Origin of the sequence: Mycobacterium sp. 20KCMC460 (genome assembly GCF_022179425.1) — a bacterium.
GTDB classification, from domain to species: Bacteria; Actinomycetota; Actinomycetes; order Mycobacteriales; family Mycobacteriaceae; genus Mycobacterium; species Mycobacterium kiyosense.
On record NZ_AP025524.1, the window covers coordinates 5,263,238 to 5,377,592 of the forward strand.

Sequence of the window (114,355 nt, forward strand, 5' to 3'; positions counted from 1 at the left end):
CACCGACATCGAACCGACGACGGCCAGCGCGCCCAGCGCCATCGGCAGCGCCGCGGTCAGCAGCCCGCCGAACACCCACACCAGCACCAGGAAGCTGAAGGGGATCGCGATCATCTCCATGACCAGCAGGTCGGCCTGGTTCTGCTTGTTGATCTGGGCGTATTCCATGGCCGCACCGCCGGCCTGGACGGTGACACCGCCGCGATCGTGGATGATCCGGTCGGAGAGGGTCTGCGCGTTCTTCTGCACGTCGTTCTCGCCACCCTTGAGGTTGACCACGATCAGCCCGGTCTTGCCGTCTCTGCTGATCAGGTCGGTGGCAGCCGCGGGCGGCACGGTCCACGGGGAGGTGGCGTTATAGACCAGCGGTGAGCCTTTGAGCTGGTCGACGAGGTCGGTGCCGACCTTGCGGGCCCGATCGCTACCGGCTCCGTCGGGTGCGGTGACCAGGATCAGCAGTTGCTGGCCGCTCTGACCGAATTTGTCGTTCAACACCGAGATGGCGCGGGCCGACTCGGAGTTGGGATCCTGGAAGCCGCCCGGCGAGAGGCTGTTGGCGACGGGGATACCGAACACGGCCGCGGCAATGAAAACGAGAACCGCGATGCCGATGATCCGCCGGGGTGCCCTGATGGCCATTCGCGCGATCGCTTGCAGCATGTGTCATCCCTCCGCCGACGGCGCGGCCCCCCCGACAAGACTGCACCAAACCCGCGTTAACTTAGCAACGTTAAGTTACAAGTGTCAAACAACCACCGTCGTTGACACGAACGCAGATGAGCCGCGGTTCAACCGGCATCGAATTGGGTAACCTGGCGCGGCGCGGCGAACCCTACCCACCGGTAAGAATTGCCACCATTTTCCGAATCGTGACTCAAAGATTCCTTAATGCGCGCTCCTACGCTCAATGTCATGTGGATCGACGACACCAGTGCCGATGTCATCAAGGCTGACTTCGAGGCTCTCTACCACGGCGACATGCTCGTGGAGGGTGAGACTTCCGAGCAGTTCGAAGATTGGCAACCCCTTCCGACAGCGAGTTGAGGTAACACGATGGGCGTAATAGCGCGGCTTTTGATGGCCGAACCGACCGTCTCCCGTTGGTTTCGTCGATAGACCGATCAAACCGATAGACCGATCAAGTAGCAAAGCCCCCTGACCGCGGCGTGCGGCAGGGGGCTTTCGCTGTCCGGGGAGTGGCTGGAGGTTACCGAGGCGCCATCCTGATCGCGCCATCCAGACGGATGACCTCACCGTTGAGCATCGGGTTCTGCACGATGTGCACCGCCAGCGCACCGTACTCGTCGGGGTCGCCCAATCGCGCCGGATGCGGCACCTGCTTGCCCAGTGACTTCTGCGCTTCCTCGGGCAGCGAACCCAGCAGCGGGGTCTTGAACAGCCCGGGCGCGATGGTCACCACCCGGATCAGCTCGCGCGCAAGATCACGGGCGATCGGCAACGTCATGCCGACCACGCCGCCCTTGGACGCCGAGTAAGCGGCCTGGCCGATCTGCCCTTCGAATGCCGCCACCGATGCGGTGTTGATGATGACGCCGCGCTCCGGGGAGTCCGGCGGGCCGATCGGGTCGGTCTTGGCGATGCGCTCGGCCGCCAGTCGCAGCACGTTGAAAGTGCCGATCAGGTTGACCCCGACCACCTTCTTGAACCCGTCCAGCGGGAACGGACCATCCTTGGACAGCGTCTTGATCGCGTTGCCGATACCCGCACAGTTGACGTTGATGCGCAGCGGACCCAGCGATTCGGCCAGATCGAGTGCGGCACTGACGGCCTGCTCGTCGGTGACGTCGGCTTGCGCGAAGCGTGCCCGGTCGCCGAGCTCGGCGACCGCGTCCTCTCCCCGCAGGTCCAGCACCACCACCTGCGCTCCCGCGTCCAGCAGCCGCTTGGTGGTGGCCAGGCCCAAGCCTGACGCTCCCCCGGTGACGACTGCGACGGCGTCCCTGATCTCCACTTTCGCCCCTTTTGTCCGGTCCGCGCCCTGGCGGGCCAACCTACTGGTTGGTTGGGACTATACCCAGTCCGCGAGCACGGCTTCGATGTCCCCTGCCTTAGCCGGGCGTGGCTGTTCCGGCGCGGTCCGGGAGAAGCGCGGCGCCGGCATCGGCTGCAGCCCGCCGTTCACCTCGTAGAACGTCTTGCGCTCGGTGATGTGCGGCTCGGTCTCCACTTCGCCGAACGCCAGGATCGGGGTGACGCAGGCGTCGGAATCGGCGAACACCTTGGCCCAATGGTCGCGGTCGCGGCTGGCGAACGTCTCGGTCAGGATCGCCCGCAGCTCCGGCCAGCGCGAGACGTCGTTCTGCGCCGGCAGGTCGGCCCCCTCCAGCCCCAGACCGGCCAGCAGGGCCGCGTAGAACTGCGGTTCGATGGAGCCCACCGCGACGTAGCGGCCGTCGGCGCACTCGTAGGTGTCGTAGTACGGGGCGCCGCCGTCGAGCATGTTGGTGCCGCGGGTGTCAGTCCACATGCCCGAGGCGCGCATCTGCCACATCATCTGCACCAGCACGCTGGAGCCGTCGATCATCGCCGCGTCGACCACCTGGCCCTTGCCGGAACTCTGCCGTTCGTACAACGCCGACAGGATGCCTACCAGCAGGAACATCGAGCCGCCACCGAAGTCGCCGACCAGGTTCAGCGGCGGCACGGGCCGCTCACCCTTGCGACCGATCGAGTGCAGGATGCCGTTGAGGGAGATGTAGTTGATGTCGTGGCCGGCCTGCTGACTGCGCGGGCCGGTCTGCCCCCACCCGGTCATCCGGGCGTAGATCAGCCGCTCGTTGACCTTGGCGCAGTCTTCGGGCCCCAGGCCCAGCCGCTCGGTGACGCCGGGCCGGTAGCCCTCGATCAACACGTCGGCCTTTGCGATCAGCTGCAGCACCCGCTTGCGGTCCTCCTCGGACTTCAGGTCGGCGCCCACCAGACGCCTGCTACGGCTCATCGCGTCCGACACCACACCGCGCGGACCGCTCGACGGCCGCTCGACGCGGACCACGTCGGCCCCGAGATCTCCCAGAATCATGGAGGCATGCGGGCCGGGGCCGATACCGGCCAGCTCGACAACACGCAATCCGTTCAGTGGTCCCGCCATGGTTTGAACCCTTTCGTCTACGTCGACGCCCTAACAAACGGTTGTTCACATATTCGCAGCGTCGCTGCGGGCGCTGCACACCGGTCCCCGACGCAGCCGCGCGCAGCCGCTCGCCGGGGGTCACTTAATGTGAGCCGCATGTCCGATTCAGGAATTGCCAGCCTCGCACCCGTCGACGGCCTCCAAGTCAAGCTCACCGACGGAGTGCTCTCGGTGACCATCGACCGTCCCGACAGTCTCAACTCGCTGATCACCCCCGTCATCACCGGCCTGGCCAACGCCATGGAGGCCGCAGCCACCGATCCGGGGGTCCGGGTGGTGCGGCTCGGCGGAGCCGGCCGCGGCTTCTGCTCCGGCGCCGGCATCAGCGCCGACGACATGAGCGGCGACGGCGGCGCCCCGCCGGACGAGATCATTCTGGAAATCAACCGGCTGATCCGTGCCATCACCACGTTGCCGCACCCGGTGGTGGCGGTGGTGCAGGGACCGGCCGCCGGCGTCGGGGTCTCCATCGCGTTGTCCTGCGACGTCGTATTGGCTTCCGAGAAGGCGTTTTTCATGCTCGCCTTCACCAAGATCGGCCTGATGCCCGACGGTGGCGCGTCGGCGTTGATCGCCGCCGCGATCGGCCGGGTCCGGGCGATGCGGATGGCCCTGCTGCCCGAGCGGTTGACGGCCACCGAGGCGCGCGACTGGGGGCTGGTCACCGAGGTTTACCCGGCCGAGAAATTCGACGCCGAGGTGGACAAGGTGATCGCCCGACTGCTGGCCGGCCCGGCGGTGGCGTTCGGCAAAACCAAGGCCGCGATCAACGCCGCCACCCTGACCGAACTGGACGACGCGCTGGAGCGCGAATTCCGCGGCCAGTCCGGCCTGTTGCGAGCGCCCGACTTCAAAGAGGGCACCAAGGCGTTCCAGGAGCACCGCGCCCCGAACTTCACCGATTCCTGAGCGCAACTCCGGTTCGATTCGCGCGCAGCGGCAATCCCCACCGGTGTCAGCTTCGAATGACTGACATACGTGAACGGAACGGGGACCCGTGCCAGAGAAAAAGATTCGGTGCCTGGTAACCGGCGCCACCGGTTACATCGGAGCCCGCCTGGCGCCACGCCTGCTCGACGACGGCCACCAGGTGCGTGCGCTAGCACGTAACCCGGACAAGTTGGCGCACGTGCCGTGGCGCTCACGAGCCGAGGTGGCCAAAGGTGATCTGGGCGATGTCGACTCGCTGATCGTGGCGTTCGAGTACGTCGACGTCGTCTACTACCTGGTGCACTCGATGGGCGGGTCCGGAGATTTTGCGGCCGCCGAGGCCGAGTCGGTGCGCAACGTGGTGACCGCCGCCCGGCGCTCCGGAGTCCGGCGGGTGGTGTACCTGGGTGGCCTGCACCCCGAGAACGGTCCGCTCTCGCCGCACCTGGAATCACGCCGGGCGGTGGGTGAGCAATTGATCGACTCGGGCATCGAAACGGTCGTTCTGCAGGCTGGGGTGGTAATCGGGTCCGGGTCGGCGTCGTTCGAGATGATCCGTCATCTCACCGACCGCCTGCCGGTGATGACGACGCCGAAGTGGGTGCACAACCGGATCCAGCCGATCGCGGTCAGCGACGCGCTGCACTACCTGGCCGCCGCTGCGACCGCGTCGGTGCCGGAATCCCGGACCTGGGATATCGGCGGCCCCGACGTGCTCGAGTATGGCGACATGATGCGGACCTACGCCCAGGTCGCCGGACTGCGCCGGCGCCGCCTGATCGTGCTGCCGTTCCTGACGCCGACCATCGCCAGTCTGTGGGTCGGTACGGTCACCCCGATCCCGCCCAAGCTGGCCCGGCCGCTCATCGAATCGCTGGAATGCGATGCGGTGATGCGCAATTCGGACGTCGACGACATCATCGACCCGCCGCCGGGCGGCCCGACCGGCTACCGACGAGCCGTCGAACTCGCGCTGGGTGGCGCGGCGCGTGGTCAGGTCGACGCCGACTGGGGCTCGCAGCCCGCCGAGGCGCTGCCCAGCGACCCGGACTGGGCCGGCGAGATCGTCTACACCGATACCCGGACCGTCACCACCGCGTCCGCACCCGACGACGTATGGCGCGCGGCCGAGCGCGCCATCACCGACCCTGGCTGGCAGGTGGTGGCGCGGGAACCCGGCCGGGTGCTGCGGCTGCGCGGCACCGAGCGCTCGCCGGGCCAGGCGTGGCTGGAGCTCGCAGTTACGCCGAACATCGGCGGCGGAACGACCTACACGCAGCGGTCGACCTTTGTGCCCAGCGGGATTCCCGGGCGGGTGTACTGGTTCGCTTCGTGGCCGGCGCGGGTCGCGGCGTTACGAGAGCTGACCCGCCGGGTGGTCAGACCCCGAACAGCGGAGGCAGTGCAAGCACCATGATCAGGCCCCAGAAGAAATGGGTCAGCATCGGCGCCAGCACCCCGCCGGTGGCGCGGCGCTCCAGCGCGCACACGGCGCCCAGGATGATCGCGGCGAACCCCAGCATCGGGTTACCGCTGGCCAGGGTCGCGAACACGTACAGCACCGTGGAGATCACCAGCGGGTAGCGCCGGCCCAGCGCGGTGAACAGGGCGCCGCGGAAGAACATCTCCTCGGCCACTCCGTTGATCACCGTGATCAGCACCACCAGCAGGAACGAGCCCTGATGGCTGAGCAGCAGAACCCGGGTGATCAGGTCGGACACCGGCGGTATCTCCCGGGCAATCAGGCCGCCCAGCAGGAAGGCGCCGCCGAGCAGCAACCCGATGCTGGTCCCGGTGATCACCGGACGCTGATTGCGCCCGCGCCAACAGATGCCACCGAGGTGCAGCGGCCCGGACAGCCAGGCGCCGCCGGCCCACACCACCGCCAGCAACAGCGTCAGCCAGTAGAAGCTCGTCTCACCGGGCGAGGTGCGCAAGGTGAAGCCCAGCGTCACCGCACCGAGCACCAGCGTGACGGCGACGACGACGCGCCGCCGCAATATCAGCGCGGGCGGTTCGTGATGGGGCACGGCGACATTGGTGATCGCGCGGCGAAACTCCTGCGCCGCGCTGACACGGTGCGGGGTGGCGGTATCAGTCATGCAAAGCGGACCTTCGGGGTCAGGGCGAGCAGGATGTCCAAGCTGGTGCGCAGCGCGCCGGCCAGCGGGCCGGGAACCGCGTTCACCAGACGCAGCGTAGGCCGCACGACAGCGGGTGTCACCGTCCCGGCCAGCCGGCGGATACGCAGCGCGTCGCCGCCGGCCCACCCCGGGTCGGTGTCGGCCAGATGATGCGGGTCGGACAGCGCGTTGACGGGCCGGGCCGGTTCGTTCGGGTGACCGGACAGGGCCAGCGCGATCGCCTCGTCGGGGCCCAGCAGGCCGCCGGGGGGCTTAGGCACCAGTGCGGTCAGGCCGGTGCCCGAGGCGCGCATCGGATGATCCAGCGACTCCACCAGGTCACTGGCCAAACCGCTGGGCACCGGCAGGGCCAGCGTGGTGAACAGCGAGGCGATCGACGTGTCGATGTGCGGCACCCGCCAGGCAGCATGCCAACGGCCCGATATGTGGGCGTATTTCTTGAGCAGCTCGCGGTACGACGTGGTCTCGGGGCCACTGATGTCGTAGGCCCCGGCCGGCACCCGCGCGGCGTCGGCCGCTGCGACCAGGTAGTACAGCACGTCGCGGATCGAGATCGGGTCCAGGTCGTTGTGCATCCAGCCCGGCATCGGCATGACCGGGAAACGGTCGCCCACGTAGCGCAGAATCTCGAACGACGTGGATCCCGCCCCGATGATCAGCGCCGCACCCAGCCAGACCAGGTCCGGCCCGCCCTCGACGGTGAGCGCGTGGGCGACTTCGGCCCGGCTGGTCAGGTGCTCGGACAGGGTGTCGTCGTCAGGCACGAAGCCGCCCAGATAGACGATCCGCGCTACTTTGGCTTGTTTGGCGGCGTCAGCGACGTTGGCGGCCGAAGCATTGTCGATGTCGCGGAACCCGTCCTGCCCGATCCCGTGGATCAGGTAATAAATCACGTCGATGGGGCCGCCCGCCTCGGTGGCGCCGGTCAGCGCCGCGTGCGTCTGCTTCGGATCCGATGCGTCCAATTGCACCGGCTCAACGTCTTCGAACCAACCGAAATCCTTGAGCCTGACCGGATTTCGGGTAGCCGCCAGTACCTCGTGCCCCTCGGCCAGCAACTCGGTGATCAGCCGTGAGCCCACATATCCGGTGGCACCCGTCACCAGAATCCGCATTTGTTCAACCTATCCGTCGACGATTTGGCCCCCGCAGGCCGCTACGCCCCGACCGCGTTCCCCGATCTAGTACCCCGCCCGGGGCCGGGTGAACCCGGCCAGGTCAGGACGGCGTTGTGAACTTGTCCGGCGGCGAGGACGTGACACAAACGACTCCGGCGCCGCCACCATGGGTCCGGCGTTTTGCCGGGAGTCGGTGCTTTTAGAGTGGTGACACGATGTATTACCTGCTGATCTTGGCGGTCGTGCTGGAGCGGCTGGCCGAACTGGTGGTGTCAAAGCGCAACGCCGCATGGTCGTTCGCTCAGGGCGCCAACGAGTTTGGCCAGCGCCACTATGTGGCGATGGTGACCCTGCATACCGCCCTGCTGGTCGGCTGCCTGGTCGAGCCGTGGGCTTTGCACCGCCCGTTCATCGGTTGGCTCGGTTGGCCGATGGCGGTGGTGGTGGTGCTGTGTCAGGGTCTGCGCTGGTGGTGTATCCGGTCGTTGGGCCGGCGGTGGAACACCCGCGTCATCGTGCTGCCGCACGCGCAGCTGGTCAACCGTGGCCCGTACCGGTTCATGCATCACCCGAATTACGTTGCGGTGGTGCTCGAAGGCGTCGCCCTGCCGCTGGTACACACCGCATGGATCACGGCGCTGGTCTTCACCGTGGCCAATGCCGCCCTGCTGACGGTGCGGTTGCGGGTGGAGAACTCGGCGCTGGGCTACTCGTGAACGACCGCTTCGACACCGACCTGCTGGTGGTCGGCGGCGGGCCCGGCGGCCTGGCCACCGCGTTACATGCTCGTGCGCAAGGACTTTCGGTGATCGTGGCCGAACCTCGGCCGGACCCGATCGACAAGGCGTGCGGCGAGGGCCTGATGCCCGGCGGGTTGGCCGAACTCACCGCGCTGGGAGTCGACCCCGCGGGTATGCCGTTTCGGGGCATCGCCTACGTGAGCGAGCACCGCCGCGCCGAGGCGTTGTTTCGCACCGGCCCGGGCCGCGGCGTGCGGCGCACCACGCTGCACGCCGCGCTGTCGGCGCGTGCCAAAGAGCAAGGCGCCGAATGGATCCGGACCAAGGTGCGGGCAGTCGAACAGGATGCGCACGGGGTGAGCGCCGCCGGCCTGCGGGCGCGGTGGCTGGTCGGAGCGGACGGTTTGCATTCGGCGGTGCGGCGAGCTGTCGGAATCAAGGCCACCACCGGTACCCCACGGCGCCACGGCCTGCGCTGGCACTACCGGGTACCGGCCTTCTCGGAGTTCGTCGAGGTGCACTGGTCGCGCTGGGGCGAGGCGTACGTGACGCCCGTCGAACCGGATCTGGTCGGGGTGGCCATCCTGTCCCGGCAGCGGCCCGAATTCGATTGGTTCCCAACACTTTCTCCTCACCTGCAGGGTGCGGAACGCGGACCCGCCCGCGGCTGCGGGCCGCTACGGCAAGTGGTGTCGCGCCGGGTCGCCGGCCGGGTGTTGCTGGTCGGCGATGCCGCCGGCTACGAAGACGCGCTGACCGGCGAGGGTGTCAGCCTGGCTGTCAAGCAGGCCGGTGCGGCGGTGCGGGCCATCGCCGGGGACGTGCCGCAGTCCTACGAGCGCGCCTGGCACCGCGTCACCCGCAACTACCGACTGCTCACCCGTGGCCTGGTGCTGGCCAGCACGCCGCGGCCGGTACGGCGCGCCCTGGTGCCAGCGTGCGCGCTGCTGCCCCCGCTGTTCGGTTGGGCCGTCAACATGCTGGCCTCGTAACGGGGGCGGGTTACCGCGCCTTCCAGACCGGCTCGCGCTTCTCGGCGAACGCCAGCGGACCCTCCCGCGCGTCCTCGGTGCGGATCAGCGTCTTCATCTCCCGCACCGTGCGGTCCCAGCCAGGCTCGTCGCCGGTGACGACGCCGTCGTCGACGCCGTAGGCGATGCGCTTGCTGGCCTGCACCGACAGCGGCGCGTTGCAGGTCACCCGGGCCGCCAGGGCCAGCGCCGCGTCCAGCACCGGGCCCTTGACCACCTCGTTGATCAGGCCCCAGCGGAGAGCGTCGGCCGCCGACAACGGCTCCCCGGTCATCAGCAGTTGCATCGCCACCTTGCGCGGCAGGTGGTCCATGATCCGGAACACCCCGCCGGCCGCGGCGATCAGACCGCGCTTGACCTCCGGCAGCCCGAACTGAGCCCGCTCGTCGGCCACCACCAGGTCACTGGCCAGCGCCAGTTCGGTACCCCCGCCCAGCGCGGTGCCGTTGACGGCGGCGATGGTCGGCTTGTCGATGAAATGGTGGACGTATCCGGCGAATCCGTACTCCGGGTGATCCGGGTGGTACAGGTTCTCCCGGCGGGCGATGGCCTTGAGGTCCGCACCGGCGCAGAACGACTTGTCGCCCGCGCCGGTGATCACCACCGCCCGCACCTCGGGATCGTGCTGCGCCTCCTCGAGCGCGTCGCCGACGGCAATGCTGACCGAGCCGTTGATCGCGTTACGCGCCTCGGGCCGGTTGATCGTGATGATCATCACATTGCCGCGGCGCTCGGTGAGGGCGCCCGGAGCGTCTGTCACAGCAGCTCGAGGATCGTCGCGTTGGCCTGCCCACCACCCTCACACATGGTCTGCAGTCCGTAGCGAATTCCGTTGTCCCGCATGTGATACAGCAGCGTGGTCATGATCCGGGCGCCGGAGCCGCCCAGCGGGTGGCCCAGCGCGATCGCGCCACCGTTGGGGTTGAGCTTCTTCTCGTCGGCGCCGATGTCCTTGAGCCAGGCCAGCGGAACCGGCGCGAACGCCTCGTTCACCTCGTAGGCGCCGATGTCGCCGATGGACAGGCCGGAGCGCTTGAGCGCCTTCTGGGTTGCCGGGATGGGCGCGGTCAGCATGATCACCGGGTCTGCACCGGCCAGGCAGGCGGTGTGCACCCGGGCGATCGGCTTCATGCCGAGTTCCTTGGCCTTCTCGGCGGACATGAACAGCAGTGCGGCCGAACCGTCGGAGATTTGCGAGGAGTTGCCGGCGTGGATCACACCGTCCTCTTTGAAGGCCGGCTTCAGCGAGGCCATCTTCTCCATCGGGGTGCCGCGGCGGATGCCTTCATCCTTGAGCACGACGTTGCCCTCGGAATCCTTGATGCCGATGATCTGGTCGTCGAAGGCACCGGAATCCTGTGCGGCAGCGGCTTTTTCGTGCGAGTCCAGCGAGAACTGGTCGAGGTCGGTGCGGGAGAAGCCCCACTGCTCGGCGATCATCTCGGCCCCGATGCCCTGGTTGGGAATCTGACCGTTGTAGCGGGACAGGAAACCCTCCGGGTAGGGCCGGCCGCCGTTGGCCAGCGACGCGCCCATCGGCGTGCGCGACATCGACTCGACTCCCCCGGCGACCACGACATCGTAGTGACCGGCCACCACGCCTGCTGCGGCGAAGTGCACCGATTGCTGACTCGATCCGCACTGACGGTCGACGGTCACACCGGGCACGGTCTCGGGCCAGCCGGCGGTCAGCAGCGCGGTACGGCCGATGTCGAGGGCCTGCTCACCGGCCTGCATCACGCAACCCCAGATGACGTCTTCGACCAGGCCGGGGTCGAGGCCCGCCTTGTTGACCAAACCATTGAGTACCTGCGCGGACAGCTCGGCCGGGTGCACACCCGACAACCCGCCGTTGCGCTTGCCAACCGGGGAACGAACTGCCTCGACGATGACTGCTTCAGCCATGGGATGTCTCCTTTGACACGTGTTATTTCCTCCGATTGTCGTCTAAGCACTGCGGCGGGGCGGTGCCGGGGTGCCCGGCCGCACCCTCCGTCGTGGCCCCGGTGTCTACGATCGGGTGGATCCAATGCGCCGCCCCTTCCGCTGGCGCCAACCCGACGAACGGAGCCCTCCATGCCATCGGTCTCCAATCCGGTTCCCGCTCAGGATCTTTCCGGAATCGTGGGCTGCCGGTTCATCTACACCTACGCCAACGGCTGGCAGTATGAGATGTACGTGAAGAACGAGCACACCATCGACTACCGGATTCACACCGGCCACGTCGGGGGACGCTGGGTCAAGGGCCAGCAGGTCGACCTGGTCCAACTCGACGAGGACAGCTTCAAAATCTCGTGGACCGAACCCACCGGCACCTGCGTGGCCGTCAATGTCATGCCCGGAAAGCGGCGACTGCACGGTGTCATCTTCTTTCCGCAGTGGATTCGCGAACACGGCGACCGCACCGTGTGCTACCAGAACGAGCATCTCGACGAGATGCACGCCTACCGCGATCGAGGACCGACCTATCCGATCTACGTCGTGCCCGAATTCGCCTACATCACCCGCTTCGAGCGGGTCGGGACCGACGACGAATCGGTGATCGATTGCGCCCCCGGCGAACTTCCACCCGGCTGGGCCGACCGCACCGACTGAACACCGTTACGCAGTCAGCGCATCAAGTTGTCCGCCGGGACATCGGTGGCTATCGGCTCACCGGGTCAGACGGCGGGGTAACCCACCGTCTTGATCTCGGTGTACTGGTCGAAGCCGGCGATACCGTTCTGGCGTCCCACACCGCTGTCCTTGTAACCGCCGAACGGCGCGTCGGCGGCGTAGGGGGCGCCGCCGTTGACGCCCATGAAGCCGGCCTTGATGCGGCGTGCCACCGCCAGCGAACGCTCCAGCGAGCCCGACATCACGTTTCCGGCCAGTCCGTACTTGCTGTCGTTGGCGATCCGGATCGCGTCCTCCTCGTCGTCGAAGGGGATGACCGAGAGCACCGGCCCGAAGATCTCCTCCTGGGCGATCGTCATCGAGTTGTCGACATCGGTGAAAAGCGTTGGGCGGACGAAGAATCCCTTGTCGAAACCAGTCTCGGCATCGGGTCCGCCGACCAGGGCGGTGGCACCTTCCTCCACGCCCTTGCGGATGTAGCCCATCACGCGGTCGCGCTGCACCTGCGAAATCACCGGGCCGCACAGGGTTCCGGGATCCTGCGGGTCACCACAGGTGACGTTCTCGTAGATGCTCTTGAGGATGGCCACGCCCTCCTCGTAGCGGGATCGGGGCAGCAGCATCCGGGTGGGGTTGGCGCAGCCCTGCCCGGCGTGCATGCAGGGCGCGATGCCGATGGCGCAGGCCAATCCGAAATCGGCGTCTTCGAGCACAATGGTGGCCGACTTGCCACCGAGCTCGAGGAAGAGCCGCTTCATGGTCGCCGCGCCCTTTTCCATGATCCGCTTGCCGACCACGGTCGAGCCGGTGAAGGAGATCAGGTCGACCTTGGGTGAGAGCGTAAGCTCTTCACCCACAAAGTGATCCGACGCGGTGACGACATTGACCACACCGGCGGGGATGTCGGTCTTCTCAGCGATAAGGCGACCCAGCCGGGTCGCGTTGAACGGGGTGTTGGGCGCCGGCTTGAGAACGACGGTGTTGCCGCTGCCAAGTGCCTGGCCGAGCTTGTTGACGGTGACCTCGAACGGGAAGTTCCATGGCACGATGGCGCCGACCACGCCCACCGGCTCGCGCCAGACCTTGATGGTGGTGTTGGCTCCGGTCAGGCTGATCACCCGGTCGCCGAGGTCGGTTTCCCAGGCGTACTCGTCGATCAGCCGGGCCGGGTACTTCAGTCCGTCGGCCAGCGGTGCGTCCAACTGGGGCCCGAAGGTGATGGCCCGCGGCGAGCCGACTTCGAGGATGAGCTCCTCACGCAGCTCTTCCTTCTCCTCTTCGATGGCGTCGTGCAGCTGCAGCAGACAGCGCTTACGCAACTCCTTGTTGGTCGACCAGTCGGTCTCGTCGAAGGCCCGCCGGGCGGCGTCGATAGCCCGGTGCATGTCCTCCTTGGAGGCGTCGGCGACCTCACCGAGGGGCTCCTCGGTGGCCGGGTTGATGTTGGTGAAGGTACCGGCCTGGCCGTCGACGAGCTTGCCGTCGATCATCATCTTCGGCTCGAAACGGACCTTTACAGTTTCAGACATACCTGTCACTCTCTTCTGACTCGTGCGAAGGGCTATGGAGAGCCTTACCGGAAACTAGCCGATTGGCAAGTTTCCCGCTGCTGCGGGGTCCGCTACCGGGGGTCGAACAGCACCGGAACCGAGGTAGGAGACCGGAAGACCTGCCCGCGGATGTGCGGGTCGTCGCCGTCGGGATCCAGGCGCAGGTTGGGCAGCCGATCGAGCAGCAGGTTGATCGCGGTGCGCATTTCCAGTCGCGCCAGGTGCATGCCCAGACAGACGTGCACGCCGTGGCCCCAGCCCAGATGCGCCCTGGCCGGCCGGTGGATGTCGAACTTGTCCGGATCGGGATAGCGGTCCTCCTGGCGGTTGGCCGCGCCCAGCATCGGCATCACCGTCGCCCCCGCCGGGATCGCCACTCCGCCGAGTTCGGTGTCCCGGGTCGCCACCCGGGTGATCGTCAGCAGCGGCGATTCCCACCGCACACCCTCTTCGATGGCCTGGGGCAGCAGCGACCGGTCTGCCCGGATCGCCTCCAATTGCGCGGGGGCGCAGAGCAGCGCCAGCAGCAGGCTGCCCAGCGAGCGATACGTCGTCTCCACTCCGGCGGGCAACAGCAGTCGCAGGAACGAGAAGATCTCCTCGTCGGCGAGCTTCTCGCCGTCGATCTCCGCCGCCCCCAGAGCGCTGATCAGATCGTCCTTGGGCTCGGCGCGGCGCGCCTCGAGGATGGGCGCGAAGTACTCACACAGCGCGGCCGCGGCCGCGAGGCCGCGCTCGGGGTTCATCAGCCAACTCAGCAGCGAGATCGACCAGCGCTGGAACTGCGGGTAGTCCTGCTCGGGTAGGCCCAGCAAGCCCGCGATGATCTGGCTCGGGTAGTCGAAGGTGAACTCCTGCACCAGATCTGCCCGGCCGTTGGGCGCGAACTTATCGATCAGGCTGTTGGCCACCCGGGCGACCAACTCGTCTTGATAGCGCGCTAACGACTTCTGCGAGAACGCCTTTGACACAAGTGAGCGGAGCCGGCCGTGCACGGGCTCGTCCATGCCGAGCATCACCCGTTCGCCCAGTACCGGCCCGAACGCCGCGATGACGGCCGCCGAGGAGAAGGTTTCGTTGTCGCGCAACATCTGCTGGATGTCCTCGTGGCGGTACACGATGAACATCGGCAAGGATTCCTCGTGCGGAAGCGCGCCTGAGGTTTCCAAACGTTGCACCGGCTGCTCGCGGCGCAGTCGCGCCAACTCGGTGTAGGGGTCGCGGACGTCGCCGGAGATCGCGTCGTCGAAGGCGCCGAAGTCTTCCAGGTCGTCGAAAAGCTGTTCCACTGCTGCTCCTTCTAGTCCTTTTTCGACCGCGCGGCCAGCCGCTGCAGAATCGGCTGTGGGATGACCCGGGCGGCGAACACCATCGCTTTTTGAGCTGTCGTCAGGGGCCACGCCCCGTCCCGCATCGACCCCTGCCGGGGAATGCCCAGTACCACCCGGGACACCTGATGCATTCCCGATGCCGGCAGAATCCTGTTGGCGGCCAGCAACATCGACGCGTCCGGCCCCACCCCGCGGCGGCGGAACGGCTTGGTGTCGGCGAGAGCTTTGAGCAGGCCGTCGGTGAATCGTTCGGGCGGCCTGGCGAATCGGATCGCGAACCGGCCGCGGGTGTTCATGGTGGTGTGCAGCCGCGCGTAGGCGCCTGTGAAGTCGCGCGCGTCGATGGTGCCGGCGTCGGTGATGATCTCGGTGTCGTAGGTGCCGGCCACCAGCACGGTGACGCCGAGGCCGAACGGCGCGATCTCCACGGCCATCGACTCGCCCCACCGTTCCAGGGCGCCCTTGGCCGCCGAATACGGAGCGGTGCCGGGTTGCCCCCGCACGCCGGCCGCACTGGACACCAGCACGATGCGTCCCCGGCCGGCCGCCCGCATCGTCGGCAACAGCGCCTGGGTGAGCGCGACAGGACCCAGCACGCTGGTGGTGAACATGTTCTGCCACAGCGCCATATCGCTCTCCTCCACCACCCCGGCGGCGGAGATTCCGGCGTTGTGCACCAGCGCGTAGGGTGCGCCCACCGACTCTTCGATCGCTTTGGCCGCCGCGGTGATCGAGGCGGGGTCGGTGAGGTCGAGCTGGACACCGATCAGTCTGTCGTCGTCCTCGGTGGCTCCGGTGGCCTGTCGCAGCAGTGGCAGCCCGCGGTCGGGTGTGCGCATGGCGGCGATCACTCGCCATCCTTCGCGGTACAAGCGCACCGCCGAGGCGAACCCCAGCCCGCGTGACGCGCCGGTGATGACGACGGTGCGCGGCTCAGCCATTGTTGCCCGGGGCCGCACAGGCGCCTTGGCCGGGCGGCGGCGGTTCGACGTGCGGACGCCCGTTCGGCTCTCCGCTCGCCCAGGTCGACCAGATACCCACCGAGTACGGGCCCTGCGCGCCGGCCTTCTCGTAAAACCCTTGCGGGTCATACACTTTGGCCTCAGGATACGGCCACGGACAGGCGACCGAAGTTGCCGCATGGCTGACCTTGATGACCCAGAACCAGGCGCCGTAGGCGAAATAGGACACGTTGATGATCGCGAACATCACCAGGAAGGTGGCCAGTACCGGCCTGCTCGGGAGGATCTTGGCCTTGGCGGCGAGCTTCTCTGCGACCGACTTTCCGGTGTCGTCGCGGTAGCAGAGTATCGCGGCGGGCACCATCACGAACGTCACCGAGAGCGACTCCCAGATCAGCGGGAACTGGAACGTCGTACCGGTGAACACCGAGCCCCACGGGATCACCTGCGAGTAGATGTACATGCCCCAGTGGATCAGGGTGTTTTCCAGAAAGGCATCGAAGACGAACCCGATCCCGCATGCCAGCATCCCCAGACACACCAGCGGGTGCCGCGAGACGAATGCCTCGGGTCCGTGCTTTGCCTGCAGTTTGCGCAGGATCCACACCGCCGGGAAGTAGGGGCCGAAGTAGAACATCACGTAGCCGAAGACCACGAACGGTTCGACCGTGGGCGACAAGGACACCAGGGGCCACGATTCCGGCCAGTGCACGAGGTCGGGGTTGTAGACCGCGAACGGCGACCAGTTCATGATCGGGTCCTGCCACACGATCAGCGTGGTGCAAAGGAACATCAGCATCACCGGGCTGCCGGGATTGCGTCGCCAGCCCCTGACGAAGACGATCAACAGGAGGATGAGCGCCACCACTGTCGCGGCATCGAGGAAGGTGATGTAGTCCAGCCCGAACGAGAATTTCACCGGGCGGGGCCGACCCTGCACATTCGGGTTCGCGACGCGCTGGTCAAGGGCCACACGGCAATTCGCGATGAAGAACAGCACGAACGCGGCCAGCGCGGCACCGGCGATCCAACCGCCCCAGCCGCGCTTCCTGGTCCGCCCGGGGTCCTCGGGCCGCTCGGCGGCGACCAGCGATTGGTCGGTGCTCATCGGTGCCTCACTCTCCGAAGCGGTCGACCAGGTGCGAGTTGACCCCGTCGGCGTCCAGCGTCCGCGCCACCAGGTACCCGGCCCCCATCCAGGCGCGGCGCGTCCATTTCCCGAACGACACCCGGGTGCCGGGCGCGCCCGATGCGGCGGGCAGCATCTTGACCCGCTCCAGCGCTTCCTTGACCCCGCGCGGACTGAGCGGATGCGCGTCGGTGAACGCCCGCACCAGTGTGGCGGCGACGTCGCGGTTCACCACGGTCACGCAGAATTCCGGGCGACTGCCGTTGTACCTCTCCGCGTAGGCGTCGAGGAAGTCCTGCCCGATCTTGTTCGCCTCGTCGTACTGGTCGACGCCGATCCAGCCCAGGAACGCGTTCCACATGATCGGGTTGACCCAGGCGTTCTGCCACGCGGTGGTGGTGAAGCGGGGCGGGTCCCAGTCAACGGCCTGCAGCGCCGGGTTGATGAACACGATCCCGAAGCCGAATCCCAGGTGCACGATCGCCTCGGCCTTCGCCTCGTGCAAGGTCCGCACGGCGTCGTTGATGTCCTGGGCGGTCTGCGCGACCGTGACTTCCGCCACGATCCGAATGCCCTTGCGCCGGCAGGCACTTCGCAGATTCTTCAGGTAGCTCTCCCCGATGAGGCTCTGCTCGACCAGGACACCGATCTGGGTGAGGTCGCGTTTGGCGATGAGGTCGGCGAGAAAGATCGGCTCGTCGGTCATCGACCCCTGCGGGAGTGCGAAGGTCCACTCGCCCAGCCAGTCGTCGGTGCCGGTCACGCTGATCGCCGGAACTTTGAAGCGTTCCTCGATCGCCTCCCGCAACGGCACACAGTTATCGGTGATGTTGGGACCGAAGACCACCAGGCAGCCCTCGTCGACGAGCTCCGCGTACGCATCGATCACAGCTTTGACCGAACCTTTGGGCAGACCCTCGACCTCGCGATAGATCATCTGCACGGGACGGTCCATCAGACCTTGGGCGAGTGCCTCTTCGAAGATCAGGTCGAACGTCTGGGTGAAGGAGGCGAACAGCTCCTCGGGGAAGCCGGGCGGCAGCTTGAAATCCATCAGGTAGCCGACTTTGATCGGCTCCGCCTGGCTTTCGTAGGACATCGACCTCCCCAATCTGCCCGGCGCCGGCACCCGCGCGGGACGAAACCTAATATTTGTTCAGACCCTAGCCGTGGGGCTATGCAGCGTCAATTGCGTGATCCGTCGACCCCGTCCGTCGTGCCGAAATAGACCTCGACCATTTCGGCCAGCGCCCTGCCCACCGCGACATCGTCGGTGAGCGGCCCGGCGATCGCCGCCAGTGCCGCCTCCGGCCTGGTCAGCCCCTCGGCGATCAGCCGTCCCGCCGCGATCAGCACGCGAGTCGAGGCGACCTCGCGCAACCCGCCGGTTTCCAGGCGCCGGATGGCCTGCCCGAAGCGCACCAGCTCGGCCGCGGTGTCGCCGTCGACGCCGGCCTCGTGCGCGACGATCTGCTCCTCGACATCGGCTGCGGGGAAATCGAATTCGATGGCGACCATGCGCTGACGGGTGGAGTCCTTGAGGTCCTTCAGGACGCTCTGATAACCGGGGTTGTAGGACACCACCAGGCCGAATCCGGGCGCCGCGTCCAGGGTCACGCCGAGGCGTTCGATCGGCAGCTGCCGCCGGTAGTCGGCGAGCGGGTGCAATACCACCGTCGTGTCCTGCCGCGCTTCCACCACCTCGTCCAGGTAACAGATGGCACCCTCGCGCACGGCGCGTGTCAAGGGGCCGTCCACCCACACCGTTTCGTCGCCACGCAGCAGGTACCGGCCGACCAGGTCGGCGGTGGTGAGATCGTCGTGGCAGGCGACGATGATCAGCGGCCGGCCGAGGTCGTGGGCCATCGCCTCGACGAATCGCGTCTTGCCGCAGCCCGTCGGGCCCTTGAGGACCAAGGCCAGTCCCTGCCGATACGCGGCTTTGAACACGGCCTCTTCCCGGCCAACCGCTTGATAGTAGGGACGCGCCGGCGCGACTTCGGATCGAGCACCGTTGCGGTAGGCGAGCCCGGACTCGTCGGCCATTGACTTCCTTTCCGTCCAATCCGGCAGCTTAGCCGGAACAGATGTTTGTTTCAAGAGCTCGGTGGATTGTGTCGCCGCGCGGTTCCGGCGTGCCAATTATATTCTGGGCCAAAGCATTCCCTGCGCCACTCACGCGCCGAACCTTCTCGCCGAGCGTCACGCCAGCGCAACCGTGGGCGCCGAGCGTCACGCCAGCGAGACGCCCGACGCGGCGGGAGACGACGCGGCCAACCTCCGCGCGCCGGACTTCGCGCGCCGAACCTTCTCGCCTAGCGTCACGCCAGCGCAACCGTGGGCGCCGAGCGTCACGCCAGCGTGACGCCCGACGCGGCGGGAGACGACGCGGCGGGAAACGACGCGGCGGGAGACGGCGCGGCGGGAAACGCGCGGCGGGCCTCCGCCGAACGCAACGCGGACCTGAAGAGCGGTCCAACCACGCCCGCGAGCTGGTCTGGACGCCCGAGGGTCGCATGCGCGGTGCTGCCGAACACGCGGCGCAGCGAGTGCACGTCGGTGCCCGCGCCGATCGTCAGGCACACGCAACCGGTCCCCCGGCGTCGCGCCTCCAACAATGCCCGGCGAGCATCGGCGGCGCCGTAGGCCCGCTCGTAGCCATGGTCGTATGCCAGTCCGTCCGACAGCACCACCAGCAGCCGCCGCGCCGTCCCCCCGCGTGCCTGCAGAACCGTCGAGCCGTGCCGGATCGCCGCACCCAGCCGTGAGTACGCTCCGGGTTCCAGGCTGTTGAGCCGCCGCATCACCCGGGTGTCGAGATGGTCATCGAACCGCTTGACCGGCACCATGCTCACCGCACCGCGGCCCTGCGAGTAGTACGCGTACATGGCCACCCGGTCGCCCAGATCATGCAGCGCCACAGCAAGATTAGCGATCGCCGCCCGCTGTTGCTCGTGCACCGTGCGCCCCACCGTTCCGGGCTCGGCCGCCGACCCGGACACGTCGAGCAGCAGCAGCACCGAAAGGTCACGGCGGCGGCGCAGGCTGTCCAGATAGACCGACTCGTCGGGCGCCGACCCGGCCCGCACCTCGACGCGCGCCTCGACCGCCGCGTCGATGTCGATGTCGTCGCCCTGCGACTGCCGGGCCCGGCGGTGCAGACCCATGCCGAGTCGGGCCAGCGGTCGCCGGACGCTGATGGCGTCGTCGATCGCCTGCGTCGCAGCCGCTTTGATCTTGGGCTCCACCTCACGCACGGTGCACCAGTCGGCCCGGTAGCGCCTGCGCGTAGCGTCCCACTCCGGATACCGTGCGCCGTCGGCCTGCGCGTCGTGGATGCGATCCTCCTCGCTAACGGTCGCAGCCCGCGACGACACCGCCCGCGCGCCGCGCTTGCCGGAGTTGGTGCGGTGGGTGGGGGTGTCAGCACCCGGTGGCCCGCCGGTCCCGTGGGCGGCCCCCCTTCTGGAGGACAACATCTTCTTGAGCCACTTGCCGATGAAGCCGGCCCCACCGACCGGGCTGGTGAACATGTCCGGATCGTCGGAGTCGTCGAACTCGCCGTCGCCCAGCCCTTCGAGTTCGGCCGGGTCCTGGGACTTGCGCGGCACGTGCGGTGCGCTCGCCTGAGCCGGCTGCTTGGCGGTTTCAGCGCAGGCGGCCAGTACTTTCGAGGCGCGGATCACGCCGTACTCCGGCGCCGGATCGTCGATGGCCGTTCGCCCCTCGGCGAGACGCAGTGAGGCGGCCGGCGAATCGCTGTCACCGGGCACCTCACGAGCGGCCAACGGCGCCAACATCTTCGGCAACAAGGCGGCGTTGGCACGCAACGCGCGACTGGCCTCGATCGCCAGATACCGCTTAGCCAGACGCGGGTGGCGGACGAGCGCCCGGACCACCTCGGGGTCCAGGCTGCCCGCCGCGATCAACGACGCCTGCACCGCCACGGCGCGGAGGGCCTCGAGTTTCGCGCCGGCGGCGAGATAGATGCTCTGACCGTCGGTCCACGAATGCTCACCCGGTGGCAGTCGGGCCACGGCTACGGCCCGACCGGCGAGAGCGGACGCGAACATGGCCAGAGCCTGGTCGTCGGGAGCGTCGTCACCCACGCGAACCCCCAGGTATCTCGTTGACCAAATATCTGTTCCAACGTAGAGTCCGGTTCGACCGCCGTCAATCGACCTCCGCGCATTGAGCAAATATCTGTTCCAACGTAGGGTCGGCTTGGCGGCAGACTATCCGGTGAGGTCGAATAGGAAACGTGGACTTCTCATATCCAGCGGAGGTGGAACGCTTCCGCGATGAGCTGCGTACCTGGCTGTCGGCGAATCTGACCGACGAATTGCGCGCCGCCCGGCGGCCGTCGGCCCGCGACGACGCCACCTTCGGCAAGCTGCGCGCGTGGGACGCCACCGCTGCTGATGCCGGCTGGGGCGCGGTCTCCTGGCCCCGCGAGTACGGCGGCCGGGGCGCCACGGTACTCGAACAGCTCGTCTTCACCGAGGAAACCACCCGGGCGCGAGCGCCGTTGCCGCTCAACGTCATCGGGATGAACAACATCGCGCCGGCCATCATGCAATACGGTACCGAGCAGCAGAAGACCACCTTGCTGCCCCGGATGATGCGCGCGGACGACATTTGGTGCCAAGGCATGTCGGAACCGGAAGCCGGATCCGATCTGGCGGCGCTGCGGACCAAGGCGGTCCGTGACGGCGACGACTTCGTGGTGTCCGGTCAGAAGATCTGGACCTCGCTGGGCCACAAGGCGAATTGGTGCCAACTGTATGTGCGCACCGACCCGGATGCCCCGAAGCACCGGGGGATCTCCTGCTTGATCGTGGACATGAGCTTGCCCGGAATCCAAGCCCGTCCGCTGGTGACGCTGAACGGCGACTCGGACTTCGCCGAGGTCTTCTTCCACGACGTGCGGGTGCCCGCCGATGCGCTGCTCGGTCCGCTCAACGCCGGCTGGCAGGTCGCCACCACCACGTTGAGCCACGAGCGCGCCGGCGCAGCCCGGTTGTACGCGGAATTGCATGTGCGACTTGACGAATTGGTGGCCGACTTCGCAGCGGCGGACTCCTCGGGCAGCGTGCTCGACGACCCGGTGGTGTTGTGCCGGCTCGGTGAGCTCGGCGTCCGGATCAAGTATCTGGAAGTGCTGTGCCAGCGTTCGATCTCGGCCACACTGCACGGTGGCGACCCGCTCGGGTCGGCCAGCCTGGCCAAGACGGTGTGGGGCGAGATCGGCCAGGACCTGTCCGAGCTCGCATTCGACGTGCTGGGCACCCGCGGCGGCCACTGGGCCGACTACCGGCTGTCGTCGCGCTCACTGACCATCGCCGGCGGTACCAGTCAGATCAACAAGAACATCACCGCACAGCGAGTCCTGGGGCTGCCGCGCAAATGAACCTCGAACTGAGCGACGAACAGGTCGCGCTGCGCGACACGGTGCGCCGCTTTCTTGCGGAGCGAGCATCGATTTCGGAGCATGTACGGCCCCTACTCGACGACCCGACCGGCATCACGGAGCCGGTGTGGCGCGGTCTTGCCGAGCTCGGGGCGACGGGCCTGCTCGTGCCCGAGGAACACGGCGGTGCCGGTACGACGATGGTCGAAGCGGGCGTCGTCGCCGAAGAACTCGGCGCCGCCCTGCACCCGGGCCCATGGCTGTCGACGGCCGTCGCGGCCACCCGCCTACTAACCCGACTCGGCGGTCAACCCGCCTCGCGGATCCTCGCGCAGATCGCCGACGGCACCGCCATCGTGACGGTGGCGGGACTGGGCGAGCAGCCGGCCGCGGTCTCGGTCCGAGACGGGGGTTTCTTCGTCAGTTCGCCCGCACTGGTCGCGCCCGACGCGGCGGCCGCGGAGTTGCTGCTGATATCCGCAGTAGGCCCCGACGGCACCGGTGTATTCGCGGTCAAGACCACCGGGCCCGGCGTCTCGGTGATCCCCGAGCGCGGAATCGACAAGACCCGCAAGCAGTTTGGCGTCGAGTTGGCCGATGCCGAGGCGCAGTACCTGGGCGCATTGACGCCCGACGACGTCGCCGCGGTGATCGATGACCTGCTCATCGCGACCGCCGCCGACGCGCTCGGGGCCGCGCGCGCCGTGCTGGACATGGCCGTCGCATACGCAAAGACCCGAACGCAATTCGGAGCGCCCATCGGCTCGTTCCAGGCTGTGCAGCACCTGTGCGTGGACATGTACGAGACGGTGGAGCTGGCCCGCAGCGGCGTGGTCCACGCGTTGTGGGCTTCCGACTCGTGTCCCGCCGAGCGGCACCTGGCAGCGTTGCGGGCCAAGGCATTCGCCGGCCGGCTTGCCACCGTCGGCGACACCGCGATCCAGGTGTTCGGCGGCATCGGATACACCTGGGAACACGATGCGCACCTCTACCTCAAGCGCTTGCTGAGCTGGAGTGCGCTGCTGGGCGGCCCGGATCACTATCTCGTCGAAGTCGGCGCGCAGCTCGCCGCGGGAGGTCGACGATGATCGATTTCACCGGCCAGGTCGCGATCGTCACCGGCGCCGGACGCGGCCTCGGGCGCCGCTACGCACTGGAATTGGCCCGTCGGGGGGCCACCGTCGTGGTCAGCGACCTCGGCGGAACCATGAACGGCGACGGCTCGGACACCTCGACAACTTCAGCCGCCTCGACGCCGTGGTGAGCAACGCCGGGATCTTCAACAGCATCCCGTTCGACGAACTGTCCCCCGACGACTGGCGGCGCATGCTCACCGTGCACCTCGACGGCGGGTTCTATCTCAGTCAGCCGGCGTACCGGCTGATGAAAGCGCAGAAGTACGGCGGGTTCGTGTTCGTCTCGTCCTCCGGCGGCATGTTCGGGCAGCCGCTGGAAGCCCATTACGCCGCCGCGAAGGCCGGCTTGGTGGGCCTGTCCAATGTCATCGCCATCGAGGGGGCCGAGCACGGCATCCTGTCCAATACCGTGCTGCCATTCGGCTTTTCGCGCATGGTGACCGAAACCGTGGGAGATCAGAAAGCCCTTGACGGCCTGGGCCAGGGTTGGTTCGCCGAAAAGGACAGCGAACCGACCGCCGACGACGTGCTGGCTTGCGCCGGCCGATTCGCCCGGGTCTTCGTCGTCATCTGGCCGAAGTTTCGGCGACCGAGCCGTTCACCGTGCCGGGATCGATCTTCGAGGAAGTATTCGGTGTTGCCGCACAACTCGGCGTCACCACCTGACCGCGGCGCGCACGACGCTGGCCCGGCCGCCCATCTACGATGATGTGTGCAGCCGTGCGCACGCCCCGTAAGCAGCGCGTTCGCCGAGGGCGGTCTGATAGCCTCTAACAAAGATTTGGTTCGGCAGGAGGACGGGATTCGCATGGTGCAAACGCTGCGCCCCTCCCCGGCGACGACCCGCCGGCCATGACCGACAGCGCAATCGAAAGCGGCACCCGCCGCACCGAGATCCTCCAGACCGCCGCCGCACTGATCGCCACCTCGGGCCTGCGCACCTCGCTGCAGGAAATCGCCGATGCGGCAGGCATTCTGCCGGGCAGCCTCTATCACCACTTCGAATCCAAGGAAGCCATTCTGGTCGAGCTGATCCGCCGCTACCAGGCCGACTTGGAACACATCGGGCAAAGCGCGCAGGCGAAGCTGGACGAGCCGGACTCACGACCGCCCGCCGAGAAGATCGTTGAATTGGGGCGCGCGATCGCCAACTGTGCGGTGCGGCATCGCGCCGCACTGCAGATGTCGTTCTACGAGGGGCCCAGCGCCGATCCCGAGCTGATGCGGCTGACGCAGCAGCGCCCCGTCGCTATGCAGGAGGCGATGCTGCAGACGCTGCGCGCCGCCCGGTGGAGCGGCTACATCAAGGCCGATGTCGACCTGCCCATCCTGGCCGACCGCATCTGCCAGACCATGCTGCAGGTCGGGCTCGACGTCATGCGGGCCAACTCGTCGGCCGATCAGGTGGCCGCACTGCTCTGCCGAATCATGTTGCAGGGTCTGGCATCCCGTCCTCCCACGGATCGGGTGCTGGATCGGTCCAAGGCGTTTGCCGCGGCCAGTGCGGTCATCGAGTCCTGGGCCGACGACAGCGAGGCCGACCCCAGCGACAAGGCGGCACACCTGCGCGCCGTCGCACGGACGGAGTTCGGCCGCAAGGGTTATGAGGTCACCACGATCCGCGACATCGCCGCCGCGGCCGGTCTGGGCACTGGGACGGTCTACCGAGTGATCGGCTCCAAAGACGAACTGCTGGCCTCGATCATGCGTTCATTCGGCCAGAAAGTCGAAGCGGGTTGGGTCGACGTGCTGCGCTCGAATGCGACGCCGATCGAGAAGCTCGACGCCTTGAGCTGGGTCAACGTCAATGCGCTGGACCAGTTTTCGGACGAATTCCGCATCCAGCTGGCCTGGATGCGGCAGTCGCCGCCGCGGGACACGGTAAACCCGGGCTGGTCGTACACCACCCGGTTGCGTCAGATGAAATCGTTGCTGTCCGAAGGCATTCGGTCGGAAGAGATACGTGCCGACACCGGTTCCACCACGATGCTGGCCCGCTGCGTCATCGGGATGCAGTGGATCCCGGAGAACATTCTGCGCGAGGTGGGCACCCGCACGTCGTTGTTGCTGGCGCGCGACACCGTCGTGCGCGGTGTGGCAGTACGCGGTAAATAGCGTCCCTCGGGGAGCCCGCCGGGCACAACCAAGCGGTCATCGATGCGCGAAAGATCCGCCCTCAGTTCAGTTTCGGCCTAGGTGGCGCGTAACGTCGGAAAGATGATGCATATCATCGTCATCGGCGGCCACGGCAAGGTCGCGTTGCAGCTGGCCAGGATCCTGACCGAACGCGGTGACCAAGTCACCTCGGTGTTCCGCAACCCCGGCCACACCGACGAGGTCGCCGCCACCGGCGCCAAACCGGTCACCGCCGACATCGAGCAGCTTGACACCGAGGCGCTGGCCGACCTGCTGGCCGGCCACGACGCCGTCGTCTTCTCCGCCGGGGCCGGCGGTGGCGATCCGGCGCGGACCTACGCCGTCGACCGGGACGCCGCGATCCGCGTGATCGACGCCGCGGCACGGGCAAACGTCAAGCGCTTCGTCATGGTGTCGTACTTCGGAGCGGGCCCCAACCACGGTGTATCGCCGGAGGATTCGTTCTTCGCTTACGCCGAGGCGAAAGCCGCCGCCGATGCCCACCTACGTGCCACCGATCTCGACTGGACGGTGCTCGGGCCCGGCCGGCTGACGCTGGATTCCGGCACCGGCCACATCGAGGTGGACAAAGCCAAGGGTGAGGTTTCGCGCGCGGACGTCGCGGCCGTCGTCGCCGCGGCCCTGCAGGACGACTCCACCATCGGGCGGACCATCAACTTCAACAACGGCGAGGTTCCCATCGCCGAAGCGCTGGCAACCGCATGACCGTGAACCGCTGACCGCAGGCGCGGAGTACGCTGATTTCCGCAGCTGGTCTGCCGTCGCCTCACGGCGCCGGCATCGAGTGCGGCACCTGAGCCGCACGAGAGGGAACCCGGTGAGAATCCGGGACTGTCCCGCAGCGGTAAGCAGGAACGACCGCCGTCCCAGCAAGCACTGGTCCCCGAAAGGACCGGGAAGCGACGGCCATTAGGAGCACCGGCACGGGTGCGCGCCTGCGAGTCCGAAGACCTGCCAGTTGTGCCGGACGCGCCGCGTCCGGCGGCACATCGCCTCGTGGAATGGGCGTTTGGCCGAAGCTGTTGCGGTTAATGCACTGCGAGGTTGCCGCCGCAACGCGATCGGCTGCGCGTCCGCGGGCGGTGACCACCCGTCGATTGAAGGACCGCAAGTGACCACACAACCATTTTCCGCAACCATTACCGGTTCACCCCGTATCGGCCCCCGGCGCGAGCTCAAGCGCGCCACCGAGGGCTACTGGGCCGGGCGCACCAGCCGATCCGACCTGGAGTCGGTCGCCGCAACGCTGCGCCGCGACACCTGGTCGGGCCTGGCCGCCGCCGGCCTGGACTCGGTGCCGGTGAACACCTTCTCCTACTACGACCAGATGCTCGACACCGCGGTACTGCTCGGCGCGCTGCCGGCCCGGGTGCAGGGCATCGCCGACGAGCTGGACCGTTATTTCGCGGCCGCGCGCGGCAACGACGAGGTCGCTCCGCTGGAGATGACCAAGTGGTTCGACACCAACTACCACTACCTGGTGCCCGAGATCGGGCCGTCGACCAGGTTCGCGCTGAACCCCGACAAGGTGCTCTCCGAGCTCAAAGAGGCACAGGAGCTCGGGGTTCCCGCCCGTCCCGTCGTGATCGGTCCGGTCACGTTCCTGCTGCTCAGCAAGGCCGTGGACGGCGGGGGCGCACCGATCGAGCGGTTGCAGGAGTTGGTGCCCAGCTACTCCGAATTGTTGTCGCTGCTTGCCGACTGCGGCGCCCAGTGGGTGCAGTTCGACGAACCCGCGCTGGTCACCGACATCTCCCCGGACGCCCCTGCGCTGGCTGAGGCGCTGTACAACGCGCTGGGCGCCGTCGCCAACCGGCCGGCGATCTACGTCGCCACCTATTTCGGCGATCCGGGCGCCGCCCTGGCGGCGCTGGCACGCACCCCCGTCGAGGCGATCGGTGTCGACTTCGTCTACGGTGCCGACACCGCGGTGGCCGCGGTTCCTGAGCTGGCGAACAAGACGCTGGTGGCCGGGGTCGTCGACGGCCGCAACATCTGGCGCACCGACCTGCAGGCCGCGCTGGACAAGCTGGACACGCTGCTGGGGTCGGCAGGGTCGGTAGCCGTTTCCACGTCCTGCTCCACCTTGCATGTGCCTTACTCACTCGAGCCGGAGACCGAGTTGGACGACGCGTTGCGCAGCTGGCTGGCGTTCGGCGCCGAAAAGGTGCGTGAGGTGGTGGTTTTGGCGCGTGCGTTGCGTGACGGCCGCGACTCGGTTGCCGACGAGATCGCCGCATCCAACGCCGCCGTAGCCTCCCGCCACAACGACCCGCGGCTGCACAACGACCAGGTTCGTGCCCGCATCGACTCGATCCTGGCGTCCGGAACCCACCGCGGCGACGCCGCGCGGCGCCGCGCCAGTCAGGAAGAGCGCCTGCACCTACCACCGCTGCCGACCACCACGATCGGGTCGTTCCCGCAGACCGTCGACATTCGCAAAGCCCGTGCGGCGCTGGTCGCCGGGGAGATCGACGAGGCCGAGTACACCCGCCGGATGCGGCAGGAAATCGCCGCGGTGATCGCGCTGCAGGAGCGGCTGGGACTGGACGTGCTGGTGCACGGCGAGCCGGAGCGCAACGACATGGTGCAGTACTTCGCCGAACAGCTGGAGGGGTTCTTCGCCACTAAGAACGGCTGGGTGCAGTCCTACGGCAGCCGCTGCGTCCGGCCGCCGATCCTCTACGGCGACGTCACCCGCCGGCACCCGATGACGGTGGAGTGGGCCAGGTACGCGCAGTCGCTGACCGACAAGCCGGTCAAGGGCATGCTGACCGGTCCGGTCACCATCCTGGCGTGGTCATTCGTCCGTGACGACCAGCCGCTGGCCGACACGGCAAACCAAGTGGCCCTGGCGATTCGGGATGAAACGGTGGATCTGCAGGCCGCAGGCATCGCGGTCATCCAGGTCGACGAGCCGGCGTTGCGGGAGCTGCTGCCGCTGCGTCGCGCCGATCAGGACGACTACCTGCGCTGGGCGGTCGGTGCGTTCCGGCTGGCCACCTCCGGTGTCGACGACTCGACCCAGATCCACACCCACCTGTGCTACTCGGAGTTCGGCGACGTGATCGGTGCGATCGCCGACCTGGACGCCGACGTCACCTCCATCGAGGCGGCCCGCTCGCACATGGAGGTGCTCGACGACCTCAACGCGATCGGCTTCTCCAACAGCGTCGGACCGGGTGTCTACGACATCCACTCGCCGCGGGTGCCCAGTACCCGGGAGATGGCCGAGTCGCTGCGGGCGGCGTTGAAAGCCGTTCCCGCGGAACGTCTTTGGGTGAACCCGGATTGCGGCCTGAAAACGCGCAACACCGACGAGGTGACGGCGTCGCTGGAGCACATGGTCGCGGCCGCCGAAGAGGTACGGGCCGGGGCATAACTGACCCGTGTGCGCCGAGCGTCACGCCAGCGTGGCGCTCGGCGTCCACCGTCACGCTGGCGTGACGCTGGGCGCAGAAAGGGTGCCGCCGGGCGCAGGAAACTCAGGTCTCCACGTAGACGGGCACCTCGTCGTCCCACGGCTGCCGCGTCACCATGTCGGCGACCCGCACGTAGCCGTGCTCGAATTCGCCGGTGGCGGCGTCGACCAACCGATAGCGCTGGGTCTGCCGGTGGATCGGCTGGGCGTCGAGCAGCACCACCCGCACCTCGCCGGGTTCGAATTGGCAGCGCCGCTGCATGGCTGCGATCAACTGCTCGTTGTGCATGTGGCCGTCACCGAAGTTCCAGCCGATGGCGGTGCTGCAGATTCGCTCACCGTCGGTGAGGACGTAGTCGTCTTCGTTCTGTCCGGCCATCGCGCGGTGCGCCAGGGTGAACAACGCCCGGCCGTGAGTGTTCATGGCACGGAACGCATATCCGAGATACATCGGGATCTGGGCGCGGTCCTTGCCGTAGAAGCGCTCCAGTTGTGCTTGCGGCATGCTGGCGATCGCGATGACGCCGCGGCTGATCTTGTCGGCCGCGGACGGCTTGATGCACCACAGGGTGGTGTCCCAGTTGCCGGCGTAGTACCGCATGCCGGGCAGGAACGAGATCTTGCGCGGGAACAGGTTTCCCGCGATCACGATGCTCACCAGCAGGCCGAACAGGATCGCCACCGCCACAGGGTGTTTGGCGTTGCTGAAGCCGACGCCGGCGTGCCCCACGAACAGCGACAGCACACCGAAGATCATGAACACGTTCCACTCCAGCGGCACCCCCATCGGGATCGCGGTCAGGATGCCCAGATGGAAGCACACCATCACGATCGCGGCCACCGTGGTGGGCCAGCCGCCGTGGGAGAAGAACAGCACCAGCGGCACGAACATCTCGATCAAAGTGCTGACGTGTGCGAACAGCCGCGAGAGCAGGCCGGGCCGCAGGTCGTCGGGGAACTTCTCGAAGAACATCCGTTTGATGAAACGGGGTCGGAACAGCGGGTTGTTGGACATCATCGTGGAGATGACGAACGGGAAGTGTTTGTTCAGTTTGGATGTGGCCGCGCCCATCCAGATCACCAGGAACACCAGCTTGGCGGCGACGATCATGTCGGGGGCACCGAACAGGAAGGTCACCGTCAGCGACCCGTAAACCTCGCCGCGGGCGGCCAGGAAGATCACTTTGTCGCGCAGCCCCGCGGCGCCCAGCACCACCAGGATCGACACGATCTGCCAGGTCGGCAGCACCCCGACCTTGCTGCCCAACTCCGGCATCGGACCGCTGCCATCGGTGAACAACGCGGTCACCAGCAGGATCAGCAGCAACGCGTAGAGCGCGACATCCAGTGGCTTGCGTTTGGTGCCGTAGGTCATGGGTACGCGGTCCGGCCAGGGTGGCAGCCGGATGGTGCCGAACCGCAGCCAGTACAGGATCGAGCCCATCGGCGGGAAGAACCGGTTGTTCAGCGGACCGAACCCGCAGCCCAGGCCGACCACCTCGAACAGCATCGTGTACAGCACGACCTTTTCGAAGACGATCGGCTCGGCGTACCAGGCCCGGACGTTGGTGAAACCGTCTATCCCCTTGGTGCTGAAGACAATCAGCCAGGCGAACAGAATGTAGAGCAGGATCTTGCCGACGTAGAACAGGTGCATCACCACCGGCGTGCCGAAGCCCACCTCGGCCCAGTGCCGGGCCATCGGGCGAATCTTCTCGGCCCGGGTGCCCTTGCTCCATTCCTCGATGTCGACCTCTGGCAGTTGGGGCTTGAGGAATCCCATGGTTTGACAGACTAGAACGTGTTCTAGCTACGGGGCGAGTTCTTCGCCGACAATCCTTTGTCAGTAGCTCCGGCCGGGGATACCGTGGTTCGACGGCGAGCTAGGGAAGGAGACGCCATGCGCCGGATTCGCACATCGATGTTGCTCCTCGCTGCCGGGTCGATCGCGTTCGCGACCGGCACCGGCACGGCCCACGCCCAACCTCCGTCCGCGGGTGACTCGTGCACCACGCTGCACGCCACCACCAAGGACGCCGACGGCCAGACGATGTGGTGCAACCCGACGATGACCGGCAACCACAGCCTGGTCTGGCAGTACGGCGGCCCAGGCTAGAGGGACTCAGGACGGCGCACCGGGAGGCAGGAACGGCAGGCCCGGCGGGCAGCCGTGACGGGCCAGACCCAACAACGCATCGACGTCCAGGTAGCGTTCGACGAGGTCGCCGAGCAGGTCGAGGCGCCGCTCCCGGGCGTCCGAAAAGCAGGCGCCCGAAGACAATCCGAGCGTCTCGCGCAGAAACGCCGAGCGGAAGCCGTCGTCTTCCAGCGAGCCGTGCCACATGGTGCCAAATACCGCGCCGTCGCGCGCCCCACCGAGGAACTCCTCGACCGGACCTGCCCGGGCGACCCTGCCGTGGTGGATCTCGTATCCGGACGCCGGCACGCCGAGGCCTTCGCCACGCGGTAACCGCAGCACCTTGTCGGCACTGAAAGTGGTTGCCACATCGAGCAATCCCAGGCCGACGACTTCGCCCTGCGAACCCTCGACACGCTCCGGGTCACGGATCACCCGGCCCAGCATCTGGAATCCGCCGCAGATGCCCAGCACCGGCTTGCCCGCCCGCGCATGCGCCAGCACCGCGCGGTCCAAACCCCGCGCCCGCAGCCAGGCCAGGTCCGCGATGGTGGCGCGAGTGCCGGGCAACACGATCAGGTCGGCGCCGTCGAGCGCGCGCGGGTCGGCGGCGAACACGACGTCGAGGGCGGGCTCCAAGCCCAGCGCGTCGACATCGGTGAAGTTGCTGATCCGCGGCAGCCGCACCACGGCCACCCGCCGCGCCGCGCTGCCCGAAGCGCGGCGGCCCTCGAGGTCCAGGGCGTCCTCGGAGTCCAGCCACAGATCGGGGTGCCAGGGCAGGGTGCCGAACACCGTTCGCCCGGTGAGACGCTCCAGATCGAGCAGTCCCGGCCTCAGCAGATCGAGTTCGCCGCGGAACTTGTTGACCACGAAACCCGCGATCAGCGCCTGGTCCTGCGCACTGAGCAGTGCGACGGTGCCCAGGAACGCGGCGAAGACGCCGCCGCGGTCGATGTCCCCCACCACCACGGTCGGCAGCCCGGCGTGGCGGGCCAGGCCCATGTTGACGTAATCGCCTGCGCGCAAATTGATTTCGGCCGGGCTGCCGGCACCTTCGGCAATGACGACGTCATAGCGGGCGGCGAGGTCGTCGAACGCCTGATGCGCGGCCTCGCCCAGCGCCCGTCGCCCCTGCAACCAGTCCGCCGAATCCAGCTCGCCCCAGGGCTTGCCCATCAGCACCACGTGGCTGCGCTGGTCGCTGCCCGGTTTGAGCAGAACCGGGTTCATCGCCACCTCGGGTGTCGCCTTGGCCGCCAGCGCCTGCACCCATTGCGCCCGTCCGATCTCCGCGCCCTCGCCGTCCGGGCCGGAACAGACCATCGAATTGTTGGACATGTTCTGCGCCTTGAACGGAGCCACCTTCACTCCGCGCCGGGCCAGCGCGCGGCACAGCCCGGCGGTCACGGTGCTTTTGCCCGCATCGCTCGTGGTTCCGGCAACCAGCAAACCCGACATCAGCACGAGCATGCCACTGCCGCTCAGCGGGTCCGCGAACGCCCGCAATTCGGTGCCGAATTCGCCTAGGCGGGCAAACGCGCAACCGGCAACGCCGAAGAAGCAAGGCCGAGCAGGCGGCGATGTCGGCGCAGGCGTTTCACCAGGGTGAGTCCGCGGCGGCGTTTCAGGCGGCGCATGCCCGGTTCGTGGAGGTCGCGGCGCGGGTGAACACGTTGCTGGACATCGCCCAGGCCAACCTCGGTGATGCCGCGGGTACCTATGTGGCTGCCGATGCCGCGGCCGCCTCGACCTACACCGGTTTCTGAGCCGGTCTGTTACCAGGGAGGATCACGCATGTCGCAGATCATGTACAACTACCCGGCGATGCTGGCGCACGCCGGGGACATGGCCGGTTACGCGGGCACGATGACGGGGCTGGGCGCCGACATCTCCGCCGAGCAGGCCGCCTTGCACAGTGCCTGGCAGGGTGACACCGGGTTGACGTATCAGGCCTGGCAGGTGCAGTGGAACCAGGCCATGGAGGATCTGGTGCGCGCGTATCAGTCGATGGCCAGCACCCACGAAGCCAACACGATGGCGATGATGGCCCGCGACCAGGCCGAAGCCGCCAAGTGGGGCGGCTAGAGGTACCCGCACTATTCCACCACCAGCAACAGATCCCCACCTTCGACATGGGCAGCGCCGGAAACCGCGACGCGCGTGACGTTTCCGGCCTTGGGTGCGGTGACGGCGGCTTCCATCTTCATCGCCTCGATCGTCGCGACGGTTTGCCCGGCTTCGACCCGGTCACCCACCTCGACGCTGACCGTCACGACTCCGGTGAACGGCGCTGGGATCTGACTGGGGTTACCGCGCTCGGCCTTCTCGGCGGCCGGTATCTGCGCAGCAATACTGTTGTCGCGCACCAGCACCGGACGCAGCTGACCGTTGATGATGCACATCACCGTGCGCATGCCGCGCTCGTCGGGCTCGGAGATGGCTTCCAGGCCGATCAGCAGTTCGACGCCGGGCTCCAGCTTGACCCGGTGCTCCTCGCCGCTGCGCAATCCGTAGAAGAACTGATTGGCGCTAAGGCTTGACGTGTCACCGTATCTGTCGCGATGATCCTCGAACTCCTTCGTGGGTCCGGGAAACAGCAACCGGTTGAGCGCAGCCTGGCGGCCGGCCCCCGGCACGGCCAACGTGCGCTCATCTTCCGACGAGATCGGCTGCTCGGTTCTGGCTGGACCTCGTCCCTGTAATGCTCTGCTACGCAACGGCTCCGGCCAGCCACCGGGTGGATCGCCGAGCTCGCCGCGCAGAAATCCGATCACCGACTCCGGGATGTCATACCGAGTCGGGTCGCGCTCGAAGTCCCGCGCGGTGATGCCGGCACCGACGAGGGCCAAGGCGAGGTCGCCGACCACCTTGCTCGACGGAGTCACCTTGACCAGGTGTCCCAGAATGGAATCCGCACCCGCGTAAGCATTTTCGATGTCCTCGAAGCGGTCGCCCAATCCCAGGGCCACCGCCTGCTGGCGCAGGTTGGACAGTTGCCCTCCCGGAATCTCGTGGGCATACACCCTTCCGGTCGGCGACGGCAGCCCGGATTCGAAGGGTGCGTACACCTTTCGCAATGCTTCCCAGTAAGGCTCCAGCGCACACACTGCGTCAAGTGACAATCCGCTGTCGTAGCTGGTATGCGCCGCAGCGGCCACGATCGAGGACAGCGCGGGCTGGCTCGTCGTTCCGGCCAGCGGCGCCGCGGCCCCGTCCACCGCGTCGGCGCCGGCTTGCCAGGCCGCCATATAGGTAGCTAGTTGTCCACCCGGGGTGTCGTGCGTGTGCACATGGATCGGCAAATCGAAACGTGACTTGAGTGCCGATACCAATGTGGTCGCGGCCGGCGCCCGCAACAACCCTGCCATATCCTTGATGGCCAATACGTGCGCACCGGCCAGGACGATCTGCTCGGCGAGCTTCAGGTAGTAGTCCAGCGTGTAGAGATTTTCGGCGGGATCACTCAGGTCACCGGTGTAGGACATGGCCACCTCGGCGACCGCCGTACCCGTCTCCCGTACGGCATCGATCGCCGGCCGCATCGAGTCGATGTTGTTGAGCGCGTCGAAGATCCGGAAGATGTCGACACCGGTTCGGGCGGCTTCGTCGACGAAGGCCGATGTGACGATCTCCGGGTAGGGCGTGTAGCCCACTGTGTTTCGGCCACGCAGCAGCATCTGCAGGCAGATGTTGGGCATCGCCTCACGAAGGGCGGCAAGCCGCTGCCACGGGTCTTCCTTCAAAAAGCGCAGCGCCACATCGTAGGTCGCCCCACCCCAGCACTCGACCGACAACAGTTGCGGCATCATCCGGGCGACGTAGGGAGCCACCTTGACCAGACCGGTGCCGCGGACCCGGGTAGCCAAGAGCGACTGATGCGCATCGCGGAATGTGGTGTCGGTGACACCGATAGAATTCGACTCCCGCAGCCACCGTGCGAACCCTTCCGGACCCAACTCGGTCAGGCGTTGCTTCGAACCCGCCGGCGGCGGCACCGTGAGATCCAGCTGCGGCAGCTTGTCACGCGGATACACCGCGGAGGGCCGCGGACCGTGCGGTTGATTGACCGTCACATCGGCCAGATATTGCAGGATCTTGGTGCCCCGGTCGGCGCTGGTGTGGGCGGTAAGCAACTGCGGGCGCTCGTCGATGAACGATGTCGTCAACCGCCCCTCGGCGAAGTCCGGATCGTCGAGCACTGCCTGCAGGAAGGCGGTGTTGGTGGTGACGCCGCGGATGCGGAACTCGGCGACGGCCCGGCGGGCCCGGCGCACAGCGGTATCGAAATCTCTTCCCCTGCAGGTTAATTTGACCAACATGGAATCGAAGTGTGCCGATACTTCAGCGCCCAGATGTGTGCCGTCATCCAAGCGGATGCCCGACCCGCCCGGAGCGCGGTAGGCGCTGATCCGTCCGGTGTCGGGGCGGAAACCGTTGGCCGGATCTTCGGTGGTGATGCGGCATTGCAGAGCCGCGCCGTGCGGGGTGATCGCCTCTTGGCTCAAACCCAGATCAGCGAGGGTCTCCCCGGCTGCAATACGGAGCTGGCTGGACACCAGGTCGACGTCGGTGATCTCTTCGGTCACCGTGTGCTCCACCTGAATACGGGGATTCATCTCGATGAATACGTGATTCCCGCGTTCGTCGAGCAGGAATTCGACGGTGCCGGCACAGGTGTAGCCGATCTGACGGGCGAATGCCACGGCGTCCGCGCAGATGCGTTCTCGTAGTTCGGCGTCCAAGTTTGGGGCCGGTGCGAGTTCGATCACCTTCTGATGCCGGCGTTGCACGCTGCAGTCACGCTCATAGAGGTGGATGACGTTTCCCTCGGCGTCGGCCAGGATCTGTACCTCGATGTGACGCGGATTGATCACCGCCTGCTCGAGAAACACGGTCGGATCACCGAAAGCGGACTCGGCTTCCCGAGACGCCGACTCGATAGCTTCGGCCAGTTCGGCGGGATCGGTCACCCGGCGCATGCCGCGGCCGCCGCCCCCGGCAACCGCCTTGACGAACAGCGGGAACTGCATCGAAGTTGCGGACGCAATCAGCTCCTCCGGCGACGAAGAAGGCGCGGCTGAGGCGAGCACGGGAAGGCCCGCCTCGCGCGCCGCAGCGACCGCCCGCGATTTGTTCCCGGTCAGTTGCAGAATCTCAACCGATGGACCCACGAAGATGATTCCGGCGGATGCGCACGCCGCCGCCAATTCTGGGTTCTCCGAGAGGAATCCGTAGCCGGGATAGATCGCGTCGGCACCGCAGGCGCGCGCCGTTGCGACGATCTCCGCCACGTTGAGATAGGCCCGTACCGGATGACCGGGCTCGCCGATCTGGTAAGACTCGTCGGCCTTTGCCCGATGGGCCGAATTTCGATCTTCGACCGGGTAGACCGCAACGGTGCCGACACCCAACTCGTAGGCGGCGCGAAAGGCACGTATCGCGATCTCACCCCGGTTCGCGACCAGAACTTTGGAGATCACCTGAGTGCACGTTGCGGTGGTCCGACGTACTCGCTGAGTGGACGGATCAACGCGTTGGAGGCGGTCTGCTCCATGATGTGGGCGGTCCACCCGGTGATCCGGCTCATCACGAAGATCGGTGTGAAGCAACCGATGTCGAAGCCCATCATGTAGTAGGCCGGCCCGGTCGGGAAGTCCAGGTTCGGCTTGATGCCGTTGGCTTTCGCCATCCCCTGCTCCAGGACGTGGTAGATGTCCAGCCATCGCTGGCCGTCCCGGACAGCCGCCACTCGTTCCAGGGCACGCTTCATGGTCGGCACCCGCGAATCGCCGTTCTTGTACACCCGGTGCCCGAATCCCATGATCTTCTCTTTGCGGGCGATCTTGCCCTGCAACCACTCCGAAGCTCTTTCGGCCGTGCCGATTTCGAGCATGTCGTGCATCACGGCTTCGTTGGCTCCGCCGTGCAGCGGTCCTTTTAAAGCTCCGATTGCCGCGGTGACCGCACTGTAGATGTCGGACTGGGTGGAGGTGACCACCCGGGCGGCGAACGTGGATGCGTTGAAGCTGTGCTCTGCATACAGCACCATCGACTGCTCGAAGGCATCGACGATCACCTGTTCGGGCACATCCCCGAAGCACATGTGCAGGAAATTCTGCGCATAGTTCATATGACTATGCGGCGCAATGGGTTCCAGGCCACGCCGGCGGCGCATGTCGGCAGCGACGATGGTGGGCAGTACGGCGTACATACGCAACGACTTCGCGTAGTTCGCTTCGACGCTGCTGTCCTCTTCTTCGGCGTCTTCGGCGCCCAGGTAGCTGATCACGGTGCGCAGCACGTCCATCGGGTGACAGGTGTCGGGCTGCTTGGCGATCAGCGACAGCAGGGAGCGATTCAACCGGCGGTTGGCGCGTTCCCGTTGGGTGAATAGTGCGAGCTGCTGATCGTTGGGCAGCTCGCCGTGCCAGAGTAGATACGCCACCTGTTCGAAACTGCAACGCGCGGCAAGGTCTTGGACCGGGTAGCCGCGGTAGGTCAGGGAGTTGGTCTCGGGGACCACCTTGGAGATGGCGGTGGTGTCGACCACGACGCCGGTCAGTCCCTTGAAAATCCGGGGTGCGTCCGCAGTTGCTTCGTTGTTGCCGCTCATGACGTGACTCCTTGCAGGGCGAAGTTGTAGATATCAGAATCGAATTGGTTGTAGTCGCTGTACCGAAGTAGCTCGTAGAGTCGGCTGCGATGTTGCATGCGGTCGATCAGATCGGATTGCGTTCCGCTGGAGGATATTTCGCGAAGTCCTACCTCTACGGCATACATGGCCAGTCGCAACGTGGTCACCGGATAGATCACCACGTTGTAACCGATGTCGGAAAGTTGTGCGACCGTGAGCAACTCAGACTTTCCGAATTCGGTCATGTTCGCGAGCAACGGCGTGTCGACCGCATCGCGGAATTGCTCGAAATCAGCCGGTGTGTTCAAGGCTTCAGTGAAGATGAGGTCGGCGCCCGCATCGGCGTATGCCTTCGCCCGGTCGATCGCCGCGGGGATTCCTTCGATGCCGGCCGCGTCGGTGCGGGCGCAGATGATGAAGTTCGGGTCGCGCCTTGCCGATACGGCGGCCCGCAACCGCTTGACCATCTCCCCGGTCGGCACCACCGCTTTGCCGTCGAGATGCCCGCAGCGTTTAGGGTTGACCTGGTCTTCCAGGTGGCAGCCGGCCAACCCCGCATCTTCGAGCACCGTCACGGTGCGCGCGGCGCTCATCGGCTCACCGAAACCGGTGTCGGCGTCGATCAGGGTGGGTAGGTCCGTCGCGCCGGCGATTTGCCCGCCGCGCACACTGACCTCGGTCAACGTGATCAAACCTATGTCGGGCAGACCCAGGTCGGCGGAGAGCACCGCACCGGACACGTACACACCGTCGAATCGCAGCTCGGCGACCAGCTTGGCAACCAGCGGTGAGAATGCTCCCGGGAAGCGTTGCAGTCGTCCACTTTCCAGCGCCCTGCGAAATCTGGCGCGCTTCTGCCCGGCGGGCACGGCGCTGCCGATCAGCCCGCTCATCCGAAGATCCCGGCCGGAATCGTCGGCGCCTTGTCCAACACGGAACGGGCGACGATGACGTTGAGCGCACCGAGCTCACCCGACTCGAGCGCAGCGAGCCCCTCGACCGCCGACAGGAAACGCTGCTGTTCGGCGTCGTCGACCACACCTTCGGCCAACTCGGCGAACTTCGCGGCGTATTGCTTGCGCTCAAAGGGCCTGGCACCCAATGGGTGTGCGTCGGCGACAGCGATCTCGTCGACGATCACCTCGCCGCTTTTCAGGGTGATCTCGGCGCGGGCACCGAACGCCTTCTCCGCGGGATCAGTCGAGTGGTAACGACGGGTCCACTCGGGGTCTTCGAGGGTGGAGATCTTGTGCCACAGCTCGACGGTGTCGGGCCGGTGCGCCCGCTCGGGCGTGTACGAGCGCTCGTGATGCCAGGTTCCGTCCTGCAACGCGACCGCGAAGATGTACATCACCGAGTGGTCCAGAGTTTCCCGGGACGCGTCCGGATCCATCTTCTGTGGGTCGCCCGCGCCGGTGCCGATCACGTAATGGGTGTGGTGGCTGGTGTGCAACACGATGGTGGCGATCTCGTCCAGGTTGCCGATCCGCTCGCGCAGCCGGCGGGCCAGGTCGATCAGGGCCTGACTCTGGTACTCCGCGGAGTGCTCCTTGGTGTAGCTGTCCAGAATCGCGCGCTTTGGCTCACCCGGTTCGGGCAGCGGCACCTGATAGGTGTGCTCGGGGCCGGACAGCAGCCAGGCGATCACCCCGTCCTCACCCTCCCAGATGGGAGCGGGCGCACCTTCGCCGCGCATCGCGCGGTCCACGGCCTCGATGGCGACCTTGCCCGCCCACGCCGGGGCGAAAGCCTTCCAGCTCGAGATCAGCCCTTTGCGGGACTGCCGGGTGGACGTCGTCAGGTGCAGTGCCTGGCCGACGGCCTGATAGATCGTCTCCTTGTCCAGGCGCAACATGGTGCCCAAACCGGCGGCCACCGACGGACCCAGATGGGCGACGTGGTCGATCTTGTGCTCGTGCAGGCAGATTCCCTTGACCAGGTCGATCTGAATCTCGTAGGCGGTTGCCAGGCCCCGGATCAAGTCCGCTCCCCCGATGCCGAGGTGCTGGGCGACAGCTACCAGCGGCGGGATGTTGTCACCGGGGTGGGAATACTCGGCAGCCAGAAATGTGTCGTGGAAGTCCAATTCGCGGACCGCGACACCGTTGGCCCAGGCTGCCCATTCCGGCGAGTAATCGCCGGTGACGCCGAAAACCTTCGCCCCCTTGGCCGATACCGGGTGTGCGAGTGCCTGTGCGCGGGCGGCGGTGACCGGCCGACGAATCACCGAGGCGGCCGACACCGCAGCGTTGTCGATGATGCGGTTGATCACCATCGACTCGGTCTCGGCCGGTACCCCCACCGGGTCCGCCGCTACCTCGGCGATCTTCCAGGCCAGGTGCTCGGTACGCGGGAAGTCGTCGGCGCTGCGCCGTGCTCGAACGTCGTGGATACGCATAAGACGCACAGTACGCAGCGCCACAACTGGGGTAAATGCACTGTAAAGGCGTAATTTTGTGTCCTTGCGGGCGCGATTTTGCAAATGTTGTGTAAGGAGGCGGGCGTACGGTGTCCAAGGTGGCGAAGACGTTCGCCGGTGCGCGGTTGCGGCGGCTACGTGAGGACCAGGGGCTGACCCAGGTGGCGCTGGCGCGCGCCCTGGGACTGTCCACCAGCTACGTCAACCAGCTGGAGAATGATCAGCGTCCCATCACCGTGCCAGTGCTGCTCACCCTCACCGAGCGTTTCAACCTGCCGGCGCAATACTTCGCCCCAGACTCCGATGCGCGCCTGATCTCCGATCTGAGCGAGGTGCTCGCCGAGGGGGCCGCCACCGCAGCACAGATCGAGGAACTCGTCGCGCGGATGCCGGCCATTGGACAAACACTGGTCAATCTGCACCGCCGACTGCACGACGCCACCGCCGACCTGGAGGCTCTGCACAGCCGCGCGAGCATCGAGAGCCCGACGGCCACGCAGCAGCCGATGCCCTTCGAAGAGGTCCGCGACTTCTTCTACGACCGCAAGAACTACATCGGCGAGCTGGACCTGGCAGCCGAGAGGCTATTCGACCGGAAACGTATGCGGATCGGCGGGCTCGACGCCCAGCTGGCCGACTTCCTGGACGATGAACTCGGCGTGACCGTTGTCATCGACGGCGGCCAGGCGCTGCAGCCCAACTCCAAGCGCCTCTTCCACCCTGAATCGAAGACGTTGTACGTGGCGCGGTGGCTGCATCCCGGCCAGCGCGCCTTTCAACTCGCCACCCAGATCGCGCTGCTCACCCAGGCCGAGTTGATCACCGGGTTGATCGCGGCAGACGACCAGCTCAGTGACGACGCGCGAGCGGTGGCCCGCATCGGCCTGGCCAACTACTTCGCCGGCGCATTGTTGTTGCCCTACCAACGATTCCTCGAAGCCGCAGAGCGTGCACGCTACGACATCGACTCGCTGGCAAGAGGATTCGAGGTCGGCTTCGAAACCATCTGCCATCGGCTGTCCACCCTGCAGCGTCCGAACGCGCGCGGCGTCCCGTTCATCTTCGTCCGTGCCGACAGCGCCGGGAACATCTCGAAACGGCAGTCCGCCACGGCTTTTCACTTCTCGCGTGTCGGCGGCAACTGCCCGCTGTGGGTGGTACATCACGCGTTCTCCCGGCCCGGCCAGTTCCTCACCCAAGTCGCCCAGATGCCCGACGAGCGCACCTATTTCTGGGTCGCCCGCACCACCACCAGCGAACCCAGCCGCTACCTGGGCCCGGACAAGAGCTTCGCCGTCGGGCTCGGATGCGACCTGGTCCATGCCGAAAAGCTGATCTATTCCGTCGGGGTCGACCTGACCGACCCGGAGGCGATGGTGCCGATCGGTGCCGGCTGCAAGATCTGCGCGCGCGCCGCATGCGCGCAGCGGGCTTTCCCCTACCTCGGTCATCCGGTCCACGTCGACCCGCACACCAGTACCGATCTTCCTTATCCGCCTGTGGTCGGGCCTCGCCAACCGGCATGATCAGTGCGGGATCGCCGGACCACTGAGGAGTCGGGTATGACGGATGTCGATTATTGCGTGGTCGGGGCCGGGTTCGCCGGCCTGACGGCAGCGCTGCGGTTGAAGCAGTCGGGCCACTCGGTGGCGCTGCTGGAAGCGCGCGACCGGGTCGGCGGCCGCACCTTCACGGTGCCGCGCGATGACGGGGTGTGGATCGACCGCGGCGGCGCCTGGGTCGGGCCCGGCCAGGACCGGATCTACGCGCTGATGGCTGAATTCGGCGTCGGAGACTACAAACAGCACGACGACGGCGACGCCATGATGATCGTCAACGGCAAAAAACACCGCTACGGGGGGAAGCTGCCCTGGAGCATGAGCCCGTGGGCGGTGGCCAACCTCGGCGTGGCGCTGCTGTCCCTGGAGCAGATGTGCAAGACCATTCCGCGCGAAAACCCTTGGGATGCAACGGATGCCGCCGAATGGGATCGGACCAGTATCGGCGACTGGCTGGAGCGCAACGTGCCGTCCAGGGCGGCCCGCGAGATGCTCGACCTGGTATTGGGCGGTACCTACACCTCGACTTCCGCCGAGGTGTCGCTGCTGTGGATGCTGCTGCAGATGTCCTCCGGCGGCGGTCCCACCTTCGTGATCTCCGGCAGGGGCGGCTCACAGGACGCCCGCCCCGTCGGCGGGATGGGGGCGATCTATCGGCCGATGGTTGCCGCACTCGGGGATGCGCTGCACCTGTCGCAGCCGGTTCGCCAAATCACCCAGGACACCGACGGCGTCACGGTGAGCGCCGATGGTCTTACGGTGCGCGCACAGCGCGCGATCGTGGCGATTCCGATGGCGATCGCCACCTCGATCGTCTACCAACCCGCGCTGCCGGTGGACCGGGCGATGTTGCACCAGCGGATGCCCAGCGGTGCGGTGATCAAGACCTCGGTCGTCTACGACGAACCGTTCTGGCGCGCCGACGGATTCTCCGGGCAGTCCGCCGCACCAGGCACGCCGGTGACGCTGACCATCGACGCGTGCACCGACTCCGGGAACCCGGGGATCATGTGCGCCATCACCGAGGGGCGCGCCGCGCGCCGGCTGCTGCGGCTCGACGAGACCGGACGCCGGGAGCTGATCATCGGCGAACTCGTCCGCCGGTTCGGCGAAAAGGCCGGTGCGCCAGTGGAATTCCATTTGCAGGACTGGACGCTGGACCGGTACTCCGGCGGCGGCATGATCAGCCATACTCCCACCGGCGTGCTGACCGAGTTCGGCCGTACCCTGCGGGCGCCGTGCGGGCGGGTCCATTGGGCCGGGACCGAAAGCTCGGCCGTGATGTGCGGCTGGGTCGACGGCGCGATCCGCTCCGGGGAGCGTGCTGCGGCGGAAGTGGTTGCCGCGCAGGCCTGATCGTGAGTGCGGCGGGCGAGGCTGCTAGCCGACGCCCGTGCGCGGAATCACGCTGGGCCGGTTCTGCGTAACGTGCGGACTGGCGCCGCCGCGGCCCAACGGGCCGCCGGGCATCCCCGCGCCACCACCGGCACCGCCACCCATTGGCATCGGCATCATCGGCATGCCGCCGCCGGTGGGCGCCGCTTGAGCTGCCGCGGCAGCATTGGGCATCGCACCCAGGCCTTGCATCGCAGACGTAGTCATACCTTTGGGCGTCGAACCCTCCCACGTGGGTGGCACCGACATTGCACCGACGAGTCGCGCCTGCCCCAGGCTCCCCGACATCCCGGCCCCCAGACCGCCGCCGCCGAGGCTGCCGGCGGCTGGCATGGTGTCGCCGACGAATTTCGGTACGTCAGCCAATCCCGTTGCCGCACCGGCCAATCCGGCGGTGCCGGCATTGGCCGTCTGACCCAGCTGCATCAATGGACCGATCAGCATGCTGGCCGGGTATGCGCCCACCTGGGCCACCGACATCAGCGTCGACACGGGTACCGCGGCGGCCGCCGATTGCACCTCCGACACCAGGGCCGTGGCCCCGGCGGCCACTGGGCTCAGCGCCGCCGACGCCGACGTGGCGAACCCGACGACGTTCGCGTTGACCGTCGACGCCAGGCCCGCCAGATCGAGCGGCGGCACGCTGAACGGGGTCAAACTCTGCGCCACCGCCGTGGCACCCGAGTGATACCCCAGCATCGCGGCCACATCCTGCGCCCACATCTCCACGTAGTCGAACTCAGTGGCAAAGATCGCCGGCGTGTTCAACCCCAGAAAATTCGTCGCCACCAGCGTCGCCAACGACACCCGATTGGCTTCCACCGCCAACGGATGCACCGTCGCCGTCAGCGCCGCCTCGAACGACGTCGCCGCCGCCCGCGCCTGCAACGCCGCCGCCGTCGCCTGCGCCGCCGCCGCACTCAACCAGCCCACATACGGCGTCGCCGCAGCCACCATCGCCGCCGACGCCGGACCCGCCCACGGCCCACCCGCCAACGCGGTGATCACCGAATCGAACGAACTCGCCGACCCCGACAGGTCCGCGGCCAGACTCTCCCAGGCCGCCGCCGCCACATGCAACGGGCCCGAACCGGCACCGGCGAAAATCCGCGCCGAGTTGATCTCCGGCGGCAACCACGCAAAGTCCAATATCATCTGCACCCCTACCGGCCAGCCGCGTCAACGAAATCTTGGGGCCGCCCTCAGAGCGGCCCCTATTCTGCTCACCCTCGCCGGTGATCGGCCCCCGTGTGGGCGAATTCAGGCGATTCCCAGGAATCCCCCAGGACTCCTCCAGCTCGGGAGAATTGCCCGCTAGGCGGCCTGTTTGGCCGGCGGCCGGTAGAAGATCAGCAGCTGCCCGATGGCTCCGGCCAGCCCCAGGCCGAGCGAGATTGCCAGACCGGGCCAACCGCTGAGCCACGAGGCATCCCCGAAGATCACCCGATCCAGGCTGAGCCGGCCCGCGCCCACGGTGGCAACCGCAACCGCGCACAGGGCCAGGACCAGGTTGTACTCCCAGCCCTCCTTGACGATGAAGAAGCCGTTGTGGCGATGCACGGTCCAGGCCGCGACGATCATCAGCGACACGAAGCCCGCCGCCGGGATCGGGGTGAGCAGGCCGGCGGCCAGGCCCAGCCCGGCCGCCGTCTCGGTGGTGGCGGCAACGATGGCGTGGAATTTGCCGGGCTTCATGCCGATGCTCTCGAACCAGCGGGCGGTCCCCGCTATCCGCCCGCCGCCGAAGAATTTGTTCAAGCCGTGCGCGGCCAAGGTCAGACCCAGTACCAGCCGCAGGATCAGTAAACCGACATCGATGGCAGCCATGGCGTCAAAACTAGATCATGTTGCTCCGCGGATGTAACGCCACCGCTGTTTCGGGCGCGGGATGTCGCGGCGTCCGTAGCACTCGCGGCCAGGGTCTAATGGAGCGCCGCGTCCAGCAGTCGCAGATATCCGTCCACGTCCGGCAGCGCCGACTCGGCCGCGTGCACGCTGATAGCGATGGTGTCGCCGATGCCGTGCACGCCGTGGGTCAGCCCCATCGCCGGCGACAAGGACGGATAGCCGGCGGTGAACAGCACCGGAGCTCCGCCGAAACTCACGTCGGCGGCACCCCGATACACACTGGACACCACAGTGTTGCCGGTCACCTGCGTGGGCCGCGCCTCGGCGTCGAATTGCGATACCCCCCAACGCAATACCGCAGCGGGAACGGTGGCGAACGCCCGATCGGCGGCCCGGCCGGCGGGATGCCACATGCGGCGGCGGGCATTTTCCAGATCGGAGGCGATCCGCGCCATGCGTTCGCCGCGGTCGAGGTGCGGGTAGAGCCCCACAGCCACATTGCCGAAATGGTTGTAGCCCAGCGGCGCACCGGGTTTGGCCATCGGCACCTCCGCACCCAGAGAATCGGCGGCCGGGCCGAGCAGCTCCGCCAGCGCACCGGCCACCGCGGCCAGCACCGCGACGGTGACGGTGGCGCCCGGCAGTTGCGAACGGTGGCGCACCAGCGTGCGCAGCGATCGCGCTCCCCGGGGGCGGGTGTTGATGGCCAGTGGCCGCCGCGATCCCGCCCCCGCAGGCAACAGCCCGGCTTCGGTATCGGCGACGAGTCGCCGGTACGTGCGGACCGCCTCCACCGCGCGCCACGGCGCCAGTCCCGGCCGCGGCGGGGCCACCTGCGGCACCGGGGCCGACCGGCCCAACAAATAGCCCGCCATCGCCGAAACCCGCCGGCCGTCACCCAGCGCATGCGCGGCCTGCACCACGACGACCGTGCCCGGGCCGATGGCACCCGGGATATCGCGCACCGGGGTGAATACATGTAAGCGCCAAGGCATCTCGCGCGGATCCAGCTGATCGCCGGTCAGGGCGGCTACCGCGCTCAGACAGCCAGCCCAGGTGTCGTCCGCCAGCTGGTGGCAGAGCAGCAGTTCCGGGCCGACCGCCGCGGGGACCCACCGCGGGAAGCGCACCGCATAGTCGTCCCGCACGCGCATCGCCCAGTCCGGGCAGGCCTCGGCGCGCCGGCGAACCTGCTCCAGGGCCCCGTCGAGATCGGCAGGTTCGCCGTCGAACACGTACAGCAGGAACTCGTCGTTGGGGACTTTGGCCGACATCCAGTAAAACTGTGCGTCGACGGCGGCCATCCGGTGCATCAGGGCGAACCGACGAAATCCAACACCAGCTCGGCAACCTTGTCGGGCTGTTCGAGCTGCAGGAAGTGGCCGGCATTGGCGACGATGTCCACCGCGCTGCCGGCCGGCAGCGCCGGCTCCACCCAGCGCGCGAAAGCCGCTGTCATGCAACCGTCGTCGTGTCCGTGCAGGTACAGGCTGAGCAACTTCGGTGTCTCGGTCCAATGCCGGTGCAACTCGGCGTACTGCGGCGGCGGCTCGGTGTTACGGATGGTGGCACGATAGGGGCCCAGCGCGGCGCGCCAACTCTGCGGGGTGCCGATCGCGGCGTCGACGTGGCGCAGGTCCTCGTCGGCGCGGTAGCCCGGCGACCACCGTCGCCACAACAGCGGCAGCACCCAGGACGCCGACCGTTCCGGCAACCACGGCAGCTGGAAGTAGCTGATGTACCAGCTGCGCAGCAACTGCGGCGGCACTTCGCGGAGCAGGCGGGCCCGGTTCGGCAGCTGACCGAACGGCCGGAAAGCGCCGATCGGTGGGACGGACATGATCACCGCCCTGGCGAACGGGCTGTCGGGTATCGCGGCCAGCCCGGCGGCGGCCATCGCTCCCCAGTCGTGGCCGATCACCACGTCGCGGTCGGAGCCGCCCGCGGCCGAGCGCACCCGCAGGGCGTCGTGCATCAACGCGCCGACGTGGTAACTGCCGTCGACGGGAATCGACGACGGCGCGTAACCGCGCATGAACGGCGCCACCACCCGCCAACCGGCCGCGGCCAATAGTGGCGCGATCTTGCGCCACCCGTACGCGGTGTCGGGAAAACCGTGCAGGCACAACGCAATCGGCGCGTCGTCGGGTCCCCAGGTCAGGGCTTTCAGATCACCGTTGGGACTCTTCACGTCGACCCAGCGTGGTTCAGACAACTCGACTCCTGTTCACCTTTTCTCGCCCGCACGTCCAACGTAACCGGCCCATTGGGAGGACCAGAAGCCCATCAATCGGAGGACGCGAAATTCATCCCCCCGCTGGCCGCTCGGCCGACAGACTTCCCACCGCTGTCACGGCACGCTATTGGCATGGGCGTAAAGGGAGGCCAGCAACGATGATGTTCGCCGCGGTACCACCAGAGGTCAACCCCGGTCGCGTCCACACGGGCGTCCGGTTGACCGCGCGATCCACCGCCTCGAGGCGCTGGGCCAAGTCCGGCGCCACCCAGCGCAGGATTCTCGACGCGGCCACCGAAGTGTTCGCGGAGAAAGGCTTCACCGCCGCAACCATCGCCGACGTGGTGCATACCTCCGGCGCCAGCATCGGCAGCATCTACCACCACTTCGGCGGCAAGAGCGAGCTGTTTCTGGCCATCTACGAGCAGCTGGCCGACTCCGTCGCCGCCTCCATCGAGAACGCCGTCCAGCCACACCGCGAGGCCGCATCCGACCGGCGCGACACGTTCCGGCTGCACGTGCGGGCCTATCTGGAGGCGATGTGGGAGAACCGCCACGCGGCCCGGGTGCTGTCCTGCGGCGACCTGCCGGCCGGGTTCGAGGTCACCCGCCGTAAGCGATTGGCGACGGAGCTGCGCAACTGGCTGGCGGCGCTGGAGCTGGGCTCCTCCCCGCGCGAGGTGCTGCTCGGGCGGGTGTTGATCGCGACGCTGGCCGAGGCCACGCTGATGGTCACCGGCTGCGACGACCCCGACGAGGTGCCGGCGGTCATCGACGCGACGATTGCGTGGATCGACCGCATCATCGAGTGAGCTCAGGCCTGGTCGGCCGCCTTCTCCAGCTCGGCGATGACGATCTTGTGCATGCCGTGCATGGCGGCGGTGGCCGCGGCGGCCCGGGCCGGGTCTGGATCCGAAACGAGCTCGAACAGCCGGTCCGGCGTGATCTGCCAGCTCAGGCCGAATCGGTCCTTGAGCCAACCGCACTGCGACTCTTGGCCGCCGTCGGCCAGTTTCTCCCAGTAGTAGTCGACCTCGTCCTGGTCCTTGCAGTGCACCATGAAGGACACGGCCTCGCTGAGTTGAAAGACCGGGCCGCCGTTGATGCCGAGGAAGCGGGTGCCGTCGAGCACAAAGGTGCCCGACAGCACCGAACCCGGCGCACCAGGACCCGCCTCGGTGGCGCGGTGCAGTTCCTCGATGTGCGAGTTCGGGAACACCGAGACATAGAACTCGGCAGCCTCCTCCAGGTTCTGGTCGAACCACAGTGAGGGCGTGATCGCGGGCATATCGCATCTCCTAGTTCGTTGGATCTCTTCCCTCACATAGACCGGGGCGCCGACCAGAACTCATCGGCGCAGTCGCTTGCCCGAAAAGATTACGAGTGTAATCATCTGTCAGTGGACCCACGGCCTGCGCTGGACGGCAAGGTCGCCGTCGTCACCGGCACCAGCCGCGGCGTCGGCGTGGGCATCGCACACGAATTGTTGCGCGCAGGAGCCACCGTGATCGGCTGCGCACGCTCGCCGCTGGACACGCTGCCCGGCATCGAGTCCGAGCCCGAATGGGCACAACGCAGCGCCCAAATGGTCTGCGACCAAGGCGATTACCACGCGATCGACGCCTTCGTCCAACACGTCGCCGACAGCTACGGCCGGATCGACATCCTGGTCAACAATGCCGGGGGTACCGTACCCGCACCGCACGTCGAAGACATCCCCGAGCTGGTGCAGCGACTGCAGGGCGCCCCGCGCAGCGGCGACGACTTCGAACGCACCGCGCTGTTCCACGCCTTCGCGGTGCAGATGAACCTGATCAGCCCGATGTGGTTCGCCATCCGCGCCTACCGGCAGATGAAGACCCAGGACGGCACAGGTTGCATCGTCAACGTCTCCAGCGGCGCCGGCCACCCCGCGGGTTCGCCCACCCTGGTGTCCTACGGCGCGGCCAAGTCCGGCCTCAATCACATGACGCGGTCGCTGGCCCAGGAATGGGGACCGCGGGTGCGGGTCAACTGCGTGGCGCTGGGACCGACGATCACCGACAACTTCCGCGCTTTCGTGTTACCCGAGGACGACCCGACGGGTGCCGGGTATTTCGCCAAGGTTCCACTGAAGCGCGGCGGCGAACCGGCCGAAGTGGGCCGCACGGTCGTGTTTCTGGCCTCGGGCGCAGCCGACTACATCAACGGCACCACCATCGAGATCGACGGCGGCATGCTGCCCGGCGTGCTGTACGAGGCCGGCCTGAAGACCATCACCGACCTGATGTGAGGAACCGAATGACATATGACCGAGGCGAATTCGACGAGTTCTGGGAAGCCTGGCTGGAGGTGAACCGCCGCGCGCAGGACTCCGGCGACTGGGGGGTGATGGCCGACTTCTACGAGCCGGACGCCACCTACGGCTGGTCCTACTCGCCGACGGACCAGTTCATGGCCAACGGCCGCGACGAGATCCGCGACCTTGCGCTGGGCACCGAGATGCTCGGCTTTCAGGGCTGGATATATCCCTACCAGACAGTACTTTTCGATGATCGCTCCGGACAGGCGTTCGGGCTGTGGCGCCAGCTGTCCACCTTCACCTCGCCCACCGGCGAGCCGTACGAGATTCAGGGACTGGGTGGTAGCTGGTTCCAGTACAGCGGGCGCCGCAGCTGGTCCTGGCAGCGCGACATCTTCGACGTCGGAATGGCAACGGCGGCAATGCTCGACATCCTGCGCGACGGCAGGAACACGCCCGAACTCGACGCGCGGATGGCAGCGCTGCGCTCGGGCAACCAGCCCGGCCACTACCGGTCTTGGACCGAGATGAGCGCGCCGCTGTGGCCGATTCCCACCACGCTGACATGACGCGTGTCATCCAATACTCCACCGGCAACGTCGGTCGGCATGCCCTGCGCATGCTGATCGAGCGGCCCGGCCTGGAATTGGTGGGCGTGCACGCATTCAGCCCCGGCAAGCTGGGACGCGACGCCGCCGAATTGTGCGGCCTCCGCGAGCCGACGGGTGTCACGGCCACCGACGACCTCGACGCGCTCGTAGCCCTACAGGCAGACTGCGTCGTGTACGCCTCGCAGGCCGAAACCCGGCCCAAGGAAGCGATTTCGGAGATCAGCCGGTTCCTACGGGCCGGCACCAACGTGGTCGGATCGTCATTCGTGTGGATGGTGGCCCCCGACCACGCTGACAGCTGGCTGTGCGAGCCACTGCAGCAGGCGTGCACCGAGGGCGACGCGACGCTGTACATCAACGGCGTCGACCCCGGCTTCTCCGGCGACACCCTGGCCTACACCGCGCTGAGCCTCACCGAGCGCGCCACCAGCATCACCGTCCAGGAGATCTGCGACTACGCCAGCTACGATGACGCCGAATTCACCGGCGTCAGTTTCGGTTTCGGTACCGACCCGGATCACACGCCGGTGATGTTTCTGTCCGGCGTGCTGGCCTCGATGTGGGGCGTGCAGGTGCGCAGCCTGGCGCAGGACCTGGGCGTGGAGCTCGACGAGATCCGGGAACGCTGCGAGAAGTGGGTGACGCCCGAACCGATCGACTGCGTGATGATGCACGTCGAACCCGGGCAGGTCGCCGCCGTGCGGTTCGGCGTCGAGGGAGTGCGCGACGGCGAGGCGGTGATCACCATGGAACACGTCAACCGGCTCGGCCCGCAGACCGCACCCGACTGGGCCTATCCCCCGGATGGCCGCCTCGGTGTGCACCGCGTCGTGGTCACGGGCAGCCCCGGCGTCGAGATCAACACCCATCTGGGTGGCCGCGGCGACCACAACGAGGGTGGTGTAATCGCAACGGCTGCAAGGGTTGTCAATCTAATTGACGCGGTCTGCGCGGCGCCGAGCGGCATCCTGGCCGCCCACGACCTGCGGCCGCTCGACCATTTGCGCGGCGTGATGTGGTGAACCGATGACCGCACCACGCAGGCCGCCGAGCGGTGGACAGGCGCGCGCCGAACGCAGCCGTCAGGCCGTCATCGACGAAACGGTCCGCTACATCCTGAAGGAGGGATTCGCGCCGCCGAGCATGCGACAGATCACCGAACGAGCCGGATTGACCTGGGGCGTGGTGCAATACCACTTCGGTGACCTGGACGGCATCTTGATGGCCGTGGCGGACAAGGGGTTTGCCGAATTACTCGAGGCGCTCGAGGCGCTGCCCGCTAAAGCCGCACGGATACCACCGGAAGATCGGCCGGCGTTCGTCGTGGAAGCGGTGTGGCGCGGCATCTCCAGCCCCACCTCGATGGCCGCCCTGGAGATCATGATCGCCACCCGCGGTGCCCGCACCGCGGCCGCCAACGCCCACCTGGCGGCAATGTCGGCGCGGATGACCGAGATCGGCGAGCACCTGGGCACCGGCATCGACCCGGCCCAGGCCAGCCGGCTGGGCAACCTCATCTGGGCCACCGTCCGCGGCCTGGTGGCACTGCAGCTGACCTGGCCCCGGCCGTTGGACAGCACCCGGGACCGCGAGATGCTCGTCGAAGTCATCAGCGCCTACCTGGCCCGCCCACAACCCGAACCGAAAGAGAGACTCACCGTATGAGTAGCCCCCAGACAGTCGAATTCTCCGGGGTGGACGGGCTTACCCTGATCGCCGACGAGTGGAACCGCGGCGCCGGATCCGATCGGCCCACCATCCTGATGTTGCACGGCGGCGGGCAGAACCGGTTCTCCTGGAAGAACACCGGACAGGTCCTGGCCGACGACGGGTACCACGTGGTGGCGATCGATACCCGCGGGCACGGTGACAGCGACCGCGCGCCCGACGCCGACTACGAGGTGGAGACCCTGGCCACCGACGTCATGCACGTCCTGGATGCGATCGGCCGGCAGGTGGTGATCATCGGGGCCAGCATGGGCGGGCTGACCGGAATCCTCGTCGCGGACCGCGCCGGGCCACAGCGGGTGACCAAGCTGGTGCTGGTCGACGTGGTGCCACGATTCGAGAAGAACGGCAGTGCCCGCATCCGGGATTTCATGATGAGCAACATCGACGGGTTCGAGACGCTGGAGCAGGCCGCCGACGCCGTCGCCGCCTACCTGCCGCACCGCGCCAAGCCGCGCAGCCCCGAGGGCCTGAAGAAGAATCTGCGGCTGCGCGACGGGCGCTGGTACTGGCACTGGGACCCGGCGTTCATGACCAAGCCCGGCGACGACCCCGAACTGCGCACCGAAGGTTTCGAGGAGGCCGCCACCAACCTGAGCATCCCGGTGCTGCTGATCCGCGGGAAATTGTCCGACGTGGTGAGCCTCGAGGGCGTCGAGCATTTCCTGACCCAAGTGCCGCGCGCGGAGTTCGTCGAATTGTCGAACGCGGGGCACACCGCGGCCGGCGACGACAACGATGCCTTCAGCGACGCGGTGGTGGCCTTCGTCGAACGCCCCTGACCCGGCCGTCCCGGCTTCCCGGCGAGCCACCCTGCGCGAGTTCCCCTGCGCGCATCCCCCTGCGCGAATCCCCCCGCGCGAGTGTGAGTTTCACGACGCGGCACGCCGGTGATACGTCGTGAAATTTACGCTCGGCGCGGTAGGCGGGGCTGACGCAGCCGCACGCTCGGCGCGGTAGGCACGGCTAGTTGGCCGGTTTCTCCGCGTGGCCGCCGAACTGCTTGCGCATCGCCGACAACGCCTTGTTTGCGAAGTCGTCGAGGTCGCGGGAGGCGAAGCGGGACTGCAGCGCGGTGGTGAGCACCGGCGCGGGCACCCCCTCGTCGATCGCCGCGATCGAGGTCCAGCGGCCCTCGCCCGAGTCGGAGACGCGGCCGGAGAACTCCTTCAGCGTCGGCGACTCGTGCAAGGCGATCGCGGTCAGATCGAGCAGCCACGAGCCGATCACGCTGCCCCGCCGCCACACCTCGGCGACCTCGGCGATGTCGAAGTCGTATTGGTAGCACTCGGGATTGGACAACGGGGCCGTCTCGGCGTCGCCCTCTTCGATGCGTTTGCCGATGTCGGCGTTGCGCAGGATGTTCAGCCCCTCGGCCAGGGAGGCCATCATCCCGTACTCGATTCCGTTGTGCACCATCTTGACGAAGTGCCCGGCACCCGCCTGGCCGCAGTACAGGTATCCGTTCTCGGCCTGGTCGATGGCACCCTCGCGCCCCGGTGTCCGCGGCGCGGCGTTCACCCCGGGGGCGATGGTGGCGAAGATCGGCTCGGCATGCTCGAAGGCGTCCTGATCGCCGCCGATCATCAGACAGTATCCGCGCTCGCGGCCCCACACTCCGCCGCTGGTGCCCACATCGAGCAGACGAATATCTTTCTCCGCCAACAACTTTGCATGCTTGAGGTCGTCACGGTAGTAGGAGTTGCCGCCGTCGATCACGATGTCGCCGGGCTCGAGCGTGCCGGCCAACTCCTCGATCACCCCGGTGGTGATGTTGCCGGCCGGCACCATCACCCACACCAGCCGCGGGGCGTCGAGCTTGTCGCGCAACTCGGCCAGCGAGGACACGCCGGTGATGTTGTCGTCTCCGGCCATCGCCTTGACCGCGTCGGCGCTGTGGTCGTACACCACGCACTGATGCCCGGCGGTGACGACGCGGCGCACGATGTTGGCGCCCATCCTGCCCAGACCGATCATGCCTAGTTGCATAGTTTTTCGTCTCCTCAGCGTCACGTGCGCACCGTCCGGGCAGTCGAAGCCAACCCTAGACACTGCGTATTGACCCGACAAGGCGAACGCAATGAACCGGAAGTGACCTGACAGGATGGTGTGCGTGGGTGACGTGCTGCACATCGCGCTCTACGCCCTGGCCGGAGTCGCGGTACTCGAGGCCGGCGGGCTGGTGGTGCTGTGGCAACTGCTCACCCGCAGCCGCCAGGAGGTCGAGGAACTGCAGCAGCGGGCGGACGTCCGCAACCGCCTGTGGTCGGGCGGCCGGGAGGCCGTTAAAACGGTGTGGAACACCGCAAACATCGTGCGCAAAGAGGGTTTCGGCGCGGCCGTGCGCAGCTCGATCGAGGACCTGGCCGACTGGGCCGAGGTGGAGCGGCCCGACTTGGCGCGGGTCACCCCGGACGGGCGGGTGGTGATCCTGTTCTCCGACATCGAGGAATCCACCTCTCTCAACGAGCGGATCGGCGACCGGGCCTGGGTCAAGCTCATCGCCGCACACGACAAGCTGGTGCATCGGCTGGTGAAGAAGCACTCGGGGCACGTGGTTAAAAGTCAGGGCGACGGGTTCATGGTCGCCTTCGCGCGCGCCGAGCAGGCGGTGCGTTGCGGCCTGGACCTGCAGCAGGAACTGGATAAAGACGCAAAACGCAAGCGGCACAACGCGCTTCGAGTGCGGATCGGCATTCACATGGGCCGCTCGGTACGCCGTGGCGACGACTTGTTCGGCCGCAACGTCGCGATGGCCGCCCGGGTCGCCGGGCAGGCCGCCGGCGGTGAGATCCTGGTCAGCGAACCGGTTCGGGACGCAGTCAGCGGCTGCGACGGCATCGCCTTCGACGAGGGCCACGAGGTCGAGCTGAAAGGATTCTCCGGCAGTTACCGGTTGTTCGCGGTCGAGGTCGAGCCGGAGCGGGACTGAGAGGCTTCGCTGTCGGATTCGGCCAACCGCTCGTGCAGCCGGGCCCGGATCTCGTCGGGTGTGTAGGCCTGACGTCTGCGTTGATCGCGCACCACCAGGGCGCCACCGGCGACCACGCCCGCGACACCGGCCAGCCCGACCCACTTCCAGATGTTGCGCATCAGCAAAGGCTATCCGGCCGCCGTCTCTTAGAGTGCTCTGGTGGACTCCAACACGCTGACCTTGGACCAGGCGCTGGCCGAGACTCGCACCGGCGACTTGTGGCTGTTCCGGGGCGGCTCCCGACCCGACCGCGCCATCCAGACGTTGACCAACGCCCCGGTCAACCACGTCGGCATGACGGTGGCTATCGACGATCTGCCGCCGCTGATCTGGCACGCCGAACTGGGCGACAAGCTGGTCGACATGTGGACCGGCAGCAACCACCGCGGGGTCCAGCTCAATGACGCTCGCCAGGTCTTCCTGCAGTGGACCGAGCACTACCATCAGCGTTGCTGGATTCGTCAGCTCACCCCGTACGCCACCCGGGAGCAAGAGAACGAGCTGTTGCGGGTGATCGCACGTATGGACGGCACCGCCTTCCCCACCACCGCGCGGCTGACCGGCCGCTGGCTACGCGGCCGGCTGCCCACGCTCAATGACTGGTTCCGCGGAATCCCGTTGTTGGACAGGAAGATCAGCGAGAAGACGCAGCGACGTAGGGAAGAGCGCAGGATGAGTATCGCCACGGCCTACTGCGCGGAGACGGTCGCCATCACCTACGAGGAGATGGGCCTGCTGGTCACCGACAAGGACACCAACTGGTTCGACCCGGGCAAGTTCTGGAGCGGTGACAGTCTGCCGTTGGCGCCCGGATATCAGCTGGGCAAGGAGATCGCGGTCATCGCGTAGCATCCTGCCCGGCAAGTTCCACTCGAGTGGTCACCGGAGTGGCGTTACGGGTCAGATCGAGCACCGGGCAATGCGCGTCGACCGCCTCCTGAAGTTCGCGGTAGCGCTGCGGGGTCTCCGGTCCCGTCACCTTGACGACCACCCGGACCTCCTGGAATCCCGCCCGCACGCTGTCGTCCAAGCCTAAGAAGCCCTGGACGTCGAGATCGCCCTCGGCCTGCGCGGTGATCTCGTCGACGGCGATACCCAGCTTCTCCGCCCAGAACCGCCAGGTGACGATCTGGCACGACAGCAGCGAGGCCAGGTAGTACTCGACCGGGTTCGGCGCCTCGGCTTCGCCGCCCAGTGCCGGCGGTTCGTCCACCTCGACCTGATACTGGCCGAGGGTGATGGTGCTGGCCACCGCGTCGTGCGCGGTGGCGGCGGCCCGGAAGACGACTTGGGCATTGACCCGGTCCTGGGCGACGGCGTCCTGGGTAGCCGCGATGACGGCGCCCGGCCGGGTGGTGGAGGTTGTCACGCGGCCATAGTACGAAAGGGCGGCGGCCTGGATCGAGCGTCCGGTTCAGGGTGAACGTAATTCGAACAATGGCGAAGAAGGCCGGCAAGAATACGACGGCACCGTAGTGGGTATTGCTATTGAGGCGATGAATTCAAATGGCTCGTTAGATTTGAACCACACCCGTAGCGCATTGTGACGCACGCCACAAATGCGCCATGCGGGCGTAGCTGCGTTTATTCGAAATTGGAGTGATTCAGGTCGCACAACATAGTTGTCGCGTTGGTCACTTTGCCCCGTCGGGTCAGGACGCCATTTGCGGATCGCCGGCCGGAGCAGGTTCGGCGCCCGGCGGCTGGGCGGCTTCGGGGGCCGCGGCGGCCGGCGGGGCGGGGGCGGCGGGCTCCGGCGCCACCGCGTCAACCAGAACCGCAGGAGCATCGGGGGCGTCCGGCGCCGGGAGCTCGCCTTCCGGCAGCTCATCGACCGGCAAGAACATGTGGTGCGTGAATCCGGGCTGGTAAGCGCCGGCGCCGCCGATGCGAACACCACCACCTTCGCCGCTGGACACCGGAGTTCCATCGGGCAGTGTCACCGCAGTGTGCCCCCCGTTCCACCCGATCACCAAAGCATTGGGAGCGGTGCCCGGCCGAAAGCCACGCGCGAGCAGCGCCGCCTCTTCGTTCCCGGTGTTGAACCTGCTACCGAATACCGGACGTTCGCTGGCCGCATTTGCTACCCAGGACGCCAGTCCTGAGCAATCAGTGCCTGCGGGAGAATCTCCGCCCGGAACGTAGGGCGTCCCGGAAACTTGATTAACCAGTGCCAATAGCGTTGCAAGAGCAATCATGGGGCCGGACGCTACCGACAATTAGCGTCAGAAATCAAAATTTGTGGTGCTCGTCACGCGTATTAAACAATGGTTTGGTCATTTCGTATACAGCAGGTAGGTCACGGCGCAATCTAATAACTGAAACAGATGTGATCACTGAGACTAAGGTAATTAGTCAGCAAATTTCGCTACGGTCCATATGATCGTGTCCAACTGCTAGTTCAGTCGTAGCTAGTTTCGTGCAGCAATCTAATTATTAAGTGTGGCGCCGCAGTGCCCACCCGAAAGTCCAAGGTCGCGCGTGGCCGGCCGGGTCGGATCAGCCGACCCGGCGGGGATCTCGGCGCGTGCCGTGGGTCACATCAACCGCGACATCAGATCTACGTCTCATAAATGGCCGCGCCGCTGTCTCGAACGGCCGGAAGCCGTGCCGGGGTCAGTCGGCGTGACGGACGACGTTGACCACATTGCCGTCCGGCGCCCGGACCAGGAAGCGGCGCACTCCCCACGCTTCGGTGGTCAGTGGATGCACAATTTCGTAGCCCAGCTCCTGAGCTTCCCGATACGCGCCTTCGACGTCGTCGGTATGAACCGAAATCACAGAATCTGCTGCCGAAGTCGCGTCCCGCGTGACCAACTGGACACTGACGCCGCTGTCGGGAGAGGTGAGTCTCGCCACCCACCCCAAGTTGAACTCTTCGTCGCTCAACCCGAGGAAACCGGCATAGAAGCCCTTCGCCGCCTCGAGGTCGGGCACCCGCAGATTGGCCGTAATTCGTTTGGCGCGCAATTGATTCCTCTCAGGTAACGCGTTGCGGTTGCCTCACTGCGGGATCACCCAATCCGACCAGCGGTTGGCGGGGTTGACCCGAAACGAGCCGGGGAACACCCGCGCCATCAGGACGGGCATCGGCTCGGTCCCCGGCACCGTGCCTTGCCGTTTCCACACCTCGGGGTCCTGGCACGAGAGTTCGAAGGTGAGTTGCACCGGTATCGATCCGGGTATCGCCTCGGCGCACGCTTCGCTGGCTGTGACCGTGCGATCTGCGTGCGCGGACGGCGCAAATGTCACCGCAGCGCCCGCCAGCGCGGCGCACGCGAGCAGTCTGACCATGTGCTTTCTCCTGCCGACGCCCACTAGGGTACCGCCATCTGTCAACACAGAGTTCAGCTCCAATAGGGTTACGTAACAGACTGTTTCGGCGACACTTCGGCCTGGTCCAGCACGCGGGAGCAGACTGACACTATGACGGACTCCGCACTCGAGGCCTTGGAGCTCGCGCGATCGGCACTGACGGCCCGACTGCACGCCATCGCCGCGGCCGATTGGGACAACGCCACCCCGTGCTCCGAGTGGAACCTACGGCAGCTGGTCAACCACGTGGTCGGTCTGCATCACCGCATCGCGGGGATCCTGCGCGGCGGCAGCCTCGAGGAGTACGTGACGACGCGGGAGGACGACTGGCTCGGCGCCGATCACCTCGCCGCGTGGCAGCAGGGCACCCGTGCGCTGAATGACGCGATCGGCTCGCTGCACGACCTCAATACCGTTGTGGCATATCGGGTTCCGCTGCCCGCTTGGGACGCGATTGGTCTGGTCGCGTTCGACACCGCCGTCCACAGCTGGGACATCTCTCGCTCGATCGGCTTTGACGAGCGACTCGATGACGGACTGGTGCAGTTCGCGCTGGGTTTCATCGAGTGGGTGCTGGGCGAACCCCGCTTGTCGTTCTTCACTGCGTCGGCGGGCCCGCCGCCCTCGGCCGCGACACCGCAGGCCCGGCTGCTCTACCTCGCCGGCCGCAAACCCTGAGGCGGCCGCATTGACCTGCGGCAAGCGGGCCGGACTGGCTAGGATGGGGAGAAATCTCGCGGACTCCTCGGTCATGGGAGGCGCGGCGTGCGATCAAGGGGAGCTGTCATGGTGGCGAGAGCGATTGCGCTGGTCCTCCTTGCCGTCGGTCTGGCCGTGCCGGCCCATGCGGACTCCACCGACGACGCGTTCATCACCAACCTCAAGACCTCCGGCATGGACTACGGCGCGCCCGATCGGGCGATTCAGGTCGCGAAAACCGTCGTCTGTGGCTCGCTGAGCGCTAATCCCAACACCAGCAACGCCGACCTGGTCACCAAGGTCACCAACGCCACCAGCTGGCCGGCACTCAATGCCGCCTACTTCACCGGGGCCGCGATCCAGGCCTACTGCCCCCAGTACGGCTCCCTGACCGCGCCGTCGGTGCCCAGCAAGGTCCCGGCCCCGACCGGCCCGAGTCCCACACCACCGGCGTCTCCCTCGCCGACCGTTCAGTCGGCGTAGCTCGCTCCCGCGGCACACCCCCGGAAGATGCCCGGCAACCACGGACGTGGCGGTTAGCATGTTGCGGTGGTGTCGGCCCGGCGTCCCACTCGCGCGCAGCGGTATGCCCGCCGGCGCCGCCGTCGGATAGCGGCCAGCGTTCACGATCTCACCGAAGTCCAGTGGACCGCTCTGAAATTCGCGTGGCGTGGCTGCGCCTATTGCGGCGAGGCCGGAGCTGCCCTGCAGCGGGATTGCCTGCTGCCCATCGCCAACGGCGGTCGCTACACCCTGGCCAACGTGGTGCCCAGCTGCCGCTCATGCAATGCCAGCAAGTGCGATTCGGAAGTCACCACCTGGATGCGGCGCAAGAAACTCGACGAGAAGTCGTTTCTGGTCCGCCATGTCGAGATCGTCAGGTTTCTACTCGGTTGTGAAGCCCAGTGAAGTCCATCGCCTCATACGTCGACCTCGCCCGCGCGATGCGTCGTCGGTGAACGTCCCGACGGTGCGCGATGTGGACGACGCGGACGACTACCCGCTCAGCGAAAATCTGGTAAACGACCCGAAATCGGCCGCGCCGTGCCGTTGTCGTGTCACCTCGATTCGCTGGTGTGTCCGAACCCCCTCATCGACCAGTCTGGACAAGTTTGCGCGGACTTCGGCAAGCGGAAGCGTCGGCATGTACCGAATTCCAGCGTGATGCTGGACCGCCAGACGTTCAGACGTTGAACCGGAACTCGACCAGATTACAACGCCGTGCAACAATATGTCGATGGCGAGTCGACTTCGTGCTGCTACATATCTCCGGATATCGCTTGACCAGACCGGCGAGGGGCTGGCCATCGCTCGCCAGCGGGACGAATGCGCGCGCATCATCAGCCAGCGAGGCTGGAAACCGTTGCGGGAGTTCGTCGATAGCAGCGTTTCGGCCAGCGACGCCCGCAAGAACCGGCCCGGCTACGACGCGCTCCTACGCGCCTATGAAGCGGGAGAGTTCGACGCCCTGGTCTGCTATGACCTCGACCGGCTCACGCGCCAGCCACGTCAGCTCGAGGACTGGATCGAGGCCGCCGAGGAGAGGGGGCTGGCGTTAGTCACTGCCAACGGCGAGGCAGACCTGACCACCGATGCGGGCCGCATGTTCGCGCGGGTGAAGCTGGCTGTCGCTCGCGCCGAGGTCGACAGGAAATCTCGCCGCCAGCGTGACGCGCTTTCCCAACGCGCCCGGTTGGGCCGGCCACCTCTGGGGGTGCGATTGACCGGCTACACAATCAAAGGTGACGTCGTGCCCGATGAGGCCGAGACGGTACGCCGCGTCTTCAAGCTGTTTTATGCCGGTGAGTCGCTGCGTTCGATCTGCCGCACGCTCAACGATGAAGCGGTGACTACCCGCCACGGACGTCCATGGAATCCGTCGAGCGTCCGCACGATCCTGAGCAATCCACGCTATGCGGGACGCGCAATCTATCAGGGCCGCCCGACAGGCGAGGCCGGCAACTGGGAGCCGCTGGTCAGCGGAGACGTGTTCGATGTCGTGCAGGCACGCCTGAACGACCCGCGCCGCGTGACCAACCGGGAGGGCACAGACCGCCGCCACCTGGGATCGGGCTTGTTCCTATGTGGAGTGTGCGAGGAACCCGTCAGCGGCTGGTCCCAGGGCCGCTACCGGTGCAAGGAACGACACGTGAACCGTGCCCGCGGCCCAGTCGACGCGTGGGTCCGGGCGGTGATCACCGCTCGGCTGCGACGCGAGGATATGACCGAACTGCTGGCGCCGGCCGAGGCGCAACTCGCCCCGCTGCTCGCCGAATCGACTCGGCTGCACGACCGGCTCGCCAGGATCGAGGCAGATTACGATGCGGGTCGGATCGACGGCCACCGATACGCCTCGGCGAACGCGCATGTGCGAGCCGAGTTGTCCGTGCTGGAACGTGCGATGGCGGCTCAGACGACAAGCGCCGCGTTGGGCGAAATCCTGGCCACCCCCGATCCGGCCGCCGCTTTTCTCGACGCCGGTCTCATGACCCAGCGTGCCGTGATCGACGCGCTCTGTGTAGTGCGGCTGCACAAGGGAACTCGCTACTCCCGAGCGTTCGACGAGAACACCGTCGAGGTCACGCCGCGACAGTGGGTTCGAGAATGAATGACACCACTGACCTTCGCGTGTTCATGCGGTCACTGGAATCGGGGCCGCGCGTCGGGATGTATTGCGACGACTCGTCGCACGACCAGCACCGTGAATACGTCGAGGTCTTCAAGCGGGTCGAATTCCGGGGAGAACGGTACTGGCTCGGCGCCTTGAGCCATTCCGCCACGATGGGGACAGACCAGCTCCGTATCGAAGCCGGCGAAAAGCCGCTTCACGTCCATCCCGACATCTATCACGGCCCAACAAGCCCCTTCCCGTCTTTCCGGAAACCTGGCGGGATCGAAGAGCAAGGCCTCACCGCGGGCCGGTTCAATCTCAAGTGTTACCGCTGCGGCGTGACTGTTCCCGCACGGTATGCCAATATCGCGCCGATCCTCGACGCTCTGGCCTCGAAAAATGTCACCGAGATCAGCTTGCGTGGTTTAGCCGCTAGACTTCGACGCAAGTAGGCAGCGTCGAGGTGGCCCCTTAAACAGGGGCAGGCGCGGGGCCTGCCAAGTCAAGCCTCCCAGCGGAGTGCGTCATTTCGCATACCCGGAGGCAACCGTCATGGCTGCACCCTCGGCCGCCGTTGCGAAGCTACGCGCCAGCAAAGCGCGGCGGATCCAGTCCTACCCTCCCGATCACCCCAAGGTCCGCGAAGCCAGCGCTGCCCTCGAATACGAGCTGCTCATTGAGCGTGCCGCCAAGGTCGTCGCAGACTGGCCGACGCCGCCACCCGAAGTGCGCGATCGGATCGCCGCGATCCTGCGTTCCAGCTTCCAGGGCGGTGACGTTGCATGAACACCTACGGGGGTCCGCCGGAAAAAGAAGACGGGCCCCACACCCAGGGCCCGTCCGATGCTGAGGGTTCCGACACCACGACCAGCACCGCCCACGGTAGCAGCGCGGGCCGACACTCCGCGCAACATCTGGCCGGCCAGCTCCACCGGCGGCGCCTTGCCGCCGCCCGCTGCGTCCCGCTGCCATGCGGGCACCGCGACCCGATCCTGTGCGCCGTCGGCGACGGGCAGGCAGCCGCACCCACCGGCCACGCACCGACCCGTCACCAGCTCGACGCCTGGCGGTACACCGTCGCCTACCTGGCCGCGCTGGGCCTGCCGCCGCTGGTCCCCACCGACATCGCCGCGGCGCTCGCCCGCACACCCGTCAGGGTCGCCTGATGCCCGACATTCCGTACGGCCGCGACTATCCCGAGCCGATCTGGCCCGACGAAGACGGCCAGCCGCTATCCAACGGGCACGTCGTCGACCTGGCCGAGCCGCCCGGGCTCGACGGACGCCAGCACGAGGCCGCCGGTTGGGCCGACTGGGACGGCACCGAGCCCACCGATCCGCATCTACGCGGCGAATACGACACCCTGCCCCGCACCAGGAAACCGAACGGACACGCTGCCGACCAGGCGACCGCATCGACTGAGAAACTCGGCCAATCGTGGCATCCGATCGACCTCGGACCCTACCTGCGCGGCGAAATGAAACCTCCCGAGCCACCAAGCCTCGGCGCGGCCCGCAGCGACGGTGTGCGGCTGATCTATTCCGGCCGCGAACACGTCGTCATCGGTGAGACCGAGAGCGGCAAGTCATGGTTCGTGCTGGCCTGCGCCGCCGCCGAGCTGCAGCGCGGAAACCCTGTCGTCTACGTGCATTACGAGGAACCCGGACCAGAGAGCACCATCGAACGGCTACGCGACCTCGGCGTGCCAGACAAGCTGATGCTTCCGCCGCTGTTCCGGTTCGTCGCACCTAACGAGGCCGCCAACCGCGACAACATCTCCAACCTGCTCGACCCCGTGCCCACTCTGGTGATCCACGACGGCGTCAACGAGGCGATGACTCTCAACGGACACGACATTCTCGCGGCCGAGGGTGCCGCTCTGTTCCGGCGCCGCCTCATCGCCCCATTTCTGCGTGCCGGCGCCGCGACGATCGCCTGCGACCATCTGCCTGGCGGCGCCGACGGGACCCGGAAGAACGCCTACGGTTCGGTCCATAAGGGCAACGCGATCGACGGCGCCAGGATCGCCCTGGAGAATCGAGAGCCGTTCGGCCGCGACCGGCGGGGCCGATCCAACGTCTACGTGACCAAGGACCGTCCTGGCCACCTCCGCAAGCACGGTTCGCCCGACCGCAGCACCGTCGGCAAGACCTACCTCGGAACGCTGGTCGTCGACGCCTCGGACCCATTCAAGCCACTCGAGCTGATGTTCTACGCGCCGACACCCGAGGACACCGCGGCGGCGACCGATCTGTCCAAGTCAAAACTCGCCGACACGATATGGGAAGTCACCCGGACGCTGCCCGATCACCGGGTGAAGTCCAAGCGAGCCCTCTATGCCCTCATGCGCGAAGCGGGACACAGCTTCCGTGAGGCCGACGCCTCGGCCACGGTCGACGCGATGCTCGAACAGGGGCGGTTAATCCCCGACGGAGCAAACGCCTTCACTGCTGCCGGAAGTGCTGCCCAGGACGGTGAAGCGTGACCCTCCGATGCCAAGTGCTGCCGCTGCTGCCCCGCCCTAGCGGGCAGCAGCAGCGGGCAGCACTTTGGGCAGCACTTCGCACCGCTGCCGGGCAGCACCGGGCAGCACCGGGCAGCACCCCCAGTTGTAGCTGCACAGCAAACACCGAAGCACTTGTGCTGCCGCAACCCACAACCAACCTGAATCGAGGAACCATGACCGCTGCCTCACCGATCCGCGTTTTTCACAGCGACGTCGGAGTCGCGATCGCCGTCTCCGCGCCCAGGGCCGCACCCGGTGACCCGGTCCGCATCTGCGACATGTCGATCGGCTTCGTGCTGGACGAGCTGATGCCGGCGTTGTGGGCGGCGATCGAAGCCCACGCCGTCCACCGCGACTTGATCGCGGACTTGGCTGCGGCGTCGGCCCCCGATTGGCTCGACGTCCCCCCGCATGAGCGGGTCGGACCGCTGCCGCCGCGCATCAAGGCCCGCGTCGAGCTGCTGCCGCTGTACTGCGGCCGCCGCACCCGCCGCGGCACCCGCTGCCGCATCCCAGTCGCCACCCCCGGCGGCACCTGCCGCTGGCACCGCCCACCCGCGGCCACCGCCGACGGCATCCACCCCTGCCCGAAAGGAAAACCCGCATGACCGCCACCATCACCATCCGCGTCCGCGAAATCGACGGCGAGCCCGTGCTTGACGCCGCCGCCGTCGAGCTGCTGTTCGGAGTCGAACAGGCCGCGTTCACCGCCCTGCCGCTCATCGACGGCCGCGTGCGCCTGCCCCGCGAGTGGGTCAGGCGCGGTAAACGCCGCGCCCGGGAAGCGATGGCACACACCGGCTCCGACACGATGACCGACTGCCTGCGGTACTGGGCCCGCAAGGACCACAACGCTGAACTTCAGGTCGTCTACCGATGATCGCCTGGCTGATCCTCGCGTGGCTGACCGCGGGCACCGTGCTGATCGTCGCCCAACTCGCCTTGCTGGCACTGCATCTGGGCGATCTGAAGATCCAGATGCGCACCCTCATCCTGCTGCTGCAAGACCAGGCCCAGGCCCGCCCGGCGACGGCGCAACAGCAGAAAACCGTGGCTTGACGTGGGCATCCGCGCGCGCCGGACAGACCGCGGCCGGGCCTGGTGCCTGGTGTTGCTTCGACGACTTCGCCGCCCCAGGCGCCCGCATGTGCCGCAGATGCTCAACCGCCCGCGGCTGTGTGGCTCCACAACGCCACCGGGCCGGCCCGCCGCCACCACCACACCCGCAGGCCCGCGATGGCCGTACAGCGCCCGCCACAGCCCCCCGAATCGGGCAGCCATGACCAGCCAACTGCTATGCACCACCTGCGCGCACCGGTTCGGGCGCCGCGCGCTGGCCCTGCTGTTCACCGCCGACAACGCTGTGCTGTGCACCCGCTGCGCCAACTCCGCCGCCGTCCACCGCACGATCTTTCCCGGCTGCCCCCACCACCACACGCCCCGCAACCACGGCGGCTGCATGACCAGCGTCGGCACCATCCGCCGCAACGCTCAACCCCCCAGAAGAAAGGCACCTCGCTTCATGACCACTCCCCACACCGCCGAGCCGCTGGTCCCGCTGGCCCTCGTCGCCGCCGAACTCGACCAGCCCGCCCACACCGTCGCCGCCCGCATCCCCGAACACACCCTCACCGTCGACCCGGCAACGGGCCTGCGCGCCATCCCGGCCCACGTATGCCGCGAACTGCTCGACGCCCGAGCAGCCGCCATCCGCGCCGAACACGAACAAGCCCAACGCCGCAAAGCCGAAATCGCCGCCGTCGCAGCACAACAACCGCCGCGCCGCGGCGGGGTCCCAGCCCGCCCCCACTCCTCAGCCCTCTCTGACCTCATGGAAGCAGACCAACGATGACCAGCCCCACCCTCGCCGCCGCCGCCGAAGTCCTCGACGTCGACCCCCAGCAACGCCACATCACCGTCATCGCGGCGCCATACGGCCAATACGCGACCGTCCTGTTCCGCGGCCAACCGTGGCGAGAAACCATCTACCCCGGCGCATTCGACGACGCCGCCACCAACCCCGAAAAGATCCGCGTCTGCCGCGAGCACAACCGCAGCGATCTGGTCGGCAAAGTCGTGCACTTCGACACCAACGACCCCCGCGGCCTCATCGCGCAAATCCGCGTCGCCCGCACCCAACGCGGCGACGACACACTCGGTTTGGCCGCCGAACGGATGCTCTCAGCCTCCGTCGGATTCGGTGTGCACCCCGGCGGTGAACGCCTCGACCACGCCACCCGCACCCGCCAAGTCCTGCACGGCTGGCTAGACCACCTGGCCCTGGTCATGGCCCCCGCCTACGACGCCGCTCAGGTGCTGGCAGTGCGGGCAACCCCGCACCTCGACCAACTCGCCGGCGACCCCGTGTTCGCCTGGGCTGCCCTACGCACCGATGCGATCGCCTGGGCGCGACACCGCACCGAGCCGCGCTGACCACCAACCACCCAACACGCCAATGCCCCGACGTAACCACCGCCGCCGCGACAGCCGCCCCCTCCCCAACTGGCCGACCGGCTCCTCGATCCCCCCGCCACGCCGCACCCCCGCCACCAGCAGCTACCGCGGCAACACCACCGACCGCGGCTACGGCTGGCAACACCAGCAGGAACGCGCCAAATGGGCACCGAAAGTGGCAACCGGGACCGTCATCTGCTGGCGATGCCGCCTGCCAATACAGCTCAGTGAACCCTGGGACCTCGGCCACGACGACGACAACCGCGACCTCTACCGCGGCCCCGAACACGCCGCCTGCAACCGCGCCACCAAAACCCACGCAGCCCAACGGCGACGAGCGACACGACCCGCCCACCCCGCGGCTGTCATCGAGTTCTTCAACATCAAACCCGTTGCACCGCAAGACGATTCGACACACGAAAAGGGTTGCGGCACAGCATGATTCATGGCACCCCCCCCGTTTTTCTTTCCTCACCCCTCTTGACCGAAGCGGTCAGGCCGCTCTATACACGACAAAAAATTGCTGTGTCGAAAACCGTTGGAAAACAACAACTTTCGCGCACCGAAAACCAATGTGGGGCAACGTGTTTAGCCGGACCCGGATAGGGCTTAATTCAGTGTGGCTTCGACGCGGGTAAATGCCCATTCGTCGGTTGCGTGGTCGAAGCTGACCCGCAGTCTCGTGCCGGCCGGATACTCGGCGGCGAACTCGACGATCTCGGCGGCCGTGTCGCGGGCCAGCTCGGCGGCCAGGTGTGGGTCTACCTTGGCCCAGCCGGTGCGTTGCAGGAAGTCGGTGACCGCCGTTTCGAGGTGCTCGCAGGTGAGGTCGGCGCGTTCGGTGACGATGGCGGTGTCGACGGGTTGGGCTGAGTCGAGGGCGGCCCAGCCGGCGCAGGCGCAGCCGGGGGTTTCGCAGATAGGTCCGACGAGGGCGGCGAGTTCGCCGGTGGGGGTGGTGAACACGTGCATTCGCCTATGGTTGCGCATGCTGCCGACAAAGCGCGGGCGTTCAGGGAAGGACAGGACATCGAGCGGGGCAGGGAGGTCGATCAGCCCGACATCCCTCTGGTCATCCGCCAAGGCGCGCCGGCGACGTCGCGGGCGGCCGGTGCGCCGCAACCGTAAGTCAGAAAGCCTATGGTCGCAGACCTGTACGGATTGCGAGCCGCCTGACCGCTGCGGTCAACCGGTGTCGGGCTGAAAAAGGGGGGGATGGGGCGGGGCAAGCGCCGCGCGAGGGTGGGGATCGCAACGTGAACGCTTGCCCGACCTCCCCGTTGGGATGGACCCCTTCAAGCAGGTAGCTACGAGTCGAGGTCAACAACCTCGAACGGCGGTTGGCCGATCTGTTCGAGCCGCGCACGGATCTCCGCGACCTTTTCGGGCGATCGAGTCGACGGTTCACGTATCGCGGCAAGCGCGTCTTCAAACTTACTGCGCTGCAACGCTTCTCGTCGCGCAAATTCGGCGCGCGTGGATTCGTGCGCCAGCTTGCGCTGCTCTTCCATCTTTTCGGGGTCGTATGCGGACATGGTGGAACCTTTCGGGTCGATTACAGGGATTCGATCCCGCGCCATGCCATGCCCTGAACGGTCCAAGCTGCGGACCTGTTCAGAGGGTAGCACTGGTCACGTCCGTTCCTTGGGGCACGCCGTGGCGGCTGGCCGGGTGTCGGTAGAGGCTCAGGCCCGCGATGGCCTCGCGCCGCCGGGTGTCGGATACCCGCGTGTAGATCTGGGTCGATTGAATGCTCTTGTGCCGCATCAGTTCTTGGACGGTGCATAGGTCGTTGCCGTCGTCGAGCAGCGATGTCGCGTACCAGTGGCGCAGCGCGTGCGGGGTGCCGCGGACGCCGGCGCGGCGCATGGTGCGGCCGATGATGTCGGACACCGATTTGCGGTGGATGTGCTCGGCTGGGTGTCCGCGCATCGGGAACCACCATCCGGTCGCTGGCATCTGCGCGGCCAGCTCGATCAGGGCCGGGTGCAGCGGGATTGAGCGCAGCTTGCGGCCTTTGCCTTTGACCCACAGCAGCCGGGCCGTCAGGTCGATGTCTTCGCCGCGCATCTGGGCGATTTCGCTGACCCGCAGGCCCGCCAGCAGTGCGAGCAGAATCATCGCGCGGGTGGTGGACCACATGCGCGTTGCGAGCAGTTTGGGGACGTCGGCGTCGGCGACGGGGCGCGGCTCACGATCCGGCACCTTCGCCGACCCCACCTTGATCATCGGGTTGTCGAGGCGGCGGTCCATGATCTGCAAGCCACTTGAACCAGGCGGCCAGATACGAGGTGTAGGTGGCGGCGGTGGAGTCCGACCATTCAGTGTGTGAGGCCAGCCAGCGGGAGATATCGAGCGGCTCGGCCCGCAGCGGCTGGATGCCGGTCTCGTCGCGGAAGCGTCGTATCAGGCGGAGGCGTTCGGCGACGGTCAGCGGGGAAAGCCGCTGCGCGTACTGCCACACCTCCCAGTCAGCCAATCCGATCACGCTGGGCGCCGGGGTTGCGGCTGCGGTCGTAGTGTCGTCGAGGGTCGCGGTCATGCTGCCCGGTCCAGTTCGTCGGCGGCGTCGAGGATGGCCGCGGCGATCTGCCGGGCTGTCGCCGCGTCGTAGTCGCCGCGGGCGACGATGCCGATCGTGCGCACCGTGGTGCCGTCTTGGTTCTGGCAGCCGAGGATGATCACGTCGGTGTCGGCGCTGACGCTGCGTCGGGTGCCGTCGAATGCCCGGATCCAGCCGGTGTCGCTTTCCTCGGGTAGCCAGATGCGGGTGGCGTCGGCCGGTGGCGTGACGTCGCTGAACAGCACGTGGTCGGCGAGGTTGGCGCGGGCCCAGCCGCGGGCGGCCTCGAGTAGCGCGTGCGCCTGGTCGCCGGCGGGCATCGCCGACTGGTCGGCTTCTGCGTCCATGCGGTCAAGTTCGTTGATCTGCCAGCCGGTGAGCTGGTCGGTCAGGTCGCGCCAGCAGGACGCGTCGCCGTCGCCGGTCATCGGGCGGCCTCGGCGCGCACGGCAGCATTGACGCCGCTGCCGATGGATGGTTGTAGCCCGGTGTGCGCCGCCGGCAGCGAAGTGGAATCGGATGGGGTCATAAGTGGCGAAGATAAACGGAAATGCATTGTGCGGCAAGCAAACCGGGTGGATGCGTGAGAAGTCGTCGTATGCGCGAGATTTCGCGTGCAGCAAACATCGGTGCGACAACGAAATACGGTTTCGTGGGGCGCGCGGGAAATTGCTGTAGCACGCCGGAGGTTTTCGGGACGCGAAACGTCGAAAACGGGGGGGGCGTGTCTTCCTTTTTACGCCCGGTCGATCTCGTCGGCGGCGTCGAGCAGCGCGGCGGCCAGGTGGCGGGCCTGGGTGGGGGTCAGGTCGTCGCCGTCGATCACACCGAGGAGCCATGTGACGGTGCCGTCGCTGTGCTGGGTGCCGTAGGCGGTCACGGCGGCTTTGTTGCCGGGGATTTCGTGGGAGGGCCGGCCCAGGCACCGCAGCCAGGTGCCGTCGGGTCGTTGTTCCCAGGATTCGGCGTGGTCCGCCCCGTCGGGTAGGGGTACCTCGGCGAACATGGCGTCGGCGAGGTTGTCCTGGGCGCAGCGGCGTGCGATGTGCAGCAGCAGCTCGGCGGCGTCGTTGAGGGAGTCCCATGCGGATGCGGCTTCGGACTTCTCCAAGTCGCCGATCTGCTCGGCGGTGAGTTGGTCGGCCAGGTCACGCCAGGTGGCCGCGTGATTCTCGGGTACGGTCATCGTGCGCACCGAAGCCGGTCGACCTCATCGGCGGCGTCACGCAGCATCGCCGCCAACTGACGCACCGCCTCGACGTCCAACGCCACGCAGCCGGTGAACGCATCCGGGCGGGCTCCGCTCACGTCGATGCTGACGTAGCGGGTAGCGGTGCCGTTGGAGCGCTGCGCACCCTGCACTGCGATGGCGAAGCCGGCGGCTTCGCGGACGGTGCCGACGAAGGCGCGCCCCGGCAGGTCCGACGACGGGCGGCGTGTCCAGCCGTGGACGGTGGTCGCGTCGGCCGGGGGCGGGGTTGAGCATGGGCACTCATCGGCGTGGCCGCCGACATCGGAGTGCGCACAGAACGGGACGGGGGTGGTGGTCATGTGCGGGCTGATCTCCTGTTTGAGGACGGGGCCAAGCTAGCTGGCCTAACGCCCTTGCGGGATCGGCCCTACTTCGTCGGCTTTGTTGTTGCTCCGTGTCGGAACTCGACCACGTCCCCGTCGGCCATCACGTAGTCCTTGCCCTCCATCCGGACCTTGCCGGCCGCCTTGGCCGCGGCCATCGATCCGGCCGCCACCAGGTCGTCGAAGGACACGATCTCGGCCTTGATGAAGCCCTTCTCGAAATCGGTGTGAATCACCCCGGCGGCCTTCGGCGCGGTGTCGCCCTGGTGAATCACCCAGGCGCGCGCCTCCTTCGGCCCGGCCGTCAGATACGTCTGCAGCTTCAGCGTGTGAAACCCCGCCCGCGCCAACGCATCCAGGCCCCGCTCGGTCTGCCCGATCGACTCCAGCAGCTCCGCCGCAGACTCGTCGTCGAGCTCGATCAGCTCGGATTCGATTGCGGCGTCCAGGAATACGGCGTCGGCCGGGGCGACCAGCGAACGCAGCTCGGCGATCCGCGCAGCGTCGGTCAGTACCGACTCGTCGGCGTTGAACACGTACAGGAACGGCTTGGTGGTCAGCAGGTTCAGCTCCCGCAGCGGCGAGGTGTCCACGCCGGCGCCGAACAGCGTCTTGCCACTGTCCAGAATCTGCTGCGCGGCCAAGGCCGCGTCGTGCACCGGCTTGCGCTCCTTATTGGTGCGGGCTTCCTTCTCCAACCGGGGCAGGGCGCGCTCCAAGGTCTGCATGTCGGCCAGGATCAACTCGGTTTCGACGACCTCGATGTCGGATCGGGGATCCACCTTGCCTGAGACATGCGTCACATCGTCGTCGGCGAACACCCGCACCACCTGGCAAATCGCGTCGCACTCGCGGATGTGGGCCAGGAACTTGTTGCCCAGCCCGGCCCCCTCCGAGGCGCCCTGCACCAACCCGGCGATGTCGACGAACGTCACCGGCGCCGGCACGATGCGTTCGGATCCGAAGAGTTCGGCCAGTTTGTCCAGCCGCGGGTCCGGCAGCGACACCACGCCCTCGTTCGGTTCGATCGTCGCGAACGGGTAGTTGGCCGCGACCACGTTGTTGCGCGTCAACGCGTTGAAGAGGGTCGACTTGCCGACGTTGGGCAAACCCACGATTCCCAGGCTGAGGCTCACGAGGAGCCAAGTGTACGGGGGACGCTCCCGGCGAGTGCCCGCCTATATACGGGCCTTTGGCCTGATTGCCGGTACGGTCGACGTGTGTCAGCGCAGCGGGAGAGGTCCGCGGTGGAGCCAAGCCACCGCTCGATCGTCCCCAGCATCCCTGGGGTGCCGTGGTGGGCGGCCGTGCTCATCGCCGTCGGAGCGACGGCCCTGGGCTACTTGCTGGACGCCGGCCACAAGGATCTGACCCACACCTTCGCCCTGCTGTACATCGCCGGCTGCGTGGCCGCGGTGCTGGCGGTGCGGCAGGCGGCGGTGTTCACCGCGGTGATCCAGCCGCCGCTGATCCTGTTCTGCGCGGTCCCCGGGGCGTACTGGCTCTTCCACGGCGGCAAGGTCGATAAGTTCAAAGACCTGTTGATCAACTGCGGTTACCCGCTGATCGAGCGGTTCCCGCTGATGCTGGGCACCGCGGGCGGGGTGCTGTTGATCGGGCTGCTCCGCTGGTACTTCGGCAAGAGCAGCCGGACGGCCCCGGCCGCCGACGCGGTCAAAGACGAAGAAAGAGGCAAGGCCGCGACACGAACAGCGGCGCGCACCCCGCTGCTCACCGGCCTCGCAGCCAAGGCACGCACGCTGCTGGCCGGCCTGACCGGCGAAGACGCCGACGAGTCCGACGGCGCGGATGCGCCACCGGCGCACGCCAGAGGCCGCAGCGCGAGAACCACCCGCGCGGCGCGGCGCGGCAGCGCGCAACGGCCGGCAGCCCGGACCCGGTCGCGGCACGCCCGCCCGGACGAGGCGAGCGGGTCGGCTGACGAGCGCACGCGGCGCACCGCGCGTAGGAGCGCGGCGCCCGGACCCGAGATAGGCGACTTCGACCCTGCCGAGCCGCCGCGCCGGCCACGCCGCCGGCGCCCCGACCCGGATGCCGACCTGGGTGCCCCGCCCCCGCGGGAGCCGCGCCGCGAGCCGCGTACGCGACGCAACCCGTACGAGCGGCCCTACGACCGCCCCGAGCCGCGCACCAGCCGCTTCGACCCTTACGAAACCTACGACCGGCCGGAGCCGCCGGCCCGCGGCGACCGCCGCAGCCGCCCCGAGCGCCGCGCGCCCGAGCCGTACCCGCCCTACGAGCCCCGCCGGCGCGCTACGCCGGCCGGTTCGGGCGGCGCCAACCCGACCCACCACCCGATTTCGCAGGTCCGCTATCGCGGCCAGCCGCCGCGCAACGATCCGCGGGGCGAGCCGCTCGACGAACCGCGCGCGAATGGCCGCCGTCCGCGTGCCGCACGCCGACCGCCTGCTGAGTGGGAATACGACAACTGAGCTAGCTGTGGCGACCTACGCCGCGGCCCGCGTCAGCAATGAACCGCTGCTCAGCCCTTCGACCGCGGCGGCCGGATCTCCCGCGGCAGCGCGAACACCAGCGTCTCGTTGGCCGTCGTCACCGGCTGCACCAAGTCGTAACCGTATTCGGCCAGCCGCTCCAGCACACCGCGGACCAGCACCTCGGGAACCGACGCCCCGGACGTCACACCGACCGTCCGGACGTCGTCCAGCCAGGCCGGATCGATGTCGTCGGCCCAGTCCACCAGGTACGCGGCCTGCGATCCGGCGCCGAGGGCCACCTCGACCAGCCGCACCGAGTTCGACGAGTTGCGCGACCCCACCACGATCACCAGCTCACACTCCGGGGCCATCGCCTTGACCGCGACCTGACGGTTCTGCGTCGCGTAGCAGATGTCGTCGCTGGGCGGGTCCTGCAGCTTGGGGAAGCGCTCCCGCAGCCGGCCGACGATCTCCATGGTCTCGTCGACCGACAGCGTCGTCTGCGACAACCAGATCACCTTGTCCTCGTCGCGGACGCTGACGTGCTGGACCGAATCGACCCCGTCGACAAGCTGCACATGGTCGGGCGCTTCCCCGGCCGTGCCGATCACCTCTTCGTGGCCTTCGTGGCCGATCAGCAAGATGTCGTAGTCGTCCCGGGCGAAACGCTTGGCCTCGTTGTGCACCTTGGTGACCAGCGGGCAGGTGGCGTCGATGGTCTGCAGGTTGCGTTCGGCGGCCGCCGCATACACCGTCGGCGCGACCCCGTGCGCGGAGAACACGACGATCGCCCCCTCGGGCACCTGGTCGGTTTCCTCGACGAACACCGCGCCCGCCTTGGCCAGCGTGTCCACCACGTGCCGGTTGTGCACGATCTCGTGCCGCACGTAAACGGGTGCTCCGTGCTTCTCCAGGGCACGTTCGACCGTCTCCACGGCACGGTCCACACCGGCGCAGTAACCACGCGGCTCGGCCAGCAGCACCCGCTTGCGGGTCGGAGAATCGGCTAGCGAGCCTGCTATAGAGCTCGAAGCGCCGGGAATCCCCATGTCGATAGTGGGCACCATGGGATCCAGGGTACTTTCCGCGCGGACCTGCCTGCCATTTCGCCGGACCGGCGCGCGCTCAGCTTGGAGTTAGCCGCTGCTTGAGGCAGTCTTGGAGCCATGGCTACTGCACCGTATGGAGTTCGGCTGCTGGTCGGCGCGGCGACAGTCGCCGTCGAGGAGACGATGAGGCTTCCGAAAACCATCCTGATGTACCCGATGACCCTGGTCAGCCAGGCGGCACACCTGGTGATGCGGGTTCAGCAGAACATCGCTGAATTGGTCATCAAGGGCGACAGCACCTTGGAGTCGATCTTTCCGCCCAAGGACGAACAGCCCGAGTGGGCGACGTTCGACGAGGACCTGGAGGTCCTGGACGGCGGCGGCCAGAGCGGCTTCTCGTCCATCCCGGTCGACGGCATCGACACCGAACGCCGCACCGAGGGGCGCTTCGCGCTGTACTCGGTGTCCGACGCCGCCGACACCGTCGAGGCCGCCGAACCCACCGCCCCACCCGCCACCAAGCAACCGGGCAAAGCCGCCGGCGTGCCGGTCCCGGCCGTGGCCACCGAACTCGACTACCCGCAGTTGACCCTGGCGCAGCTGCGCGCCCGGCTGCAGTCGCTGGACGTCGCCGAGCTCGAGGCGCTGCTGGCCTACGAGCAGGCCACCAAAGCCCGGGCCCCGTTCCAGACGTTGCTGGCCAACAGGATCACCCGCGCGTCCGCGAAGTGACCCGCGGCGCTGCGCCGGAGGCCAACTCACCGGAAAACCCGTACCCCGTCCGCGCGGTCGCCATCCGGGTAGCCGGCTGGATAGACCGGCTCGGCACCGTCTGGGTGGAGGGCCAACTCGCCCAGATCAACCTGCGGCCCAACACCAACACGGTGTTCATGACGCTGCGCGATCCGGCCGCCGACATGTCGCTGACGGTGACCTGCTCGCGCGACCTGGTGCTCAACGCGCCGGTGAAGCTGGCCGAAGGCACTCAGGTGGTGGTGTGCGGTAAACCCTCGTTCTACACCGGCCGGGGTACATTCTCGTTGCGGCTCAGCGAGATTCGTGCCGTCGGGGTCGGCGAGCTGCTAGCCCGCATCGAACGGCTGCGCCGGCTACTGGACGCCGAAGGGTTGTTCGACCCGCGGCTCAAGCGGCCAATTCCGTTTCTGCCCAACATGATCGGGTTGATCTCGAGCCGCGCCAGTCACGCCGAGCGCGACGTGACGACAGTGGCCGCCGCGCGCTGGCCGGCGGTGCGGTTCGCCATCCGGCACGCCGCCGTGCAGGGCGTGAACGCCGTGGCACAGATCGTCGAGGCCCTGCGCGACCTGGACCGGAATCCGGACGTCGACGTGATCGTGCTCGCCCGCGGCGGCGGCAGCGTGGAGGACCTGCTGCCGTTCTCCGACGAGACGCTGTGCCGGGCCATCTCGGCCTGCCGCACACCGGTGATCAGCGCGGTCGGCCATGAACCCGACAATCCGCTGTGCGATCTGGTCGCCGATCTGCGCGCGGCCACCCCCACCGACGCCGCCAAGAAGGTGGTTCCCGACGCCGCCGCCGAGCAGCGGCTGGTCGACGACCTGCGCCGGCGCAACGCCCAAGCGCTGCGCAACTGGGTGACCCGCGAACAACGCGCGCTGGCCCACCTGCGCAGCCGACCCGTGCTGGCCGACCCGTTGCGCATGGTGACGACCCGGGCCGAGGAGATCTCGCGGGCGCGCTCCGCGCTGCGCCGCGACATCAACCGGATGCTCGTCGCCGAGACCGAACGCGTCGGACATCTGGGGGCGCGGCTTTCGACGCTGGGCCCGGCGGCGACCCTGGCCCGCGGATACGCGGTGGTGCAGGTGGCAGCGACGGGCGCGGTGCTGCGGTCCGTCGACGACGCGCCGGCCGGCACCGGGCTGCGGGTGCGGGTCGCCGACGGTGCCGTCGCAGCGCTGAGCGAAGGACAGACCGATGGATCCTGACCGCGAGCAGGCGACTACACCTATTAGTCAGCTCGGCTACGAAGACTGCCGGGACGAACTGATCGAAGTGGTACGGCTCCTGGAGCAGGGCGGGTTGGATCTAGACGCGTCGCTGCGGCTGTGGGAAAGAGGCGAACAACTCGCCAAAAGGTGCGAGGAGCACTTAGCTGGCGCCCGCCAGCGGGTGGCCGACGCGCTGGCCGCCGGCGACTCCGACCCGACCTGAGTCGGGCCGCGTCCGGACCGCGGGTTCTTGTTCAACTGGAACACGTTCCAGTTATTCTCTGCTATGCTCCGCGTCACTATGGGTGATGCATCTCTGACAACCGAACTAGGCAGCGTTCTGGTCACCGGCGGCTCGGGCTTCGTCGGCGCCAACCTGGTCAGGACGCTGTTGGATCGCGGACATCAGGTCCGCTCGTTCGACCGCGCTCCCTCGCCGCTGCCGCAGCACCCGAAACTGGAGGTGTTGCAGGGCGACATCACCGACAAGGCGGTGTGCGAAGCGGCCGTCGACGGCATCGACACGATCATCCACACCGCGGCGATCATCGAGCTGATGGGTGGCGCCTCGGTCACCGAGGAATACCGCCAGCGCAGCTTCTCGGTGAACGTCGGCGGCACCGAGAACCTGGTCACCGCCGGCCGCAAGGCCGGCGTCAAGCGGTTCGTCTACACCGCATCCAACAGCGTGGTGATGGGCGGCCAGGAGATCTCCAACGGCGACGAGACGATGCCCTACACCACCCGGTTCAACGACCTCTACACCGAGACCAAGGTGGCCGCCGAGAAGTACGTGCTGGCGCAGAACGGCGTCGAGGGCATGCTCACCTGCTCGATCCGGCCCAGCGGCATCTGGGGCACCGGCGACCAGACCATGTTCCGCAAGGTGTTCGAAAGTGTGATCAAGGGCCATACCAAGGTGCTGGTCGGCCCCAAGTCAGCCAAGTTGGACAACTCCTACGTGCACAACCTGATTCACGGCTTCATCCTGGCCGCCGAACACCTGGTTCCCGGCGGCACCGCGCCCGGCCAGGCCTACTTCATCAACGACGGCGAACCGATCAACATGTTCGAGTTCGCGCGCCCGGTGATCGAAGCGTGCGGCGAAAAATGGCCGACGATAAGGATTCCCGCGCCTCCGGTGCGTGCCGCGATGACGGTCTGGCAGCGGCTGCACTTTCAATTCGGCGCGCCCGCACCGCTTCTCGAGCCGTTGGCCATCGAGCGGATCGCCATCAACAACTACTTCTCGATCGCAAAGGCACGCCGCGATCTGGGTTACGAGCCGCTGTTCACCACCGAACAGGCGCTCAAGGAATGCCTGCCGTACTACGTCGAGCTGTTCCGCAAGATGAAGGCCGACGCGCAGGCGGCCAAGAAAGCCGGCAAGGGAGCGGCAGCGGCTACCGGAAGCTGACCATCTGGGCACCCCAGGCCTGGCGGATCCGCGCATCGACGTCGGACACGACGGCGTCGCGCTTGTCGATCACCAGACACGCGCGGTCGGGCTCCTGGTAGCACGGCCAGTGCGGCTCGCCGGCCAGACCGTCCGGCGTGCCGTGGGTGGCGAAGTTGATCCAACGGGCCCGCACTCGCTCCGAGACCGCAAAGGCGGTCTTGGCGCCACCCAGTTTCAGCGAAAAGTCTTGTGGGCCACCGAGATTGCCGAACACATACGGCAGCTCGGTGGCGTGCGCGGCGCGCACCATCAGCAGCTTGAGCAGCGGTGTGGCGTAGTCGAAGCGGTACAGATGCACCGGCGCCACTCTGCTGTGACCGTCGGCCAACCACACCGAGGGCATCCGGAAGCCGATATCGGTGGCCATCCCGACGCTGCGCGCCTTGCTCCCCCCCGAGTAGGCCGACTCGAACTGCGCCATGGCGGGCAGCTGCAGGTCCGGCTGCTCGGCGGCGATCTGGCTGAACATCGTGGTGATCGCGTGCGGCGTGATCGGCATCAGCGGCGAACGCAGCAACTTGAACAGCGCCGCTTCGTTCTTGTTGGTCCCGATGATCAACGGCACTGGGAGCAGCCGGCCCTCCTGCGCCAGCTTCACCGGCTGATCGTGGAGCAGGTCGCCGTCGACGATGGGCACGAACGCCAGCGTCCCCGGATTGCGCACCGGCACTTCGTTGAACACTTCGCTGGTCGCCGCGATCAGGGCCGCGGTCGGCGCATCCGCCACCTCCGACGCATCGGATTCGGAGATGCCCAGCTTGTCCAGGACGGCCAAGGTGACCCGGCGACCACGGTCGTGGTCGTATACCGAGGTGGCCGGGGAGCTCTGCGCGATAGCGCGGACGAACAGGCCCTCGGCCGCGGGGCTGGCCAACAGCGTGGTGACGATTCCGGCGCCCGCGGACTCGCCGAACAGCGTGACGTTGCCGGGATCACCGCCGAACGCCGCAATGTTGTCACGCACCCAGGTCAACGCGGCCAGCACGTCCCGCAACCCGACGTTGGAGTCGAAACTCCGCCGCGGCGTGCTGAACGACGACAAGTCCAGGAAGCCCAGCGCCCCGACCCGATAGTTCACCGTGACCACGACGACGTCGCCACCGGCGGCCAGCGCGTCGGCCTCATAGAGCGGCTGGCTGCCCGAACCCAGGACATAGGCACCGCCGTGCAGCCACACCATCACCGGTCGCGCGGCGCCCGATTGCGCACCGGCCGGCGCCCAGATGTTGCACCGCAGGCAGTCCTCGCCCTGCGGTGCGCCCAGATCGAGTTTCATATTCGGCAATGTCGACTGCGGACAGGCCGGCCCGAACGCGGTGGCATCGGCGACCTCGGTCCACGGCCGCGGCGGTGCCGGAGCCCGAAAGCGCAGGTCCCCCACCGGCGGCGCGGCGAACCGGATGCCTTTCCAGGTCTTGACCCCCGACTCGTCCACCCGGCTACCCCGGACCGGACCGTAAGCGGTCTCGACCACCAAATTGTCGATCGTCATATCTTGCGTACTCCCACTGCCGGCTCCGACCAGGTTAACGACCGGCCGCGCCGGCGTCCGCAGGGGAAATGCTCGACACGATCAACTGCAGATACGGGCGATAGAGATCTTCAGTGTCGAGATGGCTACCCAGGGTGATGCCGTCGTTGACCGCCAGGATGACCCGGGCCAGGGTATCGGCCGGGATCGTCAGAGTCGCGCCGAGTCGCGAAACGTTCTCGGTGATGAACTCGGCCAGCGACTCGATGGTGTGCAGCCGCTGCTCGGCGAGGCGTTCTCGGGCTTCGGGGTTCCGCAGCAGGAACAAGGTGAACTCGTAACCCAGCGCCGCCCGCTCGGTGCCCCCGCTCGTCGTCCGCCAGCGTTCGGCGAGCTCGTCCAGGTCGACGTCGCTGAGCTGGTGAAACGATTCGACGGCTGCGGTGAAACCCGCCAGGAATCGCTGCCGCTGACGTTCGACGACGGCCAGGAAGAGCTCCTCCTTCGCGCCGAAGTGTGAGTAGATCGCGCCCCGGGTGTAACCGGCGGCGTCGGCGATGTCCTCCAGCGCCGACCCGAGCAGACCCTTGCGTGCGAACACGTCCTCGGCGGCGTCGAGCAGCAGGTTGCGGGTGTGCTCGAGACGTCGCTCGCGGGTCCACCGTTGCGGCACAGGGTCGATCCTCGCATACCGGTTGACAAGGTCATTCCGCTAAAATATACATTCTTGTATCTGATATACACATTTGTATATTCGGAGCGGCCGGAGGAGTGCAACAAATGACGCGGACAATCCGCCCCGGAGAGTGGGTCCAATCCGATTCCGGGGTGGGGTCCGGCCTGGCCGACATCGGCCCCGGCACCTTCGACATGCGCATCACCACCGAGCGCTACACCTCCCGCGAATACGCCGAGCGGGAACGGCACCGGATCTGGATGCGGGTCTGGCAGATCGCCGGCCGAGTCGACGAGTTGCCCAGCGTCGGCGACTGGAAGCAATACCGGATCCTGGACCAGTCGTTCGTGATCGTCCGCGGCAAGGACGAGAAGCTGCGCGGCTTCGTCAACGCGTGCCGGCACCGCGGCAACATCTTGTGCAACGCTGCCACCGGAAACGCCAAACGCGGCTTTCTGTGTCAGTACCACCTGTGGTCCTACGAGTTGGACGGCCGGTTGCGCGGCATGCTGCGGGAGAACCTGGCCGGCCCGCTGGACAAGAGCGACAACTCGCTACTGGAAGTGCCGGTCGACACCTTTGCCGGCTTCATCTTCCTCAACCCGGACCCCGGCGCCGAGCCGCTGCTCGACTTCCTGGGCCCCGAGGTGGCCGAACTGCTCGCGCCCTACCATCTCGACGAGATGACCGCGGTGATGGACGTCCGAGAACCGTTGGACTGCAACTGGAAAGTCGTGATGGACGCCTTCGAGGAGGGTTATCACATCAACGGCATCCATCCGCAGTTACTGAATGTTCTGACGATCGATCCGGCCACCACCCGGTACCGGTTCTTCGCCAATCACAGCGTCGGCGTCGCGCCGTTCGAGGTGCGCGGGGCGGGCCCGGAGAAACAGGTCGAGGGCATCATGGACCTGCCCGAGACGTTCCCCTCGACGGCCGCGGTGATCCCGCGCTTCCGCGAACTCGTCGAACAGCACCGCGCACCGGACGGGACCCTGGCCTTCCCCGGCGACGTCACCGCGCGAAAACTGTTGCAACAGGCCACCCGTGACACCCTGACCGGGATGGGGCTGGACGTCAGCGGACTCACCGACGACCAGATGAGCGACAACCAGGGCTGGGTGCTCTTTCCCAACTACTTCATGACCGTCCGCGCCGGCGAGTGCCACATCGTCATGGCGGCGCCGCACCCCGACGGCGACCCGAACCGCTGCATCTGGCACGTCAGCAGCTACATGTACCTGCCGCCGGAGCATCGCGACGCCTTCCGGGTGGAATTGACCGACGTCACCGAACCGGGCAGCCACAAGTATTTCGAAGCGCTGCAACAAGATTACGAACAGATGCCGCGCCAGCAGCTCGGCCTGCGCAACAACCGCCTCGACCACATGACATTGGTGAAAGAGGAAGTCGTCATCGGCCACTACCACTCCGTCATCGACCGGTACATGGCCGATGGCGATTGAAATCGCAGTCGCCGCCCGCGCATCCACGATGGGAGCTCAGGCCTACGCGCTGACCTTCCCGGACGCCGCCATCGGTGTGCACCGCCCGTTCCAGGGCACCAGTAAATACGTCGAGGTGCTCGAACGCTACCTGAAGCGCGCCGGGCAATCGGTGTGATGACAACACGCAGAGTCGAAGACGTCATCGGCGACCACACCGGCCGCGCGCACACGGTGCTGCAGTACAGCCTCGTCGTCAAACGGCTCGTCGGCGAGGCCAAGGAACCCGGCTTCTGCGCCGAAAGCTGGTCGCCGCTGGCCGAACTCGTCGCCGTCGACGAATTTCAGCGCGTCGGAGCGTTCAAAGAAGTGATGAATTGGGCGACCTACGTCGAGTTCCTGACCGGCTGGGCCCGGTCCGCGCAATGGGAGTGCGAGTTCAAACGAATCACCGAAACCCCCGGCCGGGTGTTCCTCGAACTCGAAGAGCGCAGTGCCATGGGCAGTTTCACCAGCACCGTGAATTCGCTGTCGGTGTACGAATTCGACGACTCCGACAAGATCACGCGCATCGACCTCTACCTGCAGATGGAGCCGCTCCCGGCATCGGCGTGACGGCCCAGCAGAGCCACGAGGAGCGGGGCGTCGAATGACGCAGACTCCGCCGAAACCGCCCCGAGTCCGGTGATCAATCAGGTGCTCGCCGTCGACGGCGGATTCTCGGTCAGCTGATCGCGTCCACGACGGTCAGGCTCCGCTAGGGTTGCGGCCAACACCGACACGGAGGGTGGTCGCGGACCCGGCATGAACACCGAATTCACGCCCGCTCAGAAGCGCGCGCTGGCGGTGACCACCATCGTCGCCCTGCTGTTCGGCGCGTACTTCCTGCGCAACCACTTCGTCCTGATCGTGGTGGCCGCCGTCGGCGCCTACCTGTTCACGCCGCTGTTCAACTGGTTCAACAAACGCCTCAACACCGGACTGTCGGCCACCTGCACACTGCTGTCGGCGCTGCTGATGGTGATCGTGCCGGTCGGGCTACTGGTGACGCTGGCGGTCGTACAGATCGCCCGGATGGTCGACTCGGTAGCCGGCTGGGTGCGCTCGACCGGCACCAACAGCCTCGGCGACAAGGCCTTGAATCTGGTGAACGACCTGCTGAGCCACGTGCCGTTCGCCCACGTCACCGTCACCGCCGAAACACTGCGCAAGGCGATGGTCTCGGCCGCGCAGAACGCCGGCCACTGGCTGCTGAGCGTCCTGCAGAGCACCGCCGGCAGCCTGGCCGGAGTGATCACCTCGGCCATCATCTTCTTGTACGTCTTCGTCGCGATGCTGGTGAACCGCGACAAGCTGCGCACCCTGATCGGCCAGCTCAACCCGCTCGGCGAAGAAGTCACCGACCTGTATCTGCAGAAGATGGGCTCGATGGTGCGCGGCACCGTCAACGGCCAGTTCGTGATCGCCTTTTTTCAGGGCGTGGCCGGTGCCGCCTCGGTCTATCTCGCCGGGTTCCACCACGGCTTCTTCATCTTCGCGATCCTGCTGACGGCGTTGTCGATCATCCCGCTGGGCGGCGGCATCGTCACCATCCCGTTCGGCATCGGCATGATGTTCTTCGGCAACATCGGCGGCGGCCTGTTCGTGGTGCTGTTCCATCTGATCGTGGTCACCAACGTCGACAACTTTCTGCGGCCCATCCTGGTGCCGCGCGACGCCCGGCTGAACCCGGCGCTGATGCTGCTCTCGGTGTTCGCCGGCATCTCCATGTTCGGGCCGTGGGGCATCATCATCGGGCCGGTGCTGATGATCGTCATCGTCACCACCATCGACGTCTACCTGGCGGTGTACAAGGGTGTCGAGTTGAAACCCTTGGAGGACAAGCCCGTTCGGCGCGGATGGCTGCCCGGGCGAGCTAAGTCAGACGCTGGGTGAGGAACTCGACGACGCGCTTGCGCGCCTGGTAGGCGGGCTGCCCGTCGACCTCGCGGACCTCGTCGGTGAGCACCGAGTGCGCCATGCGGCCGAACCCGTGTTCGTTGCCGGGACCGGAGTCGATCTCGATCACCTCGAACGCGTCCCCGAGGCGCGCTTTGAGAGTGGCAAACCTTTCGCCGGGTGCCATCTTGTCCGCGCTGAAGCGTAATCCCATAGCACACAAGCCTTCGTCGGCGCAGCGCCCGGCGACCACGCTCAGCTCTGATTCACTGAGCCCGGGATCGCGGCGCTGCTTGGCGGTCAGCGGAAACGGCACCGACGGCTGGCTGAGTACCGGGGCGAGCACACTGTCGTCGACGGCAGCGGCGAGAGCGAACCCGCCGGTGAAGCACTGCCCGATCACACCCACGCCCTGGCCCGGCGTCGACGCGCTGAGGTCGCGGGCCAGGGCGCGCAGGAACAGCGATACCGGCCGCTGTTTGTTGGTGGCCATCGCGGCGAATTCCTTCGCCACACAAGCCCGGGTGATCTCGGCAACGATGTAGGGCACCGACCGCGGCTTGCCCGGCTCGCCGAACAACGACGGAATGGCGACGGTGAATCCGTGGTCCACCAAGTGATTCCCCAAGGCCAACACCCCCGGATGGATGCCCGGCATCTCCGGGATCAGCACCACCCCGGGACCCGATCCCTTCCGGTACACGTCGTGGGTGTAGCCGGCACCGGTGAACGGTGCGGCCGACCAGCCGGACAGGTCCGCCTCGGGTGCGTCCACGCGTAAACCCCTCCTACTTGTTGGGCAGCGGTTGCTGAGACTGTGTCGCCGCCGCCAGCGTACGGAACTGATCCGGCGTGCCGGCGCCGGTGATGGCGACCTGTGTGGGGCCGGCCGGGCTGGCCAGCCGGGTGGTCCACACCGGTTCCACCGCGCCGTTCTGGTCGGCGCCCTGGTAGACGACCCAGCTGATGCCGGCGACGTCGACCGTTCCGGTCGGGTACATGCCGGGGTGGATGGAGCCGACCAGTTTGTCCTCGTCGGCATTGCTCTGGGTGAGGCTCAGATACATCCCCGTCGGGCTGATGTAGCCGACGGTCGAGGTGGATGCGTGCAGCTTCTGGCCCGCGGCCGCGTCGGTTCGGCCGGCGTCGATACCGCCCCGACCTCCCGAATTGGGCTTCCAGTCCTGCGGCAGTTGGGGCAGCCGGATCGGAAAACCCAGCGTGGCCGCGTCGGCCTTCAGCGCCCCGGCCGCGTCGTAGGACGGGACCTTGCCCCGGTTCGTCCCACCCGGGGCGATCGAACACATCCCGACCATGCCGGCCAACAGGATGCAGCCCAACACCAGCGGCGCCAGCGACCAGAACATGTCCCGGCCGTCCTGCAGCAACCGTGGCTTGGCCGGCTTGGGCGTCGGCTGCGGCTCGGAGGTCACCCCCCGAGTATCCCAGCTCCAGACCGGCGTTCTGCTTCTGGGACAATCACCAGCGAATGAAGGAAGGGGCACCAACCGTGACTGCACAGGGATCCGGCTCGACCGTGGCCGGTGGGTCGCCCGCGCGACCGTCCCGGGGCGAAGCCCCCGACCGCAACCTGGCCATGGAACTGGTGCGGGTCACCGAGGCCGGCGCCATGGCTGCGGGCCGGTGGGTGGGCCGCGGCGACAAGGAGGGCGGCGACGGCGCCGCGGTCGACGCGATACGCCAGCTGGTGAATTCGGTGTCGATGCGCGGGGTCGTGGTGATCGGCGAGGGTGAAAAAGACGAGGCGCCGATGCTCTACAACGGCGAAGAGGTGGGCAACGGCGACGGGCCCGAATGCGACTTCGCCGTCGACCCGATCGACGGCACCACCCTGATGAGCAAAGGGATGCCCAACGCCATCTCAGTGCTGGCGGTGGCCGACCGTGGCGCCATGTTCGACCCGTCGGCGGTGTTCTACATGAACAAGATCGCCGTCGGGCCCGAGGCCGCCGACGTGCTGGACATCACGGCGCCGATCGCCGAGAACATCCGGGCGGTTGCCAAGGTCAAGGGACTCTCGCCGGCCGACATGACCGTCTGCATCCTGGACCGCCCACGGCACGCGCAGCTGATCGCCGACGTCCGTGATACCGGGGCGCGCATCCGGCTGATCACCGACGGCGACGTCGCCGGCGCCATCTCCGCGTGCCGGCCCGGCTCGGGCACCGACATGCTGGCCGGCATCGGCGGCACCCCGGAGGGCATCATCACCGCCGCCGCCATCCGATGCATGGGCGGGGCGATTCAGGCCCAGTTGGCGCCCACCGACGAGGCCGAGCGCCGCAAGGCGCTCGACGCCGGCCACGACGTTGATCGGGTGCTGACCACCCGGGACCTCGTCTCGGGGGACAACGTCTTCTTCTGCGCCACCGGGGTCACCGACGGCGACCTCCTCAAGGGGGTGCGGTACCAGCCCGGCGGCTGCACCACCCAGTCCATCGTGATGCGCTCCAAGTCCGGGACCGTGCGCATGATCGAGGCTTACCACCGGTTGTCCAAGCTCAACGAATACTCGGCGATCGACTTCACCGGCGACACCAACGCCGCCTACCCCCTGCCGTAACCCCCGACAAGCTAAGGAAACCCCAGAGCTATGGCCGAAGAAGGCGAATACCGCATCGAGCACGACACCATGGGCGAGGTGCGGGTACCGGCAAAAGCGTTGTGGCGCGCCCAAACCCAGCGTGCGGTGGAGAACTTCCCGATCTCCGGGCGGGGCCTGGAGCGCACCCAGATCCGGGCGCTGGGCCTGCTCAAGGGCGCCTGCGCGCAGGTCAATAAGGACCTCGGACTGCTGGCGCCGGAGAAGGCCGACGCGATCATCGCCGCGGCCGCCGAGATCGCCGACGGCCGCCACGACGACCAGTTCCCCATCGACGTCTTCCAAACCGGCTCGGGCACCAGCTCGAACATGAACACCAACGAGGTGATTGCGTCCATCGCGGCCGCCAACGGGGTCACCGTGCACCCCAACGACGACGTCAACATGTCGCAGTCGTCCAACGACACGTTCCCGACTGCCACCCACATCGCGGCCACCGAAGCCGCGGTGAGTCACCTGATTCCGGCGCTGGAGATTCTGCAGGGCGCGTTGGCGGACAAGGCACTCGAGTGGCAGACGGTGGTCAAGTCGGGACGCACCCACCTGATGGATGCCGTGCCGGTGACACTGGGCCAGGAGTTCAGCGGCTACGCCCGCCAGATCGAGGCCGGCATCGAAAGGGTGCGCGCGTCGCTGCCCCGCCTCGGTGAACTGGCCATCGGCGGCACCGCCGTCGGCACCGGCCTCAATGCCCCCGACGGTTTCGGCGTCCGGGTGGTCGCGGTACTGGTTGAGCAGACCGGGCTATCCGAATTACGCACGGCCACAAACTCTTTCGAAGCACAAGCGACCCGCGACGGACTGGTCGAGGCGTCCGGAGCGTTGCGCACCATCGCGGTGTCACTGACCAAGATCGCCAACGACATCCGCTGGATGGGGTCGGGCCCGCTGACCGGCCTGGCCGAGATTCAGCTGCCCGACCTGCAACCGGGCAGCTCGATCATGCCGGGCAAGGTGAATCCCGTTCTGCCGGAAGCGGTCACCCAGGTCGCCGCGCAGGTGATCGGCAACGACGCCGCAGTCGCCGTCGGCGGGCTCTCCGGCGCGTTCGAACTCAACGTCTACATCCCGATGATGGCCCGCAACCTGCTCGAATCGTTCAAGCTGCTGACCAACGTGTCAAAGCTGTTCGCCGAGCGCTGCATCGTGGGACTCAAGGCCAACGTCGAGCACCTGCGTGAGCTCGCCGAGTCGTCGCCGTCCATCGTGACGCCGCTGAACTCGGCGATCGGTTACGAAGAAGCCGCCGCGGTGGCCAAACAAGCCCTCAAAGAGCGCAAGACGATTCGCCAGACCGTCATCGACCGCGGCCTGATCGGGGACAAGCTCTCGATCGAGGAACTCGACCGCCGCCTGGATGTTCTGGCGATGGCCAAGGTCGAGACGACCGACGAGAACTAGCATCGCATCCAGCCCACCCGCATAATTGCGCTGACGCGGTTGCGTTGCCGCCCGACGGGGCGGCCGACGAGAAGTGAGAGTGGTTGAGATATGACGGTGCCTCCCGGCGGTCCCTACGGTCAGGACCCCTACGGAACGAATCCGTATGGGCAGCAACCTTATTGGAGTGGACAGCCGCCGGAATGGAGCGGACAGCCGGCTGAACCCACCCAGGCCGCCCCCTACCCCTACCAGCAGCCCGCCGCCCCATACGGCACCGACCCCTACGGCAACCCCGGCTACCCTCCGCAACAATTCACCCAGCCCGGCCAACAGCCGCCCGGCTGGCCGGGCGGACCCGTCGGACCGGGTGGCCCGGGTGGCCCGGGTGGGCCCTACCCGCCGGGGCCGCCGCCGAAGAACTCCAAGCTGCCCTGGCTGATCGTCGGCGGCATCGCGGTGCTGGGCGCGATCATCCTGGTAGTGGTCCTGGTCGTCTCCCTCAACAGCGGCAAGAGCTCAACGTCCGCGACATCCTCGCCGAGCACCACTACCGAGACCTCAGGTCCGGGCAGCGGCCAGCAGACGGCCACCGATTGCACCCCGAACGTGTCCGGTGGCGCCATGCCCACCGGCGACACGGTGACCGCCGGCACGCTGTCCTTCCCGGCCAGCGTGGCGTCCGGGTGGCAGCCCTACATCGACGACCAGAACCCGAACCTGATCGACGGAGCGGGCCTGGCCAAAGAGGTGGCCGGCGGCAACCAGTGGATGATGCAGGTCGAAGTGGCCGTGACCAACTTCGTGACCAGCATGGACGTCAGCGCCCAAGCGTCCAAACTGCTGGACTGCGTCGCCGCCGGACCCGGCTACAACCAGGTTTCGCCCTCGCTGGGCCCCAAGAACACGTCGTCTATCACCGTCGACGGCGTCAAGGCCGCCAAGGTGCAGGCCGACGTCGCCATCGGTGACGCCTCGCGCGGGGTCAAGGGCGACACCGTCACCATCGTCGCGGTGAACACCAAACCGGTGACCATCTTCCTGGGTGCGGTGCCGATCGGCGACTCGGCGTCGCAGGCCATCGTCGACGGCGCCATCGCGGCGCTGAAGGTCACCAAGAAGTAGCGCAGCCGGGCAGGCTCAGTCGTCGCCCACCGGCGCCGAGACGTGGGTGGGTTCGGAGCGGCCGCGCAGCACCGTGGAATAGCGCTCGCTCCAGCGTTTGCGCTCGGCCGTTTCGGCGCGTTCGATCGCGGCGCCCGAGCACAGGATTCGCCGATCCGAGGTCTTGGCCAGGTCGGCCAACCGCGCGGCTTCGTTGACGGCGTCGCCGATCACGGTGTACTCGTAGCGGTTCTCCGCACCGATGTTGCCCGCGAACACGCGGCCGGCGGAGACACCGATCCCGAAGTCCACCAACGGAAGTCGGCGCAGCTTGGCCGCCAGCGCACGCGCCGTGGCCAGCGCGTCGGAGGCCGGCTGTTCGGAGCGCAAGGGCGCGCCGAAGATCACCAGGGCGGCGTCGCCCTCGAATTTGTTGATCAAACCCCGGAATTCGTGCACGGTGTCGACGACGATCCGGAAGAAGTCGTTGAGCACCTCGGCAACCTCTTGCGGCGGAAGGCTTTCGGCGAGCCCGGTGGATCCGACCAGGTCGATGTAGAGGACCGCCGCCTCCACCACGTCGCCGGAGAGCGAGGAGCCTTCCTCCAAAGCGCGCCGGGCCACATCGGTCCCGACGTGCCGGCCGAACAAGTCACGGATCCGCTCGCGTTCCTCCAAACCGGTGACCATCCGGTTGAATCCGCTTTGCAGACGCCCGATTTGGGAACGTTCGTACACCCCGACATAGGTGCCCATGTGGCCGTGCTCGATTTCGGCCATCGCGTCGGCGACTTCGCCCACCGGGTCGGAGATCGACCGCGACGTCAGGATCATCGTCGGCAGCCCCAGAACCAGCGCGGCCAGCGACACCACCAGCACCGGCACGTCCAGGGCCGCGGACCGGTCGATGAGCCAACCGGCGGACCGCAAACCCACGAAGGTCGCGATGACGCCGATGGGCAACGCGCTGCACAGAAACCACAGCAGGACCAGCCGGGCGAGCACCCCCGGCACCACCAGTCGCGGTTCGCAACCCCGGGTCGCGACGCCCATGATCGGCCGCAGCGTGCGCTGCGCCAGCAACAGACCCGTGCCGGCAGCCGCCGCGCCGCCCAATGCCACTCCCAGCAGGATCGGCACCAGCAGCGCCCCACCGCCGGCACGGTTGACCAGCAACAGGATCGCGCCGCTGCCGATCCAGACCCCCGCCAGCAACGCCGACTGCTTGCCGGCGATTTTCATTGCGGCATCGCGTTGTTCGGCGGTGGGCTCGGCACCGGCCACATACCAGCGCAGCGTGGGCGCCAGGATCAGCGGCCCGGCGACCGCCACTGTCACGGTGCTCAACACCACCAGCAGCGCCACCAAAGCCGTGTTCCGCTCGGCGAAGTCGGCGTCGGCCACGCCGAGAGTGTGCCCGCGCAGCGGGATCAGAATGGCGGCAGCGTCGATCACGGCCAGCACGTAGGCCAGGCTCAGGTCGGCTGCATACTGCAGCGACAAGCGCAGGGCCGACTTGGGTCCCGAGTCGTCAGGCACCGTTGTTCGGTCCGCCGGAGTTCTGCCCCGGAATATCGGTGATCGGGAAGTTCGGCATCGGCTTCGGCGACGGCGTGTTGGGCAACGCCGGTATCTGCGCGGCCGGGATGTCGTGCAACTGGTTGGCGGGCGGACCGTTTTCCCGGCTGCCGTAGCTGCTGCCCGGCGCGCGGGGGCCGAGCAGCTCACTGACCGTGACCAGGTGATAGCCGTTGGCCTTGAGCACCGGGATGAACTGGTAGACCAGGTCGACGGTGCTGGAGTAGGTGTCGTGGAACAGCACCACCGACCCCGGTTTGATCTGAGTCATCAGCACCTGCCGCGTCGCCGCGGTGTTGGCGTCGTTGGCCCAGTCGAACGGGATGACGTCCCACAGGATCTCGGCCAGGCCGAACGTGGCGGCGGTCTGGCGCACCGCCGGGTTGGACAGCCCGCCCGCGGGCCGATACAGCACCGGTGTTCGTCCGGTCGCGGCGGTGATGGCGTCGTTGGCGCGGGCGAACTGGGCGGCGATGTCCTCGGGCGGGATCGTCGTCATGTTGGGGTGTTCCCAGGTGTGGCTGCCGATCTCCATGCCCGCGTCGGCGATCCGCTTGGCGCCCGACGGGTTGGCGGCCACCTTGTTGCCGATCAGGAAGAACGTGGCCTTGGCGTCGTTGTCCCGCAGGATCTGCAGTAACCGGTCCGTGTAGGGACCGGGACCGTCGTCGAAGGTCAGCGCGATGCACTTGACCACCGCACAGTTCGCGTCGTCGGCCCGGGTGACGTGGCCGGTCAGGCCACCGATCACCAGGACGGCCGCGGCCACGACCACACCGAAGACCATGCGCCCGTAGCGCCAGGCCTGGTTGTCGGGTCGTTTCGGCACCGGGAAAGTTTACCGAAACGCCGTCCCGGCCGGCCGAGCGCTCAGTTCGGACCGGCGATTTCCTCGAGCATCTCGGTGACCAGCGCCGCGATCGGCGACCGCTCGCTGCGCAGCAGCGTGATGTGCGCGAACAGCGGATGACCCTTGAGCTTCTCGATCACCGCGGCCACCCCGTCGTGCCGGCCCACCCGCAGGTTGTCGCGCTGCGCGATGTCGTGGGTGAGTACCACCCGGGATCCGGTGCCCAGCCTGGACAGCACGGTGAGCAGCACGTTGCGTTCCAGCGACTGCGCCTCGTCGACGATCACGAACGAGTCGTGCAGCGACCGGCCGCGGATGTGGGTCAGCGGCAGCACCTCGAGCATGCCGCGGGACAGCACCTCCTCGAGGACGGCCGGGCTGGCCAGCCCTTCCAGCGTGTCGAACACCGCCTGCGCCCACGGGCCCATCTTGTCGCTCTCGCTGCCGGGCAGGTAGCCCAGCTCCTGGCCGCCGACGGCGTACAGGGGCCGGAACACCACCACCTTGCGCTGGGTGCGCCGCTCCAACACGGCTTCCAGCCCGGCACACAAGGCCAGCGCCGACTTTCCAGTGCCGGCTTTGCCGCCGAGCGAGACGATGCCCACCGACTCGTCCAGCAGCAGGTCCAGCGCAACGCGCTGCTCGGCGGAGCGGCCCCGCAGGCCGAACACCTCCCGGTCACCGCGGACCAGTTGGACGCGTTTGGCAGGGGTCACCCGGCCCAGCGCGTGCGAGCTACCGCCGAGCAGCCGAACCCCGGTGTGGCACGGCATATCCCGGGCCTCGGCCAGGTCGATCTCGCCGTCGGCGAACAACTCGCCGATGTCCTCGGCGGCCACCTCGATCTCGCGCATCCCCGACCAGCCGGACACCACCACGTCCTGTGCGTGGTACTCGTCGGCCGGCAACCCGACCGCGGCGGCCTTGACCCGCAGCGGAATGTCCTTGCTCACCAACGTGACCCGCTTGCCCTCGGCGGCCAGGTTGGCGGCACAGCTCAGGATCCGCGAGTCGTTGCTGTCGGTCCGGAACCCTGCCGGCAGCACCGACGGGTCGGTGTGGTTGAGCTCGACGTGCAGCGAACCGCCCTGCGCGCCAACCGGAATCGGCTGATCCAACCGGCCGTGCTCAAGACGCAGGTCGTCGAACAACCGCAACGCCTGGCGGGCGAACCATCCCAGCTCGTGGTGGTGACGTTTGGCTTCCAGTTCGCTGATCACAACCAGCGGAACCACCACCTCGTGCTCGGCAAACCGACTGCAAGCCCAGGGGTCGGACAGCAGTACGGAGGTGTCGAGCACGTACGTCCGGGTTTCGGTCACGGGGCGCTCCTCGAGCGGATAGCGCTCGGGCGGACCCACGCGAGCGTGTCGGCGGGGGCCGCGGCACCAGGACCGGGTCCGGTCCTGCCTTTCCTACGACCGGTGTGGTTACCGGTGCAGAAACCGGGAGTGCCGCCCTGGCAGCAGAGCAAGTCGCTGGCCATCGAGGGGGACGCTACTCCGGTGGCCGCACCCCCGCAGCGCAGGCGCGCCGAGACAAAACCGTGACACGCAAATGCAATACGCCGATCGGCGAGATCGGGTCAGTCGGTGACGAACTGCTTGAGCGCCGGCTCGTCGGCCAGCCCCCAGGCGGTGATCCGCTCGGAGATCACCTGCTGCAGCTGCGCCGCGTCGAAGATGCCGGCGTCGGCGACGTTTTGCAGCTTGTCGGCGTAGGCCTCGATGTCGGCGCCGGGCACCTCGAGGTCGGCCGCGCGGGCGGCGATCGCCGCGATCGTCTCGTCGTGGGTGTAGTCGAGCAGATGGGCGACCAGGTTGGCGAAGAACTCCTCGTGCCGCGCTTCGTCCCGGGCGATCCGGTCGATCAGCCCGGCCAGGATCGGCTCTTCGATCCGGGCGGCGAGGTTGCGGCAGAAGGTGCCGTACGAACGCTCCGACAGGGCCATGTAGACCAGGGTCTCGACCTGCGAGTAGTGCTCGGCACGGTAGCCCTTCATCACGTACTGGACGCGGGCCTGTTCGTTGGCGGTCGGGTCGACCTCGCGGGTCACCACCAGGTACTCGCGCAGGGCGATCGCATGCAGGTGCTCTTCGGCGGTCCAGCGGCCGATCCAGCGTCCCCAGTAGTCCTCGAGGATGAAGTGCTCGACGAACTCGCGGTGATGCGCGGCCAGGTTGTCCTTGAGCAGCAGCAGGATCTCGCAGGCGTCGGTGATCGAGCGCGGCAGGGTCGCCTGGGAGGGATCCCAGTCCCGTCCGCCGAGGAACGCGAAGTTCTCGCCGCGGTCGAACGGCACGTAATCGTGGGCGAACCAGATGTCCTCGGTGCGCAGGTGGCGGTCCACGTTGGCTTCCACCACAGGCTCGAGTTCCAGAGTGAGCGCGTTAGCGACAGGTTTCTGTGCCATGCGGTAACTGTAACCCGCTGACACAGGTTCTTTCAACTCTGCGCGCGCCGTGTCGCGTCACAGTTAGGTGAAGCCGAACAGGCTGGAATTGCAGACCGGAGACGGTTGCTCCGGCGCCAGCTAGCGCCCGACCAGGCTCCAGTCCTCGAGCCCGTCGTAGAGCGGGAACTCCCTGGCCAGGCGGGTCACCCGGGCGCGCAGGCCGGACACATCGGCGGAGGCGCCCGCCGCCAGCGCGGTGGCGATGACGTCGGCCACCTCGGTGAACTCGGCGTCGCCGAAACCGCGGGTGGCCAGTGCGGGCGTCCCGATCCGCAGCCCCGAAGTGACCATCGGTGGCCGCGGGTCGTTGGGCACGGCGTTGCGGTTGACCGTGATGCCGACCTCGTGCAACAGATCTTCGGCAGCCTGCCCGTCCAGCGGCGAATCACGCAGGTCGACCAGCACCAAGTGGACGTCGGTGCCGCCGCTGACCACCGATACACCGGCCTTGGCGACGTCGTCGGCCAGCAGCCGGTCCGCCAGGATCCGGGCCCCGCTGAGGGTTCGCTGCTGGCGCTCGGCGAACTCGGGCGTACCGGCGATCTTCAGCGCCACCGCCTTGCCGGCGATGATGTGCATCAGCGGGCCGCCTTGCTGGCCGGGGAACACCGCCGAGTTGATCGCCTTGGCGTACTCCTGCTTGCCGATGATCATTCCGGAACGCCCACCGCCCAGCGTCTTGTGGATGGTGGTGGACACCACGTCGGCATGCGGCACCGGCGACGGATGCAGCCCCGCGGCGACCAGGCCGGCGAAATGCGCCATGTCGACCCACAATTTGGCGCCCACCTCGTCGGCGATGGACCGGAACGCCGCGAAGTCCAGAATCCGCGGGTAGGCCGACCAGCCCGCGATGATCACCTGGGGACGGAACTGCAGCGCCTGGGCCCGCACCACGTCCATGTCGACCCGATGCGAGGTGGGGTCGACGCCGTAAAAGGCGTTCTCGTACAACTTCCCGGAGAAGTTCAGCCGCATCCCGTGGGTCAGGTGCCCGCCGTTGGCCAGATCCAGGCCCAGCAGCCGCTCCCCCGGCGACATCAGCGCGGCCAGCACCGCGGCGTTGGCCTGGGCGCCCGAATGCGGCTGCACATTGGCGAAGTCGGCGCCGAACAGCGCCTTGGCCCGGTCGCGGGCGATGTTCTCCACCACGTCGACGTACTCGCAGCCGCCGTAGTAGCGCCGGCCCGGCAGACCCTCGGCGTACTTGTTGGTCAGCACGCTGCCCTGCGCCTGCAGCACCGATCGCGGCACGAAATTCTCCGACGCGATCATCTCCAGGGTGTCGCGCTGGCGCCCCAGTTCCTTGCCCAACAGCTCGGCGATATCGGGGTCGACCTCGTCGAGCGGCGACGACATCAACGAGGCGGTATCACGGGCGGAAACGTGGGCATCGGGTGCGGCAGTCACGTGCGTCAGTCTATCCAGCGTGCCTTTTGCCGGCTCAGGCACGGTTTGACCGGCCCAACGGTCAGCGCCGCTTACGGTCCTGCAAAAATGGCCCAATGCCGCGGCCGAGCGAGCCGAGCCCATACGTCGAGTTCGACCGAAAACAATGGCGGTCGCTCCGTATGGCGACCCCGCTGGCCCTGACCGAAGAGGAACTGATCGGCCTTCGTGGTCTCGGCGAACAGATCGACCTGTTGGAGGTCGAGGAGGTCTACCTGCCGCTGGCCCGGCTCATCCACCTGCAGGTCGCCGCGCGACAGCGGTTGTTCGCCGCCACCGCGGAATTCCTCGGCGAGCCGCAACAGAACCCCGACCGGCCGGTGCCGTTCATCATCGGCGTGGCGGGCAGCGTGGCCGTCGGCAAATCGACGACGGCCCGTGTGCTGCAGGCGCTGCTGGCCCGCTGGGATCACCACCCGCGGGTAGATCTGGTGACCACCGACGGCTTCCTGTATCCCAACGCCGAACTCAACCGGCGAAATCTGATGCACCGCAAAGGTTTTCCGGAAAGCTACAACCGCCGCGCGTTGATGCGCTTCGTCACGTCGGTGAAATCCGGGTCGGAATATGCGTGCGCACCGGTGTATTCACACCTGCATTACGACATCATCCCCGGCGCCAAACACGTCGTTCGTCATCCCGACATCTTGATTCTGGAAGGACTCAACGTATTGCAGACCGGTCCGACGCTGATGGTGTCGGACCTGTTCGACTTCTCGCTGTACGTCGACGCCCGGATCGAGGACATCGAACAGTGGTACGTGTCGCGGTTCCTGGCCATGCGCAGCACCTCGTTCGCCAACCCGGAATCGCACTTCCACCACTACTCGGATCTGTCGGACCCGCAGGCCGTCGTCGCGGCCAAGGAAATCTGGCGGTCGATCAACCGGCCCAACCTGGTGGAGAACATCCTGCCCACCCGGCCGCGGGCCACTCTGGTGCTACGCAAGGACGCCGACCACTCCATCAACCGGCTGCGGCTGCGCAAGCTGTAACTTTCCCCAGCTCGAATGCCGATGCGGGGCCACAACCACAACGCTCGGGCGGTGGCGACCCCGCATCGGTTCATGAGGGGAGTTACGCCGTGACGCGGCGCACTCCCAGGTACTGCAGTCCCGCGAACGCCGCGGTGTAGACGCCGGAGGCCAGCGTCGCGGCCACGCCGACCGCCGTCATCGGCACCAGCTCGGCCGCGACGATCGCCGCCACGGTGTAGGCCAGGTTGGCCACCACGACGCCGATCCCGGCACGGCGCAGGTCGGGCAGCGCGGCCAGACTGAACACGGCCAGCCCGTAGAGCACGAAGAAGCCGCCCATGCTGTACTCCTGGCCGGAAGTCAGGCCGGTCAGCCGCGAGATCGGGTCGGCGGCGGCGGCCACCACCAGGCCCATCAGGCCGGTCAGGGTGGCGTCGGCGCGCATGGCGAACCGCAGCAGCGAGTCCGTCGAGTCGTTGAGGGGCCGGGTGGCGGGGCCTGGGATGGCGGTCATGGGGTGCTCCTAGCTGTCTTGCACGGTCGGTTCGGACAGCTTCGACGGTGCCGTTCGGGCACTGCCAGATCGACGCATGACGCTGCCATCTACTGCCAGCTGCGCCGCGACCAGGAGTTTTGTGCCGCGGGCCTCAGACCGCTCGGGCCTCGAGCACGCTGAACGGCGACGCCGTCTCCACCACCCGCTGCAATTGGAAGCCGGCCCGGTCGAACAATCGCTCGAACTCGGCGGCGGTACGTTCGCGTGCGTCCAGGGCGATCAACATCTCCAGGTCCAGCCAGTTGCCCACGAATTCCCGGTGGTGCTTGGGAATCACGAACTCGACCAGTAGTAGGTGGCAGCCGGCCTCGGCCGCCGCCCGCACATTGCGCAGGATCCGCACGGCGTCGTCGTCAGGCCAGTCGTGGATCACGCTCTTGAGGATGTACGCGTCGCCGCCGGCCGGCACGGACTCGAAGAAGGACCCCTCGGCAATCCGGGTGCGCTCGGCGACGCCGCGTTCGGCCAGGACGGCCGGGGCCCCGGCAACCACCTGGGGCTGGTCGAACAGCACGCCGCGCGCCGCCGGGGTGGCCGCCAGGATCTCGGCCAGCAGCCGGCCGTGGCCGCCGCCGACGTCGACGATGGTGGCGAACCGGCTGAAGTCGTAGGCGGCGATCACCGGTCCGATCGACAAGGCGGATCCGCCCGTCATGGCCTGGTTGAAGATCTCGCCGAGCTCGGGCTCGGCGGCCAGGTACTCGAAGGCCGGTTTGCCGCGCAGCGCGGGTATGACGGACCGGCCGGTGCGGATGGCATCGGTGAGATGGCTCCAATGCTCGCGGTGTTGCGGGGAGCCCAGCCACCGCGCCCATCCGGTGAGCGGGATCTCCGCGTCGCGGCGCAGCGTGCCGGCAAGTGGCGTGAGGTCGTAACGCCCGTCGCGGCGCTGCCGGAAAATGCCTCTGCTGATCAGCGCCCTGAGCAGTCGGCGCAGCGCATCGGCGTCCGCGTTGACGGCGGTCGCCAATTCCTGGGCCGATAACGGGCCGCCGGCGAGCGCGTCGGCGATGCCGAGCTCGGCGGCCGCGACGATCGCCTGGGACACCCACGCGTTGGAGACCATCTCCATCATCGCGACCGGCGGGGGCACCATGCGGCGGTGCAACTGGGCCAAGTGATGACGCGCGGCGTCGATCATCTGCACGACCTTGGGCGGTGGAAGTTTGCTCGGCACAGCTGTTCTCCGTCTGTCGGTAGGCGCCTGGGAAACCGCGACTCTAGTCGCTGGTAACCGCGACCCGGCCGCGCAGGTCGGCGGCGATCAACTTCGCCGCCGCATTCTGCCAGTTGTGCAGCGAGCGCTGCGGCACCTCGGTCACCAGCCATTGCCATGCCTGCCGCGCGGTCGGATCCAGGCCGGCCGCGGTGGCGTTTTGCGCATACGCGCGTACCCCGACCACGTAGGGGAAGTACAGCGAGTTGTAGTAACGCCATTCCTCGGTGGTGCCGAAGTCGCCGCTGTCGCGGGGCTTGAGCCGCCCGATGCCGTCGGCCAGCACGGCCTTGAGTTCGTTGGCCCGCTCCACCGGGTGGTCGGGCGCCCCACGGGCGGCCAGCCGCTCGTCGATCACCGGCAGCGCGGTCAGCGGGCTGGCAACCAACTTGGTCAGATCGCCATAGTGGCCCAGCGCCCGTCGGGTGAGCCGCACGAAGGTGTCGTCGTCGACGTCGACGAGGGGGTCTTGCGACCGCAGCGGCAACGCGGCACCGGCGTCGCGCAGCGCGGCCCGGCTGGCCCGCAGCTCGGGTGACCGCGAGAACGCCAGCCGGTCCAGCAGTCCGGCCAGTGGGTCGGCCAGCACCTGGACCGTGATCGAGATCGCCAGGCTGGTGAACAGCAGCACGGTCAACGCCGTCTGCGCACCCGGCTCACCGCGCGTCACCGCCAGGCCGATCAGTGCCTGGCCGCCGAACAGCGTCGCCACCGCCGTGCAGCCGGCGAACGAGCGCGCCATGTCGGCACGCAGCGCCTGACCCTCGTCGAAGGCGTCCCACAGCGCCACCGCACCACCGAGCAACAACACGTCGACACCCGTCGACGCCAGCGCCAGCCAACTGGGCACCAGACCCAGCGGAATGATCAGAATCGCATTGGCCAGCGCGAAGAACAGAGTCGCCACCACGACGGCCCCGGTGACCGAAGCCGGCCGGGTGGGCCGCACGGCGTTGACCGCCATCGCGCCCAGCGTGGACAGTGAGATCACCGCGCACATCAGCCAGTGCCCGAGTCTTAATGGAGCGTCGACGTTGCCCGCCATCGCCGCTCCCAGCAGCGTCAGCGCGGCAACCCCGGTGACCAACACGATCTCCCGGTTGCGGCCCCGGGCGCTATCGGACGGTCGGGCCAGCTCGAGGAGCACCGCGAACCACGCCACGCCCGGGACGGCGACAAGGTAGACCTCGAGCTGGCTGAGCAGGTGCGCGTGCCGAACGCTGATGGTCCGCACCGCGTCCAGCGCCACCACCGACGCGAAGCCGCACAAGCCGACCGCGGCCAGCACGAGCACCGGCTTGCGCGGATCGCGGGCCAGCAGATACAGCCCGAGCCAACCGCTCAGCGTGAACACCACCGCCGACAGCGCAGCCATGCATCCAGTCTGTCACGCGGCAGATGCCCCAGCAGCTGCTATCCGACCTCGGTGTTGAAGTGGAAGGGAGAGATGTTCTGTGCCCACTGCGAGAACAGCTGTGTCTGGCCCTGCAGGATGCCGGAGAGATGGTTGCCGATGTTGCCGATGCCGGACATCAACGCGGCCCCGGCCACGTCGCTGGTGTTTGCGATGCCCGAAATCGCATTGCCCAGGTTCTGGAACCCGGAGACCAGCGAGCCGTTGTTGTACCAGCCCGACGTCAACGCCCCGTTGGCGTTGGCGAAGCCCGAACTCAGGTTGCTCGAGTTGAAGAACCCGGAGGTCCCGTTGGCATCTCCGTTGAAGTAGCCCGAAGATACGGATCCGCCCGAGTTCCCGATGCCGAGCAGACCCGGTACACCCAGGTTGAGTCGGCCGAGCAGTGTCAGATCGACGGGGATCTGGATGTTCGCCCCGACGGAGAGGTTGTTGAAGACGATCGGGTTGATGACGATGGGGTCGATCACCGGGGACGCGAGGGTTCCAGCGAAAGTGAAGGTAAGCAGCACTGAAATCTGCGCACGGACCGGGATGCCGAAAGTTGGGATCGGTTGGATGGTGATCGGGTGGATGTAACCGGTGACCGGGATCGCCACGTCAGTGTGGGCCACCAGGTCGATCGGAATCCCCGGCAAATCGATCGGGATGCTGTAGCCGTCCAGCCCCTGGCTGTCGGCCAGTTGGAACGAACCCAGGTTCATGCTGCCGGTGTTGAACGAGCCGGTGTTGAGGTCGCCGGCGTTGGCGAAGCCGGTGTTGATGCTGCCGCCGTTGAAGCTGCCGGTGTTCAGATCGCCCGGGTTGGCATCGCCGGTGTTGAAGCTGCCGACGTTGAAACTGCCCGTGTTGTGGTTGCCGGTGTTGCCGATGCCGGTGTTGTAGCTGCCGGTGTTGCCGATACCGGTGTTGGCGATGCTGGTGTTGCCGATACCGGTGTTGTAGTCACCGGCATTGCCGATACCGGTGTTTCCGGTGCCGGAGTTGAAGAAGCCGCGGTTACCGGTACCGGAGTTGAACAACCCGATGTTGTCGGTGCCCGCATTCAACCCACCGAAGCCGACATTGCCGCTACCCAGCAGGCCAATCCCGGAGTTGTTGTTACCCCAGTTGGCCAAGCCGGTGTTGCCGTCACCCCAGTTGCCGAAGCCGATGTTGCCGTTACCGGTGTTACCGAAGCCGATGTTGCCGCTACCGGAGTTACCGAACCCGATGTTGCCGTCACCGAGGTTGCCGAACCCGAAGTTGTGGCTGCCCAGATCACCGAACCCGAAGTTCAGATCGCCCAGGTTGCCGCCGCCGAAGTTGCTGCCACCGACATTGCCGAAGCCGAAGTTCAGCGCCCCGATATTGCCCCCACCCACGTTCAGGCCACCCTGGTTGCCGATCCCCAGGCTGAAAGTGGTGAAGTCGGTGACGGCGTCGTGGAACAAACCCGACACCTGACTGCCCGCGTTGCCGAGACCGGAGACCACCGCAGCCTGCGCGGCGTCCAGCGAGCTCACGTTGAACCAGCCCGACATCGAGTTGCCCAGGTTGCGCATGCCCGAGAGCATGTTGCCCACGTTGCCCACACCCGAGGCACTCAGCCCCATGTTCTGCAGCCCCGAACTGCCGGCACCCAGGTTGAAGAAGCCCGACGAACTACCCGAGCCGCTGTTGAAGAATCCCGACGACGGGGTGGCCGTGGTGTTGCCCAAACCCGGACCCGCCGGGATCCCAAACGGGATATCGATCGGGCCGACAGTGCCGGTGATGCCGCCGAACAGTGTGTATCCCGGGCCGCCGACGACCAGGCTCAGCTGTGGTCCGCTGACCGTGATGACCGGGACGTTGATCGGACCGACGTAGCCGCCGCTCAGCAGGCCGCTGACAGTGAGCGGGAATTGGGGAATGGTGAACGGCTGGGTAGTGATGTCGAAGGTGCCGCCGGAAATGGTCAGGTTCAACGGGATTCGCATCCCGAAGTCCACCGGAATCGCGTCGATGTGGGCGGTGTAGGTAAACCCGGGCATGCCCTGAGCGTCGCCCCGGATGAACATCCCGTTGTTCATGTTGCCGGAGTTGCCGATACCGGTGTTGATGTTGCCCGAGTTGCCGATACCGGTGTTGAGGTTGCCGCTGTTGAACCAGCCGGTGTTGGTGTCACCACCGTTGAAGTCACCGCTGTTGAAGCTGCCCTGGTTGAAGCTGCCGGTGTTATAGCTGCCGCGGTTACCGATGCCGGTGTTGAAGCTGCCCGGATTGAACAACCCCGTATTGGCGATACCGGAGTTGCCGATACCGGTGTTGTAACTACCGGTGTTGAACAACCCCGAGTTACCCACCCCGGAATTCAGGATCCCGTTCAGATCGAACCCGTTATTGCCGATGCCGATGTTGCCGTTACCGGTATTGCCGAACCCGATGTTGTTGTCACCGGTATTACCGAACCCGATATTGCCGGTACCGGTGTTGCCGAAGGCATCGGTGACGGCGGCTGTCGCGGCCGCGGGGTTCACGTGCTGCGACAAGAAGCTGCTCAGATTCCCGGAGTCCAGCAGGCTGGTCAGGGTCTTGCCGCTGAGCAGACTGCTCAACGTCTTACCGTTGAGCAGGTTACTCACGGCGGGGCTGCTCAACAGGTTGGACACCACCGGGCTGCTCAACAAGTTGGTGACCGTGCTCGGGCTGCTCAGCAGGCTGGTCACCGTGGTGACCGCCGGGCTGCTCAGCAGCGTGTTCACCGCGGGGCTGTTCAACTGGGCGGCTAATGCCCCGGAATCCACCCAGTTGGTGAACGCCGGCGAACTCGACAGACTGGTCACCACGGCCTGCAACCCACCATGGGTGTCGATGAACCGCGTGATCTGACTCAACGAGAAGTTGCCCCACGGCGTCGACAACACCGACGCCGCCGCACCCGCACTACCGCTGCTACCCAACTGGGACAACAGGTTGCTCAGGCTGCTGCCGTTGGTCAGGTGCACATGACTGAGCAGGCTACTCACCGAGGTGTTGCTCAACAGGCCGCTCAGCGCCGGACTGCTCAACAAACTGCCCACCGACGGGCTGGCCAGCAGGCCGCTCACCATCGGGCTGCTCAACAAACTGCTCACCGGGGGGCTGTTCACCAGGGTAGTGACGGCCGGACTACTCAGCAGATTGGTCACCGCGGGACTGCTCAGCTGGCTGGCCAACGCCCCGGAGTTCACCCAGTTGGTAAAAGCCGGCGAACTCGACAAGTTGTTCAGCACCGTCTGCAGGCCACCGTGGGTCTCGACGAAGTTCGTGATCTGGTTCAGCGAGAAATTGCCCCACGGGGTCGACAGCGTCGAAGCGGCACTAGGCCCGCCCGAACCGGTGGCGCCCACGCCCAGCTGAGTCAGCAGGTTGCTCAGGCTGCTTCCGTTGCTCAGGTGCAGACTGCCGATCAGGCTGCTGACCGTCTTGCTGCTCAGCAGGCTGCTCACGGTCGGGCTGCTGAGCAGGCTGCTCACCGTCGGGCTGCTCAGCAAGCTGGTGACGGTGGTGCTGCTGAGCAGGGTGTTGACCGCGGAGCTGTTCAGCAGACCGGTCACCGACGTGCCGCTCAACAGCGCGCTCACGCTGCCACTGCTGATCGCGTTGGACACGAAGTCGGTGTTCAGGAGGCCGGTCAGGAAGCCCAGGCCGCGGCCGGCGCCACCGAAGTCGCCGAAACCGTGACCCCACGCGCCGTGATGACCCCAACCTGCGGCTGCCGTACCAGCGCCCGAGACACCTAGCTGGTTGAGCACGCTGGTCACGTCGCCGGTGCTGACGTGCAGACTGGCCAGCAAGCTGCTCACCGACTTGCTGCTCAACAGGTTGGCCAGGCTCTTGCCGCTCAACAGGCTGCTCACGGCCGGGCTGCTCAACAGGTTGCTCACCGTCGGGCTGCTCAGCAGGCCGGTCAGGCTGCCGGTGCTCAGCACACTGCCGATGACACCGCTGCTCAGGACGTTGCTCAGAGCGCCGCCGGACAGACTCGACATCAGCAGGTTCGAGCCGCCGAAGTGACCCCACGAGCCGAAGTGGCGGCCGAACCCGCCGCCGAACCCGGCGGCAGCCGCGCCGCCGGTGCCGATGCCTCCCAGACCCAGGTTGTGCAGGTTCAGGTTGGCCAGGTTGCCGGTGCCCAGGTGCAAACTGCTCAGCACACCGCTGAGGTTGAATCCGCCCAGCAGGCTGCCCAGTTTCAGGCCACTCAGATTCCCGGAACCCAGGCTTGCGACGACGGCTTTGACATTGCCGCCGGCCAAGCCGGACAGTTGCGTGACTGCGGACTGGATGATTCCGCTGGCGCCGGCCAACTGACCCAACGGCCCCTTGGCAAACGGGGTCAATCCCGCCGCGGCCGCCGCGGCCCCGCCGTAGTAGTCGACCATCGCGACCACATCCTGGGCCCAGAACTGCTCGTAAATCTCTTCGGCGGCTGCGATCGCCGGCGCGTTCTGGCCGAACAGGTTCGACACCACCAACGACACCAACGAATTACGGTTGCCCGCGATCAACGCCGGATGCACGATCATCGACCGCGCCGTCTCATAGGCCGAGACCACCGCACGCGCTTGGGCGGCCGAGGCCTCGGCCGCCGTGCCCGCGGCGCTGAGCCACGCGGTGTAGGGTGTCGCCGCTGCGGCCATCGCCGTTGACGCCGGGCCCTGCCAGGCGTCGTTGATCAGCCCGGAGGTCACCGCCTCGAAAAACGACGACGCCGAGCCGAGCTCGGACGCCAAACCGTCCCAGGCCGCGGCCACCGACGCCATCGGCGCCGATCCCGCACCGATCAACATGTTCAGCGAGTTGATCTCGGGTGGCAAAGTCAGGAAACTCACCGGCTCAGTCCTCTTCCTTACATTGCAGGAAAGCTTCTCGGGGGTAGTTGCGGAAGCACGTCATCAGGGAGTCACCCAGTCCGCCAGCGTCTGCTGCAGCGCACCCATCTGGCCGTGCAAGAAGCCGGAGAGCTGGCTGCCGATGTTGCCGATGCCGGAGATCAGCGCGTTCCCGGCCACGGTGCTGGTGTTGGCGAGGCCCGACATCGCGTTGCCCAGGTTCTGCCAGCCCGACAGCAGCGAGCCGGAGTTGTACCAGCCCGAAGTCAGCGCGCCGTTGGCGTTGGAGAAGCCCGAAGTCAGATCGCTCGTGTTGAAGAATCCGGAAGTCCCGCTGGAGCTTCCGTTGAAGAAGCCCGACGACACTGGCACGCCGGAGTTCCCGATACCGGTCAGGCCCGGTAGCGACAGGTTGAGCCGGCCGAGCACCGTGAGGTCGATGGGCACCTGGACGTTCACCCCGACCGCGAGGTCCTTCAGGACGATCGGGTTGACGACGATTGGGGGTAGCGCTGGGCCCATCTGGGTGCCAGTGAAGTTGAGAGTGATCAGGAAGCTGGCCGAGACATTGACCGGGATGCCGAACTGCGGGACGTAGACGGTGATCGGGTCAATCTGACCGGTGATCGGGATCGTCGTGTTGGTGCCCGCCACCAGGTCGATCGGAATCGCCGGCAGTTCGATCGGGATGGAGATTCCCCCCAGACCTTGGCTATCGGCCAGCTGGAACGAACCGATGTTCATGCTGCCGGTGTTGAACGAGCCGGTGTTGAGGTCGCCGGCGTTGGCGAAGCCGGTGTTGGTGTTTCCGCCGTTGAAGCTGCCGGTGTTGACGTTGCCGGGGTTGGCGTCGCCGGTGTTGAAGCTGCCGACGTTGAAACTGCCGGTGTTGTGGTTGCCGGTGTTGCCGATGCCGGTGTTGAAGCTGCCGGTGTTACCGATACCGGTGTTGGCGATACTCGTGTTGCCGATACCGGTGTTGTAATCCCCGGCGTTGCCGATACCGGTGTTACCCGTGCCGGAGTTGAAGAAGCCACGGTTACCGGTACCGGAGTTGAACAACCCGATGTTGTCGGTGCCCGCGTTCAAGCCACCGAAGCCGATATTGCCGTTACCGAGCAGGCCGATACCGGAGTTGTTGTTACCCCAGTTGGCCAAGCCGGTGTTGCCGTTACCCCAGTTGCCGAAGCCGATGTTGCCGTTACCGGTGTTGCCGAACCCGATGTTGCCGCTACCGGAGTTACCGAACCCGATGTTGCCGTCGCCGAGGTTGCCGAACCCGAAGTTGTGGCTGCCCAGATCACCGAACCCGAAGTTCAGATCGCCCAGGTTGCCGCCGCCGAAGTTGCTGCCACCGACATTGCCGAAGCCGAAGTTCAGCGCCCCGATATTGCCGCCACCCACATTCAGGCCACCCTGGTTGCCCAGGCCCAGGCTGAAAGTGGTGAAGTCGGTCACCGCATTGTGGAACAGACCCGACACCTGGCTGCCGACGTTGCCGATACCGGACACGACCGCAGCCTGCGCCGCATCCAGCGAGCTCAGGTTGGCCATCCCCGAGATGCTGTTGCCAAGGTTGTGCATGCCCGACACCAGATTGCCGACGTTGCCCACACCCGAGGCATAGGAGGCCAGGTTCTGCAACCCCGAACTGCCGGCGCCCATGTTGAAGAAGCCCGAGGAGCTGCCCGAGCCGCTGTTGAAGAATCCCGACGACGGGCTGGTCGTGGTGTTGCCCAAACCCGGACCAGCCGGAATCGAGAACGGGATGTCGATCGGACCGACGGTGCCGAAGATGCCGCCGAACACCGTGTAGTTGGGCCCGCCGACCAGGAGGTGCAACCGCGGGCCGCTGACCGTGATGGACGGGACGTTGATGGGACCGACTGTCGAGCCGTCGTTGATGGTGCTCAGCGAGCTGAGATTGATCGTGCCGATGGTGTACGGCTGCGTGGTGATGTCGAAGGTGCCACCGGAGATGGTCATGCTCAACGGGATTCGCATGCCAAAGCTCACGGGAATCGCGTCGATGTGGGCGGTGTAGGTAAACCCGGGCATGCCCTGAGCGTCGCCCCGGAAGAACATCCCGTTGTTCATGTTGCCGGAGTTGCCGATACCGGTGTTGATGTTGCCCGAGTTGCCGATACCGGTGTTGAGGTTGCCGCTGTTGAACCAGCCGGTGTTGGTGTCACCACCGTTGAAGTCACCGCTGTTGAAGCTGCCCTGGTTGAAGCTGCCGGTGTTATAGCTGCCGCGGTTACCGATGCCGGTGTTGAAATTGCCCGGATTGAACAACCCGGTGTTGGCGATGCCGGAGTTGCCGATACCGGTGTTGTAGCTACCGGTGTTGAACAACCCCGAGTTACCGACCCCGGAATTCAGGATGCCCCGAAGATCGAAGCCGGAGTTGCCGATACCGATATTGCCGTTACCGGTATTGCCGAACCCGATGTTGTTGTCACCGGTATTACCGAACCCGATATTGCCGGTCCCGGTATTACCGAACAGATCGGTCACGGCCGCTTCGGCCGAGCCCGGGTGCAGGGTCTGCGACAACAGGCTGCTCAGATTCCCGGAGTCCAGCAGGCTGGTCAGGGTCTTGCCGCTGAGCAGACTGCTCAACGTCTTACCGTTGAGCAGGTTACTCACGGCGGGGCTGCTCAACAGGTTGGACACCACCGGGCTGCTCAGCAAGTTGCTGACCGTCGCCGGGCTGCTCAGCACGGCGCTCACACTTGGGCTGCTCAGCAGGGTGTTCACCGCGGGGCTGTTCAACTGGGCAGCCAACGCCCCGGAGTTGATCCAGTTGGTGAATGCCGGCGAACTCGACAGGTTGTTCACCACGCTCTGCAGACCACCGTGGGTGTCGACGAAGCGCGTGATCTGGCTCAACGAGAAGTTGCCCCACGGCGTCGACAACGTCGACGCCGCCGCACTGCCGGTGCCGGTGGTACCCAGCTGCGACAACAGGTTGCTCAGACTGCTGCCGTTGGTCAGGTGCAACCCACTGAGCAGGCTGCTCACCGAAGAATTGCTCAGCAGGCCGCTCAGCGCCGGACTGCTCAACAAGCTGCTGACCGATGGGCTGGCCAACAAGTTGCTCACCATGGGGCTGCTCAACAGTGTGCTGACCGTCGGGCTGCTGACCAGGGTGGCCAGGTTGGCACTGCTCAGGATGCTGCTCACGCTGCTGCTACTGACCAGGTTGGCGACGAAGTCGGAGTTCAGCAGCCCGCTCAACGACGACAGACCCCGGAACGAGCCGCCACCGAAGTGGCCCCACGAACCGCCGTGGCCCCACCCGGCCGCAGCCGTACCGACGCCAGAGGCGTTCAGCTGGTTGAGCACGCTGGTCACGTCGCCGCCGGTGACATGCAGGCTGCTCAACAGGCTGCTCACCGACTTGCTGCTCAACAACCCGGCCAGGCTCTTGCCGCTCAGCAGACTGCTGATCGAAGGGCTGGCCAACAGATTGGACACCACCGGGCTGCTCAACAGGCTGCCTACCGTCGGGCTGCTCAGCAGGCTCGTCAAGCTGCCGCTACTCAGCACGCTGGTCAGCACACCCGAGTTGGACACGTTCGAGACCAGCGCCTGCAGGCCACCGAAGGATCCCCAGCCGCCCGAGAAGTGCCGACCGTAAGACCCCCACCGCCCGGCCGCCGCCGCACCCGTACCCGCCTCGGCCAACCCCAGGCTGTGCAGATTCAGATTCGCCAGGTTGCCGGTGCCCAGCTGCAAACTGCTCAGCACATTGCTCAGGTTGAATCCGCCCAGCAGGCTGCCCAACCTGCCCACACCCAGCCCCGCCACATTGACCTTGACGTTGCCGATCTGCAGGCCGCCCACCCCGGCCGCCAACTGACCCACCACAGCCTTGACCGCACCCCCGGCCCCCGCCAACTGAGCCAACGGCCCCTTGGCAAACGGCGTCAACCCCGCAGCCGCCGCCGCGGCCCCGCCGTAGTAGTCGACCATCGCGACCACATCCTGAGCCCAGAACTGCTCGTAGATCTCCTCCGCCGCCGCGATCGCCGGCGCGTTCTGGCCGAACAGGTTCGACACCACCAACGACACCAACGAATTACGGTTGCCCGCGATCAACGCCGGGTGCACGATCATCGACCGCGCCGTCTCATAGGCCGACACCACCGCACGCGCCTGAGCCGCCGACTCCTCAGCCGCCGTGCCCGCCGCACTCAACCACGCCGCATACGGCGACGCCGCCGAGGCCATCGCCGCCGCAGCCGGACCCTGCCAGGCATCATTGACCAACCCCGAGGTCACCGCCTCGAAAAACGACGACGCCGAACCCAGCTCGGACGCCAAACCGTCCCAGGCCGCGGCCACCGACGCCATCGGCGCCGAACCCGCGCCCAGCAGCATGTTCAGGGAATTGATCTCGGGTGGCAAGGTCAGGAAACTCACCGGCTCAGTCCTCTTCCTTACATTGCAGGAAAGCTTCTCGGGGGTAGTTGCGGAAGCACGTCATCAGGGAGTCACCCAGTCCGTCAGCGTCTGCTGCAGCGCACTCATCTGGCCGTGCAAGAAGCCGGAGATTTGGCTGCCGATGTTGCCGATGCCGGATATCACCGCGTCCCCGGCCACGGTGCTGGTATTGACGAAGCCCGAGATCGCGTCGCCCAGATTCTGCGAGCCCGTCAACAGCGAACCGGCGTTTAACCAGCCCGAGGTCAGCGCGCCGTTGGCGTTGACGAAGCCCGAACTCAGGTCGCTCGTGTTGAGGAAGCCGGACGTCCCGTTCGAAACTCCGTTGAAGAAGCCCGACGCCAACGACCCGAGCGAGTTACCGATACCGAGCACTCCCGGCAGCGACAGATCGAGTCGGCCCAGCAGCGTCATCTGGATGGGTATCTGTACGTCCGCTCCGTACACGACGTCCATCAGGCGAATTGGGTTGATGACGATGGGGTCGACGATTGCGGACGGGACGGTTCCACTGATGGTGGCGAGACCGAGACCTGTCACGTTGACCGGAACGTCGACGATGATCGGGTAGATGGTGATCGGGTCGAACTGGCCGGTGATCGGGATCGCCACATTGGTACCAGCCACCAGGTCGATCGGAATCGCTGGGAAATCGATGGAGATGTTGAAGCCGTCGAGCACCTGGCTGTCGGCCAGCTGGAAGGACCCGACGTTCATGCTGCCGGTGTTGAACGAGCCGGTGTTGAGGTCGCCGGCGTTGGCGAAGCCGGTGTTGGTGTTGCCGCCGTTGAAGCTGCCGGTGTTCTGGCTCCCGGGGTTGGCATCGCCGGTGTTGAAGCTGCCGACGTTGAAACTGCCCGTGTTGTGGTTGCCGGTGTTACCGATCCCGGTGTTAAAGCTGCCGGTGTTACCGATCCCGGTGTTGGCGATACTCGTGTTGCCGATACCGGTGTTGTAATCCCCGGCGTTGCCGATACCGGTGTTACCCGTGCCGGAGTTGAAGAAGCCACGGTTACCGGTACCGGAGTTGAACAACCCGATGTTGTCGGTGCCCGCATTGAACCCGCCGAAACCGATATTGCCGTTACCGAGCAACCCGATACCGGAGTTGTGATTACCCCAGTTGGCCAACCCGCTGTTGCCATCACCCCAGTTGCCGAAGCCGATGTTGCCGTTACCGGTGTTACCGAAGCCGATGTTGCCGCTACCGGAGTTACCGAACCCGATATTGCCGTCACCGAGGTTGCCGAACCCGAAGTTGTGGCTGCCCAGATCCCCGAACCCGAAGTTCAGATCGCCCAGGTTGCCGCCGCCGAAGTTGCTGCCACCGACATTGCCGAAGCCGAAGTTCAGCGCCCCGATATTGCCCCCGCCCACATTCAGACCACCCTGGTTGCCCAGACCGAGGCTGAAGGTGGTGAAGTCGGTCACCGAGCTGTGGAACAACCCCGACACCTGACTGCCGACGTTGCCGAAACCGGAGACGACCGCGGCCTGTGCGGCGTCCAGCGAGCTCACGTTGAACCAGCCCGACATGCTGTCGCCCAGGTTGCGCATCCCCGACACCAGGTTGCCGACGTTGCCCACACCCGAGGCATTCAGACCCATGTTCTGCAGTCCGGAACTGCCCGCACCCAGGTTGAAGAAGCCCGACGAGCTGCCCGAGCCGCTGTTGAAGAAACCCGACGACGGCGCACCCGTGGTGTTGCCGACGCCCGGACCCGTCGGGATCGAGAACAGCGGGATGTCGATCGGACCGATGGTGCCGGAGATACTGCCGTACGTGGTGTATCCCGGACCGCCGAGGGTGAAGGTCAGTTGTGGTCCACTGATCCTGATGGTCGGAACGCTGATCGGACCGATGGTGCCGGACGTGCTGCTCAGCGCGCTCATGTCGATCGCCCCGATGTTGAACGGCAGTGTGGTGATGTCGAAGGTGCCACCGGAAATCACGGTGTTCACCGGGAATCGCATGCCGTAGTCGACAGGAATCTGGTCGATGCGGATCGAGTAGGAGATACGGGTGATGCCCTGGGCGTCGCCTCGGATGAACATCCCGTTGTTCATGTTGCCGGAGTTGCCGATACCGGTGTTGATGTTGCCCGAGTTGCCGATACCGGTGTTGAGGTTGCCGCTGTTGAACCAGCCGGTGTTGGTGTCCCCACCATTGAAGTCACCGCTGTTGAAGCTGCCCTGGTTGAAACTGCCGGTGTTGTAGCTGCCCCGGTTACCGATGCCGGTGTTGAAGCTGCCCGGATTGAACAACCCGGTGTTGGCGACACCGGAGTTGCCGATACCGGTGTTGTAACTGCCGGTGTTGAACAACCCCGAGTTACCGACCCCGGAGTTCAGGATGCCGTTGAGATCGAACCCGTTGTTCCCGATACCGATATTGCCGTTACCGGTATTGCCGAACCCGATGTTGTTGTCACCGGTATTACCGAACCCGATATTGCCCGTGCCGGTATTACCGAACAGATCGGTCACCGCCGCCTCGGCCGACCCCGGATGCAGGCTCTGCGACAACAGACTGCTCAAGGTCTTGCCGCTGAGCAGGCCGCTGAGGGTCTTGCCATTGAGCAGGTTGCTGATGGACGGGCTGCTCAACAGGTTGGTTACCACCGGGCTGCTCAACAGATTGCCCACCGACGAACTGCCCAACAGACTGCTCACCGACGAACTGCTCAACACGTTGGCGACCGTGGTCGGGCTGCTCAACAGGCTGGCCACGGCAGGGTTACCCAGCACCGCGGTCACATTGGCGCTGCTCAACGCGCTGTTCAGCTGGCCCGCCAGCGCATCGGAATGCAGCCACGCGTTGAACGCCGGCGAACCCGACAAATTGCCCAGCACGGCCTCGAAGCCACCGTGAGAGTTCACGTAATTGGTGATCTGGTTCAGCGAGAAACTGCCCCACGGCGTCGACAACATCGACGCCGCCGCACTCGCACCGCCGGAACCGGTGGCACCCAACTGGGACAACAGGGCGCTCAAGCTGCTGCCGTTGCTCAGGTGCACACCACCGAGCAGGCTGCTCACCGAAGAGTTACCCAACAAACCACTCAACGCCGGACTGCTCAACAGACTGCCGACGGTCGGGCTGGCCAACAGGTTGCTCACCACCGGGCTGCTCACCAGATTGGTGACCGCCGGACTGCTCAGCAGGCTGGTCACCGCCGGGCTGCTCAACACACTGCCCACCGCCGAGCTGGTCCACTGACTGGTGAACGCCTCAGACTGCACCCAACTGGTGAACACCGGCGAACTCGACAAAGTGTTCAACACACTCTGCAACCCACCGTGGGTCTCGACGAAACGCGTGATCTGGCTCAGCGAGAAATTGCCCCACGGCGTCGACACCGTCGCCGCCGCACTCGCCCCACCCGAACCCGTGCCACCCACACCCAACTGCGTCAACAAACTGCTCAAGCTGCTGCCGTTACTCAGATGCAGACCGCTGACCAAACTGCTTACAGCCTTGCTGCCGAACAAGCTGCTCACCGCCGGGCTACTCAACAAGCTGCTAACCGTCGGGCTGCTCAACAAACTGCTCACCGTGGAGCTGCTGAGCAGAGCATTGACGGTGGAGCTGGTCAGCAGGCTGCTCACCGCGGGACTGCTCAGCAAGGTGCTGACGCTGCCGCTGGTCACCAAGCTGGACACGACCTCGGAGTTCAGCAGGCCGGACAGGAAGCCCAGGCCGCGACCCGAACCGCCGAAGCCCACGTGTCCCCAGCCACCCCAGTGATGACCCCAACCCGCGGCGGCCGACGCCCCACCAGTGACGGTGGCACCCAGACCAAGCTGGTTCAGCACGCCACTAAGGGCGCCGGTCTTCAGGTGCAAACTGCTCAGCAGACTACTCACGGACTTGCTGCTCAGCAGGCCGGAGATGGCGGGGCTACTCAGCAGGCTGCTGACCGAGGGGCTGCTCAACAGCGCGCCGACGGCGGGACTGCTCAACAAAGTGCCGACGGCGGGGCTGCTCAACAAAGTGGTCAGCGTGCTGCTGCTGACCACACTGCTCAGCCCGCCCGAGCTGGACAGGCCGCTGACCAGCGCCTGCAGACCCGAGCCAGCAAAACTCCCCCACGAGCCAGTCGGCAAACCATGACGACCGTACGACCCCCAAGGCCCGGCGGCCGCCGCACCGGTGCCGATCCCGCCCAGCCCCAGATTGTGCAAGTTCAGATTGGCCAGGTTCCCGGTACCCAGTTGCAGGCTGCTCAACAACCCGCTGAGGTTGAAACCACCCAACAGCCCGCCCAACCGCACATTCACCGCGCCCAGCACCGCCCCAGCGCCGCCCTTGGTGAAAGTGCCGGCCAACCCGGCAAGCTCGGTTGCCGCGGCGTTGACCAAACCACCCGCCCCAGCCAAACCCAGCGGCAACTTCGCAAACGGCGTCAACGCCGCCGCTGCCGCCGATGCCCCACCGTGATAGCCCAACATCGCCGCCACGTCCTGGGCCCAGAACTCCTCGTAGGCCGCCTCCGCCGCCGCAATCGCCGGCCAGTTCTGGCCGAACAGGTTCGAAATCGCCAGCCTCACCAGCGCATTGCGATTACCCGCGATCAGCGCCGGATGCACGATCATCGACCGCGCCGACTCGAACGCCGACACCACCACCCGCGCCTGCGCGGCAGCCTGCTCCGCCACCGCACCCGCAGCACTCAACCACGCCGCATACGGCGAAGCCGCCGACGCCATCGCCGACGCAGCCGGCCCCTGCCACGCATCATTGACCAACCCCGAGGTCACCGCCTCGAAAAACGACGACGCCGAACCCAACTCAGCAGCCAAACCATCCCAGGCCGACGCCACCGACGCCATCGGCGCCGAACCCGCGCCCAGCAGCATATTCAGCGAGTTGATCTCAGGTGGCAAGGTCAGAAAACTCACCGGCTCAATCCTCTTCCTTACAGTGCAAGCGTTCGCTGTTCGACGTGTGTGGAGTAATACCAGGGGAGGCCGGTCTAGCGTGGCCGATTCGGTGAGTTCCTAGGTGCCGTTGGCGCCGTTGCTGCCGTTGGCACCGCTGGCCGCCTGCGTGCCGGTTCCGTTGAGTCCAAAGCCACCCACGGCGCCTGCGCTGCCGGCACCGCCGGTGCCGGGGGTGCCATTTGCGCCGGAAGCACCGGTCGTCGCGCCGCCCAGTCCGGCGCCGCCGCCACCGCCGTTGGCCTTGTTGGCGCCAGTACCGCCGTTACCGCCGGCGCCACCCGTGCCGCCGGTGGTGCCCGTGCCGGAGTTGCCGCCCTTGCCGGGTGTACCGGCTGCGCCGCCGCCACCGGAGTTGCCGGCCGCCCCGCCGGTACCCCCGGTCGGGGTGCCGCCACCGGAGTTACCCGCGCCACCGGTGCCGCCGACGCCGCCGCTTGCACCAGCACCGCCGGTGCCGACGGCGCCGCCCTTACCGCCGGCGCCCGAGCTGGAAGTGTTGCCGCCGGCGCCACCGTTACCGGAAGCCCCACCGGTGCCGCCGGTGCCACCTTGGCCACCGGTGCCACCCGGGGTGGTGGCGGTGCCCGCACCGCCCGTGCCGCCGGCACCACCGGCGCCCGCGACACCGCCGTTGTTGGAGGCACCACCGGTACCGCCGGTACCGGTGGTGCCCGTACCACCGTTACCGCCGTTTCCGGACGCCCCGCCGTTACCGCCGGCGCCACCGTTGCCGCCGGCGCTGGCGGCACCCGCGGTGCCCGCACCGATCGCCGAGCCACCGGATGCGCCGTTACCGCCGGTACCACCAGCGGCACCGGCACCACCGGTACCACCCGCACCACCGGCCGGGCCGGTCGTGGTGCTGCCACCGTTACCACCGTTACCGCCGGCACCACCGGTACCGCCGCCGCCGCCGTTACCGGCCGCACCTGCCGCGCCACCGGAGCTGCCCGCACCGCCGGCGCCCGCCGTCCCACCGTTACCGCCCGCGCCAGCAGTACCACCAGCACCACCCGTGCCGCCCGCGCCGGTTGTGGAGTTGTTGTTGCCGTTACCACCGGTGCCACCGTTGGCGCCGAGGCCACCCTGACCGCCGTTACCGCCGGTGCCACCCGGGGTCGTCGTGGTGCCGGCACCGCCCGCGCCACCGGCACCGGCGTTACCGCCCGCGCCGCCCTTGCCGCCGGTCGCACCGGTGCCGCCCGAGGTCGTGGCGCTGAAGCCGTTACCGGCCGTACCGCCGGCGCCGCCGTTGCCGCCGTTACCGCCCTTGCCCGCGCTGCCCGAGTTGCCATTGGTAGCGGTGCCCGCGGCACCACCGGTACCGCCCGCCGCACCGGTGCCGCCGGCTCCACCGGCGCCGCCGGCGGTGGCCGAAGCGGTGGAGGCCGAGCCGGAACCGCCCTGGCCGCCCGCGCCACCGTTACCGGCCAGGCCGCCGTTACCACCGTTGCCGGAGATGGAACCGCCGGCACCGCCGGCGCCACCGTTACCGCCGATACCACCGGTGCCGCCGCCACCACCGGCCACACCGTTGCCGCTGCCGTTGCTGCCCGCAGTGCCGGTCGCGCCACCACCACCGGTGCCGCCGTTACCACCATTGCCGACCGCGCCGCCGGCGCCGCCGTTACCGCCGTTGCCGCCGGCCGAGCCGTTGGTGAGCGCGCTGGCGTTGAAG

At 67.0% G+C, this 114,355-nt stretch carries 105 protein-coding genes, 3 pseudogenes and 1 riboswitch (1 of these 109 only partly in view); of the genes and pseudogenes, 52 read left to right on the forward strand and 56 right to left on the reverse strand.

Going from position 1 to position 114,355, the window contains the following annotated elements:
- Positions 1-660, reverse strand: a pseudogene (locus tag MKCMC460_RS24155) (MMPL family transporter); it reaches 1,702 nt to the left of the window's first position.
- 228 nt (positions 661-888) lie between these two features.
- On the opposite strand from MKCMC460_RS24155, the gene MKCMC460_RS24160 reads away from it, so the two are divergent.
- Positions 889-1,044, forward strand: coding sequence for a hypothetical protein (locus MKCMC460_RS24160; protein WP_238304948.1), 156 nt, complete (start codon positions 889-891; stop codon positions 1,042-1,044).
- 163 nt (positions 1,045-1,207) lie between these two features.
- Here the strand turns inward: MKCMC460_RS24160 and MKCMC460_RS24165 are convergent, their stop codons facing one another.
- Positions 1,208-1,972, reverse strand: a complete 765-nt coding sequence (locus tag MKCMC460_RS24165; RefSeq protein WP_236977571.1) for a 3-hydroxyacyl-CoA dehydrogenase — start codon at positions 1,970-1,972, stop codon at positions 1,208-1,210.
- 57 nt (positions 1,973-2,029) lie between these two features.
- A complete protein-coding gene (locus MKCMC460_RS24170) occupies positions 2,030-3,109 on the reverse strand; it encodes a CaiB/BaiF CoA-transferase family protein (protein WP_236977572.1) in 1,080 nt (359 codons plus the stop codon).
- Positions 3,110-3,247: 138 nt separating this feature from the next.
- On the opposite strand from MKCMC460_RS24170, the gene MKCMC460_RS24175 reads away from it, so the two are divergent.
- Together MKCMC460_RS24175 and MKCMC460_RS24180 are read left to right on the forward strand one after the other, a co-directional pair.
- Entirely contained in the window at positions 3,248-4,060 is an 813-nt protein-coding gene (locus tag MKCMC460_RS24175; protein ID WP_238304949.1) for an enoyl-CoA hydratase, read from the forward strand.
- An 88-nt stretch (positions 4,061-4,148) separates the two neighbouring features.
- Complete coding sequence (locus MKCMC460_RS24180) at positions 4,149-5,498, forward strand: NAD(P)H-binding protein (RefSeq protein WP_236977573.1); 1,350 nt, start codon at positions 4,149-4,151, stop codon at positions 5,496-5,498.
- Here MKCMC460_RS24180 and MKCMC460_RS24185 read toward each other — a convergent pair.
- Positions 5,461-6,183, reverse strand: coding sequence for a CPBP family intramembrane glutamic endopeptidase (locus MKCMC460_RS24185; protein WP_236977574.1), 723 nt, complete (start codon positions 6,181-6,183; stop codon positions 5,461-5,463). The genes MKCMC460_RS24180 and MKCMC460_RS24185 overlap by 38 nt on opposite strands.
- Positions 6,180-7,340, reverse strand: a complete 1,161-nt coding sequence (locus MKCMC460_RS24190) for an NAD(P)H-binding protein (RefSeq protein ID WP_236977575.1) — start codon at positions 7,338-7,340, stop codon at positions 6,180-6,182. Before MKCMC460_RS24190 ends, MKCMC460_RS24185 begins: the two co-directional genes overlap by 4 nt.
- Before the next feature lie 218 nt (positions 7,341-7,558).
- Between MKCMC460_RS24190 and MKCMC460_RS24195 the strand changes: the two genes are divergently transcribed.
- Together MKCMC460_RS24195 and MKCMC460_RS24200 are read left to right on the forward strand one after the other, a co-directional pair.
- A complete protein-coding gene (locus MKCMC460_RS24195) occupies positions 7,559-8,059 on the forward strand; it encodes an isoprenylcysteine carboxyl methyltransferase family protein (RefSeq protein ID WP_236977576.1) in 501 nt (166 codons plus the stop codon).
- Positions 8,056-9,075 carry an NAD(P)/FAD-dependent oxidoreductase gene (locus MKCMC460_RS24200; RefSeq protein ID WP_236977577.1) on the forward strand — a complete coding sequence of 340 codons (1,020 nt, stop codon included), beginning with the start codon at positions 8,056-8,058 and terminating at the stop codon, positions 9,073-9,075. Before MKCMC460_RS24195 ends, MKCMC460_RS24200 begins: the two co-directional genes overlap by 4 nt.
- Before the next feature lie 10 nt (positions 9,076-9,085).
- Here MKCMC460_RS24200 and MKCMC460_RS24205 read toward each other — a convergent pair whose 3' ends face one another.
- Together MKCMC460_RS24205 and MKCMC460_RS24210 are read right to left on the reverse strand one after the other, a co-directional pair.
- The gene (locus MKCMC460_RS24205) at positions 9,086-9,874 is read right to left on the reverse strand and encodes an enoyl-CoA hydratase-related protein (protein WP_236977578.1); all 789 of its coding nucleotides are present in this window, start codon (positions 9,872-9,874) and stop codon (positions 9,086-9,088) included.
- The gene (locus tag MKCMC460_RS24210) at positions 9,871-11,019 is read right to left on the reverse strand and encodes an acetyl-CoA C-acyltransferase (protein WP_236977579.1); all 1,149 of its coding nucleotides are present in this window, start codon (positions 11,017-11,019) and stop codon (positions 9,871-9,873) included. Before MKCMC460_RS24210 ends, MKCMC460_RS24205 begins: the two co-directional genes overlap by 4 nt.
- A 171-nt stretch (positions 11,020-11,190) precedes the next feature.
- Between MKCMC460_RS24210 and MKCMC460_RS24215 the strand changes: the two genes are divergently transcribed.
- Positions 11,191-11,709 (forward strand): phenolic acid decarboxylase, encoded by a 519-nt coding sequence (locus tag MKCMC460_RS24215; protein WP_236977580.1) that lies wholly within the window; start codon positions 11,191-11,193, stop codon positions 11,707-11,709.
- 65 nt (positions 11,710-11,774) lie between these two features.
- On the opposite strand, the gene MKCMC460_RS24220 is transcribed toward MKCMC460_RS24215, so the two are convergent.
- The 7 genes from MKCMC460_RS24220 to MKCMC460_RS24250 all read right to left on the reverse strand — a co-directional run bounded on the left by MKCMC460_RS24220 (position 11,775) and on the right by MKCMC460_RS24250 (position 20,811).
- Positions 11,775-13,259, reverse strand: a complete 1,485-nt coding sequence (locus MKCMC460_RS24220) for an aldehyde dehydrogenase family protein (RefSeq protein ID WP_236977581.1) — start codon at positions 13,257-13,259, stop codon at positions 11,775-11,777.
- 92 nt (positions 13,260-13,351) lie between these two features.
- Positions 13,352-14,569 (reverse strand): cytochrome P450, encoded by a 1,218-nt coding sequence (locus tag MKCMC460_RS24225; RefSeq protein ID WP_236977582.1) that lies wholly within the window; start codon positions 14,567-14,569, stop codon positions 13,352-13,354.
- 11 nt (positions 14,570-14,580) lie between these two features.
- On the reverse strand, positions 14,581-15,552 hold the full coding sequence (locus MKCMC460_RS24230) for an SDR family oxidoreductase (RefSeq protein WP_236977584.1): 972 nt from the start codon (positions 15,550-15,552) through the stop codon (positions 14,581-14,583).
- On the reverse strand, positions 15,545-16,681 hold the full coding sequence (locus tag MKCMC460_RS24235) for a spirocyclase AveC family protein (protein WP_236977586.1): 1,137 nt from the start codon (positions 16,679-16,681) through the stop codon (positions 15,545-15,547). Before MKCMC460_RS24235 ends, MKCMC460_RS24230 begins: the two co-directional genes overlap by 8 nt.
- A 7-nt stretch (positions 16,682-16,688) precedes the next feature.
- Positions 16,689-17,801 (reverse strand): ABC transporter substrate-binding protein, encoded by a 1,113-nt coding sequence (locus tag MKCMC460_RS24240; RefSeq protein WP_236977588.1) that lies wholly within the window; start codon positions 17,799-17,801, stop codon positions 16,689-16,691.
- Positions 17,802-17,887: 86 nt separating this feature from the next.
- Positions 17,888-18,748 (reverse strand): CbbQ/NirQ/NorQ/GpvN family protein, encoded by an 861-nt coding sequence (locus MKCMC460_RS24245; RefSeq protein ID WP_238304950.1) that lies wholly within the window; start codon positions 18,746-18,748, stop codon positions 17,888-17,890.
- Positions 18,749-19,053: 305 nt separating this feature from the next.
- Positions 19,054-20,811, reverse strand: coding sequence for a nitric oxide reductase activation protein NorD (locus tag MKCMC460_RS24250; protein ID WP_238304951.1), 1,758 nt, complete (start codon positions 20,809-20,811; stop codon positions 19,054-19,056).
- 152 nt (positions 20,812-20,963) lie between these two features.
- On the opposite strand from MKCMC460_RS24250, the gene MKCMC460_RS24255 reads away from it, so the two are divergent.
- From MKCMC460_RS24255 to metE, 6 genes and pseudogenes are all read left to right on the forward strand, one after another.
- Complete coding sequence (locus tag MKCMC460_RS24255; protein WP_236977591.1) at positions 20,964-22,112, forward strand: acyl-CoA dehydrogenase family protein; 1,149 nt, start codon at positions 20,964-20,966, stop codon at positions 22,110-22,112.
- Positions 22,109-23,200 (forward strand): acyl-CoA dehydrogenase family protein, encoded by a 1,092-nt coding sequence (locus MKCMC460_RS24260; RefSeq protein WP_236977592.1) that lies wholly within the window; start codon positions 22,109-22,111, stop codon positions 23,198-23,200. The genes MKCMC460_RS24255 and MKCMC460_RS24260 overlap by 4 nt, the downstream gene beginning before the upstream one ends.
- Positions 23,197-23,914: pseudogene (locus MKCMC460_RS24265) on the forward strand (SDR family NAD(P)-dependent oxidoreductase). The gene MKCMC460_RS24260 and the pseudogene MKCMC460_RS24265 overlap by 4 nt, the downstream one beginning before the upstream one ends.
- Positions 23,915-24,100: 186 nt before the next feature.
- Positions 24,101-25,363: a TetR/AcrR family transcriptional regulator gene (locus MKCMC460_RS24270; RefSeq protein WP_236977593.1), complete on the forward strand. Its 1,263-nt coding sequence runs from the start codon at positions 24,101-24,103 to the stop codon at positions 25,361-25,363.
- 102 nt (positions 25,364-25,465) lie between these two features.
- A complete protein-coding gene (locus tag MKCMC460_RS24275) occupies positions 25,466-26,110 on the forward strand; it encodes an SDR family oxidoreductase (protein ID WP_236977594.1) in 645 nt (214 codons plus the stop codon).
- 60 nt (positions 26,111-26,170) lie between these two features.
- A riboswitch (cobalamin riboswitch) is annotated at positions 26,171-26,379 on the forward strand.
- 137 nt (positions 26,380-26,516) lie between these two features.
- Positions 26,517-28,787 carry a 5-methyltetrahydropteroyltriglutamate--homocysteine S-methyltransferase gene (gene metE / locus MKCMC460_RS24280; RefSeq protein WP_238304953.1) on the forward strand — a complete coding sequence of 757 codons (2,271 nt, stop codon included), beginning with the start codon at positions 26,517-26,519 and terminating at the stop codon, positions 28,785-28,787.
- A 103-nt stretch (positions 28,788-28,890) separates the two neighbouring features.
- Here the strand turns inward: metE and MKCMC460_RS24285 are convergent, their stop codons facing one another.
- Positions 28,891-30,609: a DUF3556 domain-containing protein gene (locus MKCMC460_RS24285; RefSeq protein WP_236977595.1), complete on the reverse strand. Its 1,719-nt coding sequence runs from the start codon at positions 30,607-30,609 to the stop codon at positions 28,891-28,893.
- A gap of 117 nt (positions 30,610-30,726) precedes the next feature.
- Between MKCMC460_RS24285 and MKCMC460_RS24290 the strand changes: the two genes are divergently transcribed.
- Complete coding sequence (locus MKCMC460_RS24290; RefSeq protein WP_236977596.1) at positions 30,727-30,942, forward strand: hypothetical protein; 216 nt, start codon at positions 30,727-30,729, stop codon at positions 30,940-30,942.
- 6 nt (positions 30,943-30,948) lie between these two features.
- On the opposite strand, the gene MKCMC460_RS24295 is transcribed toward MKCMC460_RS24290, so the two are convergent.
- Positions 30,949-32,424, reverse strand: a complete 1,476-nt coding sequence (locus MKCMC460_RS24295; RefSeq protein ID WP_238304954.1) for a cobyric acid synthase — start codon at positions 32,422-32,424, stop codon at positions 30,949-30,951.
- A 104-nt stretch (positions 32,425-32,528) separates the two neighbouring features.
- Here MKCMC460_RS24295 and esxG point away from each other — a divergent pair.
- Positions 32,529-32,732: pseudogene (gene esxG, locus MKCMC460_RS24300) on the forward strand (type VII secretion system protein EsxG); the annotation flags it as partial.
- Positions 32,733-32,760: 28 nt separating this feature from the next.
- Positions 32,761-33,051, forward strand: coding sequence for a WXG100 family type VII secretion target (locus MKCMC460_RS24305; RefSeq protein WP_236977597.1), 291 nt, complete (start codon positions 32,761-32,763; stop codon positions 33,049-33,051).
- 11 nt (positions 33,052-33,062) lie between these two features.
- Here the strand turns inward: MKCMC460_RS24305 and MKCMC460_RS24310 are convergent, their stop codons facing one another.
- From MKCMC460_RS24310 to prpD, 4 genes are read right to left on the reverse strand one after another with little or no spacing between them, the layout of a single operon-like run.
- Entirely contained in the window at positions 33,063-36,446 is a 3,384-nt protein-coding gene (locus MKCMC460_RS24310) for a pyruvate carboxylase (protein WP_236977598.1), read from the reverse strand.
- Positions 36,443-37,579: a bifunctional 2-methylcitrate synthase/citrate synthase gene (locus tag MKCMC460_RS24315; protein WP_236977599.1), complete on the reverse strand. Its 1,137-nt coding sequence runs from the start codon at positions 37,577-37,579 to the stop codon at positions 36,443-36,445. The genes MKCMC460_RS24310 and MKCMC460_RS24315 overlap by 4 nt, the downstream gene beginning before the upstream one ends.
- Entirely contained in the window at positions 37,576-38,493 is a 918-nt protein-coding gene (gene prpB, locus MKCMC460_RS24320; RefSeq protein ID WP_238304955.1) for a methylisocitrate lyase, read from the reverse strand. The genes MKCMC460_RS24315 and prpB overlap by 4 nt, the downstream gene beginning before the upstream one ends.
- Positions 38,490-39,998, reverse strand: coding sequence for a 2-methylcitrate dehydratase PrpD (gene prpD, locus MKCMC460_RS24325; protein ID WP_236977600.1), 1,509 nt, complete (start codon positions 39,996-39,998; stop codon positions 38,490-38,492). Before prpD ends, prpB begins: the two co-directional genes overlap by 4 nt.
- A gap of 110 nt (positions 39,999-40,108) precedes the next feature.
- Between prpD and MKCMC460_RS24330 the strand changes: the two genes are divergently transcribed.
- Together MKCMC460_RS24330 and MKCMC460_RS24335 are read left to right on the forward strand one after the other, a co-directional pair.
- Positions 40,109-41,545 carry a short-chain fatty acyl-CoA regulator family protein gene (locus MKCMC460_RS24330; protein ID WP_238304956.1) on the forward strand — a complete coding sequence of 479 codons (1,437 nt, stop codon included), beginning with the start codon at positions 40,109-40,111 and terminating at the stop codon, positions 41,543-41,545.
- 36 nt (positions 41,546-41,581) lie between these two features.
- Positions 41,582-42,934, forward strand: coding sequence for an FAD-dependent oxidoreductase (locus MKCMC460_RS24335; RefSeq protein ID WP_236977601.1), 1,353 nt, complete (start codon positions 41,582-41,584; stop codon positions 42,932-42,934).
- Between the two features lie 24 nt (positions 42,935-42,958).
- Here the strand turns inward: MKCMC460_RS24335 and MKCMC460_RS24340 are convergent, their stop codons facing one another.
- From MKCMC460_RS24340 to MKCMC460_RS24355, 4 genes are all read right to left on the reverse strand, one after another.
- A complete protein-coding gene (locus MKCMC460_RS24340) occupies positions 42,959-44,128 on the reverse strand; it encodes a PPE family protein (protein ID WP_238304957.1) in 1,170 nt (389 codons plus the stop codon).
- A 159-nt stretch (positions 44,129-44,287) separates the two neighbouring features.
- The gene (locus MKCMC460_RS24345) at positions 44,288-44,800 is read right to left on the reverse strand and encodes a DoxX family protein (protein WP_236977603.1); all 513 of its coding nucleotides are present in this window, start codon (positions 44,798-44,800) and stop codon (positions 44,288-44,290) included.
- 95 nt (positions 44,801-44,895) lie between these two features.
- Complete coding sequence (locus MKCMC460_RS24350) at positions 44,896-46,125, reverse strand: WS/DGAT domain-containing protein (protein ID WP_236984378.1); 1,230 nt, start codon at positions 46,123-46,125, stop codon at positions 44,896-44,898.
- An 8-nt stretch (positions 46,126-46,133) separates the two neighbouring features.
- Positions 46,134-47,036 carry an alpha/beta fold hydrolase gene (locus MKCMC460_RS24355; protein WP_236977604.1) on the reverse strand — a complete coding sequence of 301 codons (903 nt, stop codon included), beginning with the start codon at positions 47,034-47,036 and terminating at the stop codon, positions 46,134-46,136.
- Between the two features lie 179 nt (positions 47,037-47,215).
- Here MKCMC460_RS24355 and MKCMC460_RS24360 point away from each other — a divergent pair, with 179 nt between their 5' ends.
- Positions 47,216-47,869, forward strand: coding sequence for a TetR/AcrR family transcriptional regulator (locus MKCMC460_RS24360; RefSeq protein ID WP_236977606.1), 654 nt, complete (start codon positions 47,216-47,218; stop codon positions 47,867-47,869).
- Between the two features lie 2 nt (positions 47,870-47,871).
- On the opposite strand, the gene MKCMC460_RS24365 is transcribed toward MKCMC460_RS24360, so the two are convergent.
- Positions 47,872-48,345 (reverse strand): VOC family protein, encoded by a 474-nt coding sequence (locus MKCMC460_RS24365; protein ID WP_236977607.1) that lies wholly within the window; start codon positions 48,343-48,345, stop codon positions 47,872-47,874.
- A gap of 111 nt (positions 48,346-48,456) precedes the next feature.
- Between MKCMC460_RS24365 and MKCMC460_RS24370 the strand changes: the two genes are divergently transcribed.
- The 5 genes from MKCMC460_RS24370 to MKCMC460_RS24390 are packed head-to-tail and all read left to right on the forward strand — an operon-like array spanning position 48,457 to position 52,459.
- On the forward strand, positions 48,457-49,329 hold the full coding sequence (locus MKCMC460_RS24370) for an SDR family NAD(P)-dependent oxidoreductase (protein WP_236977608.1): 873 nt from the start codon (positions 48,457-48,459) through the stop codon (positions 49,327-49,329).
- An 8-nt stretch (positions 49,330-49,337) separates the two neighbouring features.
- Complete coding sequence (locus MKCMC460_RS24375; RefSeq protein ID WP_236977609.1) at positions 49,338-49,907, forward strand: nuclear transport factor 2 family protein; 570 nt, start codon at positions 49,338-49,340, stop codon at positions 49,905-49,907.
- On the forward strand, positions 49,904-50,971 hold the full coding sequence (locus MKCMC460_RS24380; protein ID WP_236977610.1) for a dihydrodipicolinate reductase: 1,068 nt from the start codon (positions 49,904-49,906) through the stop codon (positions 50,969-50,971). The genes MKCMC460_RS24375 and MKCMC460_RS24380 overlap by 4 nt, the downstream gene beginning before the upstream one ends.
- A 4-nt stretch (positions 50,972-50,975) precedes the next feature.
- A complete protein-coding gene (locus tag MKCMC460_RS24385; protein ID WP_236977611.1) occupies positions 50,976-51,614 on the forward strand; it encodes a TetR/AcrR family transcriptional regulator in 639 nt (212 codons plus the stop codon).
- Positions 51,611-52,459, forward strand: coding sequence for an alpha/beta fold hydrolase (locus tag MKCMC460_RS24390; RefSeq protein ID WP_236977612.1), 849 nt, complete (start codon positions 51,611-51,613; stop codon positions 52,457-52,459). Before MKCMC460_RS24385 ends, MKCMC460_RS24390 begins: the two co-directional genes overlap by 4 nt.
- A 184-nt stretch (positions 52,460-52,643) precedes the next feature.
- On the opposite strand, the gene gnd is transcribed toward MKCMC460_RS24390, so the two are convergent.
- Positions 52,644-53,666 carry a phosphogluconate dehydrogenase (NAD(+)-dependent, decarboxylating) gene (gnd, locus tag MKCMC460_RS24395; protein ID WP_236977613.1) on the reverse strand — a complete coding sequence of 341 codons (1,023 nt, stop codon included), beginning with the start codon at positions 53,664-53,666 and terminating at the stop codon, positions 52,644-52,646.
- A 115-nt stretch (positions 53,667-53,781) separates the two neighbouring features.
- Here gnd and MKCMC460_RS24400 point away from each other — a divergent pair, with 115 nt between their 5' ends.
- The gene (locus MKCMC460_RS24400) at positions 53,782-54,609 is read left to right on the forward strand and encodes an adenylate/guanylate cyclase domain-containing protein (protein ID WP_236977615.1); all 828 of its coding nucleotides are present in this window, start codon (positions 53,782-53,784) and stop codon (positions 54,607-54,609) included.
- Here MKCMC460_RS24400 and MKCMC460_RS24405 read toward each other — a convergent pair.
- A complete protein-coding gene (locus MKCMC460_RS24405; RefSeq protein WP_236977616.1) occupies positions 54,567-54,770 on the reverse strand; it encodes a hypothetical protein in 204 nt (67 codons plus the stop codon). The genes MKCMC460_RS24400 and MKCMC460_RS24405 overlap by 43 nt on opposite strands.
- 40 nt (positions 54,771-54,810) lie before the next feature.
- On the opposite strand from MKCMC460_RS24405, the gene MKCMC460_RS24410 reads away from it, so the two are divergent.
- Positions 54,811-55,500, forward strand: coding sequence for a guanylate cyclase (locus tag MKCMC460_RS24410; protein WP_236977617.1), 690 nt, complete (start codon positions 54,811-54,813; stop codon positions 55,498-55,500).
- On the opposite strand, the gene MKCMC460_RS24415 is transcribed toward MKCMC460_RS24410, so the two are convergent.
- The 4 genes from MKCMC460_RS24415 to MKCMC460_RS24430 form a co-directional block, all read right to left on the reverse strand.
- Positions 55,490-56,020: an OsmC family protein gene (locus MKCMC460_RS24415; protein ID WP_236977618.1), complete on the reverse strand. Its 531-nt coding sequence runs from the start codon at positions 56,018-56,020 to the stop codon at positions 55,490-55,492. The genes MKCMC460_RS24410 and MKCMC460_RS24415 overlap by 11 nt on opposite strands.
- 283 nt (positions 56,021-56,303) lie before the next feature.
- Entirely contained in the window at positions 56,304-56,849 is a 546-nt protein-coding gene (locus MKCMC460_RS24420; protein ID WP_370652997.1) for a peptidoglycan endopeptidase, read from the reverse strand.
- 418 nt (positions 56,850-57,267) lie between these two features.
- Positions 57,268-57,621: a VOC family protein gene (locus MKCMC460_RS24425; protein ID WP_236977619.1), complete on the reverse strand. Its 354-nt coding sequence runs from the start codon at positions 57,619-57,621 to the stop codon at positions 57,268-57,270.
- 33 nt (positions 57,622-57,654) lie between these two features.
- Positions 57,655-57,945, reverse strand: a complete 291-nt coding sequence (locus MKCMC460_RS24430) for a hypothetical protein (RefSeq protein ID WP_236977620.1) — start codon at positions 57,943-57,945, stop codon at positions 57,655-57,657.
- A 132-nt stretch (positions 57,946-58,077) separates the two neighbouring features.
- Here MKCMC460_RS24430 and MKCMC460_RS24435 point away from each other — a divergent pair, with 132 nt between their 5' ends.
- From MKCMC460_RS24435 to MKCMC460_RS24500, 14 genes are all read left to right on the forward strand, one after another.
- Positions 58,078-58,644, forward strand: coding sequence for a TIGR03086 family metal-binding protein (locus tag MKCMC460_RS24435; RefSeq protein ID WP_236977621.1), 567 nt, complete (start codon positions 58,078-58,080; stop codon positions 58,642-58,644).
- A 108-nt stretch (positions 58,645-58,752) separates the two neighbouring features.
- Positions 58,753-59,148 (forward strand): DUF732 domain-containing protein, encoded by a 396-nt coding sequence (locus MKCMC460_RS24440; RefSeq protein WP_236977623.1) that lies wholly within the window; start codon positions 58,753-58,755, stop codon positions 59,146-59,148.
- Between the two features lie 69 nt (positions 59,149-59,217).
- Complete coding sequence (locus MKCMC460_RS24445) at positions 59,218-59,574, forward strand: HNH endonuclease (RefSeq protein ID WP_236984380.1); 357 nt, start codon at positions 59,218-59,220, stop codon at positions 59,572-59,574.
- A gap of 328 nt (positions 59,575-59,902) precedes the next feature.
- Positions 59,903-61,273, forward strand: a complete 1,371-nt coding sequence (locus tag MKCMC460_RS24450) for a recombinase family protein (protein ID WP_238304958.1) — start codon at positions 59,903-59,905, stop codon at positions 61,271-61,273.
- The gene (locus tag MKCMC460_RS24455; RefSeq protein WP_236977629.1) at positions 61,270-61,728 is read left to right on the forward strand and encodes a hypothetical protein; all 459 of its coding nucleotides are present in this window, start codon (positions 61,270-61,272) and stop codon (positions 61,726-61,728) included. The genes MKCMC460_RS24450 and MKCMC460_RS24455 overlap by 4 nt, the downstream gene beginning before the upstream one ends.
- 100 nt (positions 61,729-61,828) lie before the next feature.
- The gene (locus MKCMC460_RS24460; RefSeq protein ID WP_236977631.1) at positions 61,829-62,062 is read left to right on the forward strand and encodes a hypothetical protein; all 234 of its coding nucleotides are present in this window, start codon (positions 61,829-61,831) and stop codon (positions 62,060-62,062) included.
- Positions 62,059-62,442 (forward strand): hypothetical protein, encoded by a 384-nt coding sequence (locus tag MKCMC460_RS24465; protein WP_236977633.1) that lies wholly within the window; start codon positions 62,059-62,061, stop codon positions 62,440-62,442. The genes MKCMC460_RS24460 and MKCMC460_RS24465 overlap by 4 nt, the downstream gene beginning before the upstream one ends.
- Positions 62,442-63,761 carry a hypothetical protein gene (locus MKCMC460_RS24470; RefSeq protein WP_238304960.1) on the forward strand — a complete coding sequence of 440 codons (1,320 nt, stop codon included), beginning with the start codon at positions 62,442-62,444 and terminating at the stop codon, positions 63,759-63,761. The genes MKCMC460_RS24465 and MKCMC460_RS24470 overlap by 1 nt, the downstream gene beginning before the upstream one ends.
- 194 nt (positions 63,762-63,955) lie before the next feature.
- On the forward strand, positions 63,956-64,390 hold the full coding sequence (locus MKCMC460_RS24475) for a hypothetical protein (RefSeq protein ID WP_236977636.1): 435 nt from the start codon (positions 63,956-63,958) through the stop codon (positions 64,388-64,390).
- Entirely contained in the window at positions 64,387-64,662 is a 276-nt protein-coding gene (locus MKCMC460_RS24480; RefSeq protein WP_236977637.1) for a hypothetical protein, read from the forward strand. The genes MKCMC460_RS24475 and MKCMC460_RS24480 overlap by 4 nt, the downstream gene beginning before the upstream one ends.
- Positions 64,659-64,841, forward strand: a complete 183-nt coding sequence (locus MKCMC460_RS24485) for a hypothetical protein (RefSeq protein ID WP_236977638.1) — start codon at positions 64,659-64,661, stop codon at positions 64,839-64,841. The genes MKCMC460_RS24480 and MKCMC460_RS24485 overlap by 4 nt, the downstream gene beginning before the upstream one ends.
- Positions 64,842-65,061: 220 nt before the next feature.
- On the forward strand, positions 65,062-65,634 hold the full coding sequence (locus MKCMC460_RS24490) for a hypothetical protein (RefSeq protein WP_238304962.1): 573 nt from the start codon (positions 65,062-65,064) through the stop codon (positions 65,632-65,634).
- Positions 65,631-66,215: an HK97 family phage prohead protease gene (locus MKCMC460_RS24495; protein WP_236977642.1), complete on the forward strand. Its 585-nt coding sequence runs from the start codon at positions 65,631-65,633 to the stop codon at positions 66,213-66,215. Before MKCMC460_RS24490 ends, MKCMC460_RS24495 begins: the two co-directional genes overlap by 4 nt.
- A gap of 22 nt (positions 66,216-66,237) precedes the next feature.
- Positions 66,238-66,678, forward strand: a complete 441-nt coding sequence (locus MKCMC460_RS24500) for a hypothetical protein (protein ID WP_238304964.1) — start codon at positions 66,238-66,240, stop codon at positions 66,676-66,678.
- Positions 66,679-66,845: 167 nt separating this feature from the next.
- Here MKCMC460_RS24500 and MKCMC460_RS24505 read toward each other — a convergent pair whose 3' ends face one another.
- The 8 genes from MKCMC460_RS24505 to ychF all read right to left on the reverse strand — a co-directional run bounded on the left by MKCMC460_RS24505 (position 66,846) and on the right by ychF (position 71,510).
- Positions 66,846-67,208: a hypothetical protein gene (locus tag MKCMC460_RS24505; RefSeq protein ID WP_236984647.1), complete on the reverse strand. Its 363-nt coding sequence runs from the start codon at positions 67,206-67,208 to the stop codon at positions 66,846-66,848.
- A 335-nt stretch (positions 67,209-67,543) separates the two neighbouring features.
- A complete protein-coding gene (locus MKCMC460_RS24510) occupies positions 67,544-67,771 on the reverse strand; it encodes a hypothetical protein (RefSeq protein WP_236977643.1) in 228 nt (75 codons plus the stop codon).
- A 79-nt stretch (positions 67,772-67,850) separates the two neighbouring features.
- Positions 67,851-68,489 (reverse strand): tyrosine-type recombinase/integrase, encoded by a 639-nt coding sequence (locus MKCMC460_RS24515; RefSeq protein ID WP_236977644.1) that lies wholly within the window; start codon positions 68,487-68,489, stop codon positions 67,851-67,853.
- Positions 68,428-68,778 carry a hypothetical protein gene (locus MKCMC460_RS24520; protein WP_236977645.1) on the reverse strand — a complete coding sequence of 117 codons (351 nt, stop codon included), beginning with the start codon at positions 68,776-68,778 and terminating at the stop codon, positions 68,428-68,430. The genes MKCMC460_RS24515 and MKCMC460_RS24520 overlap by 62 nt, the downstream gene beginning before the upstream one ends.
- A complete protein-coding gene (locus MKCMC460_RS24525; RefSeq protein WP_238304966.1) occupies positions 68,775-69,227 on the reverse strand; it encodes a hypothetical protein in 453 nt (150 codons plus the stop codon). Before MKCMC460_RS24525 ends, MKCMC460_RS24520 begins: the two co-directional genes overlap by 4 nt.
- A 308-nt stretch (positions 69,228-69,535) precedes the next feature.
- Positions 69,536-69,985 carry a hypothetical protein gene (locus MKCMC460_RS24530; RefSeq protein WP_238304967.1) on the reverse strand — a complete coding sequence of 150 codons (450 nt, stop codon included), beginning with the start codon at positions 69,983-69,985 and terminating at the stop codon, positions 69,536-69,538.
- Positions 69,982-70,350, reverse strand: coding sequence for a hypothetical protein (locus MKCMC460_RS24535; RefSeq protein ID WP_238304968.1), 369 nt, complete (start codon positions 70,348-70,350; stop codon positions 69,982-69,984). Before MKCMC460_RS24535 ends, MKCMC460_RS24530 begins: the two co-directional genes overlap by 4 nt.
- 68 nt (positions 70,351-70,418) lie before the next feature.
- Positions 70,419-71,510 carry a redox-regulated ATPase YchF gene (gene ychF, locus MKCMC460_RS24540; protein ID WP_236977648.1) on the reverse strand — a complete coding sequence of 364 codons (1,092 nt, stop codon included), beginning with the start codon at positions 71,508-71,510 and terminating at the stop codon, positions 70,419-70,421.
- Between the two features lie 84 nt (positions 71,511-71,594).
- Here ychF and MKCMC460_RS24545 point away from each other — a divergent pair, with 84 nt between their 5' ends.
- Positions 71,595-72,827 (forward strand): DUF6542 domain-containing protein, encoded by a 1,233-nt coding sequence (locus MKCMC460_RS24545; RefSeq protein WP_238304969.1) that lies wholly within the window; start codon positions 71,595-71,597, stop codon positions 72,825-72,827.
- Between the two features lie 50 nt (positions 72,828-72,877).
- Here the strand turns inward: MKCMC460_RS24545 and MKCMC460_RS24550 are convergent, their stop codons facing one another.
- Complete coding sequence (locus tag MKCMC460_RS24550; protein ID WP_236977651.1) at positions 72,878-73,897, reverse strand: 4-hydroxy-3-methylbut-2-enyl diphosphate reductase; 1,020 nt, start codon at positions 73,895-73,897, stop codon at positions 72,878-72,880.
- A 99-nt stretch (positions 73,898-73,996) separates the two neighbouring features.
- Here MKCMC460_RS24550 and MKCMC460_RS24555 point away from each other — a divergent pair, with 99 nt between their 5' ends.
- From MKCMC460_RS24555 to MKCMC460_RS24570, 4 genes are all read left to right on the forward strand, one after another.
- Entirely contained in the window at positions 73,997-74,611 is a 615-nt protein-coding gene (locus tag MKCMC460_RS24555; protein ID WP_236977652.1) for a lipid droplet-associated protein, read from the forward strand.
- A complete protein-coding gene (xseA, locus tag MKCMC460_RS24560) occupies positions 74,608-75,849 on the forward strand; it encodes an exodeoxyribonuclease VII large subunit (protein ID WP_236977653.1) in 1,242 nt (413 codons plus the stop codon). Before MKCMC460_RS24555 ends, xseA begins: the two co-directional genes overlap by 4 nt.
- Entirely contained in the window at positions 75,839-76,075 is a 237-nt protein-coding gene (locus MKCMC460_RS24565) for an exodeoxyribonuclease VII small subunit (RefSeq protein WP_236977654.1), read from the forward strand. The genes xseA and MKCMC460_RS24565 overlap by 11 nt, the downstream gene beginning before the upstream one ends.
- A gap of 63 nt (positions 76,076-76,138) precedes the next feature.
- A complete protein-coding gene (locus MKCMC460_RS24570) occupies positions 76,139-77,269 on the forward strand; it encodes an NAD-dependent epimerase/dehydratase family protein (RefSeq protein WP_236977655.1) in 1,131 nt (376 codons plus the stop codon).
- Here MKCMC460_RS24570 and MKCMC460_RS24575 read toward each other — a convergent pair.
- Both MKCMC460_RS24575 and MKCMC460_RS24580 read right to left on the reverse strand, forming a co-directional pair.
- Positions 77,256-78,803, reverse strand: coding sequence for a carboxylesterase/lipase family protein (locus MKCMC460_RS24575; protein ID WP_236977656.1), 1,548 nt, complete (start codon positions 78,801-78,803; stop codon positions 77,256-77,258). The genes MKCMC460_RS24570 and MKCMC460_RS24575 overlap by 14 nt on opposite strands.
- A gap of 34 nt (positions 78,804-78,837) precedes the next feature.
- On the reverse strand, positions 78,838-79,455 hold the full coding sequence (locus MKCMC460_RS24580) for a TetR/AcrR family transcriptional regulator (RefSeq protein ID WP_236977657.1): 618 nt from the start codon (positions 79,453-79,455) through the stop codon (positions 78,838-78,840).
- Between the two features lie 107 nt (positions 79,456-79,562).
- Between MKCMC460_RS24580 and MKCMC460_RS24585 the strand changes: the two genes are divergently transcribed.
- The 4 genes from MKCMC460_RS24585 to MKCMC460_RS24600 all read left to right on the forward strand — a co-directional run bounded on the left by MKCMC460_RS24585 (position 79,563) and on the right by MKCMC460_RS24600 (position 82,841).
- Positions 79,563-80,927 carry an SRPBCC family protein gene (locus MKCMC460_RS24585; RefSeq protein ID WP_236977659.1) on the forward strand — a complete coding sequence of 455 codons (1,365 nt, stop codon included), beginning with the start codon at positions 79,563-79,565 and terminating at the stop codon, positions 80,925-80,927.
- Positions 80,917-81,084 carry a hypothetical protein gene (locus tag MKCMC460_RS24590; RefSeq protein WP_236977661.1) on the forward strand — a complete coding sequence of 56 codons (168 nt, stop codon included), beginning with the start codon at positions 80,917-80,919 and terminating at the stop codon, positions 81,082-81,084. The genes MKCMC460_RS24585 and MKCMC460_RS24590 overlap by 11 nt, the downstream gene beginning before the upstream one ends.
- Positions 81,084-81,521, forward strand: a complete 438-nt coding sequence (locus MKCMC460_RS24595) for a hypothetical protein (protein WP_236977662.1) — start codon at positions 81,084-81,086, stop codon at positions 81,519-81,521. Before MKCMC460_RS24590 ends, MKCMC460_RS24595 begins: the two co-directional genes overlap by 1 nt.
- Before the next feature lie 189 nt (positions 81,522-81,710).
- Positions 81,711-82,841, forward strand: coding sequence for an AI-2E family transporter (locus tag MKCMC460_RS24600; RefSeq protein WP_236977663.1), 1,131 nt, complete (start codon positions 81,711-81,713; stop codon positions 82,839-82,841).
- On the opposite strand, the gene MKCMC460_RS24605 is transcribed toward MKCMC460_RS24600, so the two are convergent.
- Positions 82,822-83,619 (reverse strand): dienelactone hydrolase family protein, encoded by a 798-nt coding sequence (locus MKCMC460_RS24605; RefSeq protein WP_236977664.1) that lies wholly within the window; start codon positions 83,617-83,619, stop codon positions 82,822-82,824. The genes MKCMC460_RS24600 and MKCMC460_RS24605 overlap by 20 nt on opposite strands.
- A gap of 13 nt (positions 83,620-83,632) precedes the next feature.
- Positions 83,633-84,277: a DUF4245 domain-containing protein gene (locus MKCMC460_RS24610; protein ID WP_236977665.1), complete on the reverse strand. Its 645-nt coding sequence runs from the start codon at positions 84,275-84,277 to the stop codon at positions 83,633-83,635.
- A gap of 77 nt (positions 84,278-84,354) precedes the next feature.
- Here MKCMC460_RS24610 and glpX point away from each other — a divergent pair, with 77 nt between their 5' ends.
- The 3 genes from glpX to MKCMC460_RS24625 all read left to right on the forward strand — a co-directional run bounded on the left by glpX (position 84,355) and on the right by MKCMC460_RS24625 (position 87,972).
- Positions 84,355-85,428 (forward strand): class II fructose-bisphosphatase, encoded by a 1,074-nt coding sequence (gene glpX, locus MKCMC460_RS24615; RefSeq protein WP_236977666.1) that lies wholly within the window; start codon positions 84,355-84,357, stop codon positions 85,426-85,428.
- Positions 85,429-85,458: 30 nt separating this feature from the next.
- The gene (locus MKCMC460_RS24620) at positions 85,459-86,868 is read left to right on the forward strand and encodes a class II fumarate hydratase (RefSeq protein WP_236977667.1); all 1,410 of its coding nucleotides are present in this window, start codon (positions 85,459-85,461) and stop codon (positions 86,866-86,868) included.
- Positions 86,869-86,958: 90 nt separating this feature from the next.
- Positions 86,959-87,972 (forward strand): hypothetical protein, encoded by a 1,014-nt coding sequence (locus MKCMC460_RS24625; protein ID WP_236977668.1) that lies wholly within the window; start codon positions 86,959-86,961, stop codon positions 87,970-87,972.
- A gap of 15 nt (positions 87,973-87,987) precedes the next feature.
- Here MKCMC460_RS24625 and MKCMC460_RS24630 read toward each other — a convergent pair whose 3' ends face one another.
- The 5 genes from MKCMC460_RS24630 to glyA form a co-directional block, all read right to left on the reverse strand.
- Entirely contained in the window at positions 87,988-89,430 is a 1,443-nt protein-coding gene (locus MKCMC460_RS24630) for an adenylate/guanylate cyclase domain-containing protein (protein ID WP_236984382.1), read from the reverse strand.
- Positions 89,431-89,482: 52 nt separating this feature from the next.
- Positions 89,483-90,358, reverse strand: a complete 876-nt coding sequence (locus MKCMC460_RS24635; RefSeq protein WP_236977669.1) for a polysaccharide deacetylase family protein — start codon at positions 90,356-90,358, stop codon at positions 89,483-89,485.
- Positions 90,359-90,399: 41 nt separating this feature from the next.
- Positions 90,400-91,701, reverse strand: a complete 1,302-nt coding sequence (locus tag MKCMC460_RS24640; protein ID WP_236977670.1) for a PhoH family protein — start codon at positions 91,699-91,701, stop codon at positions 90,400-90,402.
- A 263-nt stretch (positions 91,702-91,964) separates the two neighbouring features.
- Positions 91,965-92,792 carry an acyl-ACP desaturase gene (locus MKCMC460_RS24645; RefSeq protein WP_236977671.1) on the reverse strand — a complete coding sequence of 276 codons (828 nt, stop codon included), beginning with the start codon at positions 92,790-92,792 and terminating at the stop codon, positions 91,965-91,967.
- 120 nt (positions 92,793-92,912) lie between these two features.
- On the reverse strand, positions 92,913-94,193 hold the full coding sequence (glyA, locus tag MKCMC460_RS24650; protein ID WP_236984384.1) for a serine hydroxymethyltransferase: 1,281 nt from the start codon (positions 94,191-94,193) through the stop codon (positions 92,913-92,915).
- 146 nt (positions 94,194-94,339) lie between these two features.
- Here glyA and coaA point away from each other — a divergent pair, with 146 nt between their 5' ends.
- The gene (coaA, locus tag MKCMC460_RS24655; protein WP_236977672.1) at positions 94,340-95,278 is read left to right on the forward strand and encodes a type I pantothenate kinase; all 939 of its coding nucleotides are present in this window, start codon (positions 94,340-94,342) and stop codon (positions 95,276-95,278) included.
- Between the two features lie 82 nt (positions 95,279-95,360).
- On the opposite strand, the gene MKCMC460_RS24660 is transcribed toward coaA, so the two are convergent.
- The 7 genes from MKCMC460_RS24660 to MKCMC460_RS24690 form a co-directional block, all read right to left on the reverse strand.
- On the reverse strand, positions 95,361-95,774 hold the full coding sequence (locus MKCMC460_RS24660; RefSeq protein WP_236977673.1) for a hypothetical protein: 414 nt from the start codon (positions 95,772-95,774) through the stop codon (positions 95,361-95,363).
- 133 nt (positions 95,775-95,907) lie between these two features.
- Positions 95,908-96,993: a methyltransferase gene (locus tag MKCMC460_RS24665; RefSeq protein WP_370653001.1), complete on the reverse strand. Its 1,086-nt coding sequence runs from the start codon at positions 96,991-96,993 to the stop codon at positions 95,908-95,910.
- A 43-nt stretch (positions 96,994-97,036) separates the two neighbouring features.
- Complete coding sequence (locus MKCMC460_RS24670) at positions 97,037-98,407, reverse strand: hypothetical protein (RefSeq protein ID WP_236977675.1); 1,371 nt, start codon at positions 98,405-98,407, stop codon at positions 97,037-97,039.
- A 38-nt stretch (positions 98,408-98,445) separates the two neighbouring features.
- Positions 98,446-103,284, reverse strand: coding sequence for a PPE family protein (locus MKCMC460_RS24675; RefSeq protein WP_236977676.1), 4,839 nt, complete (start codon positions 103,282-103,284; stop codon positions 98,446-98,448).
- A gap of 63 nt (positions 103,285-103,347) precedes the next feature.
- Complete coding sequence (locus MKCMC460_RS24680) at positions 103,348-107,712, reverse strand: PPE family protein (protein WP_238304970.1); 4,365 nt, start codon at positions 107,710-107,712, stop codon at positions 103,348-103,350.
- A 63-nt stretch (positions 107,713-107,775) separates the two neighbouring features.
- Positions 107,776-112,635 (reverse strand): PPE family protein, encoded by a 4,860-nt coding sequence (locus MKCMC460_RS24685; protein WP_236977678.1) that lies wholly within the window; start codon positions 112,633-112,635, stop codon positions 107,776-107,778.
- A 99-nt stretch (positions 112,636-112,734) separates the two neighbouring features.
- A complete protein-coding gene (locus MKCMC460_RS24690) occupies positions 112,735-114,207 on the reverse strand; it encodes a hypothetical protein (protein WP_238306058.1) in 1,473 nt (490 codons plus the stop codon).
- Between the last annotated feature and the right edge of the window lie 148 nt (positions 114,208-114,355).

Excerpts from the sequence above, each read along its gene's own strand:
- MKCMC460_RS24270 (WP_236977593.1), top strand. The coding sequence starts at position 24,101 with ATGACCGACAGCGCAATCGAAAGCGGCACCCGCCGCACCGAGATCCTC.
- MKCMC460_RS24380 (WP_236977610.1), top strand. The coding sequence starts at position 49,904 with ATGACGCGTGTCATCCAATACTCCACCGGCAACGTCGGTCGGCATGCC.
- MKCMC460_RS24480 (WP_236977637.1), top strand. The coding sequence starts at position 64,387 with ATGACCGCCACCATCACCATCCGCGTCCGCGAAATCGACGGCGAGCCC.
- MKCMC460_RS24235 (WP_236977586.1), bottom strand. The coding sequence starts at position 16,681 with ATGAGCACCGACCAATCGCTGGTCGCCGCCGAGCGGCCCGAGGACCCC.
- MKCMC460_RS24620 (WP_236977667.1), top strand. The coding sequence starts at position 85,459 with ATGGCCGAAGAAGGCGAATACCGCATCGAGCACGACACCATGGGCGAG.
- MKCMC460_RS24530 (WP_238304967.1), bottom strand. The coding sequence starts at position 69,985 with ATGACCGTACCCGAGAATCACGCGGCCACCTGGCGTGACCTGGCCGAC.
- MKCMC460_RS24405 (WP_236977616.1), bottom strand. The coding sequence starts at position 54,770 with ATGCGCAACATCTGGAAGTGGGTCGGGCTGGCCGGTGTCGCGGGCGTG.
- MKCMC460_RS24420 (WP_370652997.1), bottom strand. The coding sequence starts at position 56,849 with ATGATTGCTCTTGCAACGCTATTGGCACTGGTTAATCAAGTTTCCGGG.
- MKCMC460_RS24390 (WP_236977612.1), top strand. The coding sequence starts at position 51,611 with ATGAGTAGCCCCCAGACAGTCGAATTCTCCGGGGTGGACGGGCTTACC.
- MKCMC460_RS24170 (WP_236977572.1), bottom strand. The coding sequence starts at position 3,109 with ATGGCGGGACCACTGAACGGATTGCGTGTTGTCGAGCTGGCCGGTATC.
- MKCMC460_RS24550 (WP_236977651.1), bottom strand. The coding sequence starts at position 73,897 with ATGGTGCCCACTATCGACATGGGGATTCCCGGCGCTTCGAGCTCTATA.
- MKCMC460_RS24230 (WP_236977584.1), bottom strand. The coding sequence starts at position 15,552 with ATGGCTGAGCCGCGCACCGTCGTCATCACCGGCGCGTCACGCGGGCTG.
- prpB (WP_238304955.1), bottom strand. The coding sequence starts at position 38,493 with ATGAGCGGGCTGATCGGCAGCGCCGTGCCCGCCGGGCAGAAGCGCGCC.
- MKCMC460_RS24210 (WP_236977579.1), bottom strand. The coding sequence starts at position 11,019 with ATGGCTGAAGCAGTCATCGTCGAGGCAGTTCGTTCCCCGGTTGGCAAG.
- glyA (WP_236984384.1), bottom strand. The coding sequence starts at position 94,193 with ATGTCGTCGCCGCTCGACGAGGTCGACCCCGATATCGCCGAGCTGTTG.
- MKCMC460_RS24305 (WP_236977597.1), top strand. The coding sequence starts at position 32,761 with ATGTCGCAGATCATGTACAACTACCCGGCGATGCTGGCGCACGCCGGG.
- MKCMC460_RS24475 (WP_236977636.1), top strand. The coding sequence starts at position 63,956 with ATGACCGCTGCCTCACCGATCCGCGTTTTTCACAGCGACGTCGGAGTC.
- MKCMC460_RS24400 (WP_236977615.1), top strand. The coding sequence starts at position 53,782 with ATGGTGTGCGTGGGTGACGTGCTGCACATCGCGCTCTACGCCCTGGCC.
- MKCMC460_RS24595 (WP_236977662.1), top strand. The coding sequence starts at position 81,084 with ATGACAACACGCAGAGTCGAAGACGTCATCGGCGACCACACCGGCCGC.
- MKCMC460_RS24215 (WP_236977580.1), top strand. The coding sequence starts at position 11,191 with ATGCCATCGGTCTCCAATCCGGTTCCCGCTCAGGATCTTTCCGGAATC.
- MKCMC460_RS24590 (WP_236977661.1), top strand. The coding sequence starts at position 80,917 with ATGGCGATTGAAATCGCAGTCGCCGCCCGCGCATCCACGATGGGAGCT.
- MKCMC460_RS24450 (WP_238304958.1), top strand. The coding sequence starts at position 59,903 with ATGGCGAGTCGACTTCGTGCTGCTACATATCTCCGGATATCGCTTGAC.
- MKCMC460_RS24440 (WP_236977623.1), top strand. The coding sequence starts at position 58,753 with ATGGTGGCGAGAGCGATTGCGCTGGTCCTCCTTGCCGTCGGTCTGGCC.
- MKCMC460_RS24565 (WP_236977654.1), top strand. The coding sequence starts at position 75,839 with ATGGATCCTGACCGCGAGCAGGCGACTACACCTATTAGTCAGCTCGGC.
- MKCMC460_RS24570 (WP_236977655.1), top strand. The coding sequence starts at position 76,139 with ATGCTCCGCGTCACTATGGGTGATGCATCTCTGACAACCGAACTAGGC.
- prpD (WP_236977600.1), bottom strand. The coding sequence starts at position 39,998 with ATGCGTATCCACGACGTTCGAGCACGGCGCAGCGCCGACGACTTCCCG.
- MKCMC460_RS24515 (WP_236977644.1), bottom strand. The coding sequence starts at position 68,489 with ATGGACCGCCGCCTCGACAACCCGATGATCAAGGTGGGGTCGGCGAAG.
- MKCMC460_RS24470 (WP_238304960.1), top strand. The coding sequence starts at position 62,442 with ATGCCCGACATTCCGTACGGCCGCGACTATCCCGAGCCGATCTGGCCC.
- MKCMC460_RS24490 (WP_238304962.1), top strand. The coding sequence starts at position 65,062 with ATGACCAGCCAACTGCTATGCACCACCTGCGCGCACCGGTTCGGGCGC.
- MKCMC460_RS24340 (WP_238304957.1), bottom strand. The coding sequence starts at position 44,128 with ATGATATTGGACTTTGCGTGGTTGCCGCCGGAGATCAACTCGGCGCGG.
- MKCMC460_RS24240 (WP_236977588.1), bottom strand. The coding sequence starts at position 17,801 with ATGTCCTACGAAAGCCAGGCGGAGCCGATCAAAGTCGGCTACCTGATG.
- MKCMC460_RS24375 (WP_236977609.1), top strand. The coding sequence starts at position 49,338 with ATGACATATGACCGAGGCGAATTCGACGAGTTCTGGGAAGCCTGGCTG.
- MKCMC460_RS24345 (WP_236977603.1), bottom strand. The coding sequence starts at position 44,800 with ATGGCTGCCATCGATGTCGGTTTACTGATCCTGCGGCTGGTACTGGGT.
- MKCMC460_RS24365 (WP_236977607.1), bottom strand. The coding sequence starts at position 48,345 with ATGCCCGCGATCACGCCCTCACTGTGGTTCGACCAGAACCTGGAGGAG.
- MKCMC460_RS24670 (WP_236977675.1), bottom strand. The coding sequence starts at position 98,407 with ATGGCTGCGCTGTCGGCGGTGGTGTTCACGCTGAGCGGTTGGCTCGGG.
- MKCMC460_RS24505 (WP_236984647.1), bottom strand. The coding sequence starts at position 67,208 with ATGCACGTGTTCACCACCCCCACCGGCGAACTCGCCGCCCTCGTCGGA.
- MKCMC460_RS24455 (WP_236977629.1), top strand. The coding sequence starts at position 61,270 with ATGAATGACACCACTGACCTTCGCGTGTTCATGCGGTCACTGGAATCG.
- MKCMC460_RS24350 (WP_236984378.1), bottom strand. The coding sequence starts at position 46,125 with ATGGCCGCCGTCGACGCACAGTTTTACTGGATGTCGGCCAAAGTCCCC.
- MKCMC460_RS24660 (WP_236977673.1), bottom strand. The coding sequence starts at position 95,774 with ATGACCGCCATCCCAGGCCCCGCCACCCGGCCCCTCAACGACTCGACG.
- MKCMC460_RS24290 (WP_236977596.1), top strand. The coding sequence starts at position 30,727 with ATGCGCCGGATTCGCACATCGATGTTGCTCCTCGCTGCCGGGTCGATC.
- MKCMC460_RS24585 (WP_236977659.1), top strand. The coding sequence starts at position 79,563 with ATGACGCGGACAATCCGCCCCGGAGAGTGGGTCCAATCCGATTCCGGG.
- MKCMC460_RS24510 (WP_236977643.1), bottom strand. The coding sequence starts at position 67,771 with ATGTCCGCATACGACCCCGAAAAGATGGAAGAGCAGCGCAAGCTGGCG.
- MKCMC460_RS24625 (WP_236977668.1), top strand. The coding sequence starts at position 86,959 with ATGACGGTGCCTCCCGGCGGTCCCTACGGTCAGGACCCCTACGGAACG.
- MKCMC460_RS24645 (WP_236977671.1), bottom strand. The coding sequence starts at position 92,792 with ATGGCACAGAAACCTGTCGCTAACGCGCTCACTCTGGAACTCGAGCCT.
- MKCMC460_RS24275 (WP_236977594.1), top strand. The coding sequence starts at position 25,466 with ATGATGCATATCATCGTCATCGGCGGCCACGGCAAGGTCGCGTTGCAG.
- MKCMC460_RS24245 (WP_238304950.1), bottom strand. The coding sequence starts at position 18,748 with ATGGCCGACGAGTCCGGGCTCGCCTACCGCAACGGTGCTCGATCCGAA.
- MKCMC460_RS24460 (WP_236977631.1), top strand. The coding sequence starts at position 61,829 with ATGGCTGCACCCTCGGCCGCCGTTGCGAAGCTACGCGCCAGCAAAGCG.
- MKCMC460_RS24175 (WP_238304949.1), top strand. The coding sequence starts at position 3,248 with ATGTCCGATTCAGGAATTGCCAGCCTCGCACCCGTCGACGGCCTCCAA.
- MKCMC460_RS24285 (WP_236977595.1), bottom strand. The coding sequence starts at position 30,609 with ATGGGATTCCTCAAGCCCCAACTGCCAGAGGTCGACATCGAGGAATGG.
- MKCMC460_RS24575 (WP_236977656.1), bottom strand. The coding sequence starts at position 78,803 with ATGACGATCGACAATTTGGTGGTCGAGACCGCTTACGGTCCGGTCCGG.
- MKCMC460_RS24195 (WP_236977576.1), top strand. The coding sequence starts at position 7,559 with ATGTATTACCTGCTGATCTTGGCGGTCGTGCTGGAGCGGCTGGCCGAA.
- MKCMC460_RS24315 (WP_236977599.1), bottom strand. The coding sequence starts at position 37,579 with ATGAGCGGCAACAACGAAGCAACTGCGGACGCACCCCGGATTTTCAAG.
- MKCMC460_RS24525 (WP_238304966.1), bottom strand. The coding sequence starts at position 69,227 with ATGACCGGCGACGGCGACGCGTCCTGCTGGCGCGACCTGACCGACCAG.
- MKCMC460_RS24495 (WP_236977642.1), top strand. The coding sequence starts at position 65,631 with ATGACCAGCCCCACCCTCGCCGCCGCCGCCGAAGTCCTCGACGTCGAC.
- MKCMC460_RS24385 (WP_236977611.1), top strand. The coding sequence starts at position 50,976 with ATGACCGCACCACGCAGGCCGCCGAGCGGTGGACAGGCGCGCGCCGAA.
- MKCMC460_RS24600 (WP_236977663.1), top strand. The coding sequence starts at position 81,711 with ATGAACACCGAATTCACGCCCGCTCAGAAGCGCGCGCTGGCGGTGACC.
- MKCMC460_RS24435 (WP_236977621.1), top strand. The coding sequence starts at position 58,078 with ATGACGGACTCCGCACTCGAGGCCTTGGAGCTCGCGCGATCGGCACTG.
- coaA (WP_236977672.1), top strand. The coding sequence starts at position 94,340 with ATGCCGCGGCCGAGCGAGCCGAGCCCATACGTCGAGTTCGACCGAAAA.
- MKCMC460_RS24535 (WP_238304968.1), bottom strand. The coding sequence starts at position 70,350 with ATGACCACCACCCCCGTCCCGTTCTGTGCGCACTCCGATGTCGGCGGC.
- MKCMC460_RS24160 (WP_238304948.1), top strand. The coding sequence starts at position 889 with ATGCGCGCTCCTACGCTCAATGTCATGTGGATCGACGACACCAGTGCC.
- MKCMC460_RS24220 (WP_236977581.1), bottom strand. The coding sequence starts at position 13,259 with ATGTCTGAAACTGTAAAGGTCCGTTTCGAGCCGAAGATGATGATCGAC.
- MKCMC460_RS24260 (WP_236977592.1), top strand. The coding sequence starts at position 22,109 with ATGAACCTCGAACTGAGCGACGAACAGGTCGCGCTGCGCGACACGGTG.
- MKCMC460_RS24485 (WP_236977638.1), top strand. The coding sequence starts at position 64,659 with ATGATCGCCTGGCTGATCCTCGCGTGGCTGACCGCGGGCACCGTGCTG.
- MKCMC460_RS24500 (WP_238304964.1), top strand. The coding sequence starts at position 66,238 with ATGCCCCGACGTAACCACCGCCGCCGCGACAGCCGCCCCCTCCCCAAC.
- MKCMC460_RS24555 (WP_236977652.1), top strand. The coding sequence starts at position 73,997 with ATGGCTACTGCACCGTATGGAGTTCGGCTGCTGGTCGGCGCGGCGACA.
- MKCMC460_RS24520 (WP_236977645.1), bottom strand. The coding sequence starts at position 68,778 with ATGACCGCGACCCTCGACGACACTACGACCGCAGCCGCAACCCCGGCG.
- gnd (WP_236977613.1), bottom strand. The coding sequence starts at position 53,666 with ATGCAACTAGGCATGATCGGTCTGGGCAGGATGGGCGCCAACATCGTG.
- MKCMC460_RS24430 (WP_236977620.1), bottom strand. The coding sequence starts at position 57,945 with ATGGTCAGACTGCTCGCGTGCGCCGCGCTGGCGGGCGCTGCGGTGACA.
- MKCMC460_RS24360 (WP_236977606.1), top strand. The coding sequence starts at position 47,216 with ATGATGTTCGCCGCGGTACCACCAGAGGTCAACCCCGGTCGCGTCCAC.
- MKCMC460_RS24335 (WP_236977601.1), top strand. The coding sequence starts at position 41,582 with ATGACGGATGTCGATTATTGCGTGGTCGGGGCCGGGTTCGCCGGCCTG.
- MKCMC460_RS24465 (WP_236977633.1), top strand. The coding sequence starts at position 62,059 with ATGAACACCTACGGGGGTCCGCCGGAAAAAGAAGACGGGCCCCACACC.
- MKCMC460_RS24190 (WP_236977575.1), bottom strand. The coding sequence starts at position 7,340 with ATGCGGATTCTGGTGACGGGTGCCACCGGATATGTGGGCTCACGGCTG.
- MKCMC460_RS24185 (WP_236977574.1), bottom strand. The coding sequence starts at position 6,183 with ATGACTGATACCGCCACCCCGCACCGTGTCAGCGCGGCGCAGGAGTTT.
- MKCMC460_RS24295 (WP_238304954.1), bottom strand. The coding sequence starts at position 32,424 with ATGTCGGGTTTGCTGGTTGCCGGAACCACGAGCGATGCGGGCAAAAGC.